Annotated in this window: 94 protein-coding genes and 5 pseudogenes (1 of these 99 running past the window's edge); 57 read left to right on the top strand and 42 right to left on the bottom strand. The window is 71.0% G+C overall.

Annotated elements, in window-relative coordinates; genetic code table 11:
* From C1A38_RS04125 to C1A38_RS04115, 3 genes are all read right to left on the bottom strand, one after another.
* A protein-coding gene (locus C1A38_RS04125) for an ATP-binding protein (RefSeq protein WP_102656482.1) crosses the window boundary here: on the bottom strand, nucleotides 1-2,943 show its 5' portion. 312 nt of this gene lie to the left of the window's left edge; 2,943 of the gene's 3,255 nt are visible here — the first part of the coding sequence; its start codon is at nucleotides 2,941-2,943; the stop codon falls past the left edge of the window.
* A gap of 110 nt (nucleotides 2,944-3,053) precedes the next feature.
* Entirely contained in the window at nucleotides 3,054-3,572 is a 519-nt protein-coding gene (locus C1A38_RS04120; protein ID WP_102656481.1) for a DinB family protein, read from the bottom strand.
* Nucleotides 3,573-3,702: 130 nt separating this feature from the next.
* Nucleotides 3,703-4,431 carry a DUF305 domain-containing protein gene (locus C1A38_RS04115; RefSeq protein ID WP_146017423.1) on the bottom strand — a complete coding sequence of 243 codons (729 nt, stop codon included), beginning with the start codon at nucleotides 4,429-4,431 and terminating at the stop codon, nucleotides 3,703-3,705.
* A gap of 243 nt (nucleotides 4,432-4,674) precedes the next feature.
* Here C1A38_RS04115 and C1A38_RS04110 point away from each other — a divergent pair.
* Nucleotides 4,675-6,090, top strand: a pseudogene (locus C1A38_RS04110) (LVIVD repeat-containing protein); the annotation flags it as partial.
* 376 nt (nucleotides 6,091-6,466) lie between these two features.
* On the opposite strand, the gene C1A38_RS04105 reads toward C1A38_RS04110, so the two are convergent.
* Complete coding sequence (locus tag C1A38_RS04105) at nucleotides 6,467-8,059, bottom strand: hypothetical protein (RefSeq protein ID WP_102656479.1); 1,593 nt, start codon at nucleotides 8,057-8,059, stop codon at nucleotides 6,467-6,469.
* Between the two features lie 428 nt (nucleotides 8,060-8,487).
* A complete protein-coding gene (locus C1A38_RS04095; protein ID WP_102656478.1) occupies nucleotides 8,488-8,952 on the bottom strand; it encodes an aminoacyl-tRNA deacylase in 465 nt (154 codons plus the stop codon).
* A gap of 114 nt (nucleotides 8,953-9,066) precedes the next feature.
* Between C1A38_RS04095 and C1A38_RS04090 the strand changes: the two genes are divergently transcribed.
* From C1A38_RS04090 to C1A38_RS04080, 3 genes are all read left to right on the top strand, one after another.
* Nucleotides 9,067-9,441, top strand: a complete 375-nt coding sequence (locus tag C1A38_RS04090; protein ID WP_102656477.1) for an MmcQ/YjbR family DNA-binding protein — start codon at nucleotides 9,067-9,069, stop codon at nucleotides 9,439-9,441.
* Nucleotides 9,442-9,467: 26 nt separating this feature from the next.
* Nucleotides 9,468-10,208 (top strand): DUF4184 family protein, encoded by a 741-nt coding sequence (locus tag C1A38_RS04085; protein WP_102656476.1) that lies wholly within the window; start codon nucleotides 9,468-9,470, stop codon nucleotides 10,206-10,208.
* Nucleotides 10,209-10,273: 65 nt separating this feature from the next.
* Complete coding sequence (locus C1A38_RS04080) at nucleotides 10,274-12,574, top strand: alkaline phosphatase family protein (RefSeq protein WP_102656519.1); 2,301 nt, start codon at nucleotides 10,274-10,276, stop codon at nucleotides 12,572-12,574.
* Here C1A38_RS04080 and C1A38_RS04075 read toward each other — a convergent pair.
* Nucleotides 12,495-13,088: a DedA family protein gene (locus tag C1A38_RS04075; protein WP_102656475.1), complete on the bottom strand. Its 594-nt coding sequence runs from the start codon at nucleotides 13,086-13,088 to the stop codon at nucleotides 12,495-12,497. The two genes, C1A38_RS04080 and C1A38_RS04075, sit on opposite strands and share 80 nt — an antisense overlap.
* Complete coding sequence (locus tag C1A38_RS04070; protein WP_233196605.1) at nucleotides 13,085-13,948, bottom strand: MBL fold metallo-hydrolase; 864 nt, start codon at nucleotides 13,946-13,948, stop codon at nucleotides 13,085-13,087. Before C1A38_RS04070 ends, C1A38_RS04075 begins: the two co-directional genes overlap by 4 nt.
* Before the next feature lie 213 nt (nucleotides 13,949-14,161).
* Here C1A38_RS04070 and C1A38_RS04065 point away from each other — a divergent pair, with 213 nt between their 5' ends.
* Nucleotides 14,162-15,997, top strand: coding sequence for a family 43 glycosylhydrolase (locus C1A38_RS04065; RefSeq protein WP_102656474.1), 1,836 nt, complete (start codon nucleotides 14,162-14,164; stop codon nucleotides 15,995-15,997).
* Nucleotides 15,998-16,042: 45 nt separating this feature from the next.
* On the opposite strand, the gene C1A38_RS04060 is transcribed toward C1A38_RS04065, so the two are convergent.
* The 5 genes from C1A38_RS04060 to C1A38_RS04045 form a co-directional block, all read right to left on the bottom strand.
* A complete protein-coding gene (locus C1A38_RS04060) occupies nucleotides 16,043-16,477 on the bottom strand; it encodes an MmcQ/YjbR family DNA-binding protein (protein WP_233196604.1) in 435 nt (144 codons plus the stop codon).
* A gap of 154 nt (nucleotides 16,478-16,631) precedes the next feature.
* The gene (locus C1A38_RS32530) at nucleotides 16,632-16,847 is read right to left on the bottom strand and encodes a DUF6767 domain-containing protein (RefSeq protein WP_146017422.1); all 216 of its coding nucleotides are present in this window, start codon (nucleotides 16,845-16,847) and stop codon (nucleotides 16,632-16,634) included.
* Nucleotides 16,848-16,962: 115 nt separating this feature from the next.
* Nucleotides 16,963-19,407, bottom strand: a complete 2,445-nt coding sequence (locus tag C1A38_RS04050) for a M14 family zinc carboxypeptidase (RefSeq protein WP_233196603.1) — start codon at nucleotides 19,405-19,407, stop codon at nucleotides 16,963-16,965.
* Between the two features lie 122 nt (nucleotides 19,408-19,529).
* A complete protein-coding gene (locus tag C1A38_RS32330; RefSeq protein ID WP_353505506.1) occupies nucleotides 19,530-19,610 on the bottom strand; it encodes a putative leader peptide in 81 nt (26 codons plus the stop codon).
* 53 nt (nucleotides 19,611-19,663) lie between these two features.
* Nucleotides 19,664-20,023 carry an ArsR/SmtB family transcription factor gene (locus C1A38_RS04045; protein WP_199180076.1) on the bottom strand — a complete coding sequence of 120 codons (360 nt, stop codon included), beginning with the start codon at nucleotides 20,021-20,023 and terminating at the stop codon, nucleotides 19,664-19,666.
* Between the two features lie 38 nt (nucleotides 20,024-20,061).
* On the opposite strand from C1A38_RS04045, the gene C1A38_RS04040 reads away from it, so the two are divergent.
* Entirely contained in the window at nucleotides 20,062-20,520 is a 459-nt protein-coding gene (locus C1A38_RS04040; RefSeq protein WP_102656470.1) for an SRPBCC family protein, read from the top strand.
* 55 nt (nucleotides 20,521-20,575) lie between these two features.
* Here C1A38_RS04040 and C1A38_RS04035 read toward each other — a convergent pair whose 3' ends face one another.
* Both C1A38_RS04035 and C1A38_RS04030 read right to left on the bottom strand, forming a co-directional pair.
* Nucleotides 20,576-23,332, bottom strand: a complete 2,757-nt coding sequence (locus C1A38_RS04035; protein ID WP_233196602.1) for a M36 family metallopeptidase — start codon at nucleotides 23,330-23,332, stop codon at nucleotides 20,576-20,578.
* A 223-nt stretch (nucleotides 23,333-23,555) separates the two neighbouring features.
* Entirely contained in the window at nucleotides 23,556-26,372 is a 2,817-nt protein-coding gene (locus C1A38_RS04030) for a M36 family metallopeptidase (RefSeq protein WP_233196601.1), read from the bottom strand.
* Nucleotides 26,373-26,613: 241 nt separating this feature from the next.
* On the opposite strand from C1A38_RS04030, the gene C1A38_RS04025 reads away from it, so the two are divergent.
* Nucleotides 26,614-27,099 (top strand): SRPBCC family protein, encoded by a 486-nt coding sequence (locus tag C1A38_RS04025; RefSeq protein ID WP_233196600.1) that lies wholly within the window; start codon nucleotides 26,614-26,616, stop codon nucleotides 27,097-27,099.
* Here C1A38_RS04025 and C1A38_RS04020 read toward each other — a convergent pair.
* Both C1A38_RS04020 and C1A38_RS04015 read right to left on the bottom strand, forming a co-directional pair.
* Nucleotides 27,081-27,608: a DinB family protein gene (locus tag C1A38_RS04020; RefSeq protein WP_102656515.1), complete on the bottom strand. Its 528-nt coding sequence runs from the start codon at nucleotides 27,606-27,608 to the stop codon at nucleotides 27,081-27,083. The two genes, C1A38_RS04025 and C1A38_RS04020, sit on opposite strands and share 19 nt — an antisense overlap.
* Nucleotides 27,609-27,666: 58 nt before the next feature.
* On the bottom strand, nucleotides 27,667-30,540 hold the full coding sequence (locus tag C1A38_RS04015; RefSeq protein ID WP_158244841.1) for a condensation domain-containing protein: 2,874 nt from the start codon (nucleotides 30,538-30,540) through the stop codon (nucleotides 27,667-27,669).
* A gap of 137 nt (nucleotides 30,541-30,677) precedes the next feature.
* Here C1A38_RS04015 and C1A38_RS04010 point away from each other — a divergent pair, with 137 nt between their 5' ends.
* From C1A38_RS04010 to C1A38_RS03990, 5 genes are all read left to right on the top strand, one after another.
* Nucleotides 30,678-36,185: a non-ribosomal peptide synthetase/MFS transporter gene (locus tag C1A38_RS04010; RefSeq protein ID WP_102656466.1), complete on the top strand. Its 5,508-nt coding sequence runs from the start codon at nucleotides 30,678-30,680 to the stop codon at nucleotides 36,183-36,185.
* Nucleotide 36,186: 1 nt separating this feature from the next.
* The gene (locus C1A38_RS04005; protein WP_233196599.1) at nucleotides 36,187-37,686 is read left to right on the top strand and encodes a class I adenylate-forming enzyme family protein; all 1,500 of its coding nucleotides are present in this window, start codon (nucleotides 36,187-36,189) and stop codon (nucleotides 37,684-37,686) included.
* A complete protein-coding gene (locus C1A38_RS04000) occupies nucleotides 37,683-40,793 on the top strand; it encodes a non-ribosomal peptide synthetase (RefSeq protein WP_102656464.1) in 3,111 nt (1,036 codons plus the stop codon). Before C1A38_RS04005 ends, C1A38_RS04000 begins: the two co-directional genes overlap by 4 nt.
* Before the next feature lie 3 nt (nucleotides 40,794-40,796).
* Nucleotides 40,797-41,051 carry an acyl carrier protein gene (locus C1A38_RS03995; RefSeq protein WP_102656463.1) on the top strand — a complete coding sequence of 85 codons (255 nt, stop codon included), beginning with the start codon at nucleotides 40,797-40,799 and terminating at the stop codon, nucleotides 41,049-41,051.
* A 68-nt stretch (nucleotides 41,052-41,119) separates the two neighbouring features.
* Nucleotides 41,120-41,791, top strand: a complete 672-nt coding sequence (locus tag C1A38_RS03990; RefSeq protein WP_102656462.1) for a hypothetical protein — start codon at nucleotides 41,120-41,122, stop codon at nucleotides 41,789-41,791.
* Between the two features lie 62 nt (nucleotides 41,792-41,853).
* Here the strand turns inward: C1A38_RS03990 and C1A38_RS03985 are convergent, their stop codons facing one another.
* A complete protein-coding gene (locus C1A38_RS03985; protein ID WP_102656514.1) occupies nucleotides 41,854-43,173 on the bottom strand; it encodes an FAD-dependent oxidoreductase in 1,320 nt (439 codons plus the stop codon).
* Nucleotides 43,174-43,534: 361 nt separating this feature from the next.
* On the opposite strand from C1A38_RS03985, the pseudogene C1A38_RS31615 reads away from it, so the two are divergent.
* From C1A38_RS31615 to C1A38_RS31285, 4 genes and pseudogenes are all read left to right on the top strand, one after another.
* A pseudogene (locus C1A38_RS31615) lies at nucleotides 43,535-43,879 on the top strand (ArsR/SmtB family transcription factor); the annotation flags it as partial.
* A 30-nt stretch (nucleotides 43,880-43,909) separates the two neighbouring features.
* On the top strand, nucleotides 43,910-44,239 hold the full coding sequence (locus C1A38_RS31610; protein ID WP_233196611.1) for an ArsR/SmtB family transcription factor: 330 nt from the start codon (nucleotides 43,910-43,912) through the stop codon (nucleotides 44,237-44,239).
* A gap of 2 nt (nucleotides 44,240-44,241) precedes the next feature.
* Nucleotides 44,242-45,264 (top strand): annotated as a pseudogene (arsB, locus tag C1A38_RS03975) (ACR3 family arsenite efflux transporter); the annotation flags it as partial.
* Nucleotides 45,265-45,348: 84 nt separating this feature from the next.
* Complete coding sequence (locus tag C1A38_RS31285) at nucleotides 45,349-45,792, top strand: arsenate reductase ArsC (protein WP_199180077.1); 444 nt, start codon at nucleotides 45,349-45,351, stop codon at nucleotides 45,790-45,792.
* An 82-nt stretch (nucleotides 45,793-45,874) separates the two neighbouring features.
* Here the strand turns inward: C1A38_RS31285 and C1A38_RS32145 are convergent, their stop codons facing one another.
* From C1A38_RS32145 to C1A38_RS03960, 3 genes are read right to left on the bottom strand one after another with little or no spacing between them, the layout of a single operon-like run.
* Nucleotides 45,875-47,956, bottom strand: a complete 2,082-nt coding sequence (locus tag C1A38_RS32145) for a CotH kinase family protein (protein ID WP_102656460.1) — start codon at nucleotides 47,954-47,956, stop codon at nucleotides 45,875-45,877.
* Nucleotides 47,947-48,771 carry a polyphosphate polymerase domain-containing protein gene (locus C1A38_RS03965; RefSeq protein WP_102656459.1) on the bottom strand — a complete coding sequence of 275 codons (825 nt, stop codon included), beginning with the start codon at nucleotides 48,769-48,771 and terminating at the stop codon, nucleotides 47,947-47,949. Before C1A38_RS03965 ends, C1A38_RS32145 begins: the two co-directional genes overlap by 10 nt.
* Nucleotides 48,768-49,373, bottom strand: a complete 606-nt coding sequence (locus C1A38_RS03960; protein WP_102656458.1) for a DUF4956 domain-containing protein — start codon at nucleotides 49,371-49,373, stop codon at nucleotides 48,768-48,770. The genes C1A38_RS03965 and C1A38_RS03960 overlap by 4 nt, the downstream gene beginning before the upstream one ends.
* Before the next feature lie 724 nt (nucleotides 49,374-50,097).
* Between C1A38_RS03960 and C1A38_RS03955 the strand changes: the two genes are divergently transcribed.
* Entirely contained in the window at nucleotides 50,098-51,486 is a 1,389-nt protein-coding gene (locus C1A38_RS03955) for an endo-1,4-beta-xylanase (RefSeq protein ID WP_102656457.1), read from the top strand.
* Between the two features lie 170 nt (nucleotides 51,487-51,656).
* On the opposite strand, the gene C1A38_RS03950 is transcribed toward C1A38_RS03955, so the two are convergent.
* Nucleotides 51,657-52,937 (bottom strand): oxidoreductase, encoded by a 1,281-nt coding sequence (locus C1A38_RS03950; RefSeq protein ID WP_158244840.1) that lies wholly within the window; start codon nucleotides 52,935-52,937, stop codon nucleotides 51,657-51,659.
* 306 nt (nucleotides 52,938-53,243) lie between these two features.
* Between C1A38_RS03950 and C1A38_RS03945 the strand changes: the two genes are divergently transcribed.
* A complete protein-coding gene (locus C1A38_RS03945; protein WP_102656455.1) occupies nucleotides 53,244-53,627 on the top strand; it encodes a YybH family protein in 384 nt (127 codons plus the stop codon).
* Nucleotides 53,628-53,773: 146 nt separating this feature from the next.
* On the opposite strand, the gene C1A38_RS03940 is transcribed toward C1A38_RS03945, so the two are convergent.
* Together C1A38_RS03940 and C1A38_RS03935 are read right to left on the bottom strand one after the other, a co-directional pair.
* Nucleotides 53,774-55,333: a glycoside hydrolase family 43 protein gene (locus tag C1A38_RS03940; protein WP_102656454.1), complete on the bottom strand. Its 1,560-nt coding sequence runs from the start codon at nucleotides 55,331-55,333 to the stop codon at nucleotides 53,774-53,776.
* Nucleotides 55,334-55,380: 47 nt separating this feature from the next.
* Nucleotides 55,381-55,917, bottom strand: coding sequence for a cupin domain-containing protein (locus tag C1A38_RS03935; protein WP_013733572.1), 537 nt, complete (start codon nucleotides 55,915-55,917; stop codon nucleotides 55,381-55,383).
* A 280-nt stretch (nucleotides 55,918-56,197) separates the two neighbouring features.
* Between C1A38_RS03935 and C1A38_RS03930 the strand changes: the two genes are divergently transcribed.
* The 12 genes from C1A38_RS03930 to C1A38_RS03875 all read left to right on the top strand — a co-directional run bounded on the left by C1A38_RS03930 (nucleotide 56,198) and on the right by C1A38_RS03875 (nucleotide 68,581).
* Nucleotides 56,198-57,808 carry an ABC transporter substrate-binding protein gene (locus C1A38_RS03930; RefSeq protein WP_102656453.1) on the top strand — a complete coding sequence of 537 codons (1,611 nt, stop codon included), beginning with the start codon at nucleotides 56,198-56,200 and terminating at the stop codon, nucleotides 57,806-57,808.
* Between the two features lie 12 nt (nucleotides 57,809-57,820).
* On the top strand, nucleotides 57,821-58,912 hold the full coding sequence (locus C1A38_RS03925) for an ABC transporter permease (protein ID WP_199180074.1): 1,092 nt from the start codon (nucleotides 57,821-57,823) through the stop codon (nucleotides 58,910-58,912).
* The gene (locus tag C1A38_RS03920; RefSeq protein WP_102656452.1) at nucleotides 58,909-59,823 is read left to right on the top strand and encodes an ABC transporter permease; all 915 of its coding nucleotides are present in this window, start codon (nucleotides 58,909-58,911) and stop codon (nucleotides 59,821-59,823) included. Before C1A38_RS03925 ends, C1A38_RS03920 begins: the two co-directional genes overlap by 4 nt.
* A 2-nt stretch (nucleotides 59,824-59,825) precedes the next feature.
* Nucleotides 59,826-60,806 carry an ABC transporter ATP-binding protein gene (locus tag C1A38_RS03915; protein ID WP_102656451.1) on the top strand — a complete coding sequence of 327 codons (981 nt, stop codon included), beginning with the start codon at nucleotides 59,826-59,828 and terminating at the stop codon, nucleotides 60,804-60,806.
* Entirely contained in the window at nucleotides 60,803-61,768 is a 966-nt protein-coding gene (locus C1A38_RS03910; RefSeq protein ID WP_102656450.1) for an ABC transporter ATP-binding protein, read from the top strand. Before C1A38_RS03915 ends, C1A38_RS03910 begins: the two co-directional genes overlap by 4 nt.
* Nucleotides 61,769-61,778: 10 nt before the next feature.
* Nucleotides 61,779-63,017 (top strand): amidohydrolase family protein, encoded by a 1,239-nt coding sequence (locus C1A38_RS03905; protein ID WP_102656449.1) that lies wholly within the window; start codon nucleotides 61,779-61,781, stop codon nucleotides 63,015-63,017.
* The gene (locus C1A38_RS03900) at nucleotides 63,014-64,666 is read left to right on the top strand and encodes a DUF885 domain-containing protein (RefSeq protein WP_102656448.1); all 1,653 of its coding nucleotides are present in this window, start codon (nucleotides 63,014-63,016) and stop codon (nucleotides 64,664-64,666) included. Before C1A38_RS03905 ends, C1A38_RS03900 begins: the two co-directional genes overlap by 4 nt.
* A 17-nt stretch (nucleotides 64,667-64,683) precedes the next feature.
* Nucleotides 64,684-65,058, top strand: a complete 375-nt coding sequence (locus tag C1A38_RS03895; protein ID WP_102656447.1) for a nuclear transport factor 2 family protein — start codon at nucleotides 64,684-64,686, stop codon at nucleotides 65,056-65,058.
* Nucleotides 65,055-65,429 carry a TIGR04076 family protein gene (locus C1A38_RS03890; RefSeq protein WP_199180073.1) on the top strand — a complete coding sequence of 125 codons (375 nt, stop codon included), beginning with the start codon at nucleotides 65,055-65,057 and terminating at the stop codon, nucleotides 65,427-65,429. Before C1A38_RS03895 ends, C1A38_RS03890 begins: the two co-directional genes overlap by 4 nt.
* A complete protein-coding gene (locus C1A38_RS03885) occupies nucleotides 65,426-66,412 on the top strand; it encodes an LLM class flavin-dependent oxidoreductase (protein ID WP_102656446.1) in 987 nt (328 codons plus the stop codon). Before C1A38_RS03890 ends, C1A38_RS03885 begins: the two co-directional genes overlap by 4 nt.
* Before the next feature lie 185 nt (nucleotides 66,413-66,597).
* Nucleotides 66,598-67,968, top strand: a complete 1,371-nt coding sequence (locus tag C1A38_RS03880) for a glycosyl hydrolase family 18 protein (RefSeq protein WP_102656445.1) — start codon at nucleotides 66,598-66,600, stop codon at nucleotides 67,966-67,968.
* 115 nt (nucleotides 67,969-68,083) lie between these two features.
* Nucleotides 68,084-68,581, top strand: coding sequence for a DinB family protein (locus C1A38_RS03875; protein ID WP_102656444.1), 498 nt, complete (start codon nucleotides 68,084-68,086; stop codon nucleotides 68,579-68,581).
* An 18-nt stretch (nucleotides 68,582-68,599) separates the two neighbouring features.
* On the opposite strand, the gene C1A38_RS03870 is transcribed toward C1A38_RS03875, so the two are convergent.
* Nucleotides 68,600-70,099, bottom strand: coding sequence for a DUF3592 domain-containing protein (locus C1A38_RS03870; RefSeq protein WP_102656443.1), 1,500 nt, complete (start codon nucleotides 70,097-70,099; stop codon nucleotides 68,600-68,602).
* A gap of 96 nt (nucleotides 70,100-70,195) precedes the next feature.
* On the opposite strand from C1A38_RS03870, the gene C1A38_RS03865 reads away from it, so the two are divergent.
* Nucleotides 70,196-70,963 carry an SIR2 family NAD-dependent protein deacylase gene (locus tag C1A38_RS03865; RefSeq protein WP_102656442.1) on the top strand — a complete coding sequence of 256 codons (768 nt, stop codon included), beginning with the start codon at nucleotides 70,196-70,198 and terminating at the stop codon, nucleotides 70,961-70,963.
* Here the strand turns inward: C1A38_RS03865 and C1A38_RS03860 are convergent.
* Both C1A38_RS03860 and C1A38_RS03855 read right to left on the bottom strand, forming a co-directional pair.
* Nucleotides 70,964-71,379, bottom strand: a pseudogene (locus tag C1A38_RS03860) (hypothetical protein).
* A complete protein-coding gene (locus tag C1A38_RS03855) occupies nucleotides 71,376-72,554 on the bottom strand; it encodes an RNA ligase RtcB family protein (protein ID WP_102656441.1) in 1,179 nt (392 codons plus the stop codon). The pseudogene C1A38_RS03860 and the gene C1A38_RS03855 overlap by 4 nt, the downstream one beginning before the upstream one ends.
* A gap of 244 nt (nucleotides 72,555-72,798) precedes the next feature.
* Here C1A38_RS03855 and C1A38_RS03850 point away from each other — a divergent pair, with 244 nt between their 5' ends.
* Together C1A38_RS03850 and C1A38_RS03845 are read left to right on the top strand one after the other, a co-directional pair.
* Nucleotides 72,799-73,638, top strand: a complete 840-nt coding sequence (locus C1A38_RS03850; RefSeq protein ID WP_199180072.1) for a DUF4253 domain-containing protein — start codon at nucleotides 72,799-72,801, stop codon at nucleotides 73,636-73,638.
* Nucleotides 73,639-73,830: 192 nt separating this feature from the next.
* Nucleotides 73,831-75,333, top strand: coding sequence for a M20/M25/M40 family metallo-hydrolase (locus C1A38_RS03845; protein ID WP_502696914.1), 1,503 nt, complete (start codon nucleotides 73,831-73,833; stop codon nucleotides 75,331-75,333).
* Between the two features lie 242 nt (nucleotides 75,334-75,575).
* Here the strand turns inward: C1A38_RS03845 and C1A38_RS03840 are convergent.
* Nucleotides 75,576-75,719, bottom strand: a pseudogene (locus C1A38_RS03840) (sigma factor); the annotation flags it as partial.
* 386 nt (nucleotides 75,720-76,105) lie between these two features.
* Here C1A38_RS03840 and C1A38_RS03835 point away from each other — a divergent pair.
* The 5 genes from C1A38_RS03835 to C1A38_RS03815 all read left to right on the top strand — a co-directional run bounded on the left by C1A38_RS03835 (nucleotide 76,106) and on the right by C1A38_RS03815 (nucleotide 79,934).
* Entirely contained in the window at nucleotides 76,106-76,447 is a 342-nt protein-coding gene (locus C1A38_RS03835; RefSeq protein ID WP_102656440.1) for a cupin domain-containing protein, read from the top strand.
* 43 nt (nucleotides 76,448-76,490) lie between these two features.
* Complete coding sequence (locus C1A38_RS03830) at nucleotides 76,491-77,246, top strand: HEAT repeat domain-containing protein (protein WP_158244839.1); 756 nt, start codon at nucleotides 76,491-76,493, stop codon at nucleotides 77,244-77,246.
* Nucleotides 77,170-77,556, top strand: a complete 387-nt coding sequence (locus C1A38_RS03825; protein ID WP_102656438.1) for a hypothetical protein — start codon at nucleotides 77,170-77,172, stop codon at nucleotides 77,554-77,556. Before C1A38_RS03830 ends, C1A38_RS03825 begins: the two co-directional genes overlap by 77 nt.
* Nucleotides 77,557-78,509: 953 nt before the next feature.
* On the top strand, nucleotides 78,510-79,073 hold the full coding sequence (locus tag C1A38_RS03820) for an NYN domain-containing protein (RefSeq protein WP_013733590.1): 564 nt from the start codon (nucleotides 78,510-78,512) through the stop codon (nucleotides 79,071-79,073).
* A 171-nt stretch (nucleotides 79,074-79,244) separates the two neighbouring features.
* Nucleotides 79,245-79,934, top strand: coding sequence for an alpha/beta fold hydrolase (locus tag C1A38_RS03815; RefSeq protein WP_102656437.1), 690 nt, complete (start codon nucleotides 79,245-79,247; stop codon nucleotides 79,932-79,934).
* Between the two features lie 100 nt (nucleotides 79,935-80,034).
* Here the strand turns inward: C1A38_RS03815 and C1A38_RS03810 are convergent, their stop codons facing one another.
* Nucleotides 80,035-81,459 (bottom strand): short-chain fatty acyl-CoA regulator family protein, encoded by a 1,425-nt coding sequence (locus C1A38_RS03810; RefSeq protein WP_233196597.1) that lies wholly within the window; start codon nucleotides 81,457-81,459, stop codon nucleotides 80,035-80,037.
* 187 nt (nucleotides 81,460-81,646) lie between these two features.
* Here C1A38_RS03810 and aceA point away from each other — a divergent pair, with 187 nt between their 5' ends.
* Both aceA and aceB read left to right on the top strand, forming a co-directional pair.
* Nucleotides 81,647-82,918 (top strand): isocitrate lyase, encoded by a 1,272-nt coding sequence (aceA, locus tag C1A38_RS03805; protein WP_102656508.1) that lies wholly within the window; start codon nucleotides 81,647-81,649, stop codon nucleotides 82,916-82,918.
* Nucleotides 82,915-84,525, top strand: a complete 1,611-nt coding sequence (gene aceB / locus C1A38_RS03800) for a malate synthase A (protein WP_102656436.1) — start codon at nucleotides 82,915-82,917, stop codon at nucleotides 84,523-84,525. Before aceA ends, aceB begins: the two co-directional genes overlap by 4 nt.
* 303 nt (nucleotides 84,526-84,828) lie before the next feature.
* Here the strand turns inward: aceB and sthA are convergent, their stop codons facing one another.
* A complete protein-coding gene (gene sthA, locus C1A38_RS03795; RefSeq protein WP_102656435.1) occupies nucleotides 84,829-86,232 on the bottom strand; it encodes a Si-specific NAD(P)(+) transhydrogenase in 1,404 nt (467 codons plus the stop codon).
* 134 nt (nucleotides 86,233-86,366) lie between these two features.
* Here sthA and C1A38_RS03790 point away from each other — a divergent pair, with 134 nt between their 5' ends.
* Both C1A38_RS03790 and C1A38_RS03785 read left to right on the top strand, forming a co-directional pair.
* Complete coding sequence (locus C1A38_RS03790) at nucleotides 86,367-86,642, top strand: ArsR/SmtB family transcription factor (protein ID WP_373307060.1); 276 nt, start codon at nucleotides 86,367-86,369, stop codon at nucleotides 86,640-86,642.
* Nucleotides 86,624-87,013 (top strand): VOC family protein, encoded by a 390-nt coding sequence (locus C1A38_RS03785; RefSeq protein WP_102656433.1) that lies wholly within the window; start codon nucleotides 86,624-86,626, stop codon nucleotides 87,011-87,013. The genes C1A38_RS03790 and C1A38_RS03785 overlap by 19 nt, the downstream gene beginning before the upstream one ends.
* Before the next feature lie 90 nt (nucleotides 87,014-87,103).
* On the opposite strand, the gene C1A38_RS03780 is transcribed toward C1A38_RS03785, so the two are convergent.
* Entirely contained in the window at nucleotides 87,104-87,496 is a 393-nt protein-coding gene (locus C1A38_RS03780) for an SCO5389 family protein (RefSeq protein ID WP_102656432.1), read from the bottom strand.
* 216 nt (nucleotides 87,497-87,712) lie between these two features.
* On the opposite strand from C1A38_RS03780, the gene C1A38_RS03775 reads away from it, so the two are divergent.
* Both C1A38_RS03775 and C1A38_RS03770 read left to right on the top strand, forming a co-directional pair.
* Entirely contained in the window at nucleotides 87,713-88,354 is a 642-nt protein-coding gene (locus tag C1A38_RS03775) for a biliverdin-producing heme oxygenase (protein WP_102656431.1), read from the top strand.
* A complete protein-coding gene (locus C1A38_RS03770; RefSeq protein WP_102656430.1) occupies nucleotides 88,351-88,665 on the top strand; it encodes a DUF2470 domain-containing protein in 315 nt (104 codons plus the stop codon). The genes C1A38_RS03775 and C1A38_RS03770 overlap by 4 nt, the downstream gene beginning before the upstream one ends.
* A gap of 50 nt (nucleotides 88,666-88,715) precedes the next feature.
* Here the strand turns inward: C1A38_RS03770 and C1A38_RS03765 are convergent, their stop codons facing one another.
* From C1A38_RS03765 to C1A38_RS03750, 4 genes are read right to left on the bottom strand one after another with little or no spacing between them, the layout of a single operon-like run.
* Entirely contained in the window at nucleotides 88,716-89,513 is a 798-nt protein-coding gene (locus C1A38_RS03765; protein ID WP_102656429.1) for a heme ABC transporter ATP-binding protein, read from the bottom strand.
* A complete protein-coding gene (locus C1A38_RS03760) occupies nucleotides 89,510-90,544 on the bottom strand; it encodes a FecCD family ABC transporter permease (protein ID WP_233196596.1) in 1,035 nt (344 codons plus the stop codon). The genes C1A38_RS03765 and C1A38_RS03760 overlap by 4 nt, the downstream gene beginning before the upstream one ends.
* Nucleotides 90,535-91,542, bottom strand: coding sequence for a heme/hemin ABC transporter substrate-binding protein (locus tag C1A38_RS03755; protein ID WP_233196595.1), 1,008 nt, complete (start codon nucleotides 91,540-91,542; stop codon nucleotides 90,535-90,537). Before C1A38_RS03755 ends, C1A38_RS03760 begins: the two co-directional genes overlap by 10 nt.
* Nucleotides 91,539-92,390, bottom strand: coding sequence for a neocarzinostatin apoprotein domain-containing protein (locus C1A38_RS03750; RefSeq protein WP_102656428.1), 852 nt, complete (start codon nucleotides 92,388-92,390; stop codon nucleotides 91,539-91,541). The genes C1A38_RS03755 and C1A38_RS03750 overlap by 4 nt, the downstream gene beginning before the upstream one ends.
* Before the next feature lie 135 nt (nucleotides 92,391-92,525).
* On the opposite strand from C1A38_RS03750, the gene C1A38_RS03745 reads away from it, so the two are divergent.
* From C1A38_RS03745 to C1A38_RS03725, 5 genes are all read left to right on the top strand, one after another.
* Nucleotides 92,526-94,040, top strand: coding sequence for an HtaA domain-containing protein (locus C1A38_RS03745; RefSeq protein WP_199180070.1), 1,515 nt, complete (start codon nucleotides 92,526-92,528; stop codon nucleotides 94,038-94,040).
* Between the two features lie 33 nt (nucleotides 94,041-94,073).
* Nucleotides 94,074-95,087, top strand: coding sequence for a WxL protein peptidoglycan domain-containing protein (locus C1A38_RS03740; protein ID WP_102656426.1), 1,014 nt, complete (start codon nucleotides 94,074-94,076; stop codon nucleotides 95,085-95,087).
* The gene (locus C1A38_RS03735; RefSeq protein WP_102656425.1) at nucleotides 95,084-95,896 is read left to right on the top strand and encodes a hypothetical protein; all 813 of its coding nucleotides are present in this window, start codon (nucleotides 95,084-95,086) and stop codon (nucleotides 95,894-95,896) included. The genes C1A38_RS03740 and C1A38_RS03735 overlap by 4 nt, the downstream gene beginning before the upstream one ends.
* Nucleotides 95,897-95,959: 63 nt before the next feature.
* Entirely contained in the window at nucleotides 95,960-96,847 is an 888-nt protein-coding gene (locus tag C1A38_RS03730; protein ID WP_102656424.1) for an arginase family protein, read from the top strand.
* Nucleotides 96,848-96,956: 109 nt separating this feature from the next.
* Nucleotides 96,957-97,955, top strand: coding sequence for a DUF5954 family protein (locus C1A38_RS03725; RefSeq protein ID WP_377680402.1), 999 nt, complete (start codon nucleotides 96,957-96,959; stop codon nucleotides 97,953-97,955).
* 43 nt (nucleotides 97,956-97,998) lie between these two features.
* Here C1A38_RS03725 and C1A38_RS03720 read toward each other — a convergent pair whose 3' ends face one another.
* On the bottom strand, nucleotides 97,999-98,709 hold the full coding sequence (locus C1A38_RS03720; protein WP_102656422.1) for a TetR/AcrR family transcriptional regulator: 711 nt from the start codon (nucleotides 98,707-98,709) through the stop codon (nucleotides 97,999-98,001).
* 118 nt (nucleotides 98,710-98,827) lie between these two features.
* Here C1A38_RS03720 and C1A38_RS03715 point away from each other — a divergent pair, with 118 nt between their 5' ends.
* The 4 genes from C1A38_RS03715 to C1A38_RS03700 all read left to right on the top strand — a co-directional run bounded on the left by C1A38_RS03715 (nucleotide 98,828) and on the right by C1A38_RS03700 (nucleotide 103,116).
* Complete coding sequence (locus tag C1A38_RS03715; RefSeq protein WP_102656421.1) at nucleotides 98,828-99,811, top strand: NAD(P)-dependent alcohol dehydrogenase; 984 nt, start codon at nucleotides 98,828-98,830, stop codon at nucleotides 99,809-99,811.
* Between the two features lie 52 nt (nucleotides 99,812-99,863).
* Nucleotides 99,864-100,226 carry a metalloregulator ArsR/SmtB family transcription factor gene (locus tag C1A38_RS03710; protein WP_102656420.1) on the top strand — a complete coding sequence of 121 codons (363 nt, stop codon included), beginning with the start codon at nucleotides 99,864-99,866 and terminating at the stop codon, nucleotides 100,224-100,226.
* Nucleotides 100,223-100,726, top strand: a complete 504-nt coding sequence (locus tag C1A38_RS03705) for an SRPBCC family protein (protein WP_102656419.1) — start codon at nucleotides 100,223-100,225, stop codon at nucleotides 100,724-100,726. Before C1A38_RS03710 ends, C1A38_RS03705 begins: the two co-directional genes overlap by 4 nt.
* Before the next feature lie 128 nt (nucleotides 100,727-100,854).
* The gene (locus C1A38_RS03700; RefSeq protein WP_102656418.1) at nucleotides 100,855-103,116 is read left to right on the top strand and encodes a catalase; all 2,262 of its coding nucleotides are present in this window, start codon (nucleotides 100,855-100,857) and stop codon (nucleotides 103,114-103,116) included.
* A gap of 111 nt (nucleotides 103,117-103,227) precedes the next feature.
* On the opposite strand, the gene C1A38_RS03695 is transcribed toward C1A38_RS03700, so the two are convergent.
* From C1A38_RS03695 to C1A38_RS03665, 7 genes are all read right to left on the bottom strand, one after another.
* Nucleotides 103,228-104,487, bottom strand: a complete 1,260-nt coding sequence (locus tag C1A38_RS03695) for a cytochrome P450 (RefSeq protein ID WP_102656417.1) — start codon at nucleotides 104,485-104,487, stop codon at nucleotides 103,228-103,230.
* A 42-nt stretch (nucleotides 104,488-104,529) separates the two neighbouring features.
* The gene (locus C1A38_RS03690) at nucleotides 104,530-105,018 is read right to left on the bottom strand and encodes a GNAT family N-acetyltransferase (RefSeq protein ID WP_102656416.1); all 489 of its coding nucleotides are present in this window, start codon (nucleotides 105,016-105,018) and stop codon (nucleotides 104,530-104,532) included.
* A 23-nt stretch (nucleotides 105,019-105,041) separates the two neighbouring features.
* Nucleotides 105,042-106,466 carry a rifampin monooxygenase gene (gene rox, locus C1A38_RS03685; protein WP_102656415.1) on the bottom strand — a complete coding sequence of 475 codons (1,425 nt, stop codon included), beginning with the start codon at nucleotides 106,464-106,466 and terminating at the stop codon, nucleotides 105,042-105,044.
* A 243-nt stretch (nucleotides 106,467-106,709) separates the two neighbouring features.
* On the bottom strand, nucleotides 106,710-107,987 hold the full coding sequence (locus C1A38_RS03680; protein WP_233196593.1) for a multidrug effflux MFS transporter: 1,278 nt from the start codon (nucleotides 107,985-107,987) through the stop codon (nucleotides 106,710-106,712).
* 440 nt (nucleotides 107,988-108,427) lie between these two features.
* A complete protein-coding gene (locus C1A38_RS03675) occupies nucleotides 108,428-110,023 on the bottom strand; it encodes a GMC family oxidoreductase (RefSeq protein WP_102656504.1) in 1,596 nt (531 codons plus the stop codon).
* A gap of 145 nt (nucleotides 110,024-110,168) precedes the next feature.
* Nucleotides 110,169-111,842 carry a sodium:solute symporter family protein gene (locus C1A38_RS03670; RefSeq protein WP_102656414.1) on the bottom strand — a complete coding sequence of 558 codons (1,674 nt, stop codon included), beginning with the start codon at nucleotides 111,840-111,842 and terminating at the stop codon, nucleotides 110,169-110,171.
* Nucleotides 111,839-112,183 (bottom strand): DUF4212 domain-containing protein, encoded by a 345-nt coding sequence (locus tag C1A38_RS03665; RefSeq protein WP_102656413.1) that lies wholly within the window; start codon nucleotides 112,181-112,183, stop codon nucleotides 111,839-111,841. Before C1A38_RS03665 ends, C1A38_RS03670 begins: the two co-directional genes overlap by 4 nt.
* 395 nt (nucleotides 112,184-112,578) lie before the next feature.
* Here C1A38_RS03665 and C1A38_RS03660 point away from each other — a divergent pair, with 395 nt between their 5' ends.
* From C1A38_RS03660 to C1A38_RS03645, 4 genes are all read left to right on the top strand, one after another.
* A complete protein-coding gene (locus C1A38_RS03660; RefSeq protein WP_102656412.1) occupies nucleotides 112,579-112,992 on the top strand; it encodes a hypothetical protein in 414 nt (137 codons plus the stop codon).
* 146 nt (nucleotides 112,993-113,138) lie between these two features.
* Nucleotides 113,139-113,798 (top strand): hypothetical protein, encoded by a 660-nt coding sequence (locus C1A38_RS03655; RefSeq protein WP_233196592.1) that lies wholly within the window; start codon nucleotides 113,139-113,141, stop codon nucleotides 113,796-113,798.
* Nucleotides 113,799-113,893: 95 nt separating this feature from the next.
* Complete coding sequence (locus C1A38_RS03650) at nucleotides 113,894-114,403, top strand: sigma-70 family RNA polymerase sigma factor (RefSeq protein ID WP_102656410.1); 510 nt, start codon at nucleotides 113,894-113,896, stop codon at nucleotides 114,401-114,403.
* Complete coding sequence (locus C1A38_RS03645) at nucleotides 114,400-115,212, top strand: RICIN domain-containing protein (RefSeq protein ID WP_102656409.1); 813 nt, start codon at nucleotides 114,400-114,402, stop codon at nucleotides 115,210-115,212. The genes C1A38_RS03650 and C1A38_RS03645 overlap by 4 nt, the downstream gene beginning before the upstream one ends.
* The last annotated feature ends 131 nt before the right edge of the window (nucleotides 115,213-115,343 follow it).

Raw genomic sequence — 115,343 nt, 5'->3', positions numbered from 1 at the left:
CGCCAGCCGGTCCGGGGCACCACCTCGGGCGGCAGCCCACTCCCGGAAGAACCCACCGGTGGCCACGAAGTGCGGCATGCCGTTGGCCGCGCCGATCTCCTGACATCGGGCGGCGGCGGCCCGCACCATCGGCACGTCCCGTTCCTGAACGCCCGTCCAGGCCGCGAACAGGGCGGCGTTGGCCCGACCGTACGGGTCGTCCAGCCGCTCGGCGAGCAGTTCGGCGTCCCGGATGTCGCGTCGGGCCGCCACCGGGTCACCGCGCAATGATCTGACCAGGGCCCGGAAGTTGTGGGCGGCCAGCACCGGCAGGCGACCCACCTGCCGGCCCAGCAGCCGCGAGTCCACCGCCCCGAGCCGGTCGATCGCGGCGGTGAGCCGCTGGTCGGCCACGGCGAGCCGGCCGGTGAAGTAGCCGACCACCCCGAGCAGGTACTCACCGGCCGCCACGGTCAACTCGTCGGTGCCGGTGCCGGTGCCGGTGCCGGTGCCGGTGCCGGTGCTGGTGCTGGTGTGGGTGTGGGGTTGGGGTTGGGTGGCGCTGGCGGTGCCGGCTCGGCAGAGTCGCTCGGCCAGCTCGGTGCAGCCGGCGTAGTCGGCCTGGTTGGCGGCCAACTCGCCCAGCGCCCACAACGCCGGTCGTACGTCGGTGTCCGGCCCGACCAGGGTGAGCAGCTCGCGGGCCCGGGCGCAGACCTGGTCGACGGCGTCGGCGCCGACGCCCACCGTCATCTGCAGCAACGCCGCCCGATGCAGTTGCACGTCGAGTTCGGTGCGGGCCGCCGTGGCGGAGCCGACGGCCCGGGCCAACCGGTGTGCCGCCCGGTCCAGGTGGCCCAGCGCGTCCTCGTAGGCGAACCGTCGGGTGGCGTCGTCGGCCGCCGCCAGCGACCACCGCAGGTGGTCCGCCTCGTGACCGAGTCCGGCGGCCTGCCCGTAGTGGCGCGCCAACTCGGCCGGGCCGACCACCCCGGACCGTTCGTGAACACCGGCCAGCCGGGCGTGCAGAGTGGCCCGCCGAGGCGGCGGCAACTCGGCGTAGGCGACCTCCGCGAACAGCGGATGACGGAACCGCACCCCGCCCGGCTCGGCCTCGGTGACCAACTCGGCGGTGTAGGCCGCGCTCAGCGCCTCGGCGACGGCCTCCGCCGACAGGTCGAGAACCTCGGCCATCGTGGTGGCGTCCAGATCGTCACCGGCCACCGCGAGCAGGGCCAGGCAGTCGCGGGCCGCCGCAGGCAGCCCACCGAGGCGCAACCGGACGGTGTCCCGGATGCTCGGCGGCAGGTCCGTGCCGGCCGGATCGGCGCGGGCACGCAGCAGTTCGGTGATGAAGAACGGGTTGCCGCCGGTGCGGGTGACCAACCGGGCCAGCGCCGGCCCGGCCGGTGGCGCGCCGGTGCGTCGCCGCACCAGGTCGGCCACCGCGTCGGTGGTCAACCCGGTCAGCCGCAGTCGACCGAAGCCGGGGCCGCGGGCCAGTTCCGCCACCGTGGCCACCAACGCCGCATCGTGTTCGTACGGCCGCAGGGTGGCCAGCACCAGGGCGCGGGTGCCGGGCAGCGCGGTGGTGAGGAAGCGCAGCAGCAGCAACGAGTCCGGGTCGGCGGCGTGCAGATCGTCCAGGACGATGAGCAGCCCGGCCGGCTCGGCCGCCGCGCGGACCAGCTCCGCCACCGCCTCGTACGCCTGGAACCGGGCCGCCGGATCGGGGCTGACCTCGCCGGTCGCGTCGTGGGTCGGCCCGGCGGCGAACCCGTCGAGCCCGCGCACCGTTCCGCTGGCCCCGACCTGTGGCATGGCCACGAGGCCGCGCACCACCTGCCGCCACAGCCAGAACGGCGGCGCCTGCCCGAGGTCGGGACAGTGTCCCCACACCACCGCGACGCCGTCGGCCCGGGCGACGGCGCTGACCGTCGCGGCCAGGCTGGTCTTGCCGATCCCCGGTTCGCCGACCACGATGGCGCTGCGGCCGTGCTCGCGGGTCGCCCCGGCCAGCGCCGCCACCAGCCGGGCCCGCTCCGCACCCCGACCCACCAGCGCTTCCGCCGGGTCACCCGACCCCACCGGCACGAGACGCGAACCGGTCCCCACCTGCGCCGGCACGCCCGGCGCACGGGTTATGCCCTGCGTCGCTGTGGCGAGCGAACCGGTGCTCACCTGCGCCGACAGGGGTGCGGCGGCGGGCGCGACCGCCTGTTCCAGGATCAGCGTGTGCAGCTCGCGCAGGTGTACGCCGGGATCGATTCCGTACTCGTCGACCAGGACCCGGCGGCCCTCGTCGTACGCGGCCAGCGCCTCGGTCTGCCGGCCGGCCCGGTACAGCGCCAGCATCAACTGGGCGCGGGCGGTCTCGCGGACCGGATGGGCCGCCACGAACTGACGCAGCTCGGCGAGGACAGCCGCGTGCCTGCCGGCGGCGACGGCCGCGGTGAACCGTCCCTCCTCGGCGATGAGTCGCAGCTCGGCCAGCCGCGCCGCCTCGGGACGCACCGCGGCCAACTCGGCCGCTCCGGTCATCGGCTCGCCCCGCCAGAGGCGTAACGCGTCGTGGTAGTCGCGTTCGGCGGCCGCCGGCTCACCGGCGCTCAGGCGCTCCGCCGCCCGGTCCACCAGGTGCCGGAACCGGGTCGCGTCGATGCTGTCGGGGTCGACTCGAAGCTCGTAGCCCTTCGACCGGCTCCGCAGGACGCGGGCCGCCTCGCGGGGGGAGCGGTGCGGCTCCACGGCCCGGCGCAGCCCCGCCACGTACGTACGCAGCGTGATGTCCGCACTGGGCGGCGGTCGACCGTCCCACAGCGCGTCGACCAGCCAGTCGGCGGCGACGAACCGGTTCGGCCGAAGCAGGAACAGCACCAGCAGCGCCCGCTGCTTGGGCCCACCGAGCGGCACCACCCGCCCGTCCCGGACCACCTCCGGCGGCCCCAGCACCCGGAACTGCACTCCACCACCATCTTCGGCCCGACCTGGCCCGGCCGAGTATGCCAGCTGACTGCTCCCCGGCCTGTCGCCTGGCGTACTGAAAGGACTGAGATGCGCCGGTGCTCCAGCCGTCAGCCCATGCTCTTGGCGCCGTCGATGGCCTCGCGGATGATGTCGGCGTGGCCGGCGTGCTGGGACGTCTCGGCGATGAGGTGCAGCAGCACCCGGCGCGCCGACCAGCGGACACCGGACTCGAACCACGGTGCCTCGGCCAGGGGTTGGCTGGCGTCCAGATCGGGCAGGGTGCGGATCAGGTCGTCGGTGTGCGTGGCGACCGTGTCGTAGGCCGCGAGGATGCCGGCCAGTGTCTCACCGGGCAGCATCTGGAACGTCTGCGCTCGCCGTTCGAAGGTGGCCGGGTCGGTGGCGCTCGGCATCGCCGTCGGACCGAGCTTGATGAAGCTCGTCCAGGTCTGCTCGGTGTCGGCGACGTGTTTGATCAGCCCGCCGAGGCACAGCTCACTGACCGTGCTGCGCTGGCCGACCTGTTCGTCGGTGAGATCACGGGTGGTGTTGCGCAGGAAGAAGCGCTGCAGTTGCAGCGCTTCCAGCAGGTCGGCGCGCTCGGCCGGTAACGGCGGCTCGGTCATGGCGGGTCCCTTTCGTCGGTTTCAGCCCGCACGCTATCGGCCACCCCCGACATTGCACGCCGTCGTTCCGACAAGCCCCGCTGGCCCCGACGAAGGGCAGTGGCTGGTCGACGTCGCCCGTACCCGTAGGTCAGTCTTCGCTGGCCAGCACCTGGCGCATCCGGTTGATCTCGACGTTCTGCTCCACCACCACGCTGCTGGCCATCTCGTTGATGAGGGGTTCGCTGCCGAGCACGAGCGCCTCGTTGGCCATCTTGATCGCACCCTCGTGGTGTTCGGTCATCATGGCGACGAACATCCGGTCGAACTCGGCGCCGCGAGCGGCGGTGAGACGGTTCAGCGCCTCCGCCGACTGCATGCCGGACATCGTGTGCTGGTGGTCGCCGCCGGAGCTGCGGTCCAGGCCGCGCTCGGCCAGCCAGGTCTCCATGAACTTGATCTCGGGCTCCTGAGCCGCCAGCATGCGTGCCGCGATGCGCTTGAGCTGCTCGTTCTCGCCTCGGTCGGGGACCAGTCGGGCCATCACCAGCGCCTGCTCGTGGTGCGGGATCATCATGGTGACGAAGCGGATGTCCGCGTTGTTGTGTGGCTGGCGCGGCAGGGCCGGCACCTCGTTCGCCGGCGCCGTCCGGGCCTCTTCGCCGGGACGGCCGGGCATCACCACCGGCGCGGTGGAGTCGGGCAGGCCGGGCAACTCGATGGCCTGCGTCGGGCTGGCGGTCGCCGCCGGCTCCGATGTGTCGTCCGGCATCAGGAACAGCACCGTTGCCCCGACGGCGAGCACCGCCAGCACCGCCAGTTCGATCAGCACGACCGCCCGCGACTGGCGGAGAACCTTGCCTATCCGTACGCCTTGCACGACTTGCCTCCCGCCGTGGACCCGAGGTTGGCCGGGATCGTAACGCGGCCTGCGGATATGACAGCAGGGGTTGAGGGCGTGGAAAAGACGTCATTAGTCGTTCCTGCGGTTGTTCGTGCTCCCGGTGTTGCCTAATCGTGATCATGGCGTTCGGTCTACTGTGGTCCAAATCACAAAAATTCCCGGTGCCGCAGGTTATCGTCCCGCTACCCCCAATTCACCCACGACGAAGGGTGTAACTACATGTCACAACCGACCGCGCGAGGGAAGCGGAGGGCCGTCCTCGGCCTCGCCGCCACCGGCGCCCTCCTCCTCAGCACGGTCGCGGCGGCGCCGGCAAGCGCCGCCGCGAACGTGATCCCGGGCGTTGACGAGATCGTCAGCAGCGCCAACCTCACCCAGATCGCCAACGTGCCGAAGCTCGGCGCCTTCGCCGCCGAGTCCTCGTACAACAGCGACCTGGCCTTCCAGGGCGACCACGTGTTCGCCGGCAACTACAACGGGTTCACCGTCTACGACGTCAGCACCCCCGCCTCGCCGCAGGTGGTCAGCCAGGTCGTCTGCCCCGGTGGGCAGGGTGACCCGTCGGTCTTCGGCAACCTGCTGTTCTTCGCGGTCGACTCGCCCCGCAGCGACGACTCGTGCAACAGCGGTGCCGGCTCGGTGGCCAACCCGGACCACTGGGAGGGCGTCCGGATCTTCGACGTCAGCGACAAGGCGAACCCGCGGTACATCAAGTCGGTCCGCACCGACTGCGGTTCGCACACGCTGACGCTGGTCCCCGGCAAGGACAAGGTCGTCGGCAAGGGCCCGAAGGCCAAGACGGTCAAGGCGACGGACCTCTACGTCTACGTCCAGTCCTACAGCCCGTCGGCGACCGCGGCGTACTGCAAGACGCCGCACGACAAGATCTCGATCATCAAGGTTCCGCTGGCGAACCCGACCAGCGCCTCCGTGGTGTCCACTCCGGTGCTCTTCCCGGACGGCGGCGGCGCCCGCACCAGCGGCTGCCACGACATCACCGCCTACCCGGAGCTGGACCTCGCGGCCGGCGCCTGCATGGGTGACGGTGTGCTGATGGACATCTCCGACCGGGAGAACCCGGTGGTGCTGAGCCAGGTCCAGGACACGAACTTCGCGTTCTGGCACTCGGCCACGTTCAACAACGCCGGCACCAAGGTGCTGTTCACCGACGAGCTCGGTGGCGGCAGCGGCGCGATCTGCACCCCCGCCTACCGGGACAACCAGGGCGCGAACGCGATCTACGACATCGTCGGCTCCGGGGCCAACCGCCAGCTGGTCTTCAAGAGCTACTTCAAGATCCCGCGGGAGAACAGCACCCGGGAGAACTGCGTTGCCCACAACGGCTCGCTGATCCCGGCCATGGGCCGCGACATCATGGTCCAGGCGTGGTACCAGGGCGGCATCTCGGTGATCGACTTCACCGACTCCGCCAACCCGTTCGAGATCGCCTACTGGGAGCGGGGTCCGCTGTCGGACACCCGGAACATCCTCGGTGGATCCTGGTCGGCGTACTGGAACAACGGCTACATCTACTCGAACGACATTCAGAAGGGCCTGGACGTCCTCAAGCTGGACGACCCGCGTACCAACAACGCCCGGGCGATCGCCTTCGAGGAGCTGAACCCGCAGACCCAGCCCAGCTACCCGGCCTGCACCAAGGTGCTGACCGGTAAGCAGAAGAAGGGCAACCTGGAGGTCAAGTCCGGCATCACCTGCATGGACGGGGCGACCCAGAACGGCTCGATCAAGGTCAAGGAAGGCGCTGGCCTGATCATCTTCAACTCGACGGTGAACGGCTCCATCGACGCCAAGAAGGCCTCGGTGGTGTCGATCGTGGAGAGCACCGTCAAGGGCAAGGTCAAGACCGAGGACATGGACCACAAGCACTGCCACGTCCACAAGAGCAAGGTCACCGGCGGCGTGCACAAGCACTGATCCGGTACCTGTCAACAGCACTACAAACTCCGGCCCGGCGGTCTCCCCGCCGGGCCGGAGCCCTTGGTGATCGGTGTCAGTCCCGACACAGGGGTACGTCCGGCTCGACGACGGTGCGGTTGATGATGTCCTTGCTGACGAAGGTGGCCTCCTTCGGGATCGGCACCCCGAGCACGACCTCGATCGCCTTGGCCAACGGCGCGGAGACGTTGAGGCCCTCACCGGCCCGCGCGGTCACCACGAGCGTGGTGCCCCGGCACTTCACCGCCGGCCCGGCCAACGGCAGACCCACCCGACCGGCCGCCGAACCGTTTGTCAGCCCCAGCGAGGCCACCACGCCGACGAACGGCCCGGCGCCGGCCACCGGCAGACCGAGCATCAGACCGAATCGAAACTCCGCGGCCACCACGATTGCCTCGACGCCGACCGACACCCCCCGCAGCGACTGCATGATGCTCTCCTGCACGGAGAAGGTCGGGGTGAGCACCGAGCCGCCTTCGTAGCCGATCGGTCCGGTCAGGCCCCACCGGCCGGTGCCCGAGATGTTGCCGTTCTTCGCGGTGAACGCCGTCTGGACGAGGAACTTGAACGTCTGCTTGAGCGTCGCCGGGAAGCCGCCGATGATGATCGGCTGCGACAACTCGATAGGTAGGTCGATCCGCGCCTTCTTGTTGTCACTCAGCCCACCCTGCGCGCCGGCCGCGACGGTGATGGCGAGGCCGTGCACCCCGTCGATGCGGAGCCGAGGGTGGGGGATCACCCCGTTTGTCACCTTCACGTTGCCCGACAGCCGCAGGTTGTCGAGGAGCAACTGGATGTCGAAGTCGACCTTGAGGCCGGAGGCCGCCGTGCTGTGCTGCGCGGTCAGGCCCACTTTGGTACGACCCAGGTAGGCGGTGACGCCCCACCCGCCGATCTTCCGTTCCATGCTGTGGGCCGCACCGCCGCCGCCGGGTGCGCGAGCGGGCCCGAGCACGATCGGCGGTACGGCGATCCGCAGGTCGGACAACTCGCTCTCGTTCGCGCCCAGGCCGAGCGCGCCGCCCATGCCTCCGTTCAGGCCGAGCGTGCCGCCGCCCATGCCGATGGCGTTGCCGGTCAGGCCGGTGGCGTCCGCCGCGTCGGGTAGCACGGGGGTGGCCGGTGCGTCCTCCTCGACCACCTCGCCGAGCAGGTCGGGTAGGGGGCTGAACTGCTGTGCGGTCAGGTCGAGCGGCTGGTCGAAGGTGATGTCCGCGTCGCGGACCACATCGGTCAACTGCACCGGGGCCAGGGTGACCGCCCGGTCGCCGCCGGACTTCTCCACCCGTACCACCCGGCCGACCGCCTGACTGGTGGCGAACATGATCTTGCCTGGCTGGAGTTCCTCCGCGCCGGGGGCGTCACCGTCGACGACATAGGTGAACCCGTCGTCACTGACCGAGCGGATGGCCTTGCCACCGCCCTCGACGAGCACCACGTCCGGCTGGTAGACCACGGAGTCGTCCGGCTTCGGGGCGTACCCGTACCGGTCGTCGGCGTCCCCGCCGCCACCTGGCAGCTTGACCGCGCTGCATCCGGCGGTCAGCACGACAGCGCAGGTCAGGACCAGTGCGCCGCTCACCCAGCGGCGCACGGCGACCGCGTCGAACCGGCCGCCGAGCCGGCCCGCGAACGGAGTTCTGAGCATCCTCCGACGCTATGCCGTCCGGCCTTACGTCGAATCCGGTGTTTCCCTACGAATCAGTGCTCACGGCCGGCCCCGCACCAACGGCACCACCCGGTCCGTCCTTGCGCCCATCCGGTCGAGGGGAGCATCGGCACGTCGATCGTCGATGTGTTTGGCCCGGGTGGACCTGGGCATGTCTGCACCGGAAGGACTCCCCGTCCCAGGTCGTGTGGAGGAAACGATGCCAGCAGGATCGAGTCCCAAGCGGGAACGGCAGTACGAACACATCAAGGCCAGCGCCAAGAAGCGTGGCGTGGGGGAGGGCCGCGCCAGCACCGGGCCGCTGCCGCGGCGCGCCGTTTCGCCGAAACGGCGGGGTACGCAGTGGTGGGATACCGCCGTTTCAACGAAACGGAGTCGATCACCGTCCGCTGGAAGCAGGTCCGCTGTCAGGCGGCGGGGTCGGTGATGTCGGCGAGGGTGGCGGCGAGTGCTGCCACAGCGGCGTCGGCCTCGACGAGCACCGCCGTACCGTGTCGGCCGGTACCGAGGGTGATCGTGCGGCCCCGGATCCGCTCGTCGGCGACGACCGGCCATCGGGTCGTCGCGCCGAAGGGGGTGATGGCACCCCGCTCGTAGCCTGTCACCGCCCTGGCCGTGTCGGCGTCCGGCAGGGACAGCCGGTTCACCCCGAGCAGCGCCCGTAGCCGGGACCACGAGATGACCCGGTCACCCGGTACGAGCACGAACAGGTAGTCGTCGTCGCCGCGGCGTACCACAAGGGTCTTCACCACGTCGGGGACCGCCGCGCCGAGGGCGGCCGCGGCCTCGTCGAGGCTGCGGACCGGGCCGTGTTCGACGACCTGGTGGCGCAGGCCGGCCGCGGCGAGTGCGTCGAGAGCCGGCGTGGACACGACGACAGCCTATCGCCGTACCCGTCGGCGCAGGTCGGTACGCGGACGTCGTGATGTCGGACCCGCGCACTAGCCTTGGCGGCATGCAGCAGGCTGTGTCCGGTGGGAGCCACGATGGCTGACGCCGACGACGTGCGGCGCCTGGCGCTGGCGTTGCCCCAGGTGGTGGAGATCGACAGCGACGGCTTCGACTTCCGGGTCGCGGACAAGGGCTTCGTCTGGTCCTATCCTGAGCGTCGCCCGGGCGAGCCCCGCACCATCCGCACCGACATCGCCGTGCTGTACGTCGGTGACGAGGCCGAGAAGCAGGCGCTGCTGCTGGGTGAGCCGGAGACCTTCTTCACCGCCCCCGGCTACGACGGGCTGCCCCTGGTCATGCTGCGACTGGCGCGGGTGGACGCCGAGCGCCTCGCCGAACTCGTCACCGACGCCTGGCGGATGCGCGTCCCGGAGTCGGTCGCGGCCGAGGTCGACGACCGGTTCGGCTGACAGGCGCCGACCACTAGACTTCCGCGGTGCCGTTGACCTTGCCCTCGCATCTGGCGGCGGTCCTGCCGCTGAAGCTGTGGCGGCCACGGTGGTTCGACGGTGTGGCGTTGTCGAGCGGTGCCGTGGCACCGGACGTGGCCCACCTGATGCACCGGGCGGACGGGCCCGGCTTTCCCGACACGCACACCTGGCCCGCGTTGCTCTGGTGGTGCCTACCCGTGGCACTGGCGTACGCCTGGATCTTCCGGTCCTCGATCGGCACTGTCGCGGCACACCTGCCGCGGAATCGCCGGTTCGGGTGGTGGGTCGACGGAGCGCCGGCGGGCGGCGGCCATCGCTTGTGGGTCACCGTCACCTCGGCGTTGCTCGGTGCGGCCAGCCACCTTGCCTGGGACTGGCTCACCCACACCGACGACTGGCTGCTTGTGGTGTTCGGTGTCCGTTGGTCGAGCGTCACCGATGTCGCCTGGTGGACGCTGTCGGATCTGACCAGCACCGTGCTCGGTGCCGTCGTCGCGATCTGGTGCCTGGCCCGTCTCGGGCGGCCCGACGCCAGGGGAGCGGACAGGCCCGAGCGGGCCACTCGCCCGAAGGCATTCTGGGGCGCCGTCACCGTCGTCGCCGCCGTGGGCCTGGTCACGGTGCCGATGCTGCCGGGCGCGTCGTTTCCCGCCGCCACCGGCGTACGCCTGATCCACCTCGTCGGTGTGGCGTTGCTGGCCGGTGTCCTCGCGGTGCGGTGCTGGCCGGCCCGTCCGTCCGGCTGATCGCAGGCACCGTCCACCGCCCGACCTTTTGGATCTTGTTGGTTCGGCTGTGGCATGGTGGCGGGATGGAACCGCAGGTGGCTGCCGGACAGGCTCAACCCGAGACCGTCCGGCTCGGCCTGCGGATGTTGCGCGACTACCATCGCCCGACCCTCGCCCGGATGCGGGCGCTGCTGCGCAGCATGGTGACCTCGTTCGTGGTGCTCAGCTCGACGTTCTGGCTGCTGCCCGGGGTGACCACCACCGGCCTGGTCGGGTTGTTGTGGCTGGTCGGGCTGGTCACCGCGGTCGGTGCGGTGTTGCGCCCGCTGCTGCTGGCGCTGGCCACCGCGCTCGGTGGGCTCGGTGCCCTGGCCATCGGGGTGGGTGTCCAGGCCATCGTGATGTACGTGGCGTTGCGGCTGGCGCCGGAGGCGCACGTGGCCGGGTTTCCGGTGGCGTTCGCCGCCGCCTGGTTGGCCGTGGCGCTCGCCGCGATGGTCAACTGGTTGGCCGACGCCGGCACCGACGACTCGTTCGTCAGCGAGATGCGGCGGTTGATGAGTAGGGTCCGCCGTAGCCTGGACGGCCGCCCGCGTTGGCGGCCGTGGCGTCGGGCCGCTGCCACGTCCACCGACGACGCCGAGCCGGCCCACGGTTTGTTGATCATCCAGCTCGACGGGGTGGCCGCGCCGGTGGTGCAGTGGGCGGTGCGTGCGGGCAACCTGCCGACCATCGGTAGCTGGCTGCGGTCGGGCAGTCACCGGATGACCCGCTGGCACACCGGGCTGCCCGCCACCACCCCCGCCGCGCAGGCGGGTCTGCTGTACGGTGAGGTCGACCACGTGCCGGCCTACCGGTGGTACGAGAAGGCGACAGCCGACGGTGAACCGGGTCGGCTCGTGGTCACCAGCCGTCCCCGGGACGCGGCAGAGGTCGAGCGGCGGGCCTCCACCGGCCGGGGTCTGCTGCGCGACGGCGGCGTCAGCATCAGCACCGCCTTCTCCGGTGATGCTCCCACCAGCCTGTTCACCATCAGTCGTGCCGGTCTGCCCGGGCGGTCCACTCCGGGCTACGCGGCCTTCATGACCAGCCCGTACGGCTTCGCCCGCGCGGTGGTGCTCGGTGCCGGTCAGGTGTTGCGGGAAGTGCACGGGGCACGGCGGCGGCGGGTACGCGGCGTGCAGCCCAGGGCCGACCGGGGCGGCTTCTACCTGGCGCTGCGACCGTTGGCCAGTCTGCTCAGCGACCTCAACGTCGCGCTCATCGCCGAGCAGATGGCCCGGGGCGCACCGGTGATCTTCTGCGATTTCGTCGACTACGACGAGGTGGCCCACCACGCCGGGCCGGCCCGGCCGGAGGCGATGGCGGCCCTGGAGACGCTCGACCACACGCTCGGCATCCTGTACCGGCTGGCCGCCGAGGGGGCCCGGCGCTACCACGTCGTGGTGCTCAGCGACCACGGGCAGAGCCAGGGTGCCACGTTCCGCCAGCGCTACGGCGAATCGCTGACCCAGCTGGTGCGGCGGCTGACCGCCACGCAGGAGATCCTGCCGGCGCCGGTCGACGACGAGCCGGGTGGCCGCCCCGAGACGTGGGAGCGGGTCGACCGGCTGCTCACCGAGGTCACCGGCCGCAGCGGGATGACCGCCACGGCGACCCGGGTGGCGGCCCGCTCGGCGGCCGGAGCGCCGGAGGCGGCCGAGCCGGCGCCGGCCGTCGACCGCAACGAACCGGAGACCGTGGTGGTGGCCTCCGGCAACCTGGCGATGATCTACCTCGCCCACCATCCGGGGCGACTGACCCGCGACCGCGTCGACGCGGTGGCCCCGGGGTTGATCGACGGCCTGACCGCTCATCCCGGCATCGGCCTGGTGGTGGTCGACTCCGCCGCCGGCCCGCTGGCCATCGGCGCGCGGGGAGTCCACCGGCTGTCCGACGGCCAGGTCGACGGCGACGATCCGCTGACGCCCTACGGGCCGCGAGCCCGCCACGACCTGCTGCGACACCAGCAGATGGCGCACGTCGGTGACCTGGTGGTGATCAGTGCGGTGGAGCCCGGCATCGAGGAGGTGCCGGCGTTCGAAGAACTGGTGGGCAGCCATGGCGGGCTCGGCGGGTGGCAGAACGAGGCCGTGCTCATCCATCCCGCCGCCTGGCCGCAGGAGGGCGAACTGGTCGGACCGGACGCGGTGCACCGCCAGTTGCTCCGCTGGCTGCACCGGCTCGGCCTGCGCCAACCCGACAACCCGGCCAACCCGACCAGCCCGGCCAACCCGACCGGCCCGGCCAGTCCGACCAGGCCGGTCAGGCCGGCGGAGCCGGTGACGCTGGTGGCGGAACCGGCAGCGGGCGTCGGCGTCCCCACCAGCCCAGTGCCTGGCTGATCAGGACCACGATCAGGATCGCGGCGACCACGCTCTGCCACGGTTCGGGGAAGACGGCCCGACCGAGCACGCCGATCGCGGCGTACAGGGCCGACCACAGCAGACTGGCCGGCAGGTTGGCCACGGCGAAACGCCGCCAGGGCAGCCCGGACACCGCCGCCGCCAGGAGCACCGGCAACCGCCCGCCGGGGATCAGCCGGGACACCAGGAACATCGCCACCCCGCCCTCGCGTACCCGCGCCGACACCCGGTCGAGCCGGTTCGGGCCGCGCAGCCAGCGCAGCCGCCGCGCGAAGCGCTCCCCGCCCCAGCACATCGCCAGGTAGACCGCCAGGTCACCCACGTACGCCCCGATCGCCCCGGCGAGCACGACGAGTAGCACGGTCACCGGATCCTGGTGTGCGGCGAGCGCGGCGGCGCCGGAGACCGCCGCGCCGGTCGGCACCACCGGGACGACGGCGCCGAACAGCACCACCACGGTGAGCCAGGCCAGTGCGCCGAGCGTGGCGGTCACGACTGACGCACGGTGACGGACTGACCCGGGCACAGCACCACTGTCCGGGTGCCCGGGGCGAGGGCCGCGGCGTGCCGGGCGAAGTCGTCGCCGGGGTGCAGGAACCGGTCGGGGCGGATCCGGTCGCAGCCGATCGGCCAGAAGGTGCCGTAGTGGATCGGCACCGCGCAGGCTGCGGCGGCGCGGCGTACCGCCTCGGCCGCCGCCGGCGGGTCGAGGTGACCGGGCCCGAGGGTGGGACCCCATCCGCCGACCGGGATCAGCGCCAGGTCGACCGGCCCGAGGTCGGCCATCTCGTCGAACAGGCCGGTGTCGCCGGCGAACCAGGTGCGGGCCTGGCCGTCGATCAGGTAGCCGATGGCGGGTGCCTGCTGCCGGGACCAGGGGCCACGGCCGGGATGGTGATGCGCGGGTACGGCGCGGACCGTGACGCGGCCGATGGTGATCTGCTCGCCCGGCGACAGTTCCGTGCAGGTGCCGGCGGCCGGGCCGAGGACCCGGCGGACCAGCCGGGCGGCGCCCGCCGGCACCACCAGCGGGGTCCGAGCGGGCAGCCGGCGCAGCGACGCGAAGTCCAGGTGGTCGGCGTGCAGGTGCGACACGAGTACGGCGTCCGGTGCACCGGGCAGCCGGGGGAGCGGACCACGTTGACGGCGGAGGTGGGCCAGCCGGTCACGCAGCAGCGGGTCGGTGAGCAGTCGGGTGCCGGAGTCCTCGAGCCACACGGTGCTGTGTCCGTGCCAGGTCAGTGCGACCACACCGTCACCCGTACCCTCGCCATGCCTGCCACCGTATCCGGCCGCTGGTCGGGCGCCCGCACCCGCCACCGGCCGACCCTGCACCGGCGGGACGGCAGGCATCGACGGACTTCTTGTTATGTGATCGCTCACATGTTAGCGTCGCGTGCGGGAGCCAAGAGGGCCGATGACCCGATGTTGGCGCTAACATTCGCCGTTTTCGGTTGGCTCGACCGGCTGTCGACGTCGTGGTCCCGCCCCACCCCGCCCCGCGCGGCGGTCCCGTCCCGGACCGGCTGGGCGTCGGACCTCTTCCACCACCCTCAGGAGTCCACAATGGAACCCGTACCCCTGCGCGGCCGGTCGGTCGGACGGTGGCTCGCCTGGCTGGCCGTCCCGCTGATGCTCGTGACGTTCCTCGCCGCACCGGCGAAGGCGGACAACCCCTTCGTCCAGCACGTCTACACCGCCGACCCGGCGCCGTTGGTGCACGACGGCCGGCTCTACGTCTACACCGGCCGCGACGAGGACGCCTCGACGTACTTCACCATGAAGGAGTGGCGGGTCTTCTCGACGACGGACATGTCGAACTGGACCGACCACGGGGTGCCGATGAGCCTGAGCACGTTCGCCTGGGCGGACGCGAACGCCTGGGCCGGGCACGTGGTTGCCCGCAACGGCCAGTTCTACTGGTACGTGCCGGTGCGGCAGCGGTCCAACGGGCAGATGGTCATCGGGGTCGGGGTGTCGAGTTCACCTACCGGCCCGTTCCGGGACGCGCTCGGCCGCCCGCTGGTCGGCAACGGTGAGATCGACCCGCACGCCTTCATCGACGACAACGGTCAGGCCTACCTCTACTGGGGCAACCCGAACCTGTGGTACGTCCGGCTCAACCAGGACATGATCTCGTTTTCCGGCAGCCCGACGCAGATCCCGCTGACCACCGCCGGCTTCGGCACCCGCACTGGCAACTCCAGCCGTCCGACGCTGTACGAGGAAGGTCCCTGGGTATACAAGCGCAACGGCGTCTACTACAACGTCTTCGCGGCCGAGTGTTGCAGCGAGTTCATCGGCTACTCCACCGCACCCGGACCGACCGGACCGTGGACCTACCGGGGGACGGTCATGCCCCGGCAGGGCGCCAGCTTCACCAACCACCCGGGGATCATCGACTACGCCGGCAACTCGTACTTCTTCTACCACAACGGTGCCCTGCCCGGCGGCAGCGGCTACACCCGTTCGGTGGCGGTGGAACGCTTCTCCTACAACGCCGACGGATCGATCCCGGTGATGAACATGACCACCGCCGGCGCGCCCCAGATCGGCACCCTCAACCCGTACGTCACCCAGGAGGCCGAGACCATCAACTGGGGCAACGGCATCGAGACCGAAGCGTCAAGCGAGGGCGGCGTGAACGTCGGGTTCATCGAGAACGGCGACTGGATCCGGGTCCGGGGCGTCGCCTTCGGCACCGGCGCGTCGTCGTTCACCGCCCGGGTCGCCTCGGCCACCAGCGGCGGCACCATCGAGCTGCGGCTGGACAGCGCCACCGGCCCGCTGGTCGGCAGCTGTGCCGTGGCCGGCACCGGCGGCTGGCAGAACTGGGCCAACACCTCGTGCACCGTCAGCGGCGCCACCGGCACCCGCGATCTCTACCTGCGCTTCACCGGCGGCAGCGGCTACCTGTTCAACCTGAACAACTGGCGGTTCACCGCCGGCTCGGGCAGTGGCGGAAACCTGCTGACCAACGGCACCATGGAGAACGGCACGACCGGCTGGTCGGTGTTCGGCAGCGGCACCCTGTCGTCGGCCACCACAGTCGTCCGCAGCGGGTCGCGGTCGCTGCTGCACTCCGGGCGCACCGGATCGTGGAACGGCCCCAGCCAGGACGTGACCTCGGCACTGACCAACGGCCGGACGTACACCACGACCCTGTGGGTGCGGTCGCAGAGCGGCACGCCGTCGGTGCGGCCGACCCTGGCGGTGACCGCCAACGGCACCACGAGCTACGTCCAGCTCACCCCGGCGGCGACGGTGAACGCCAACGGCTGGACCCAGCTCACCGGTACGGCGACCGTGTCGTGGAGCGGCACCCTGTCCAACGCCCGCTTCTACGTCGAGACGGCCTCGGGCACCGACAGCTTCTACCTCGACGACGTGTCGTTGCAGTGACCTGACCGCGGTGGGCCCGACCGTGGCGCCGGGCCCACCACGTGCTCAGCCCTGCGTGGCGGCCGCGTCGAGGCGGGCCACCAGCGTCTTCGGTGCCACGATCCGGTAGCTGTCCTCGATGACCTCGGCCACCTCGTCGGCCTGCACGCCGGTGTCGAGGCGTACGCCCACCCAGCCGCGATGCCCCACGTAGGGCGGCCGGAAGTAGACGTCCGGGTCCGCGGCGATCAACTCGGCGGCCGAGCCGGGCGGCGCCGCACACCACAGGTGCGGGAAATCGTTGTGGTGGTGGCCGTCCGGCCACAGTTGCGCGAAGCACTTCTTGTCGCGGACGAACCAGGTCGGCGTGCCATGGCTCAGACGCTCGCTGACCTCGGGCAGCCCCAGGCACACCTGACGGATCGTGTTCACCGGGTCGATCATCGACTCACCGTACGGCAGTGGCGTGACCGACTCCACCGCCTGACGCAGCGCGCGCATCGCCGACCTGGACGGCCTGCTCGCCCACTCTCACCGTCATCAACGCCGCCGCGCTGCTGTCGCTGCTGGCCGACGGGGTGCTGACCGAGCTGTCCGAGCTGCACGTGGTCGGTGCGCGCGAGACCAGCCGCGAGCGGGTCGAGACGGCCCTGACTCAGGCCGGGCTCGACGAAGCGGAGCGCCGTCTGGTCGCCGGTGCCAACGCGCTGCGGCTGGTGGACGCCCGGTGCGTGCCGGCGCGTAACTCCTCGTCGGTCATCACCAGGTAGACCAGCGGGCAGTCCTGCGGCCCGGTCACGTCCAGCTGACACAGCGTGCACGGCTGCCCGGGGCGGAGCGGACACCTGGCATCCGGTCTACGGCCCGTCATGTCCCCATGATGTCCGCCCCGCACCCCCGGCGACCAGGCCATTCGGCCCAATCTTCCAGGGCTGGATGACGACGCGGGCCCCGGCGAGATCGCCGAGGCCCGCAGCACGCTCAGCTCACGGTCGCGCGGCCCACAGCAGGGCCCGGCCCAGCTGCGGGTGCAGCCCCTTCGGGTGCAGCCGGAACGTCGGGTTGGTGCCGAAGAGCACCACCCCGTTGCCGCCGGCACTCACCGTGCGCACGATGCTTGCCTGGTTCGCGGCAGCGGTCTGCCCGTTCGCCCCAGTCCTCGCCCACCAGCCGGCCAGCAGCGGGTCCGCCGCGTACGACTGCTCCACACTCACCCCGGCGCCGAGGTTGGTGAACCAGACCGGCTGACTGATGAAGCTGTACGCGCTGGCGTCGGCGGTGACCGGACCACCCCGGTTCACCACGTTCGCCACCCCGCTGGCCAGCGACGGCCCGGCGGTGGCGGTGACACTCAACAGCGACGTCGCGTTGCCGAAGCTCGCCCCGGCGGTGCCGAGGCCGACCACGCCGCCACCACGCGCCAGGAAGGCGTCCAACGCGGCCCGGTTGGTCGCGGTCAGGTTCGCCACGTTGAGGCTGCTCGCCACAAGCAGCACGTCGACGTCGTCGGTAAGCGTGTCGGCAAGCGTCGCGGCGGTGACCGCCCGGGTCGCGAAGCCGAGGGCGGCCAGGGTGTCCCGTGCCTCGACACCGCCCAGGTAACCGACGACGATCTCGCCCAGCGGGGTACCCGTCCAACGCGCCGGAGCCCGCTCGAAGGTGACGCCGTGCGTCTTGACCGCATCCTGGAGCAGCTTGCGGCTGCCCGGGGTGGTCTGCACCACCACCGACCCGTCGGCGAGCCGGTGCACCCGCAGGCCCTTGCGGATAAGCGAGTTGACCACCAGCAGGTCGGCGGCGTCCTGGATGTTCAGCCGTACGTCGACGCTGGCGGGCGGCAGGGTGCCGGTGGCCACCCCGTCGTACACCTGCTTCAGCTGCACCTTCGGCAGCTTGGCATCCCACAGCGTGTCGACGGTGGCGCCCCAGGTCAGGCCCTGACTCCAGGCCGCCGGACCGGCGTAGAGGTCGTCCACCCGGTCGGTCAGGTCGATGCCCGGCTCCAGCAGCGAGTTGACCAGGCCCCGCTTGGGCTGGTGCAGGTCGATGACGTACGAGCCGGCCGGGTAGCTCGTGCCGTTGGCCCGGAACGACTGCTTGGCCTGCCACACCCGGCCACCGCTGCCGATGAGCAGGTCGACCAGGCGCGCGGCGGCCGGCTCGGACCGCTGCCCGGCACCGGTCGGGATCACGTACGCCCGGGGGAACACCGTGTTGTAGTTGTCCTCCGGACCCCAGCCCGGCACGTAGCCGTCGGGGATGTCCCGCAGCGGCTCACCGGCCCAGCCGCGCCGGTAGACCTCCGCCTGGTCGAAGATGAGCTGGTTGCGGTGCTCCTGGATGTAGCGCAGCGACGAGGCGATCGCCACCTCGTGCACGTCGGTGTTGATTCCCGATCGCCGCACGCGCTCCTGCGGGGTCAGGTTGGTCCCGCGCGGGTTGAGCGGCGCCTCGATGGTGTACGGGATGCTGCTCTGCAACAACGCGAACGACGGCACGTAGATCGGCGGGAAGTCGTCCCAGACCCCCGGCGCGTCGTCGCGGAACGGGATGCGGGCCCGCTGCGTCTCGGCGTAGCCGAGGGCCCGCAGGTCCTCCTCGATGCCGAGGGCGTTCGGCAGGGCGTGCTTGATGAACAGGTCGTACTCGTTGTTGACGTTGTGCGGCGGGGTGCTCGGGTGCAGCAGCGTCGGGTTGACGTAGCCGTGCAGATCCAGGGTGATGATCGGCTTGGTGTCGATGATCAGCTCGCGGATCAGGTTCGTCTCCGGCTGCGAGACGATCGTCAGATCCCGATTGAGGTCGTAGCCGTTGCCGTTGGCCCGGGTGCCGGCGATCCGGCCGTCCGGGTTGGCCGTCACGTTGAAGATCAGCCGGTTGCGTTCCAGCAGCCGGGTCACCTCGGGGTCACCGCTGGTGGCGAACTCCTCGATGACCCGCAGCGCCGCGTCGGTGCCCTCCCACTCGTTGCCGTGGATGTTGGCGTTGACGAACAACGGCGTCTTGTACCCGGCCAGCAGCTTGCGGTCGGTGCGGGCCCGGACCGGGTCCTCCTCGATGAGGCGCTTCCACTCCTCCTGCTGGCGGGCCTGCTGCCGCGTCTCCGGGGCGGTGACGACGACCGCGTACAGGTCGTGTCCGCCGCTGGAGGTGCCGGCCACCCGGGCGGAGACCCGGTTGCTGGCGGCCTGCAACGCGTTCAGCTTCGGCGCGATGTCGTGGTAGGGGATGACGCCGATCGGGATGGAGGCGTCTGCGGGGTTGGCCGGCCAGACCGGAAGCACGTTCTGCCGGGGGTAACCGGTGATCTGGTGGATGCCGGGCGACGACGGGGGCACCGCCGGCAACGCCGAGGCGTTCGCCGGAGCGACCCAGGCCGCCGTACCCAGCAGGGCGAGGGTGAGCCCGGCGGTGGCCAGGCGTACGGACATGGTGTGCACGATGGACAGCTCTCCTGTCGGATGAAGCGAATGCCGTACACGGGCGTGCTGGTAGGGCCGGAGACCTATGGCAGGGAGTCGCCCGTGCGGGCAGGAAGGGGGATGACCCGGCGTCAGCGGCAGGGTCGACAGGCAGCGCTGGCGACGCGCAGGAGGTCGATGTGACCTCGCTTCGTCAGAAAGGCGCTTCGCATGACATTGATCTTCGTGCAGACACATCGGAGTGTCAAGGGTCATGAGCTGGCGGTTACCGCGGGGTCGATCGCTCCAGAGTGGACTTCAGTGCGGCGAGCTTGTCCACCGCCGCGCTGGCGTACGCGCCGATCCACCGGTCGTGGATGCGCTTGATCGGCAGCGGATCGAGGTGGTTCCACCGTTCGCGCCCCTTGCGTTGGGCGATGACCAGTCCGGCGGCCTCCAGCACCCGCAGGTGCTGCAGCACCGTGGTCCGATCCAGGGGTGCCAGCCGTTCGCACAGGTCGCCGGTGGTGCGGGCCTGGTCCTTGAGCAGGTCCAGGAGGCGTCGACGGGTCGGTGAGGCGAGCGCCTTGAACACCTCGTCCAGATCCTGGTCCGGGTTGTCGGGCTCGGCGCGACCGTCTGACATGTTATAAAAATACAACATGTCAGCGTGAGGAGATCAGCATGGACCTGCGATTCAAGATCGCCGGCCGGATCAGCCGTCCGGTGCATGAGGTGTTCGAGGCCGTCGTCGACCCGGAGCAGCTCTCCCACTACTTCACCACCGGGGGAGCGAAGGGGCGCCTGGCCACCGGTGCCACCGTGAGCTGGGATTTCGCCGACTTCCCCGGGGCCTTCCCGGTGGAGGTCGTCGAGGTGCAGCAGGACCGACGGATCGTGTTGCGCTGGGCGGCCGATGACGGCGAGGAGTCGACCGGGGCCTACCACACGACTGTCACCATGGAGTTCGAGCCGCTGGGTGCCGATCGCACCCTTGTCACCATCGCCGAGGAGGGGTGGCGCCCCACCCCGCAGGGGCAGCGGGCGTCGTACGGCAACTGCGAGGGCTGGACGAACATGCTCTGCTGCCTCAAGGCGTGGCTGGAGCACGGCATCGAGCTACGGACCGGCTTCTACGCCTGACCCCTACCGGGGAGCATCCCGTGGCTCGGAACGCTCCCCGGCTCTGCGTCAGGGGTTAGCCGACGAACTTGAAGTAGGTGCGGTACTGGAATCCGTTGTCGAGGGTGAGTACGAACTCTCGGCAGGTGCCGGCCCAGGCGGGGTCGGTCTTCCAGACGTAGTTGTACCGACCCTTGGCGTTGACGGACATCTTCGAGTTGCCGGGGTTGACCGCCTTGACGGGGGTCGGTCGCGGCGTGATCGGCCCGTCGGGGTTCACGGTCTGCAGCGTGTCGCAGTCCACCAGACGCGAGTACGGGGAGTTGCTGGCCAGGATGTCCAGGCCCCGGTTGCTGGCGAGCTGGAACTGCATCGGCGCGGCCGATCCGGCGCTGATGGTGTTCATCCCCGTACGGTTGAGGAAGTCGCCCCGGCAGGACGGGTGGGTGTCGAAGGCCTCGCTGTTGTCGTCGCGACCGGTGGTGCCCTGCACCGCGCTGTAGCCCAGCCCACGGCGGGCGAAGGAGGCCCACAGGTTGCAGGAGTTCTCGCCGCCGGTGAGGGCGGCGTCGGCGGCGATGATGGCGTTGCGGCCGGTGACGAAGCCGGGGCCGCAGCCCTGCATCTTCAACCCGTCCATCACCAGCTGCAGGGCGAGGTTGTTACCGCCGGTGTTCCACGGGTCGTAGACGTTCGGGTTGAACCCGTGCCGGTCGATCAGGTCCCAGGTCACGTCCCAGAGCACGGCGGCCCAGCCGTGACCGATGCCGTGCGGCGCGGCCAGCGAAGCACCGTTGAGCCAGCCACCGGTCTTGATGCTGTCGTAGGTGAACGGCTGGATGTCCATGTTCCGCGAGTACGGACGCGGCCGGAAACCGTCACCGGTGCGGCTGTCCTGGAACAGCGCGTACTGGCCGTAGCCACGCGGGCCCTCGGGGTTGTCGAGGGAGGGGTTGATCAGCGAGACGATCGCGAGGAAGTCGCTCCAGCCCTCGCCCATCTGCTCGTTACCGGTCAGGCAGTTGACCGTCGGGCCACCGGTGAGCCGCAGCGAGACCCCGTGACCGTACTCATGGAAGATCGTCTCCGCGCGGAACGAGGCGTCCCGCATGGCCGGGCGGTCCAGGTTGCGGTGCACCTTCGCGGCGGACGGCAGGGCGGCCTTGATGGCGTTGCCGTCGGCCTGGCTCACCATCACCGCGGGAATGGTGACCGCCGGGTTCATCGACCCGTTCATCACCACCGGGGCGCCGGCCACGTTGTTGACCACCACCACGGCGGTCGCGCCGGCCTGCTCGGCGTTGCTGACCTGGGTGTAGTAGTTGCAGCTGCTGCTGCGGTCGAGCACGGCGATCGCGCCGGCCGGCAGGCTGTACGCGGTGCAGCCGTCGCCGGTGTTGCCGACCCCGTCGTCGACGAGCGCCAGGGCACCGGCGAAGCCGTCCCGAGTGGGGGCGGGGGTGAACCGGGCGTACTCCGCCTGGTAGGTCGCCGCGCCGGCACCCGAACCGACAGTCACCGCGTTGGGCAGGCCGAACTGGTTGCCCGGCCAGAGGAACATCTGCATCCGGGGCCGGCCGCCGTCTGAGGCCGGGGTGGAGAAGTTGGCGTTGTTCTGGCCGGAGCCGTCGTGCGCCTCGCACATCACGTCGTCGCCGCCGACGCCGCCACGACCGTAGTTGTTGACCTGGAAGTTGCCGGACGGCTCGTCGAAGCCGTAGCCGTAGGTGAGGTCGTGCACGACGTTGCACCAGTAGAACTGGTTGACCACCGCAGCGTCACGGTAGGTCTGCGGGTGCTCGTCGAGGTCGGCGGGGAAGTCGAAGGTCAGGCCCGGTCCGCCGTCGGGGGAGCTGCCCGGGTCGACCTGGTTGTTGGCGTCCCGGTCGGTGTAGGCGTGGGCGTTGTTGCCCCGCGTGATGGTGTATTCGGGACCCGGGACCCCGTCGGTGTCGTGCCAGCCGTACGGCGAGGCGGTGCCCTCGGCCGGGTTGGTCACCAGGTTGCGCGGTCCCTCGTTGGCGTCGTTCTTCGGGAACTCGAAGACCCGGTAGCTGGACCCGTCGACGACCTGGTTACGGGGCAGGACGGTCGGGATCTCGATGTCTGCGGCGGTGGTGGCCGCGGCCGTCCGCTGCTCCGGTCGGCCCAGGGTGGCGGCCAGGTCCTTGGGGTGGTCGTGGGTGGTCCAGTCGTCGCTGTCGAGCAGGTCGCCGGTCTCGGCGTCGACCGTGACGTTCCACAGGTGCGGGTCCGACGAGTCGTCGATGACCAGTTGCCAGGCCAGCCGCAGCCCGTCCTCGGTCGGCTGCCAACCCAGCTTCGCCGGGATCGGCTGGTCGGAGATGCCGCTACCGGAGATCATGGTGCGCTGGGCGGCGCCACCGGCCCGGCTCATCACCCGCGGGCTCTTCGGTTCGGCCAGGTCGAGGGCGTCGGCGGCCGCCTCCACCGCCTCGAGGGCGTCCAGCGACGCAACGCCTGCGGCGTTCTCCCGCAGGTCGGCCACCAGGCTGTCACCGACGAAGACGACGCTGCCGTCCCTGGCGAGGTTGACGGTGGCGGTGGCTCCGAACACCTCCAGGTTCTGGTACCGCTGGGCGAGGTTCACGTGCGTGACGCCGTTGTGCCGGCTGGTGTACTTCGACGCGACCGCGAGGTCGCTGAGATCGGCCGCGCCGACACCGTGCTGGGCCGGGTTCGCCCGCAGGTAGTTGACGGCGACGGTCTCCGGGGCGCCCTCGTTCGGGCCGGTGAGGAAGATCGGGTTCGAGGTACCCGCGTCCTCCTCGGGCGCCGCCGAGGCGGGCGCGGACACCGATGTCAGGGACACGACGAGGGTGGTGGACAACACCAAAGCGGCGTTGCGTCGACCACGAGATCTCCGGGGGGATGAGGACACCAAAGGCTCCTTCGCTGTACGGGATACGGCGGCTTGTCGCCGCGATCCACCGCGGCCGTGGTCAGCCACGGTGTCAGGGGCTGTACGCACCGGAGGGAGCGTTCCGTCGTGCGGGACGCTCCCTCCGGCTCTACCTCCGATCAGCTGTCAGAGATCAGCCGATGAACTTGAAGTAGGTGCGGTACTGGAATCCGTTGTCGAGGGTGAGTACGAACTCTCGGCAGGTGCCGGCCCAGGCGGGGTCGGTCTTCCACACGTAGTTGTACCGACCGTTCGCATTGACGGACATCTTCGAGTTGCCGGGGTTGACCGCCTTGACGGGGGTCGGCCGCGGGGTGATGGGCCCGCTCGGGTTGACGGTCTGCAGGGTGTCGCAGTCCACCAGACGCGAGTACGGCGAGTTGCTGGCCAGGATGTCCAGGCCCCGGTTGCTGGCGAGCTGGAACTGCATCGGGGCAGCGTCACCGGCGTCCAGGGTGTTCATTCCCGTACGGTTGAGGAAGTCACCGCGGCAGGACGGGTGGGTGTCGAACGCCTCGGTGTTGTCGTCGCGGTTGGTGGTGCCCTGCACGGCGCTGTAGCCCAGCCCTCGGCGGGCGAAGGACGCCCAGAGGCTGCAGGAGTTCTCGCCGCCGGTGAGGGCGGCGTCCGCGGCGATGATGCCGTTGCGGCCGGCAACCAGGCCGGGGCCGCAGCCCTGCATCTTGAGTCCGTCCATGACCAGCTGCAGCGACAGGTTGTTACCGCCGGTGTTCCACGCGTCGTAGACGTTCGGGTTGAACCCGTGCCGGTCGATCAGGTCCCAGGTCATGTCCCACAGGACGGAGGCCCAGCCGTGACCGATGCCGTGCGGCGCGGCGAGCGAAGCACCGTTGAGCCAGCCACCGGTCTTGATGCTGTCGTAGGTGAACGGCTGGATGTCCATGTTCCGCGAGTACGGGCGCGGCCGGATGCCGGCACCGCTGCGGTCCTCCTGGAAGAGGGCGTACGGACCCATGCCACGCACCCCGTCGGCGGTGTCGAGCGCCGGGTCGAGCAGCATGGTGACCGCGAAGTAGTCGCTCCAGCCCTCACCCATCTGCTCGTTGCCGCTGAGGCAGTTGACGCCCGGGCCACCGGTCAGGCGGTTGGAGATGCCGTGACCGTACTCGTGGATGATGATGCCGGCGTCGAAGTCACCGTCGCGGATGCCCGGGTGGCTGGGGTGCTTGCGGACCGAGCCGGTGACGTCACCGGCGGCGATGGCGGCCTTGATGGCGTTGCCGTCGGCCTGGCTCACGGCGACCGCCGGGATGGCGACCGGCGCGGTGGTCATGGCACCGGTCAGCACCGGCGCGGCGCTGGTGGCGTTGTGCGCCACCACCACGGCCTTGGCGCCGAGCGACTGGGCCACCTGGGTACGCAGCAGGTATGTGCAGGCCGCGGTGCCGCCGTCGACGACCGCGATCCAGTTGCCGCCCGGCAGCGTCGCCGGGTAGGCCGCCGTGTTGCAGCCGGTACCGGCGTAGACGAAGCGGTGCCCCGGCAGACCGGCGACCGAGGGCGCCGGGCTGAACCGCGACCAGGTCGCGTCGAAGGAGCCCACGCCGTCCACGACGACCTGGTTCTGGGCACCGAACTGGTTGCCCGGCCACAGGAACATCTGCATGCGCGGCGCGCCACCGTCGGCGGCCGGGGTGGAGAAGTTGGCGTTGTTCGTGCCGTTACCGTCAGCGGCCTCGGCCCGGACGTAGTCGCCGCCCACGCCGCCACGGCCGTAGTTGTTCATCTGGAAGTTGCCCGACGCCTCGTCGAACCCGTAACGGTAGGTGACGTCGTGGATGATGTTGTTCCAGTAGAACAGGTTCGCCGTCGCCGCGTCCCGGTAGCTCTGCGCGTGCTCGTTCAGGTCGACCGGGTTGTCGAAGGTCAGGCTCGGCCCGCCGTCCGGGCTGCTGCCGAAGTCGGGGGCGTTGTTGCTGTCGGTGTCCTGGTACGCGTGGACGTTGTTGCCCTGGGTGGTGGTGAACTCCGCGCCCGGCGCCCCGTTGGTGTCGTGCCAGCCGTACGGCGAGGCGACCCGGTCGGCCGGGTTGGTCACCACGGTGCGGGGGCCGTCGTTCGGGCTCTCGGCCGGTCCGGCGTACACGTTGTAGCTGGAACCGTCCTGCACCGGCTCGTGGGTGTGGAAGCCCGCGGTGTTCAGGGTCGTGGCCCGCCCGGGCGCCAGGGCGTCCAGGTTGTTGGCGACCTCGTGGGCCTCGTGCTGGGTCGTCCAGTCGTCGACGTCGAGCAGCTCACCGGTCTCCGCGTCGATGGTGGCGTTCCACAGGTGGGAGTCCGAGGAGTCGTCGATGACCAGCTGCCAGGCCAGGCGCAGCCCGTCCTCGGTCGGCTGCCAACCCAGCTTCGCCGGGATCGGCTCGTCGGAGATGCCGCTCTCCGACACCACGGTCTTCTGCGCCGCGCCACCGGCCCGGCTGAGGACCTTGGGGCTCTTCGGCGCGGCCAGGTCCAGAGCGTCGGCGGCGGCCTCGACCGCGTCGACGGCGTTGAGGTCCGCCGTGCCGGAGGTGCCCTTGGCCAGGTCCGTGACCAGGGTTTCGCCGACCAGGATGACGCTGCCGTCCTTGGCGATGTTCACCGTGGCGACCGCGCCGAACACCTCCAGGTTCTGGTGGCGCTGAGCCAGGTTGACGTGGGTGACACCGTTGTGCCGGCTGGTGTAGCTGGACAGGATGCTCAGGTCGCTGAGATCCGCGGCGTTCACCCCGTGCGCGGCGGCATTGCCGCGCAGGTAGCGAATGGCGATGTCCTCGGCGGCACCGGCGTTCGGGCCGGTCAGGAAGAGCGGGTTCGACCGGGCCGGGGCCTCCTCGGGCGCGGCCGAGGCGGGGTTGGCGGCGAGTGTGGTCAGTGACGCGACGAGGGTGGTGGTGAGGACCACCCCTGCGGCGCGTCTGCCACGAGATCGTCGGGGCTGTAGGGGCACCTTTGCTCCTTTTGGGGGTTGAAAGGACGGCGCGGGCTCCGATCCACCACCGCCGAGGCGGTCTGTCGCGGCTGTCCGCGACACTCGCCCGGCGATCACTGTGTGTGACCGAGCCCGTGCGAGGTGAATCGCGTTGACGCTACGGCGCAGCTCACGACCGGTCATCCGACGGGTGACCAAACATTTCGATGATTCGCTTATACAGATGTCGGTTTACGGTCGTCGATGGCAGGATGAGAGCGTGCTCGACGGCCCGACTCCCGAGATCGCTTTCGTGACAACCTTCCTGGTCTCCTCCTGTGTGGATCAGGTGTTCACTCATCTGAGTGATCCACACAGCTACATCGGACTGTCACCGTTGATCGTGGCGGTCGACGACGTGCGGACCAGCCGGGACGCCGAGGGACGCACGGTGACCGACTACGTCGCGGTCGAGCGGTTCCGGTTCCTGCGCCTGCTGCGCTGGGACAACCGGATCCGGGTGCGCATGGTCACCACCCGGCCGGGTGCCCAACTGGTAAGCGACGTCGTCAGTCCCGCCCGGGTGCGACTACGCGCGGTGGTGGACCTGACTGCCGAGGAGACCGGGACGCGGGTGCAGGAGCGGGTCACGGCCACCGCCCCGGCGCTGCTGCGGCGCTTCGTGACCGGCCAGGCACGTCAGGTCGCGGCGTACCGGGCGGCCGAGTTGACCCGCCGGATGAACGGTCAGGCCGAGTCCGCCTGATGCAGGAGCCGGAGTTGACCGATCTCGGCGGCGTTCTTCATCAACTCGGCGTTGACCCAGGCCAGCAGATGGGCCACGGTGTGCTCCGGGTCGTACGGCCACGGGAACGGCGCGACCTGGTCGAGGTCGGCGTCGGTGAGCCGGTTCAGCACGTCGTGCCACTGCGTCCGTAGCTCGTCCAGCCACTCGATGGTGGGCGTACCGTCGCCGGGCCAGTGGATCTCGGTGCGTTCGCGGGGTGGCCGGCCCTGCAGGTGGTCGAGGGCGACGCCCCACCACCAGCCGATGTGCCAGGTGAGCCAGGCGACGGTGGGCACCGGCACCGGATCGGGCTCGGTGTCGGCCCAGTCCGGCACCCACCGGCCCGCCGCGTCCCGGCGGACCGTCCAGCAGTGCGCGACAGGCTCCCAACGGAACTGCTCCGGCGTCAACCGTTGCAGGTGGTAGTCGAACAGCAACCAGGTCAGGTCGAACTGCCACCGCAGCAGGTCACGACGCGAGGAGGACATCGCCAGATCATCGCATCCGACGCCGTACCGGCCGAACGGTTTTCGGTGCACGTGCGGGTCATCCGGCGGTCGGCGTCCACGGCCAGGGCACGTCCCGGTGGGCCGCCTCGACCAGCAGTGACTCGATGCCGCGCAGGAACGGCTCGACGCGCTGCGCCGGGAAGTACCGGGTGTCGGCGGTGACGATCAACTCGATCCCCTCGGGCGCGTCGAGCACCTGGAGGCGGCAGCGCCACGGGAACTGATCAAGCTCGGTCAACCAGCGGAAGCGACTGTCCGCCAGCATCGCTCGCAGGCCGGGTCGGTCCGCATCCGACTGCGCCGGGCCGACCTCGCGCAGCAGCCGGGCGTCGTTGAGATAGCAGTAGGGCGCCAGGAAGGTCGCGTGATCGTGTCCCAGGTCGGTGAAGGTGCGCTCCCACACCGCCGGGTCGTAGTAGGCGTGCCGGTAGGCGTCCAACGCCGCCCGCCCGGTCCGGGACAGCAACTCGGTGAAGCCGGGCCGGTCGGACAGGTCGAGTCGACACAACCCGATCTGGTTGAGGGTGCCGATCGCCTCGGCGTGCCCGGGCTGGAAACGGTTGTTGGCCATCACGACGATCCCGCACGTCTGCTGGCCGCCGTCGCCGGTAAGCCCGGCGGCGGTGGCCGCCAGGATCGCGTTGGCGGTGCTGGTCCGGTTGCGGGCCGCGAGCAGCCCCACCGCGTGGTGCGCCGCCGTGGACACCAGCGAGCCGCGTCGGAAGCGGGGCTCCGGTGCCGGCCCGACCGCCTCGGACAGGCTCGGCGCGAGGCCCGCGAACTGCCGCACCCAGTACGCGATCGCCCGCTGTGAGCGCCGCTGCTCGACATCGCGTTCCCGGCCGGCGAGGCCCAGCGACTGCAGGCCGGCAGCGGCGGGGGTCACGCCGGCCAGCAACGCCCGCAGGTCGCGCAGCACCAGGTCGCTGGCGTGGAAGTCGACGGTGGCGTGACTGAAGACCACCACCACCTGCCGTACGCGGCCGTCGACGGTGACCAGCGCGGCCCGCAGCGGCCACTCGGCGACATGGTCGAACCGGGGCGTACCCAGTCGGGCGGTCAACCCGGTCGCGGCCCTCCGGCCGTCGGGGTCGTCCTCGGGTCGGAGCACCGGGTGGACGAGCACCGGCAGCCGGCCTGCGGCTGCCGCTTCCTGGTGCAGTTCGTCGTCGCGGCGGCGGAACCGGGTGCGCAGTGACTCGTGTCGGCCCAGCAGCGCGCCGATCGCGGTGAGCGCCCGCGCGACGGTCAGCTCCGCGCGGGCGGGGACGGGCAGCTGACGGGGCAGGCGCAGCGCCCGGTAACCGGCGGGGGAGTCGAACTCGTCCAGGCTGCGCCACATCGCCCGCTGTCCCCAGGTCAGCGGCGCGCTTGCGGCGCGCCCACCGTCGAACGGCGCGGAGACGACCTCCTCGCCGTCGGCGACGACCGCTACGACACCCGCCTCGGCTGCCGCGGCGGCGGCGGAAGGCGCGTCGGCGGTGGGAGGCGCGTCGGCGGTGGGAAGCGTGCCAGTGGCGGGCGGTGACCAGGGCCAGGGCACGTCGCTGTGGGCGGCGGCCACCACCAGTTCCTCCATCTCGCGCAGGTGCGTCTGCACGGCGTCCATCGCGATGTGCCGGGTGTCGGCGGTCAGCGTGATGCCCACCCCACCGGGTTCGTCCACGACGTGGGCCAACATGTGCCAGGCCGTCTGCTCCAGCCCTTCCGTCCAGGAGAAGGTGCTGGTGGCCACGGCGGCCCGAAGGTCGGCGGGCGTCGCCACCGGTGGTGTCCCGCCACCACCGACCGACAGCCGTACGTCGTTGAAGTAGTAGTGCGGCCCGAACATCGAGTCGAAGTCGATGCCCTGCTCCTCGAAGGTCGCACGCAGCGAGGCCGAGTGGTAGTACGCGTGCCGCAGGCCGTTGAGCGAGGCGATCCAGACGCGGGAGAGCAGTTCGGTGAAATCGGGCCGGCCGGTCAGGTCCACCACGCAGAAGCCGACCTGCCCCAGGTTCGCCACGGCATTTGCGTACTCGGTGCGGAACCGGTTGTGCGCCATGGGATACAGACCGACAAGCGTACGGCCGCTGTGTCGGGCGGCGACCGCGTGATAGGCGGCCAGCAGCACCGCGGAGGCGCTGACCCGGTGCCGGGCGGCGACCATCCGGGCGGCCGTGTCGATGGCGGCGGAGACCAGCACGCCGCGCCGCGCCGGCGGGTCGAGCCCCGGGCCGGTCGCCTCCCACGGCTCCTGCGGCAGCCGCCGGTATTCCCGCAGCCAGTACGCCGCCGCCCGCTCGGACCGTCGGCGGTCCGGGCCGTGCTGGAACCGGGCCACGTCGGTCGACTGCGGGCCGGGTGGGGTGGGCAGCCGTCCGCGCAGCAACAGCAGCCGAAGATCACGCATCACCACCTCGGCGGCGTGGGCGTCCACCGTGGTGTGACTGAACACCAGCACGACCTGGCGTACCCGGTCGTCCACCGTCACCAGCGCCACCCGCAGCGGCCACTCGGCAGCGTGGTCGAACGCGACGTCGGCGAGCCGCTCGGCGGCCGCCCGGGCCGCCTCGGCACCGTCACCCACCCCGGCGCGGAGCAGCACCGGCAGCACCCCGGTGCCCGCCACCTCCTGCCGTGGCTCGCCGTCGACAAGCGGCAGCCGGGTGCGCAGCGCGGCGTGCCGGCTGACCAGCGCACCCACCGCCCGCAGCGCGGTGGGCACGTCGGTCGCGGCCCGCGCCGAGACACCGACGGTACGCCGCAGATTGAGGAAACGGTGGTTGGAGCCGAACCGGCTGATCGAGCGCCAGAGCACCTGCTGCGCCCAGGTCAGCGGCGCCGTGGTGGCTCCGGCACCGCTGAACTCGGCGGGTGCCAGGGGCTCCGAGGCCCACTCGACCGGAATGACGGCGTCCGTGAATGGCATTCCCGACCGTAGACCGGGCCGTACGGGTGCCGGATCGATCGATCGAGTCTTACACAGTGGACCGATCAGCCGATCCGCGCTGTTGGATGCGCCGTGCACACTACTGACTCCCATCCGTCATCGGAGTGAGGCGCTGCGTGACGAACGTTGACGCGCCGGCCTGGAGTCGTACCGACTCGCCGGAATCATGCCGATCCACCGATCGGCCGCGTCTGTCGTTCGCCCAGGAACGGATCTGGTTCACCGAACAGCTGACCCCGGGCACCGCCGCCTACGTCATCTACGCCACGGTGCGGCTGCACGGAGCGTTGGACATCGATCTGCTCCGGGCCGCCCTCGACGCCACCGCCGCCCGACACGACAGCCTGCGGATGCAGTTCACCGAGAACGCCGACGGCGAACCGCTCGTGCAGGTGCTGCCCGAGGTCCGCGTACCGGTCACGGTCGCCACCGCTGAATCCGACCAGGCCGCCCGGGAACTCGTCACCGCAGCCGTCGACACCCCGTTCGACCTGGCCGCCGCGCCGCTGCTGCGGGCCCTGGTGGTGCGGATCGACGACGAACAGCAGCTGCTGCATCTGGCGATGCACCACATCGTCAGCGACGGCTGGTCACTTGACATCCTGCTCGGCGAGGTCGCCGCCACCTACGGCGCGCTGCGCGACGGCGGCACCGCCCCGGCAGCCCCGACGACCGGTTACCTCGACTACGCCGCCTGGCAGCGGGCCCGACTGGACGGCCCGGCCAGCGGCGACGGCTTCGCCTACTGGCGTACGGCGTTGGCCGACGTGCCGCCGCTGGACCTGCCCACCGACCGGCCCCGACCGGCCGTGCTGTCGTACGCCGGCGGCACCCACCGCTTCGCCTTCGACGCCGACCTGACCGACGGGCTGCGTCGACTCAGCCGGGCCCACCGCAGCACCCTGTACATGACGCTGCTCGCCGGCCTGCAGGCCGTGCTGTTCCGCTACAGCGGCCAGCGGGACTTCGCCATCGGCTCAGCGGTCGCCGGCCGGGTCGTACCGGAGCTGGAACGGCTCGTCGGCCTGTTCGTCAACACCCTCGCCCTGCGCGCCGACCTGTCGCCGACCGCCACCGGCCCGGACACACCCGCCACCGAACCCAGCTTCGCGGCCCTGCTCAGGCGCACCCGCGGCACCGTCGTGCGGGTGCTGGCCCACCAGGAGATCCCATTCGAGCGGCTGGTCGCCGACCTCAACGTGGCGCGCGACGTGAGTCGTACCCCCGTCTTCCAGGTGCTGTTCACCCTGCAGAACTACGACCAGGGCGGCAGCGGTTGGCCGGCCGGGCTGCGCGCCGAGGGGGTGGGCACGGACGCCTCGACCGCCCGTTTCGACCTTTCGCTGTACGTCGGCGAGAGCGTCGACGGGCTGCGCGGCATGTTCGTCTACAACACCGACCTGTTCGACGCCGCCACCGTACGGCGACTGGCGGCCAGCTTCGAGACGCTGCTGCGCGGCGCGGTCGCCGCACCGGACCGCCCGGTGGTCGACCTCGACCTGCTCGACCCGACCGAGCGGGACCGCACCCTGGCGCTGGGTCGACCCGAGGTCGACGACACCACAGGCGTCACCGGCGGCGCGACGACCCTGGCCGACCTGATCGACCGGCACGTCGCCGCCACCCCCGACGCCCCGGCGGTGGTAGGTGAACAGTCGCAGACGCTCACCTACCGGGAGCTGGACCGGCGGGCCAACCAGCTCGCCGGCTGGCTGCGCGGGCGGGGCGTCGGCCCCGACACCCTGGTCGGGGTGCTGCTGGAACAGTCCGTGGAACTGGCCGCCACCCTGCTCGGGGTGCTCCGCGCCGGCGGGGCCTACCTGCCGCTGGATCCGGAGCAGCCGGCCGCCCGGCTGGGCCTGATGCTCGCCGATGCCCGTCCGAGCATCGTGTTGACAAGCGCCGACCTGCGGGACCTGCTGCCGGCCGAGCTGCCCACGGCCTGCCTGGAAGAGGTCGCCGCCGAGGTCGCCGCCGGCTCGGACACCGCGCCCGTGGCCACCGCGACCGGTGACAACCTGGCCTACGTCATCTACACCTCCGGCTCCACCGGCACCCCGAAGGGGGTGGCGGTGGCCCACCGGCAGGTGCTGCGGTACCTCGACGGGGTCGCCGACCGGTTCGCCATCGTCCCGGCCGCCCGGTACGGACTGTTGCAGTCGATGTCCTTCGACTTCAGCGTCACCGTCTTCTATCTGGCGCTGGCCACCGGAGGTGCGGTGCACCTGCTGCCCCGCCGGTGCACCGGCGCGGAACTCGCCGAGCGGCTGCGGGCCCGGCACATCGACTACCTGAAGATCACCCCGTCGCACCTGACGGCGCTCACCGCCGACGCCGAACCGGGTGACCTGCTGCCGGCCCGCGCGCTGATCCTCGGCGGCGAGGCATCCGACCTGGAGCGGATCGCCCCGCTCGCGGCCGGGCGGGCCCGGATCTTCAACCACTACGGCCCCACGGAGGCCACCGTCGGCGTGAGCACCTACGAGGTACCCGCCACCGAGACCGGTACCGGTGCGGTGCCGATCGGGCGGCCCCTGCCACACGCCCGGGTCTACCTGCTGGACGAGCGGATGCGCCCGGTGCCGGTCGGGGTGCCCGGCGAGCTGTACCTCGGCGGTGACCGGCTGGCCCGCGGCTACCTGAACAGGCCCGAGCTGACCGCGCAACGCTTCCTGCCCGACCCGTACGGCCCACCCGGCGCCCGCCTCTACCGCACCGGCGACCTGGCCCGCTGGCGCAACGAAGGGGAGCTGATGTTCCTCGGCCGACGCGACCACCAGGTGAAGATCCGCGGCTACCGGGTCGAGTTGGGGGAGATCGAGGCCGCCCTGCGGGACTGCCCCGAGATCCGGCAGGCGGCCGTGCTGCTGCGCGACGACCGGCTGGTCGCCTACCTGGAACCAGCCACCGAGACGGATCCGCCTCAGCCGGCGCAGGTACGCCGCCGACTGGCCGAACGGCTGCCCGAACACATGCTGCCCAGCCGCTGGGTGCTGCTGGACCGGCTGCCGTTGCAGGACCACGGCAAGGTGGACCGGCGCGCCCTGCCCGCGCCGACCGACCAACCGACCGGCGATGCCGAGCAGGTGGCGCCGGACGGACCGGTGGAGACCCTGATCGCCGGGATCTGGCAGGCGGTGCTCGGAGTCGCGCAGGTCGGCGCCGGCGACGACTTCTTCGACCTGGGCGGGCACTCGCTGCTGGCCACCCAGGTGGTGGCCCGGCTACGACGGGAGCTGCCCGAGGTGCTCGGCGCCGCCGCACCGACGGTCAGCGTGATGGACCTGTTCCGCCACCGCACCGTACGCGAACTGGCGCACCTGGTCGGCGGCGACGCGGCCGGCAGCAGCGGGCTGCTGTACGAGCTGACCCCACCGGTGCCCGCCGCGCAGCGCATCGCCACCCTGGTCTGCGTCCCGTACGGCGGCGGCAACGCCGTGGTGTACCAGCCGCTGGCCGACGCGCTGCCCCCCGGACACCGACTGCTGTCGGTGGCCGTACCCGGACACGACATCGGCGTCGCCGACGACCCCGCGCCCATCGACGAGGTCGCCGCCGACGTCGTCGCGGAGATCCTGGACCGGGTCAGCGGCCCGCTGATCCTCTACGGACACTGCGGACCGGGTGGGGCCCTGGTGGTGGAGGTGGCCCGGCGGCTGGAGGCCGTCGGCCGGGAGTTGCAGGCGGTGTACCTCGGCGCGGTCTTCCCCTTCGGTCGACCCGCCGGCGGCCTGCTCGGGCCGTTGCTGCGCCTGCGGCTGGCGGAACGGCTGCGCAGCGACCGGATCTACCGCACCTGGCTGCAGGCGCAGGGCACCAACATCGGTCAGCTCGCGCCCGACGAGGTGCGGTTCCTGATCCGGGCGATGCGCCACGACGCGGAGGTCTCCGAGGAGTACTTCACCGAGCTGATGCGCCAGCGGGTGACACCACTGCGCGCACCGATCATCTCGGTGGTGGGGGAGCGGGACCGGGGCACCGAGTTCCACGAGGAGCGCTACCGCGAGTGGCACTTCCTCAGCGACCGCACCGCGCTCGCCGTGATCGACGAGGGCGGCCACTACTTCCTCAAGTACCGGGCCGTCGAACTGGCCGAGATCGTCACCGACGTGCACCGGCGCATCGACACCCCCGGCCCGGCGGCCGTCGAGACCTTCACCGTGGTCGACCCCGAGCCGCCCTGGCAGTTGGCCGCCGTCTCCGACCGTGGCGCCGAACCGTCACCGACCGGCCGGAGCCGGACGGACACCGCACCACCACCGAGCATGCGGCGCTTCGGCCTGGTCGCCGCCGGGCAGATCACCTCCGGCCTGGGCACCGCGCTCACCACCTTCGCCGTACCACTGTGGATCTACACGCAGACCGGCTCCCTCGCCCGGTTCGCGCTCTTCGCCGTACTGGCGCTGCTGCCCGGCCTGCTCATCGCGCCGCTGGCCGGCGCGCTGATCGACCGGTTCAGCCGGCGAGCCGTCCTGCTGACCGCCTGCGTCGCCGCCGGCGGCGGCAACGCCGCACTTGCCGTCCTGGTGCTCCTCGACCGGGTCGAGATCTGGCACTTCTACCCGTTCACCGCCTGGCTGTCGGTGGCGCTGGCCTTCCAACGCCTCGCCTTCGTCTCGGCGGTGCCGCAACTGGTGCCCAAACGGTTCCTCGGCCACGCCAACGGCCTGGCCCAGACCGCCGTCGGCCTCACCCAGTTCGTGGTGCCGCTGGCGGCCGTGGCCCTGCTCCAAGCCGTCGGACTGCGCGGCATCCTCCTGGTCGACGTGGCCTGCTACCTCTTCGCCATCACGGTGCTGGCAGTGGTGAAGTTCCCCCGCACCCTGGCCCTGCAACGCCGCGAGAGCATCGGCGCGGAGATCCTCGCCGGCCTGCGGTACGCGCTGCGCCGCCGGGAGTTCCGGGCCATGCTGACCTTCTTCGCGGCACTGAACCTCTTCCTCTTCCCGGTGCTGTTCCTGCTCTCCCCGCTGGTGCTCGGCTTCGCCGACCTCGACGAGGTCGCACAGGTCGCCCTCACCGGCGGGATCGGCGCGGCCACCGGCGGTCTGGTGATGCTGGTCTGGGGTGGCCCTCGGCACCGCCGGATGCGCGCGGTGCTGCTGGGCACCCTCGGCATCGCGGTGGCCGCCATGCTGACCGGACTGCGCCCCAACCTGGCGCTGATCGCCGCCGGCGCCTTCGGCATGTACGCGTCCCTGGCCATCGTCAACGGCGTCTACGCCACGATCATCCAGACCAAGGTGCCGCCGCGCGTGCACGGCCGGGTCTTCGCGCTCAACCAGATGGTCGCGCAGTCCACCCTGCCGCTGGGCTGGGGTCTGATCGCCCCGGCCGCCGCCCGGATCACCGAGCCGATGCTCCTCGCCGACGGCGTGCTGGCCGGCACCGTCGGCGTGGTTCTCGGCGTCGGCCCGGGACGCGGCCACGGCCTGCTCTACGTGCTGTTCGGGCTCTGCATCGCGATCACGGCGCTGGTCGCGCTTGTCACGCCGGTGCTCGCCCGCTTCGACGACCAGGTGCCCGACGCACCGCCGGACGACCTGGTCGGCATCGAGGAACGCCAGGCCCGGGCCGCCGGCATGGCGACCAGCCCGGTACCGGCCGGCCGGAAGGCGGCCTGAGGTGCCCCCGACGACACCCGCACCCCGTACGGTGCCGGACCTGCTGGACTGGCGCGCCGGTCTGCACCCGGAACAGGTGGCCGTCGAGGTGCACGGCGTGGCCACCCTGACCTTCGCCGACTGGGCCGCCGAGTCGAGTCGACTCGCCGCCGCCCTGCGGGCCCGGGGCCTGCGTCGAGGTGACCGGGTCGGCCTGCTGTTCGGTGCCGGCGACTGGACCCGCTTCGCCGTCGCGTACTGCGGGGTGCTGCGGGCCGGCGGGGTGGCCGTGCCCCTGTCCGACCGGCTCGCCGCCGGACAACTCGAATACGCGCTGACCCACTGCGCGGCCACCGCCGTGCTGCACGGCGACGACACCCCCGCCCCGCCCGTGCCGGCCGGACTGCCGGTCTGGACCTGCGCCGACCTGCTCACCGAGACGCCCCCCGAGCACGTCGACGCCCCGACGGCCCGCCCCGGTGACCTCGCCCAGATCCTCTACACCTCCGGCACCACCGGGCGGCCCAAGGGGGTGGCGGCCAGCCACGCCAACCTGACCGCCGGGGCACCGCAGCATCCCCGCCGGCTGGCCCTGGCCCACTCCCGGCGGTTCCTGCACGCCTTCGCCATCGGCACCAACGCCGGGCAGACCATGCTGCTCAACGCGCTCACCGCCAAGGCCGGCGCGCTGACCCTGCCCCGCTTCACCCCACTGCGCTTCGCCCGGCTGGTCGAGGCCCCCGGCACCGGCACCGTCTTCGTGGTCCCGTCGATCGCCGTCGAACTGCTCGACTCCGGCGCGCTGCGCGGACGGGACACCAGCGGCGTACAGCTGATCGGGTCCACCGCCGCGCCGCTGGCACCGGCGGTCGCCGCCCGGCTGGCCGAGGCCTTCCCGGCGGCGACAATCGTCAACTACTACACCTCCACCGAGGCGGCCCCGGCGCAGACCACGATGATCTACGACCCGGCGCGGCGGGACGCGGTCGGCCGACCGGTCGGCGGACAGCTGATGGTCGCCGACGCCGACGGCAACCCGCTGCCCGCCGGCACCACCGGCGACGTGTGGCTGCGCGCCCCCTTCACCCGCGCCTACTACCGCGACGAGGCCGCCAACCGGGCCACCTTCCGCGACGGGTGGGTGCGGATGGGCGACGTCGGTCGCCTCGACGCCGACGGCTACCTGTACCTCACCGACCGGCACCAGGACGTGATCAAGACCGGCGCGTTCAAGGTCTCCACGCTGGAGGTGGAAGCGGCACTGTACGAACACCCCCTGGTCGCCGAGGCCGCCGTGGTCGGGGTACCGCACCCGGTGCTCGGCTCGGCGGTCGCCGCCGCCGTCGTGGTCCGCCCCCCGGCCGGCCCGGACGACCTCACCCTGCCCGTGGTACGCGGCTTCCTCGCCGACCGGCTGGCCGACTACCAGTTGCCCGCCCGGCTCCTGGTGCTCGACCGGCTGCCGCACAACGAGGGCGGCAAGGTGCTCAAACGGCAGCTCACCGACCTGTTCGAGACATGACCACCGCCAGCACAACCAGGGGAGCAGATGTGGGCACCGCCGAGGCGACGTACGCACAGCACGCGGTCTGGTTCACCGAGCAGGCCGGGACAGCCGGCGCGGCGTATCACATGGCGTTGGGCGTACGGTTCGGCGCCGAACTGGACACCCAGTCCCTCGTCGCGGCCTGCACGAGCGTGATCGAGCGGCACCCGATCCTGTCCGCCCGGATCACCGGCAACGACGACGGCACCCCGCGGCTGGCCCCGGCCGACACCCGCCCGTCGGTCGGCTTCGGTGACCTGACCGATGCCCGGATCGCCGAGGAGATCGCCCGCCCGTTCGACCTGCACACCGGACCGCTGGCCCGGTTCACCCTGCTCACCGGCGCCGACGGGGAGCACCTGCTGCTGGTCACCGCACACCACGTGGCCTTCGACGGCACCTCCAAGGACGTCCTCGCCCGGGACCTGGCCGTCGCGTACGCCGCCGCCCGGACGCACGAGCCCACCGACCCGCCGGCCCGCGTCGGCGACTACAGCGGCCCCGCGGGCGACTACACCGGCCTCGCCGCGGCCGAACAGCAGCGGGTTGCCGCAGACCTGCCCGCCGCCCGCGACTACTGGGCCCGGCACTGGTCCGGCCCCGGCGACGTGGTCCTGCCCGGTCTGCGTCGGCTGCCCACCGCCGCCGAACCCGGTGCCACCGTCGCCGCGGACCTGCCCGCCGACCTGGTCGACGGGGTCGACCGGCTGGCCCGCACGCTGGGCGTGACCCGCTTCGAGGTGCTCTTCGCAGCCCTGCACGCCCTGCTGGCCCGCTACGGCAACCAGGGCGTTCCGGTGGGGGTGGCGTTGTCCACCCGTACCCCTGAGCAGGCCGACCTGGTCGGGCTCTTCGTCAACGAACTACCGGTCGCCGCCGACGCCGCCACGGCGACCTTCCGCGAGCATGCCCTCGCGCTGCGGGCCCGGCTGCGGGAGGTGTACCGGCACCGGGCCGTACCGCTGGCCCATGCCGTGCCCGGCCTGCGGCCGGCACCGGCGCTCACCCCGGTCAGCGTCGCCTACCGGCGGCGTGCCGCCGAGCCGGCCTTTCCCGGCGTGCCCAGTCAGGTGGAGTGGACGCTGTTCAGCGGCGCCGCCCGCAACGCGTTGCACGTGCAGATCGTCGACGCGCCCACCGGCATCACGGTCGGCCTTCAGCACAGCCCTGCCGCCATCGACACCGACGCGGTACACCGCATCGGCGGACACCTGCACACCCTGCTCGCCGCCGTGATCACCGACCCGGACCGGCCGGTGGCGCGGCTGCCGCTGCTGCCCGACACGGAACTCGACCAGGTCACCCGTGCCGGCACCGACACCGCCCGCAGCTATCCGGTGGCGACCGTGCCGGACCTGTTCGCCGCCCGGGTCGCGGCGGACCCGGGCGCCCCGGCCCTGGTCGACGGCGACCTGACGCTGAGCTACCGCCGACTCGACGAGGCCAGTCGGCGGCTCGCCGGGGCGTTGCGGCAGCGCGGCATCGGCCCCGCATCGCTTGTGGCGATGCCACTGGAACGGTCCTGGCAGGCGGTGGTGACCATGCTGGCGGTGCTGCGCTGCGGCGCCGCGTACCTGCCGATCGACCCGGCTCACCCGGCGGCCCGGCAGCAGGCGGTGCTGGCCGACGCCGCCCCGGACCTGGTGGTGACCGCCACCGGAACCGCCTCGGACCGGCCCACCCTGGCGCTGACCGACGTCGCCCTGCTCGACGGCTCGCTGCCGACCGAACCCGACGAGCGCCCCGGCGTCGATGAACTGGCCTATGTGCTCTACACCTCCGGATCCACCGGCCGTCCGAAGGGCGTGGCGGTCCGGCACGGCTCGCTGGCGAACATGCTGTTCGGGGTCCGGGACCTGCTGGACAGCGGGCCGACGCACCGTTGGCTGCACCTGACGTCGCTGTCGTTCGACATCTCCACGGTGGAGGTCTTCCTGCCCCTGGTCACCGGCGGTCAGGTGGTGGTCGCCTCGACGGTGAGTGCCCTGGACGGCCCGGCCGTGTTGACGTTGGTCCGCTCCGCCGGCGTCACCCACGCCCAGGCCACCCCGTCCGGCTGGCGGGTGCTGCTGGAAGCCGGCCTCGGTGCCCCGGGCGACCCCGCGCCGCCGCTGGTCGCGGTCGCCGGTGGGGAGGCGCTGCCGGTCACCCTCGCCCGGGAGTTGCGGGCCCGCACGGCCCGGCTGATCAACGGGTACGGCCCGACCGAAGCCACCGTGTACGCCACGATGGCCGACATTCCCGCCGACCCCGTGGACGTCACCATCGGCACTGCACTGCCGAACGTGCGGGCGTACATCCTGGATGCGGCGGGTCTGCCTGCACCCGTCGGCCTGCCCGGTGAGCTGCATCTGGCCGGCGCCGGGCTGGCCCTCGGCTACCTGGGGCACGACGACCTGACCGCGCAACGGTTCGTACCCGACCCGTACGGTCCGGTCGGCGAGCGGATGTACCGCACCGGGGACCGGTGCCGGTGGCGGCCGGACGGGCACATCGAGTTCCTCGGCCGCACCGACCATCAGGTCAAGATCCGCGGCCACCGGATCGAACTGGGGGAGATCGACGCTCGGCTGCTCGACCACCCCGGGGTGGCCGAGGCGGTCACCGTGCTCCGGCAGGACACCGACGAGCCGCGCCTGGTCGCCTACCTGGTGCCCCGACCCGGCGTGGTGCTGGAGCCGGCCGAACTGCGTCACCACCTCGCGTCGAGCCTGCCGCAGGCGGCCCTGCCCAGCGACCACGTCATCCTCGACCGGCTGCCGCTGAACGCGAACGGCAAGGTGGACCGGGCCGCACTACCCGCACCGACCGTCCGGCCGACCGACGCCGATGCCAGCGGGCCGGTCGACAACGATCCGCTGGTGGCGGAGCTTCGGCTGATCTGGCAGGAGGTGCTGCGGATCCCCGACATCGGCGTGCACGAGGACCTCTTCGACCTGGGTGGACACTCGCTGACCATCACCCGGATCAGCGGTCGCATCCAGCAACGACTCGGGGTCGACGTACCGCTGGACGCCTTCTTCGACACCCCGACCATCGCCGAGATCGCCGACATCGTCCGACAGGTGAAGAAGGAGTCCTGAGACGTGGATGACACTGCACTGCGCGAGCGGGTCGCGGCACTTGTGGGCGAGGCCACGGCGGGCGAGGTGGCGGCGGCCGACGTGCTGGCCGGCGACTCCCTGATCGCCCTCGGCGTCGACTCGCTCGCCCTGCTGCGCCTGGTCGACGCGATCGAGCTGGAGTACGGCGTCGAGATCGACCTGAACGGCGGTCCGCCCCTGGACACCCTCGACGACCTGGTGGCCCTGCTGACCGCCACCGGTCCGGCAGGAGGTTGATGACCGCGTTGGCCGGCGTCAGGGTGCGCTAATCTCCCACCCAGATGGCCGTCGATGCGAGGAGTGTGATGTCCCCCAAGACCGGAAGGCCCTCCTACCTGCTCGATCCGCCCGCCCGTAAGGGGTCCGCCCGGACCCGCCTGGTCGCCGGCATCGCCGCGGCGGCGCTGGCCACCGGCCTGCTCGGCGGGCTGATCGGCTACTCCGTGGGGCGGCCGAGCGAGACCGAGGCGAGCATCGCGCAGCTGCAGAAGGCCGACGCCGAGCGCGACGCGCAGCAGATCATCGAGCTCACCGACCTGGCCCACCGGACCGGAGACGACCTGTCGCCCATCCTCACGGCCATCCGGCAGGCGTCGGACGCCGGCCGCCCACCCGAGGCGGCGCAGGTCGGCAAGTGGCAGCAGACCATGCGGCAGCTGACCGAGCGGTTCGCCGACCCGCCGTCGGGCACGACCGCCACGAACGTCGCCCGTGGCGGGCTGCGCAGCGCGGTGGAACAGGCCGCCATCGCGGTCGACACGCTCGCCCTGGCCACTGCCGACAACACTGCCGACGAACGGCTGACGCTGGCCGCGCGGCAGGCGGCTGTCGCCGTGACCACCTGGTCGGTGGCCGCCACCCAGCTCGACCAGATCAACATCGACGCCGGGCAGGGCCACCAGCACGTGCACCTGGACACCGGCGGCGCGGACGGCGCCTTGACGCCCGACGGCGCGGCCGAGGGACACGGCGGCTGATCCGCGCTGGTCCCCGCCGGCATCGGGCCGGCCGGCGGGGACCTCGACGGCGAAGCGACCGGTCACCCGCCGCAGCAGCTGCCCCCGGCGGAGGCGGTGACCAGACCGAGTTCGGAACGCGGCAGGTCCACGCTCGGGGTGGCGGAGCAGACGCCGGTCTCGGGCAGGTCGAGCTGCACGTCACGGGCGGCGACCCAGTCCCCGGCCAGGGCCGCGGCGACGGAGCGGACCTGCTCGTATCCGGTGGCCATCAGGAAGGTCGGGGCGCGACCGTAGGACTTCATGCCGACGGCGAAGTAGCCGGGTTCGGGTTGGGTGAGTTCGTCGACGCCGTGCGGGCGGACGGTGCCACAGGAGTGGTCGTTCGGGTCGATCAGTGGGGCGAGGGCCCGGGTGCAGCCCAGCACGGGGTCGAGGTCGAGGCGCAGTTCGGCGGCGATGCGGTGGTCGGGTCGGAAACCGGTGGCGGCGACGATCCGGTCCGCGGTCACCGTACGCCCATCGGCGGCGGTCAACTGGATGTTCCCGTCGACGGTGGTGACGGCGTGCACCGCGAAGCCGGTGACCAACCGGACCCGACCGGAGTCGACGAGCAGTTTGACTCCGGTGCCCAGCGCACCCCGGCCGGGAAGCGCGTCGGCGTCCCCGCCGCCGATCGCCCGGTCGATGGAACCGCTCCGGGTGGCCCAGGTGACGGTCGTGCCGGGCTGCTGTGCCGCCAGTTCGGCGAGCGCGAGCAGCGTGTTCGCGGCAGAGTGTCCCGCGCCGACGACGACGGTGTGCCGGCCGGCGTAGCGCTCACGGTCGACGCCCAGCACGTCGGGCAGCGCCGGGTCGACGAACGTCCTGGTCTGCGGGTCGGTCTCGCCGTGCGCGGGGAGTCCGTTGGCGCCGAGCACGTTCGGGGTGCGCCAGGTGCCGGAGGCATCGACGACCGCGGCGGCGAGGACGTCCTCGCCGGTGGCCAGGCGTACGACGAACGGCGCCTGCTCACGGCCGGCGGTCCGCACCCGGTCGACGCCGACGCGGCCGATCGCCGCGACCGGGGCGTCGTAGCGGACGTGCCTGGCGATCTGCGGCAGCGTTGCCAGGGGCCGCAGGTACGCCTCGACCAGCTCCGCGCCGGTGGGCAGCAGGTCGGGGTCGGGGCCGACCCAGCCGGCGGCTTCCAGCAGCCGCCGGGCGGCGTGGTCGACGTTGTACCGCCACGGCGAGAACAGCTGCACGTGGCCCCACTCGGTCACGGCGGCTCCGGCCGAGGTCCCGGCTTCCAGCACCGTGAAGGGCAGCCCTCGTTCGTGCAGGTGTGCCGCCGCGGCCAGCCCCACTGGCCCGGCGCCGATCACCACGACCGGGTACGGCCCGTCGACCCGCCCGGCCATCGGAGTCGTCGTGCTGACATCAGGCGCGGCTGATGTGCCGACCGGGTCGCAGCAGGCCGCGTCCGCCGCGACATTCTTGTCCGGGCCGCAGCCGGTGTCGGCCTGTCCGGCGGCCGCATCGGTGCCGCAGCATGCTGCGGTGGCCTGCTCCTCGCTCATAATCACGACTTCCTCTGCTTGTTGACGTGGGCGGACGCGCGTCGTTAGGCGTCGCGTCACTTTCGGCGGCCGGGTGATTCGGCCGGCAGTCGTGACCGCGCTTCGCGCGCGACGCATCATCCGGAATCGATCAGTTGCTCGATCTCTGTCGAACTGGTGTCCCTACCTTGCATCGTGCCTAGACAACTGTCAAGCTAGATGCATGTCGGTCCTTCCCGTGCTGGATGCCGCCTCGGGCTGTTGCCCACCGCTGGCCGTGCAGCCCCTCGCCCCGCCGGTTGCCGGTGAACTGGCACCGCTGTTCAAGGCGCTGGGCGACCCGGTCAGGCTGCGGTTGCTGTCGCTGATCGCCTCCACCACGGAGGTGTGCGTCTGCGAGCTGACCGAGGCCTTCGACGTCACCGGCGCGACCATCTCGCACCATCTGCGGGTGTTGCGTGAGTCCGGCCTGGTCGACAGTGAACGCCGGGGCACCTGGGTCTACTACTGGGTCCGCCGGGAGGTCCTTGACCTGCTCGGCAACCTGCTGACCAGCAACACCGACACGCCGAGCCGTGGCGCACCGGCGCCACCGCAGGTGCGACCCGAAACGGATCAGCAGCAACTGATATCAGCCAATCCTGATGTGGTGCGGTTGTTGGCGGATCCGTTGCGGGCGCGGATCGTGCAGATCCTCGCCGACGGCCCGGCGACCACGTCGCACCTGGTCGCGGACACCGCGGCCAAGCAGCCCAATGTGTCCGGACACCTCAAGCTGCTGCGCGAGGCCGGTGTGGTGACCGCCGAGCCACGCAGACGCTTCACCTACTACCGACTCGTCCCGGAGGTCCTGCAGGGTGCGGCGCTGCACCTGGCCGACCTCGCCGCGCAGGCCCGCGCCCATTCCGAGAACTTCCGGGCCTGCTGACAGTGACGACCACCCCGACCGGCGTGGTACCGCCGGCAGTCATCGCGCGGCTGTCGCGCCTCGACCGCTTCCTCCCGCTGTGGATCGGCCTGGCCATGGCCGTCGGCCTGCTGCTCGGCCGGCTCGTCCCCGGTCTGAACACCGCCCTGGAAGCGGTCACGATCGGTGGGATCTCGCTGCCGATCGCCCTTGGACTGCTCATCATGATGTACCCGGTGCTGGCCAAGGTCCGCTACGACCGGCTCGACTCGGTCACCGGGGATCGCCGACTGCTGCTGTCCTCGCTGCTGCTCAACTGGATCATCGGCCCGGCTCTCATGTTCGCCCTGGCCTGGATCTTCCTCGCCGAGCATGCCGAGTACCGCACCGGCCTGATCATCGTCGGTCTTGCCCGCTGCATCGCCATGGTCATCATCTGGAACGACCTGGCCTGCGGCGACCGGGAAGCCGCCGCCGTCCTCGTCGCCCTCAACTCGGTGTTCCAGGTCCTCGCGTTCGGTCTGCTCGGCTGGTTCTACCTGTCCGTGCTGCCGGACTGGCTCAACCTGGCCGGCGCGCAGTTGCAGGTGTCCGGGTGGGACATCGCGGTCAACGTGCTGATCTTCCTCGGCATCCCGCTGCTCGCCGGTTACCTCACCCGTCGGCTCGGCGAACGCGCGAAGGGCCGCACCTGGTACGAGAACCGCTTCCTGCCGAAGATCGGACCGGTCGCCCTCTACGGGCTGCTCTTCACCATCGTCATCCTGTTCGCTCTGCAGGGCGACGCCATCACCTCGCAGCCCTGGGACGTCGTGTTGATCGCGGTGCCGCTGCTGGTCTACTTCGCGGTCATGTGGGCCGGCTCCTACGCCCTCGGCCGGGCCATAGGGCTGAACTACGTACGCACCACCACCCTCGCTTTCACCGCCGCCGGCAACAACTTCGAACTCGCCATCGCCGTGGCCATCGGTACGTTCGGCGTCACCAGCGGCCAGGCCCTCGCCGGTGTCGTCGGCCCGCTCATCGAGGTCCCGGTGCTGGTCGCCCTGGTCTACGTCAGCCTCGCCCTGCGTCGACGCCTGTTTCCCGCCGACCCGGTTACGTCAACGAGTCCACCGATAGGAAGCTCCGTGTCCGACGACAAGCCCAGCGTCCTGTTCGTCTGCGTGCACAACGCCGGCCGCTCCCAGATGGCCGCCGGCTGGCTGCGTCACCTCGCCGGCGACGCCGTCGAGGTCCGCTCCGCCGGGTCCGCCCCCGCGGAGACCATCAACCCCGCCGCCGTCGAAGCCATGCGCGAGGTCGGCATCGACATCACCCACCAGACCCCCAAACTTCTTGAGTACGACACCGTCGAAGCCTCCGACGTTGTCATCACCATGGGCTGCGGCGACGTCTGCCCCGTCTTCCCAGGCAAGCGCTACGAGGACTGGAAGCTCGAAGACCCGGCCGGCAAGGGCGTCGAAGCCGTGCGGCCGATCCGTGACGAGATCAAGACCCGCATCGAGCAACTGCTCGCTGACCTCGTCCCGACGACCGGATCAGGTGGGGCTGCCGCAGCGCGGCGAGGGTGAGTCCGGTCGAGCTGATCAAGGACGGAGCGGATGTTCCTGGCACCGGAGCGGGCTGCCCGGTGCCAGGAACGGATCACCCCGGTCAGCTTGCCGTGCAGCTCGGTGTCGGGGCAGTGTTCGTGCTGCCGAATGTGCCGAGGAAGCCGAACGTGGTGCTGGCCCCCGCGGCCAGGGTGCCGTTGTAGCTGACGTTGCGGGCGGTGACCGCCGACCCCTGGCTGGTGACTGTCGCGTTCCACGCCTGGCTGATCGTCTGCCCGTTGGCGAAGGTCCAGGTCACCGTCCAGTTGCCGATCGCGGCCGAGCCGGCGGTGACCCGTACCTCGGCCTGGAAGCCGCCGGTCCACTGATTGGTCACCGCGTACGTCGCCGTGCAGGCGTCACCGCCCGGCGGCGGGGTCGTCGGCCCCGGCGGTGGGGTGGTGGGTCCCGGCGGTGGGGTGGTCGGCGGGGGAGTGGTGGTGGGGCCACCCCACCCGGCGGTCGAGTCCAGCCAGGCGGCGCGGCGCAGCATCCAGTCCCGCAGGTACTGCACCTGTCCCTGCCAGGTCGGCGCGGTCGGGGTGATGAACGGGCCGATCATCCGGGTGCTCAGGTTGGGCCAACGTTGGAAGTTGCGCTGCGCCGCGTTGGTCAGCGGCGTGCTCAGCGCGTTGAGGCGGGACTGCAACGCCGCGTCGGACAGCGGGCCGCGGCGCAGCGTCTGCCAGCGCAGCCGGACCTGGTTGACGAAGGCCGGGTCGCGCAGCAGTTGCGTGAACCAGTCGTTGGCCAGCGGCTGTCGGCCCTGCTGGTGCTGCCAGCCGGAGGTCTGGTCGTTGGCGAAGTAGCCGCCCACCCCGAAGCTGAGGTCGTAGTCCCACAGCGGCCCGGCGAAGATCTTGGTGTCCCGGTCCTTGTAGAAGTAGGCGCTGCGGACGTAGGAGTCCATCTCCCGGCTCAGCTCGTTGACGATGAGCTGGTCGATGAAGGAGTCCACGTCGATGTACGCGCGATAGCCGGTCGTCGGGTCGGCGAAGTTCGGTGCCCGCAGCACGTTGTGGAATTCCTGGATGTGGTTGCGCAGCCAGTCACGCTGCTCCGGTTGCAGCGGGGACGGGTCGGCGACCTCCAGGTAGTTCCAGCAGGTGGCGGCGGGACCGGTGCACGGCAGGGTCGGCTCCTCGGCGGCCATCCACTCGAACTTGAAGATGTAGCCGCCGGTGATCCTCGGCAGCGTCCGGTCGTCGGCGCGCAACTGCTTGAGGTCGAGGCGGTTCTTCGAGTTCTTGATCGTCTCCACGATCATGTAGACGCCCATGTAGTCGTCGGCGCCGACCGGCCCGGCGTCGGTGTTGAGGTAGAACTCCGCGAAGGCGTACCGGGGCGCGGGCAGGCCCATCTCCCGACCCAGGTCGTAGACGAACGCCTCCCGGATCAGCGCCTTGTCGGTGAACGGGCCGCGCAGCACCCAGTCCGAGTCGGCCGGCATGCCCAGCACCGGATAGTCGGCGTCATCGTCGTCGTTGTCCCAGAACTCGATCCGGTACGGCGTCTTGTCGAAGCTGGACGACGACTGCCCGCGTAGCCGGAACCCGGCGCGGGTCGCCACGGTGGGCGCGGCGGCCAGCGAGGTGGTGCCCCCACCGGGCTCGAAGATCATGGTGGCGGCGTCGAAGTAGTCCCGCTGGGGACGCCCGGCCCCGTACGAGTCGATCAGGATCACCGGCAGGTCGTGGGCGGTGGTGGTGTTGCGGGCGACGTACATGGCGGTGCCGGGCGCGCCGGTGGCGGTCTGTCCGACGAAGGCCTGGGCGCGCAGTTGGGTGGTCCGGGTCAGCCGCAGCGGTGTGCCGGAGTACACCGTCGACGCGGCGGTGGGCAGCCGACCGTCGGTGGTGTAGCGGATCTGGGCGTCGCTGACGGTGGTGCCCAGCGACACCGTGACCTCGCCGGCGAAGGTGCCGCTGGGTACGGAGAAGGTGATGTCGCCTGTCAGGTCGTCGGCGGCGGCGTTGACGCCGGTGTCGACGGCCGGGCTGTTGCCGATCGGTGCGGTGGCGGGTTCGGCCCCGGCCGGCGGCGATGCCGGCAGGAGCAGTCCGGCGACGAGCACGGCAGCGGTGACGATGCCGACGGCTCGTGCCGGGGTGACGAGGCGGGTACTGCGGACGGTCAGACGCACGATGCCTCCTGGACGGATCGAGCGATGGTGGACGGTGTGGTGCCCGTCGAGGGTGTGCTGTCGCGGAAATGCCGGCGCAGCGTGCGCCGCCACGGCGAGTCCGGCAGTTCCGGGCGCAGGGCGGCCAACCCGGTGGCGTACTTGGAGATGCGTACCGGCCGCGTGCCCCGCTGCCACAGCAGCCGGTCGGCCACCGAGGCGGCCCGGCTGGTCTTGGTCTCGACCACGGCGAGGTCGGGCAGGCGCAGCGTGCGGTCGCCGCACCGCCAGGTCAGGTCGGTGTCGACGGTGACCCGGCTGGCGGTGGCGGGCAGCAGCAGGGTCGCCCGCCGGTACGTGGTGACGAGCACCGGATCCAGCGTGCTGTCGACCGTCGGGCAGACCGCCTCGCGCTCCAGCGCCTCCTGCACGAAGGTGCGACCGGGTTGCACGGTCGCCCGATCCTGTGGCCGGTAGGGCAGCCGGTGCTTGGTGAGGCTGCCCCGCGCCCCACTGATCTTGACTTCGAGCCAGCACTGCGCGGAGTCCAGGTAGCTGCGGGTGCGGACCTTGAACCGCCGGCGTCGCCGGTACGCCGCGCAGTGGTAGCTGGCCAGCCGTGGGGTGTCGAAGTACACCGACTCGTACCGGAAGGCGCGCACACCGTCGATGTCCAGCACCCGGGCGTACGGGGACAGCTGTGCCAGCAGTTCCGGCAGTTCGTCGAGGGGTACGACGTACTTGCGGTCGACGCGGGTCTGCAGGGCGGCCCGGTCGACGAGTTCGGTCAGCCCGACCGGCGCGAGTTCGGTCCACGGCGCGGTGATCGGGGTCATCGAGCCGCTCCCGCCTGCGCCGGCCTGCCCGCCGCCACCGGTGCGCCACCCCGACCCCGCACCGAGTACCGCACGTCGACCAGGGTGGTCTCGTTGACCAGGTCGAGTCGTTGCACGGTGGCGGTGTGCACCCGGGCGCCGAGCAGTTGCTCCAGGTGGGCGACGAGGGCGACCTGGTCGGTGACGGCGGAGTCGAGCACGATGATCTGGTGCCGGTAGCTGCGCAGCAGCCGCGGATGGTCGCCGAGGAACATCACCACGAGGATCAGCGCCATCAGTCCGCCACTGAGCCAGACCGAGGTGGTGCTCAGCGCGCCGAGGATGCCCAGGGCCAGCGCGGAGAAGTAGTAGGCCACCTCGTGCTGGTCGAGCTCCGTCGACCGCAGCCGGATGATCGACAGTACGCCGAACAGCGCCAGTCCCAGTCCGAGCCCGGCGCCGACATTGCTGGCGCTCAGTGCGCTGGCCACGGCGAGAACACCGACGTTGACACCCAGATAGGCGACGACGAGATCGCGGCGACGGTGGCGTGGAAAGTAGAGCCCGAAGACGAGCAACACCACCGCGCAGATGTCGATCGCGAACAGGACGAGCTGCGGCATCTTCTCCGTCCTCCTGGGTCGCTGCCGCGCCGGCCTGGCACCGTCCGCGCGGCGTGCCACACGCGAGCGACGAGCGGCCGAACACAGCCGGAACTTCCGGTCAACTTGCGGGAACGATTTCGGAATAGTAAACCTACGCATCGAAACCGGTCAATGCTGATCACATGGTCGCCAATGCGACGGCTCGCCCTCGCCGGCGGTCGGGCCGGGCGATCGCCATTCGCCGAGGTCGATTGCCTCCGGGTGTCCCGGAAGGGGCTTCGGTGACCATGCGTACGGGTCGTGGTGCTCGATCAGTTGGCCGCGCTGCTCGACCGGTCGGCGGCGCTGTCGGTGTCGCTCAAGTCCTGAAGGTCGGAAACGATCACCCGTGCCTTCCGGATCTTCGGCTGTACGGTCGGCGCTCTCGCCGGCCGACGCGACCGGCGGCCCCCTGTCTGCACTCCGCCGCCGCATCCGGCTGATCGTGGCGCTGAGCGGGCACCACCTGGTTCTTCGGGCGTCGCCAGCCTCGTGATCAAGCGTTTCCGTGCGGTGTCGGCAGCATCGAAACTTCCGAAAAAGTTCCGGAACTCATTGACGAGCGTGAAACCACGCTGAAATACTTCCGACCAGTAAGGCCGATGCGATCCCTTTGTCAGGGAATCGCGGGCATCGTCCCTATCCCGCGAGTCCGGATTCATGCTGCCCACCCTCGGGCCACCGGACCCGGAAGGAGCATCAGATGAGCAAGGATTCCTCCCGAGCACCCGGACGGCCGAGGCGGCTGCGGGCGGCCCTGGCGCTGACTGCCGCGGGTCTGATGGCAGCGGCCGGCGCTGTGGTGCTGCCCGGCAACGCCAGCGCCGCCGAGACCACCCTCGGTGCCGCGGCAGCGCAGAGCGGACGTTACTTCGGCACCGCGGTCGCGGTGAACCGGCTCAACGACTCGGCGTACACGAACATCCTGAACCGCGAGTTCAACCAGGTCACCGCCGAGAACGAAATGAAGATCGACGCGCTCCAGCCGCAGCAGGGGCAGTTCAACTGGGGCAACGGCGACCGGCTCGTCCAGCACGCCCGCAGCCGCAACATGCAGGTCCGGGGCCACACCCTGGCCTGGCACTCGCAGCAGCCGGACTGGATGCGCAACATGTCCGGCCAGCAGTTGCGTAACGCCATGCTCAACCACGTGACCCAGGTCGCCACCCACTACCGTGGCCAGATCGCCTGGTGGGACGTGGTGAACGAGGCGTTCGAGGACGGCGGCAGCGGCGCTCGCCGTAACTCCAACCTGGAGCGCACCGGCAGCGACTGGATCGAGGCGGCCTTCCGCGCCGCGCGCACCGCCGACCCGAACGCGCAGCTGTGTTACAACGACTACAACATCGACAACTGGAACGACGCCAAGACCCAGGCCGTCTACCGGATGGTCCAGGACTTCAAGCAGCGCGGCGTCCCGATCGACTGCGTCGGTCTCCAGTCGCACTTCACCGGTGGCTCGAACTACCCGAGCAACTACCGCACCACGCTGTCCAGCTTCGCCGCCCTCGGCGTCGACGTGCACATCACCGAGCTGGACATCCGCAACGCGCCGAGCGACGCCTACCGCAACACGGTGAACGACTGCCTCGCCGTCCCGCGCTGCAAGGGCATCACCGTCTGGGGCATCCGTGACTCCGACTCGTGGCGCTCCAACGAGAGCCCGCTGCTGTTCGACGGTGGCGGCAACAAGAAGGCCGCCTACAACGCCGTGCTCAACGCGCTGAACAGCGCCGCGCCCGGCGGCGGCGACCCGACCACCCCGCCGCCCGGCACCACTCCGCCGCCCGGCACCACCCCGCCGCCCACCAACCCCGGCGGCTGCACCGCGACGATCTCGCCCGGTCAGGTCTGGGGCGACCGCTACAACACCTCGGTGAACGTCAGCGGCGCCAACACCTGGTCGGTGGTCGTCAACATCACCCCGCCGCAGCGGATCTCCGCCACCTGGAGCGGTAACCCCACCTGGGACGGCAGCGGCAACGTGATGACGATGCGCTCCAACGGCAGCGGCAACACGTTCGGCTTCACCACCATGATGAACGGCAACTCCGGGGCCCGACCGCAGATCGTGTCCTGCACCGCTGGCTGATTCACACCACCACCGGCCGTCGGCCGTGCGGGTTCTCCCGCACGGCCGACGGCTCGTCGCGTACTCGTCGCATTTTCGGCGATACGGCGGCAATCCACCCCACCTGACACCGCCATTACGCCGAAACGGCGTCGATCAACCAGCGCTACGCGACTGACACGCACGCGAGGTCATCGGTTGAGCAGACGGGTGAGTCCGGCAACGACTGCGGTGGTGAGCATCCACCCGACGAGCACGAGCAGCGCCGAGATGTACTGGCTGGCACCGGCGGCGCGCCATGCCCCGTCGTGCCCGAGGTTGATGATCGGCAGGAGGAGATCGAGTGACTGTAGTGCCGGGTTGCGCTCAGGCGCCGCGTCGGAGCGGGGAGCCGATGGCTGGACCGTGAACGTCAGCGTTCCGAGAGCCCAGAATGCGGTGAGCCAGACACCGGCGAGCCAGGGCCGGTAGCCGTAGCCGACAACACCGTCGAGGAGGTACCCGAAGATCCGCTTCGGACGGTTCAGGGTTGCCCTACGTTGGCGCTGTTTCTCCAGGAGCACCCGTCGGGCTTCCTGGTCCTGGCCGTTCTGCCGGTAGTGGGCGGCCAGTTGCTCGTAAGGCTGCGGTGCGTAGCCGTCGGGGCTGCGGCGCAGCCAGTCCAGACGCTGCCCGACAGTGACCGACTGCGGTGGCAACGGCGACCCACGGGGCGCGGGCGAGCGTGCGAGCAGCAGCCGGTAGCTGCATCCGACCAGGTCGAGTTCTGCCGGCCAGGTCGCCGGATTGTCGAAGATCGAGTCGGCCTGGAGGCCGCTGAGACGTACCCGGCCGACTGGCGGGGCTGCGAAGGTCAGCCAGAGAGTCGCAACCCGGGCGCCGCCGAGGTGCAACGCCCAGATACCCGTGGTGCTGATCCGCGCCTCGGTGAAGTTCAGTTGGTTGCCGATCTGCGCGTGGACCAGGATGATGCCGCCTTCGGCAGTGAATCCGTACCGGGCGGAGAAGCTGCCGGCGATGGTCAGACGATTGGCGTCGATGGCCGGTCCGCGCGAACTATGCACGGTGGCGCCGGTGAACAGCACGTCACCGCCGATGGTCGCGGCAGAGAGCCAGACTCTGCCGTACGCGACGAATCCGGACCTGCCGCTGAGATCGCCGCTCACGGTCATCCGCGCAGCGGCAAGCGCGTCGTCCGGCGTCCCTGAATCGCCCAACGTGGCGCCGTCGAGCGTCAGGGACCCACCGATTCGCGCATCGCGCAGGTCGGCAGGGCCGGTGATGCGGCATCTGGTCAGGTTGAGGTCACCACGGACTTCCAAGAGCCGGGCATGAAAGCCCGGCAGCACGCATTCGATCAGGGTGATGCCTGCGGTGCAGGCGTTGGTGAGGTCCAGAACGTCGGTGATCGTCACACCGACGAGGAACACCGGTACGCCGACATCGGCCTGCCGGACGTCAAGGCGGCCCACGATCCTGGCGTTACGCAGCCGTAACGCTGCCCGGGGGGACGCGGCCCGGTCGACCGCACGCGTCACAAGATCGGCGACGACATCGGCGCGAACTACGGCATCCTTGAGGTCAAGTTCCTCACCTCGGAAAAACGCTGACTGGAGCCGTCGCTCAGCCGGGTCCAGCCGGTCGCGGCGTCCTCCCATGGCAGTGATGATCGCATATGGCCGGCCGGTGGCCGAGCCCCTGGAATCGGTCGCCGTCAACTGGGCCGTGGCCGTAGAACGCCACCGGTGCGCACTCGGTCGAATGGCAAGCTGACACCCATGGACAGGGAACAGGTGACCGGCTGGATCGCGGCCTACGAGCAGGCCTGGCGGACGCCGGGCACGGAGGCGCTCGCCACGATCTTCACCGAGCAGGCGAGCTACCGGCAGGGGCCGTACCGGGAGCCGGTGGTCGGTCTGCCGGCGATAGCCCGGATGTGGGAAGCCGAGCGGGACGGTCCGGACGAGGCGTTCCAGATGACCAGCGAGGTGGTCGCGGTCGAGGGTGACACCGCGGTGGCGCGGCTGGAGGTCCGCTACGGCGATCCCGTCGACCAGGAGTACCGCGATCTGTGGATCATGCGGTTCGCCGCGGACGGGCGATGCGCCTCCTTCGAGGAATGGCCCTTCTGGCCGGCGCAGTCGACCGCCACCGACAGTTGACGCCGCACCGCATCTGCGCCGCCCAAGGTCGCGCCGCCGAACCCACGTTCGGCCACCGGCGACACCGAGCAGCACGTCCAGCCCTCGGCGCGCCGCGGGCGTTCGTCCGGCACCCCGGAGTCGGACGCCCGCGAACAGGTGGCCGGTCAGGGGCGGGCGCTCGGGCGGTAGTCGAACCAGTCGAAGGCCGCGCTGCCCTCGGTGACGTAGAGGCCGAACACCCGGCCGGTGAAACCGGCGGCGACCTCGGTGGACAGGTACCGTCCGTCGAGTTCGGCCAGCACCACCGGCCCGTCGTCGGTCAGCACCTCGAAGCTGACCGTGTCGCAGGCGGCGGGGCGTACGCCGAAGGGGGCGCCGGGGGCCGTCACCTGGTCGGCGGCGGTCACCGTCGGCGGCAGCAGGTCGTCGGTGCGGGTGGTGATGGTCAGGGTGACCGGGCCGGCCGGCACCGACAGCTCGCCGAAGACCTGCCGGAACGGCCCGACGCGGCCGATCACCTGCACCAGCCCGTCGGCGACCTCGATGTCGTAGTGGTGCGCCTCGTCGATGCGCAACGTCAGCCCGGCCCGTCCCGCGCCGGGGTCGACGTGCACGCCGGCCCGGCAGTCGTGGTGCTGCTGCCGGCGGGCGACCATGGTGGCGCCGGAGCGGTCCAGGGTCGTGCCGGCCGCGTGCAGGGTGAGCCAGCCGGGCCGCTCGGTCAACGACCAGCTGTCCTTCGGCCGCTCCCGCAGCGAGATCCACTCCGGCGCGAGCGCGTCGGTGGCGTCGAAGTCGTCCCGGTAGGAGCCCGGGTCGCGTGCCGCGGCGAGGGCGGGCGGGCTGCCGGCCGGCGCGGTCATCGTCTCCTCGACCGGGTCCACCACCGGCCAGCCGTCCTCCCAGCGCACCGGCACCAGGAACGTCTCCCGGCCGAGCACGTGGTACGGCGGCCACTGGCCCTTGGCCCGGATGCCCAGCAGCACCATCCACCAACTGCCGTCGGTGGCCTGCACCAGGTCGGCATGGCCGGTGGCCTGCACCAGCCGGTCGGTGCTGCGGTGGGTCAGGAACGGGTTGACCGGGCCGGGCTCGAACGGGCCCCGGATGCTGCGCGACCGGGCGATCGAGACGGCGTGCCCGGTGTGCGTGCCGCCCTCGGAAACCAGCAGGTACCACCAGTCGCCGATCCGGTACAGGTGCGGGGCCTCCGGGTACTGCCCGCCGGTGCCCGACCACATCGGCACCGGCCCCTCCAGCACCGTGCCGGTCTCCGGATCGATCCGGTACGACTCGACCCCCGACACGGTCAACCAGCAGTCCCCGTTGTCGTCCCAGGTCAGCGACGGGTCGATGTGCGGCACGTCGAGGTGGACCGGTTCCGACCACGGGCCGGCCGGGTCGGTGGCGGTGACCAGCAGGTGGCGGCCGGTGGTGACGTTTGTGGTGACCATGTAGAAGCGGCCGTCGTGGTGGCGGATGGTCGGGGCGTAGATGCCGGCGGAGGCGTGCGTGTCCGGCGGCAGTTCGAGTTGGCTGGGGCGGTCGAGCACGTTGCCGATCTGCCGCCAGTTCACCAGGTCCCGACTGTGGAAGATCGGTACGCCGGGGAAGTACTCGAAGCTGGAACAGACCAGGTAGTAGTCCTCGCCCACCCGGCACACGCTGGGATCGGGGTGGAAGCCGGGCACGACGGGGTTGCCGAAGGTGGCGGAATCGGTCATGTGCACCGATGCTAGGCGGCCCGGTGGCCCACGCGTACCCCTGGTGTTCAGGGGGTGGGTGGGGTGACCGCGATGATCAGGTGGGCCGGTTCGTCGCTGGCGTTGCGGTAGAGGTGGGCCAGCCGGGAGTCGAAGGTGACCGCCTCGCCGGCGGCCAGCACGTGCTTCTCGCCGCCGATCTCGGCGACGACCTCGCCGGTGATGACGATGGCGCATTCGGTCGACGGGTGGGCCCAGGGCTCGGCCGAGCTGGCGTCGCCGGGCGCGAGGTGGGCCTGCAGCACCTCCAGGTCGCCCCGCCCGGGGGTGAGCCGTTCGTAGGTGATCTGGCCGGGGGGTGCGGTCAGTCGGCTGCGGTTGCCGGCGCGACTCAGATGCACCGCGGGCGCCTCGGGTTCGGAGAACAGCTCGGCGATCGAGGTGTCGAAGACCTGGGCCAGTTTGCGCAGCGTGGACAGGCTCGGATCGGTCGCGCCGTTCTCGATCTGGCTGAGCAGCGCGGGGGACACGTCGGCGGCTGTGGCGAGCTGGCGCAGCGTCATGGAGTGCTGCTGCCGAAGATCGCGGAGCCGATCACCGAGCATCTAAACCTCGATCCGATAACAGTGTGACTGAAATTGTTTGACCAAGCTACACGGCCCTGTTTAGGGTGGTCAAACAAGTTGTGGCGTTGTTTGGTACTGGTAGACACGTCGCGTCCAGGCATGAACCGGACGAAGCAAGTCCGGGCTACATCCAACCCTGAAATGCCGCCCCTGAAAACCCGAGACATCGCGACCGGAGACACCGGCGTTCACGTCCCAGGTCGTCGACAACCCGCGGCCCACGCGGAAGCGGACCGCCCATACGAAGGTAGGAACAGCAATGTCGGTGTCCCCCCGCCGGCTTCGCGTCGGAGCGTCCGCTCTGACGGCGCTGGCCATCATCTCCACCGCCGCCTGCACGGCCGGCGGTGGCGGCGGAAACGCGAGCGGTGGCAGCGGCGCCACCACGCTCACCGTCAACACCTCGTTCGTGCTCAAGACCCTCGACCCCGGCCGCGTCTACGAGGCGACCGGCCTGACCGCGGTGCACGCCCTCTACGACACCCTGCTCACCTTCGAGGGCTCGGACGTGAGCAAGCCGGTCCCCGCGCTGGCCGAGTCGTACGAGGTCTCGCCGGACGCCAAGACCTTCACCTTCAAGCTGCGGCAGGGTGTGAAGTTCTCCGACGGCAGCCCGCTCACCGCCGACGACGTGGTCTTCTCGCTCAACCGGCTGAAGAACATCAAGGCCAGCCCGGCGGTCACCGTCAGCGAGTTGAGCGTCAGCAAGACCGACGACAGCACAGTCGTGGTCACCTCGGCGACGGCCAACCCCAACGTCCCGGTGGTGCTCTCCATGCCCTCCACCGCCGTGATCAACTCCAAGGTCGCCCAGGAGAACGGCGCCAAGGACGGCGAGGACGCCGCCCAGGGCGACACCGCCCAGCAGTACCTCGACACCAACTCCATCGGCAGCGGCCCGTACGTGCTCAAGTCGTACGAGCCGGAGTCCCAGGTGGTGCTGGAGGCCAACCCCGACTACTGGGGCGACAAGCCGAAGTTCGACCGGGTCGTGCTGCGCAACATGGACGTGCAGACCCAGAAGCTGACCATGCAGCGCGCCGAGGCCAACGAGATCTCGCTGGACATCTCCGGCAAGCTGCTCGAAGGCATGCCGAGCACCCTGCAGACCTCCGGCGTGCAGGACACCGTCTACTTCCTGTTCCTCAACGCCGACCCGGCCGTCTCCGCGGTGACCGCCGACGTGAAGTTCAACCAGGCGCTGCGGGCCGCCATCGACTACCAGGGCATCGCCGCCCTCTACGGGCAGGGCGCCGCACCGGGCGCCGGTCTGGTCGCCCCCGCCTTCCCCGGCGCGCTGCCCGAGGGCGAGGCGTCGACCCGCGACGTGGCCAAGGCCAAGGCGCTGCTCGCCGAGGCGGGCCTGACCAACCCCAAGGTCAAGTTCAGCTACCCGGCCATCACCTACAAGGGCGTGGACCTCGGCACCGTGGCCACCAAGGTGCAGGGCGACGTCGCCGAGGCCGGCATCACCCTGGAGCTGAACCCGCAGCCGCTGACCACCTTCCTGGACGAGATGCGCGGCGGGAAGATGGCGATGGGCTTCACCCCGCAGAGCCTGAACTACCCGGTCGCCGACTCGCTGATCAACAACATGGCCCCCGGACAGCCGACCGCGCTGCGCTCCGGCTGGACCGTGGACCGGGCCGACGCGGCGGTCGTGGCCGCCGGCAAGAAGGTCACCGAGACCCTCGACCTGGCCGCCCGGGCCACCGCGATGCAGGAGTGGCAGCGACTGATGAACCAGTCCTCGCCGTACATCGTGCTGGCCAGCAACTCCTCCACGGTGGTGGCGACCGCCGACCTGACCGGCGCGGACTACACCGCCGCCGGCTGGCAGGTCGACGTCGCCGCGGTCGGCCGGAAGTAGCCGGCAGCACAGATGACGACAGTTCACGACGGGGAGCCGGGCGCGGTCACCACGACCGCGTCCCGGCCCCGGCCGCGCCGCGCGCATCCGTTGCTGGTCTTCCTGGCCAAGCGGCTGACGATCACCGCCGGTCTGCTGCTGGGCGTCACCGTGGTGACGTTCGCGCTGGTAAACGTGGTCCCCGGCGACCCGGTCACGGCGAACCTGTCGGACCAGGCGCTCAACGACCCGGCCACGGTGGCCGCCTTCCGGGAGAAGTGGGGCCTGGACCAGCCGCTCTGGGCGCAGTACTTCCAGTACCTGGGCAACCTGCTCACCGGCGACCTGGGCATCTCCCAGCAGACCGGCCGCTCTGTCCTGGACGACCTGGTCCGGTACGTGCCGGCGACAATGGAACTGGCCATCCCCACCATGGTGCTGGCGTTGCTGATCGGCACCGGCATCGGCATGCTCGCCGCGGTCCGCAACGGCCGGTTCACCGACCAGCTGGTCCGCGTCGGCGCCCTGCTGGGCCTGTCCACCCCGCCGTTCTGGCTGTCGCTCGTCGTGCTCTACGTCTTCTTCTACAAACTCGGCCTGGCTCCCAGCGGCGGTCGGCTCTCCACCGCCTTCAGCCCACCGCCCACGGTCACCGGCATGTACACCGTCGACGCGGCGCTGGCCGGGCAGTGGGATGTCGCCTGGGACGCCGCCCAGCACCTGGTCCTGCCGGTGCTGGTGCTGACCTCGCTGACCGTGGCGCTGCTGGTGCGCTTCGTCCGCTCCGCCATGCTGGAAGTGCTCCAGCAGGACTACATCCGCGCCGCGTACGCCAAGGGTCTGCCGGCCCGGGTGGTGCTGCGCCGGCACCTGCTGCGGGCCGGCCTGGTCCCGGTGGTCACCGTCTCCGGCCTGGCCTTCGCCTCGCTGCTGTCCGGCACGGTGCTGGTGGAGAGCATCTTCGGCTGGCCCGGCCTCGGCCAGTACGCCTACCGCAGCGCCACCGCGCTGGACCTGCCGTCGATCCTCGGCGTCAGCCTCTTCGTGGCGCTCGTCTACACGCTGGTCAACCTGACCGTCGACCTGCTGTACGGGCTCATCGACCCGAGGATCCGCCTGTCATGACCACGATCGCACCCGATCCGGTGGCACCGGACCCGAAGGTCGACCGGGCGCTGAGCCGACGCCGCTGGCTCGGCCGGCTACGCGGTGGCAGCACCCGGCCGGTCTGGCGGCAGCCGGTCACCCTGGCGGCCCTGGTCATCCTCGGCGGCTGGCTGCTGGTGGCCATCTTCGCCCCACTGATCGCCCCCTACGACCCGCTCGCCCAGAGCCCTGACGCGTACGCGTCGCCGTCGGCGGCGCACTGGTTCGGCACCGACTCCCTCGGCCGGGACATCCTCAGCCGGGTCATCCACGGCGCCCGGCTGTCCATCCCCCTGGCCCTGGCCATCGTCTCGCTCGCCCTGCTGGTCGGTGGACTGCTCGGACTGCTCGCCGGCTACCTCGGCCGGCTCGCCGACGAGGCGCTGATGCGCCTGACCGACCTGGTGTTCGCCTTCCCGCAGATCATCCTCGCGATGGCGGTCACCGCCGCGTTCGGCCCGAACACCCGCAACGCCGTCCTCGCGCTGGTCATCGTCTCCTGGCCGGTCTACGCCCGGGTCATCCGCAGCGCCGTGATCAGCATGCGCGGCGACGACTACCTCAACGCCGCCCGGCTGCTCGGCGTCGGACCGGTCAAGGCGCTGCGCCGCGACGTGCTGCCCAACAGCATCGGCCCGGCGATCGTGCTGGCCACCCTGGAACTCGGCAACGCGGTGCTGCTGCTGGCCGCGCTCTCCTTCCTCGGCCTGGGTCCCCGCCCACCGGCCGCCGAATGGGGCTCGATGGTCGCCCTCGGCTCCCAGGACCTGTCGATGTGGTGGGTCAGCGTCTTCCCCGGCCTGGCCATCCTCACCGTCGTGATGGCGTTCAACGTGCTCGGCGACGCGCTGCGCGACCGGCTCGACCCCCGCTACGCGAAGGGACGTTAGAGATGGCACCGCTGCTCGACGTCGACTCCCTCGCCGTCACCCTGCCCGGCCCGCGCGGCCCGCTGCCGATCCTGCACGACGTGTCGCTGACCGTGGACGAGGGTGAACTGGTAGGCATCGCGGGGGAGAGCGGCTGCGGCAAGAGCCTCACCGCGCAGACCCTGCTCGGCCTGCTGCCACCCGGCGCCACCGTGAGTGGATCGGCCCGGTTCGCCGGCACCGACCTGCTCGGCCTGGACCAGCGCGGCTGGCAGCGGGTCCGGGGCGCCGGCATCGCCATGGTCTTCCAGGACCCCACCGCCGCCCTGCACCCGATGCTCACCATCGGCCGCCAACTCACCGAACACATGCGGGTGCACCTGCGGATGGACCGTCGGGCCGCGAACCGGCGGGCGGTGGAACTGCTCGACCAGGTCCGCATCCCCGACCCGGAACGGGCCCTGCGCTCCTACCCGCACCAGTTCTCCGGCGGCATGCGTCAACGCGCGGCCATCGCCATCGCCCTGGCCGCCCGCCCCCGGCTGCTGATCGCCGACGAACCCACCACCGCCCTCGACGTCACCGTGCAGGCCGGCATCCTCGCCCTGCTGGACCGGTTGCGCGCCGAGACCGGCCTGGCCGTCGCGTTCATCACCCACGACCTCGGCGTGCTCAGCGCGTTGACCACCCGGGGCTACGTGTTCTACGCCGGGCGGGTGGTGGAGACCGGACCGACCGGGGAACTGCTCACCGCACCCACCCACCCGTACACCGCCGCGCTGCTCGGCGCCCGCCCGCACGGCACCCAGGCCGTCGGCACGCTGCGGCCGATCCCCGGCGGCCCACCGGCGCCGGGCCAGGCGCCGCCGGGCTGCCCGTTCCAACCCCGCTGCGGGTACGCCGAACCGGCCTGCGGCACCAGCCCGCCGCCGCTGACCCCGGCCGGTGAGCACCGGTCGGTGGCCTGCGTGGTCCGTCCACACCTGGAGGTGGCAGCCCGATGAGCAGTCTGCTGCGGATCAGCGACGTGCAGGTCGAGTACCGCTCCCGGGGCAACGGTCGGGTCCGCGCGGTCGCCGGGGTCAGCCTGGACGTGGCACCCGGCCAGATCGTCGGCCTGGTCGGCGAGTCCGGCTGCGGCAAGTCCTCGCTGGCCCGGGTCGCCGTCGGACTGACCCCGCCGAGCGCCGGTGAGGTCAGCTTCGCCGGCCGCCCGATCACCCCGCTGGGCTGGCGACGTCGACCGGAGACCGAGATCGGTCTGCAGATGGTCTTCCAGAACCCGTACGCATCGCTCAACCCCCGGCGCACCATCGGCGCCCAACTGCTCGACGGCGTACCGGCGACGGTCACCGGCGCGGCCCGTAGCGCCCGGGTGGTCGAACTGCTCGACCGGGTCGGCATGCCCGCCGAGGCCGCCGACCGTTACCCGCACCAGTTCTCCGGCGGTCAACGGCAGCGGCTGGCCATCGCCCGCGCCCTCGCCCCGCAACCCCGCATGATCATCGCGGACGAGCCGGTCACCGCTCTGGACGCCTCCTCGCAGGCCCAGGTGGTCAACCTGCTCGTCGGGCTGGTCCGGGAACTCGACATGGGCATGCTGTTCATCTCCCACGACCTCGCCCTGGTCCACGAGATCGCCGACGTCACCGCCGTGATGTACCTGGGCCGGATCGTGGAGACCGCACCCACCCGCGAGCTGTGGCGCGACCCGCGCCACCCGTACACCCGGGCGCTCATCGACGCGGTACCGCAGATCGGCCCCACCCCACGGCTGCCCGCCACCCTCGCCGGGGAGGTGCCCGACCCGGCCAACGCCCCCACCGGCTGCCGGTTCCGGCCCCGCTGCGCCCACGCCTTCGCCCCCTGCGGCGACCAGCCACCCACCCTCGACCTCGGCGGACGCAGCGCCGCCTGCTGGCTCAACGACCCCGCCACGGCCTCGGCCGCCGTGGCCTCCCACTGAGGACGTCGACATGCATCGCGCCACCGAACAGGTCCTGGTCAACCTCTCCCTCTACGACGGCGTCACCGACCACCTCCAGGCCGACCAGGGCATCTGGATCGGCGCCGACGGCATGATCCGCGCCGTCGGGCCGGTCGACGACGTGCTCGCCGAGGCCGGTGACGTCCCGGTGGTCGACCTGGGCGGCGACGTGGTGATGCCCGGACTGACAAACATGCACGTGCACCTCTCCCTCGGCCTGCCCGGCCACCTTGCCGACGAGGTGCACCGGTCCAACCTGGCCGAACTGGTGCTGCTGATGGCCGACTCGGCCCGGCGCACCCTGCACGCCGGGGTCACCACCGCCCGGCTGGTCGGCGAGGGCCGCTACGCCGACTTCGCGCTGCGCAAGGGCATCGAGGCCGGCGCGGTGGACGGACCCCGGATCTTCACCGCTGGGCACGCGCTGTGCTGCACCGGGGGCCACGGCTGGGAGGCCGACGCCCTGGAAGCCGACGGCGCGGACGGGTTCCGGCAGCTCACCCGGGCCCAGATCCGGGCCGGCGCCGACCTGATCAAGGTGTGCATCTCCGGCGGCATCGCCGGCCAGTACGAGGCGATCGACACCCCGCAGCTGCTCGACGACGAGATGGCCGCCGTCATCCGGGTCGCCCACGACTGGGGACGCAAGGTCACCGCGCACGCCGGACCGGCCGACACCGTACGCCGGGCGGTGGAGCTGGGTCTGGACTGCGTCGAGCACGGCTACGAGCTGACCGACGAGGTCACCCGGCTGATGGCCGAACGGGGCGTCTGGTACGTCCCGACCATCGTGGTCAGCCGCTGCGAACAGTTCTTCCGCGACTCCGGGGTGCCCGGCTGGCTGATGGAACGCGCCCTCGGCGCCGGTCCCCGACACTGGGAGAGCCTGCAGCACGCCATCCGCAACGGCGTGCCGATCGCGTTGGGCAGCGACATGCCGCCGCACGCCGGCTACGACGAGACCACCGCCACCGTGCGGGAGCTGGAGTTCATGGTGGACGCCGGGATGCCCGTCGCCGACGCGCTGAAGGCCGCCACCATCCGCCCTGCCGAGTGGCTCGACGCCGACGACAGGCTGGGCAGCATCACCGCCGGCAAGCACGCCGACCTGCTGGTGCTGCGCGACGACCCGACCCGGTCGGTCTCCGCCCTGCGGACCCTGCACGTGGTGATGAAGGGCGGCGTCGTCTACCGCGACGACCACGGCCGCACCCGGGCCCGACGATGACCGTGATCAGGGTCGCCGACGACTACCTCGCCGCGCTCGCCGACCTCGACCCGCAGGCCGCCGAGGCGGCCGGGCGTACCCCCGACTCGCAGCTGGCGGACCTGTCCCCGGAGACGTTCGACGCCCGCGCGGACCTGGCCCGGCAGACCGCCGCCGCGGTCACCTCGGCCACCGCCGACGGCCCGGCGCAGCGTGCCCTCGCCGGTGCCCTGGCCGAGCGGCTGGCCAGCGAGGTCGCGCTGTACGACGCCGGGTTCACCACCCGGCTGCTCGCCCCGCTGGCCACCCCGGTCCACCTGGCCCGGCAGGTCTTCGACAACCTGCCCCGGCAGACCGCCGACGACTGGGCCGCCGTCGCCGAGCACCTGCACCGGCTGCCCGACACCCTCGACCAGTACGCCGCGACGCTGCGCCGATCCGCGCAGCGCGGCCACCTGGTCGCCCGGCGGCAGGTGCTCGTCGTCGCCGAGCAGTGCCGGAGCTGGACCGCCGGCGACTTCTACGGCCGGCTCGTCGCCGGCTGTCCCGGTGGCCCGCTCGCCGACCGGCTGACCGAAGGGGCCCGGCGCGCCACCGCCGCCACCGACGCGTTCGCCACGTTCCTGCGCACCGAACTGGCACCCGCCGCCTCCGAGGTGGACGGTGTCGGACGCGAACTGTACGAGGTCACCTCCCGCGCCTTCCTCGGCGCCGACGTCGACCTCGACGAGCTGTACGCGTACGGCTGGGCGGAGCTGGCCCGTACCGACGCCGAACTGCACGCCGCGGCGGCCGACTGCGGCCACCCGGACCCGGCGAGCGCCCGGGCCGCGCTGGACGCCGACCCCGCCGGGAGGGTGCCGGTCGGTCCCGCCCTGGAACAGTGGCTGCGCAAACGCACCGCCCTGCTCACCGACCAACTCGACGGCGTCCACTTCGACATCCCGGCGGCCACCCGCCACGTCGAGTGCCGGATCAGCCCGGCCGCCTCCGGCGTCATGTACTACACCCCGCCGGACGCGAACCTGACCCGCCCGGGCGGGATCTGGTGGTCGGTGCCGCCGGGGGAGTCGAGCGTGCCGGTGTGGCGGCACGTCGGGACGCTCTGCCACGAAGGGCTGCCCGGTCACCACCTGCAACACGCCGTCACCCTGACCACCGCCGAGCTGCACCCCTGGCAGCGGCACCTGTGCCACGTGCACGGGTACGCCGAAGGCTGGGCCCACTACGCCGAACGTCTCGCCGACGAGATCGGCCTCTACGCCGGCCCCGGCGAACGCCTCGGCATGCTCGACGGGCAGATGTGGCGGGCCGCCCGCGTCGTCATCGACCTCGGCCTGCACCTCGACCTGCCGATCCCGGCCGGCACCGGCTTCACCGACGCCGACCGTTGGACCCCGGCCGTGGCCGTGGAACTGCTCACCCGGGTCGCCGGGCTGGACGCCGCCACCGCCCGCTTCGAGGTCGACAGGTACCTCGGCTGGCCGGCGCAGGCCCTGGCGTTCAAGGTCGGCGCCCGGCTGTGGCAGCAGACCCGCCGCGACGCCGAACGCCGCGCCGGCGCCGCATTCGACCGCAAACGGTTCCACCACACCGCGTTGGCGCTCGGGCCGATGGGCCTGGACCCGCTACGCGCCCGCCTCGCCGAGGCCCTGCCACCCCCGATCTGAGCACCGGAAGTGACCCGATGAGCATCGACGAACTCAGCACCACCATCAGCGACATGTACCGGTCACTGGGCGACCGGCCGGCGTTCGACGCCCACCTGCACCCCGACCTGACCATCTGGGAGTCCGACGCGGACGACCTGCTGACCGGCCTGGCCGCCCTGGACGCGCTGCGCGACACCCGGGTCGCCGCCGCGACCGGCCCGGCCCCGGTCAGCGTGGCCCCGGAGCAGGTACGCGCCGAGAGCTGGGGCGACACCGGCCTGGTCCGCTACGTGCTGCGGGCCCGCTTCGGCGACGTCCGCCCGGACGTCTGCTTCCGGGTCACCGACGTCCTGCGCCGCGACGAGACCGGCTGGCGCATCGTGCACCACCACGCGGAGGCAGTCCGATGAGCACCGACGAACCCACCACCACCGACGAACCCACCACCGACGGAGCCACCACCGACGGAGCCACCACCGAGGTGTACGACCTGCGGGTCGTGGTCGAGCGGATCGAGGGCCGCTCGGTGTGCGGCATGAAGGTGGGAGACCAGATCGACCTGACCGAGTCCTGCCGGCTGAGCATCCCCGCCGGCCAGCACTTCTGCATGTACGCGCTGGCCGCCTGCCTGCCGCTGCTGCCAGCCAAGCAGCGGGCCCTGGCCGAGGGGGACTGGATGGCCCGGGACAGCCACGTGGCCTGCCCGGACCCCGAGGAGCGGGTCATCATGCGCATCGAACGCACTGCCCTGCGGCAGATCCCCACCGAGGAGTTGACGTGACCGGCGACCGCCTGGTCGGCATCGGCCTGCAATCGGACAAGTCCGCCGACGAGTACGCCGAACTGGCCGAGTTGACCGAACGGTACGGCTTCGACGTGCTGTCGGTCTTCGGTGACCTGATGTACCAGCCGCCGATCTTCCCGCTGCTGGTGGCCGCCCGGCACACCCGCCGGATCCGGCTCGGCGCGGCCTGCCTCAACCCGTTCACCCTGCATCCGGTGGAGGTCGCCGGGCAGGTGGCCGCCCTCGACCTGGCCTCGCACGGTCGGGCGTACCTGGGCCTGGCCCGTGGCACCTGGCTCCAGGAGATCGGCGTGGCGCAGGCCCGGCCACTGCGCCGCATCGCCGAGACGGTGCAGATCGTCCGTCGGCTGCTCGGCGGCGACGACAGCGGCTTCGAGGGCCGGGAGTTCACAGTGGCGCCGGGCACCAGCCTGCGCTATGCGCCGGCCCGGCCGGACGTGCCGGTGCTGGTCGGCACCTGGGGACAGCAGACCGCCCGCTCCGCCGCCGGGTACGCCGCCGAGGTCAAGGTCGGTGGCTCGGCGAACCCGGCGATGGCCAAGACGATGCGCGCCTGGCTCGACGAGGCGGGGGGTCACGACACCGGCGTGGTGCTGGGCGCGGTGACGGTCGTGGACACCGACGGGGAGTTGGCCCGGCGGGTGGCCCGTACCGAGGTGGCGATGTATCTCGCGGTCGTCGCCGCTCTCGACCCGACGGTCGAGGTCGATCCGGGCCTGCTCGCTCGGATCAAGGAGCACGTGGCCCGCCGCGAGGACGACGCGGCCGGTGCCCTGATCGGCGACGACCTGCTCGACCTGTTCGCCTTCTCCGGCACCCCCGAACAGGTCGCCGCGCAGGCCGCCGCGGTCTTCGACGCGGGGGCGAGTCGGGTCGAGTTCGGCACCCCGCACGGGCTCACCCCGCGTAGCGGGATCGACCTGCTCGGTCAGCGGGTGCTGCCGCTGCTGCGTGGCTGACCAGCGCCCACCCCCAACGGCTCACCTCGTATCGAGAAGCATCGTTGACCAAAACCGTTAACACTCTTTAAGATTTGGCTGCCTCGAGGTAACCGACCCTGCACATCCGTACGTCCCGGCCCGGCGCTGTCATCGGCGTCGGCCGGGACGACACGGTGTCGCCCTCTGCCCCGGGAAGGCCCTCGATGTCCTCACCACGTCTGCGGCCCCGCTCGGCACTGACCACCGGCCTGCTCGCCCTGGTCACCGCCGCCGCGACCCTCGCCGTCACCCCGACCGCCGCGCAGGCCGTCATCCTGCCTAACAACTTCAAGAGCGTCGGCTACATGCCGTCGTGGACCGGCAACGTCAACACGGTCCAGTACGGCAAGCTCACCCACATCAACTACGCGTTCGTGCTGCCCAACAGCAACGGCACCCTGCGACCGGTGGAGAACCCCAGCAAACTGTCCTCGCTGGTGTCACTGGGCCGGGCCAACAACGTCAAGGTCTCCATCGCCATCGGCGGCTGGAACGACGGCGACGACTCCGCCTTCGAGGCCCTGGCCGCCAACGCCGGCACCCGCACCACGTTCGTCAACAGCGTCGTCAGCTTCGTCAACCAGTACGGCCTCGACGGCGTCGACATGGACTGGGAGTACCCGGACCCGGGCGCCTCGGCCACCAACTACGGCCTGCTCATGCAGCAACTCAGCAACGCGTTGCGCCCGCAGGGCAAGCTGCTCACCGCCGCCGTGGTCGCCGAGGGGTACTACCGCGACGGGGTGCCGACGTCGGTCTTCAACCACGTCGACTTTCTCAACATCATGGCGTACGACGGCGGCAGCCCACACGCCAACTACGACTGGTCGATCAACGCGGTGAACGGGTGGAAGGCCCGCGGCCTGCCGGCCGGCAAGGCGGTGCTCGGCGTGCCGTTCTACAGCCGACCCGGCTACTACACGTACACCCAACTGGTCGGCATGGACCCGGCCAACGCCAACCGGGACTGCACAAGCGTCGGCGGCGTTCAGCAGTGCTACAACGGCATCCCCACCGTCAAGCGCAAGACCCAGTGGGCGCTGGCCAATGCCGGCGGCATGATGAACTGGGAACTCACCCAGGACACCAGCGGCGCGACCTCGCTGGTCAGCGCGATCTACGACACCGTCATGGGCGGTACGCCGTCCGGCCGTACCGGCCAGATCACCGGCATCGCCGGCAAGTGTGTGGACGTCGCCGCCGCGAGCACCGCCAACGGCACCGCCATCCAGCTCTACACCTGCAACGGCACCAACGCGCAGCGGTGGACCGTGGGCGGCGACGGCACCCTGCGAGCCCTCGGCAAGTGTCTGGACATCACAAGCGCCGGCACCGTCAACGGCACCCCGATCCAGCTGTGGGACTGCAACGGCACCGGCGCGCAGGTCTGGCAGGCCCAGTCCAACGGCACGCTGCGCAACCCGGCGTCGAACCGCTGCCTCGACGCCACCGGCAACAGCTCCGCCGACGGCACCCGGCTGCAGATCTGGGACTGCTTCGGCGGGGCCAACCAGGTCTGGCGCCTACCGGCCTGACGGTGACCGACCCGCTACGCCGTAACGGCGGCCTCCCGCCGTTGCGGCGTAGCGGTCGCCGCCCGCTTCGGCGCGGTCCGTTGCCGCCGGCGGGTGCGCTTGGGATGCTGACCACATGTCCTTCCTCCCGACGAACTCCGTCGACGACGTGCGCGACCAGCCGATCCGGCCGCAGTTCGAGGTCTTCCTCGATGAGCACCGCGCCGCACTGAACAGCTGCCTGGACGGGCTCACCGAGGAGCAGGCCCGCCGCTCGCTGGTGCCGTCCCGGACCACCCTGCTGGGTCTGGTGAAACACGCGACCTTCGTCGAACAGGCCTGGTTCGACGAGGCGATCACCTGCCGCTCGCGCGACGAGATCGGCATGCCCGCGACAGCGGACGAGTCCTTCGTCCTCACCGACACCGACACCATCGCGGACGTGCAACGCAGACACCGGCAGGCCTGTGAGCAGTCCCGCCGGGCCACCGCGCCGCTCGACCTCGACGACCTGCTGTACGGCAACCGGCGCGGCCCGCTGCCGTTGCGCTGGGTGTACCTGCACGTGCTGCGGGAGCTGGCCCAGCACTGCGGGCACGCCGACATCCTGCGCGAGCAGATCCTGGCCGACTGAACCTGTCGGCCACCGACGTCAACGGCGCAGGGCGTAGAAGCCGCGCCAGGGTGCGCCACCACCCCACAGCTGGTAGCCGCCGATCAGCGCCAGCAGGTAGGCGGCGGTGGCCGGACCGGCCAGCAGCCAACCGCCTCCGACCAGGACGGTCAACGCCAGCAGAATCGCCAGGTGTCTGCCTGTCGACTCGGCGTGGCCGAACAGGTGCAGCTCGACCGGGCGCAGATGGTAGTTGCGGGGCGGTCGGGCACGGGCGGTGCTCGCCGGCCAGAGCCGCCCCACCCCGGGCACGTCGACCAGGTACATGCGCCGCAACCCCGGGCAGCGGCGCAGCTCGACGCTCAGCGGCAGCTGCGCACCGCCGGCCAGCAGGCGCACCAGCCGGCGATCCCAGACGATCCGCTGGTACCAGATCCGGTCGGCGTCGCGTAGTTCGAGCCAGAACGATGTCGGCTCGGTGCCCCAGTGCAGTTCCGCCACCAGGACCCACGCCTCGGCCGGTCGACCACGACGCCACGCGCCGAGCAGCCAGCGTCCGAGCCGCCACATCCACGCCCAGGCCAACACGTACCCGGGCAGCAGCACCAGTTCCACGAGCACCGTACGCCCTCGTGGTTCGATCTCGAAGAACTCGGGATAGGCCGGCATCACCTCGGACGGCTGAGTCGGGTCGTACCGTACCGGCACCTGGCCGCCCTCCCGGTAGCTGTCCGGGTCCACGGGCTTCCACCGCACCCGCCACTCGGCTCCGGTGGTGTCGGGGTAGGCGACCTCGATCCGATTCTCCGCGCCGAGCCGGGCCCCGGTGACCGTGCCCAGGGCCTGCCCGGTCAACGACTCCAGCTCCTGGCGCTCCCACTCCATCAGGTGCCACACCGTGCCGACGATGGTCAGCACCAGCAGCAGCCAGCCGGCCAGGACCTTCCCGACCGCGAGGTTCGCCCGCTTCGGTGCGTTGACGGCCGGCACCGGCGCAGGTGCTGCGGCCACCGGGGTCGACGGCGCGAAGACGTGCTCCCACTCGGTGAGGAACGCACGCGCCCGTGCGGAGATCGCCGCCAGCTCGGGATCGACCGGCGGCGTCGCCACCTCGGGTTCGGTTCGCAGTTCGGAGCGCAGGTGGTACAGGCCGGTCCCGAGGAACAGGACCATGAGGCCGGTTGCCCACATCCACGCCCGGTCGTCGGTGTGCAGAGTGCCCGCCGAAGAGCTGCTGACCCGGCCCGGCACCGTCGCGCCGTCCTCGAAGGGCTCGCCGTAGCGGGGCTTGAGCTTCACCGCGTCGATGCGGACAGCGCCGTCGGTGGAGACGAACGGCTCGGAACAGGTCCACTCGGGCCCGTCCTCAGTGTCGGCGTACACGCAGTCCTCGACTGTCACCGCACCGGCCACCCCGCCGTGCGTCGCCCGGAACGAGTCGACCGCGAGGACGGCCATCCAGATCGCGCACCCGAAGAGGACCGTGACGTACGAGAGCAGCAACCAGTGGTGCGACTCGATCGCACGAATCCGGCGCAACAGCCCTCCCGATCGTCGTGTCGCCGCATCGCGACAGGGTGATCCGACACTGTAGGCGAGCGCGGCGAGCGACCCCAGCGCCGATAGTCTCGACGGATGACCGAATCGGGACCGACGCAGGCCGCGAAGCTGCTCGGCCAGGCCCGGCGAGTGGTGGTCTTCACCGGCGCGGGCATGTCCGCCGAGAGCGGTGTGCCGACCTTCCGCGACGCGCTCACCGGCCTGTGGCAGCGCTACGACGCCCAGCAGTTGGCCACCCCGGCGGCGTTCGACGCCGACCCGGCCCTCGTCTGGGGCTGGTACGAGTGGCGACGCGCCGTCGTCGCGCGGGCCCGACCGCACCCGGGGCACCTGGCCGTCGCGGCGATCGAGGCCCACGCCCCGCACGCCGTGCTGATCACGCAGAACGTGGACGACCTGCACGAGCGGGCCGGCTCCACCGACCCGCTGCACCTGCACGGCAGCCTGTTCGCGCCCCGCTGCTCCGCCTGCGCCCACCCGGCACCGACACCCGACCCGGACGAGCCGGCCGAGGGACGCCGACTGCCGCCGCCGCGCTGCGACCGCTGTTCCGCGCCGATCCGGCCGGGCGTGGTGTGGTTCGGGGAGGCATTGCCGCAGCCAGCCCTGGAAGCCGCCGCCGAGGCCGCCGCCTCCTGCGACGTACTGCTGACCGTCGGCACCTCCGGCCTGGTCTACCCGGCCGCGGAGATACCGCACGTCGCGGCCCGCTCCGGCGCCACGGTGATCCAGGTCAATCCGGAACCGACGCCGCTGGACCAGGTGTCCGACATCAACCTGCGTGGCCCGGCGGCCCGGGTGCTGCCCGCCCTGGTCGACGCCGCCTGGGGCGGCGTCGGGTGACTACGGGCGTTCGACCCGGACCGGGTCACCGCGGACCAGCCGGTCGTGCAGCTGCCACCGCGCGGTGGTGGCATCGCGTGCCGCCGCCTCGTCGCAGTCCGCGAGTCGCTGCCGCAGCAACCGCAGCGCGCGGTCACGTACCAGTTCTTCCGACCGACCCCGGCCCGGTACGGGCTGGGTGCCTGCCAGCACAACGTGCCGGTCCAGGAGACGGCGAACGCCTCGACACCAGCGCCGCCGACCTCCACCAGGACCGAGCGGTAGGTGCCGGGCCGGTCACCGGCGACCGTGTCGATGCGCTGCACCCGCAGCCGCTGCCGTACGGCGTCGGCTTCGAGACGTCGCAGCAGGTGGGCCAGCGCCCAGGCGCATTCCTGCGGGCCGCGTCCGGCCGACAACAGCAGGCGTACCGTCATCGCCGGCCCCGCCGACGTCGCTCGTCGCGCCGCGACCCGACCGTAAGTTCGGCCGTCTTGTACGTGACAAGCGGAACAGTGGTCGCGATCGGGGTGGCCAACCGGTGTTCGACCAGGTCCCCGATCACCTGCTCGATGCGTTTGTACGCCCCCGGCGCCTCCTCGAAGAGCAACTGGCGATCACCGCACACCACAAGCGAGCCCACCGGCGTACGCCGAAGCTCCTCGACCGTGTGCTTGGCCCGCCCCCGGCGCAGCGCGTCGGCCCGGGACATCTTCCGTCCCGCACCGTGCGCCACCGAGTAGTTCGCCTCCGGGCCGGCGTGCGCGGCCACCAGGTAGGACGGGGTGCCCCGGGTGCCGGCGATCAGCACGTCCCGGCCGTCACCCGGTGCCGCGCCCTTGCGGTGCAGGTAGCTGCCGTCACGTACCTCGACCAGGTTGTGGCACTGGTCCACGATCGGCTCGGTCGGCGCGGCGCCCAGCGCGTACGCGACCCGGGCGGCCAACAGCCGACGGTTCAGCGCACCCCACCGCACGGCCTCGTCGTGCCGGGCCAGGTACGCCCGCGGATCCGGGGCCGGGCCGGCACCGTGTCGTTCGGTGTGCTCGCGCAGGATCCGCTCGCCCAACCCTCGGGAACCGGTGTGCACGACGAGCACCAGGTCACCGGCGGCCAGCCCGAGACGACCAGCGTGGGCCGGGTCGAGCACCGCGCCGATCCGCGCCAGCTCGACGAAGTGGTTGCCCCGGCCCACCGTGCCGAGACCCTCGACGTGGCCGGCGGGTATCTCGCCGCTCACCACCGTCCAGGCCGGATCATCGGCGTCCCGTTCGGGATGCAGCGGCCGGTCCAGGTCGGGGAACCGCGCGGCCAGCTTCTCCGGTACGGGTCGCTTGAGCCGGATCGGGAACACCGCGATGCCGCAGCCGATGTCGGATCCGACGAGGAACGGGTACAGCAGGCGAGACATCATCGCCGCCCCGATCGGGGCGCCCTTGCCCGGATGCAGATCGGGCATGGCGGCGACGTGGATCATGCCGTCGAGGGCGGCGACCTGACGGCACTGGGTGTGCGCGTCGGACTCGATCCAACTGGTGGGCGAGGCGAAAACGCTGATCGTGGCGGGGCCGGACGCGGGCAGCGTCGACTGCCGCAGGTGAAGCTCAGACAAGGAGGTCTCTCCCGAGGAGGAGGCGGAGGCACGGACGGCGGGTGAGGGCACGAAGGGGCGCGCGGAGGTGTCTCGGCGCGGCGGGGTGCGATCCGTCAGTACGTCATGCGCCCACCCTGGCGCAGCCCCGTCGGTGCGGGCAACCGGTTTTCGTCGAGCTGCTGCCGCATGGAGCGCGGAAAGGTCGAGGTGCTGCCGCGCGGAGCGCGGAAAACGTCAGCCCCGGCCGCTACTCTCACGCCTCGTGACGTCGCAGTTGAACGAGATGCCCGCCGACCTGCTGGAACTGTTCCCGGACGGTGCTCCGCGAACGCTCGCCGTGCCACTGCCGCCCGGCCAGACGGTACGCGGCAGCGAGGGCGCCGACGAACGACCGGTGTTGTGGATGAGCGAGGAGCCGGCACCGGCGGGCTTGTGGTCGCGCCTGCACGCGGCACATGAAAGCTCCGGGCTGTGGCCGTTGCTGCTGGACGGCCTCGGCGGTGACATGTCCCGCCCCTGGCAAGGCGGTGAGCTCTGGCCCGCGACCTCCACTCCCGACCAGCACGACGCCGAGCAGGTGCTCGCCGGCCGGTGGGCCGACCAGACCGGCGTCGGCGACGACTCGCCGTCGGCGGCCGAGGACGATCCGCTCGTCGCCCCGTACGGTCGGGCCTGGCCGGGTCTGGCCCCGGCGCTGCCGCCCCGGGTCGCGGTGCGTGAGCACGCCGACCACTGGGCCGAGCAGCTGTCGCAGGCCCTGTCCGAGGTGCATATCGGCCTGGTGCCCGCGCAGCGCAGCAGCGACGTGCTGGCGGCCGTCGGTTGGCACGGCGCGATCAACCACATCGGTGTCGCCGAGTTGTGCGCGGTGCTGCGCAGCTGGGAGGACCGTTTCGGGGTACGGGTGATCGGGGCCGGCTTCGCCGAGCTGTACCTCAGTGTCGCCGCACCGCCGAGCACTCTCGACGAGGCGCTGCCCATCGCCGCTGAACACTTCGCCTTCTGCCCGGACAACATCCTGCAGGGGCAGCGTCCGTACACTGTCGCCGCCTACGCCGAGCGCCTCGTCGACGCGCCGACCTGGGCGTTCTGGTGGGACTGAGCGCTTCGCGCAGACCTGCGGGCTGACCACCCCGAGCAGGTGCGCGCACTCGGCCGGGGCCAACTCGTCACGCTATGGACAAAGCGGTATAGCGCGATGTGTTTACGCCAATCTCCGCACCGTCCTAATCTGCGGCTGCCGGTGTCTCCGGCGTTCCTTATCCGGCAGGAGAAGACGTTGCGAGTACCTCCGGTGTTGCGTGCCTGCACGGCCCTGGCCCTGACCGTCGTCGCCGTGGTCGCCGTGCCGACGACCGCCCCCGCCGCCCCCGCCCCGGCGACCGCTTCGGTGGTGTCCGCAATGGCGGCACCTGACATCTCCCTGACCAACACGAAGGAGCATCTTCAGCAGTTCCAGTCGATCGCGACAAGCAACGGCGGCAACCGGCGCGCCACAAGCGCCGGCTACACGGCCTCGGTGACCTACGTGTACAACAAGCTGGTCGCCGCCGGATTCACCGTGACCCGGCAGAACTGCACCTCCGGCTGCACCAGCGGCGCCGGCCCGAACGTGATCGCCGACTGGCCGGGCGGTGGGGACCCGAACAGCATCTACATGTTCGGTGCACACCTGGACGGGGTGTCGGCCGGTCCCGGCATCAACGACAACGCCTCCGGGTCGGCGACCCTGCTGGAGATCGCCCTGACCCTCGCGGCGACCAACCCGAGCCTGACCAGCCGGGTCCGGTTCGCCTTCTGGACCGACGAGGAGCAGGGCCTCAACGGGTCGCGGTTCTACGCCAACACCCTGTCCAGCACGGAACGGGCGAAGATCAAGGCGTACTTCAACTTCGACATGGTCGGCTCCGTCAACGGCGGCTACTTCATCAACCGGATCACCTCCGTGCCCGGCCAGACGTTGAAGGCGTACTACGACTCCATCGGCGTACCGACCGAGGAGAACACCGAAGGCGCCGGACGCTCCGACGACGCCCCCTTCAACTCCATCGGCGTGCAGACCTCAGGGGTGGCGGCGGGTGCGTCCCGGGTGAAGACCGCCGCGCAGGTGACCAAGTGGGGCGGCACCCAGAGCGCCTTCGACCCCTGCTACCACCGGTCCTGCGACACGTACCCGAGCAACATCTCCGACACCGTGCTCAACCGGGCCGGCGACGCCGCCGCGTACGCCCTCTGGACCCTGGCTGCCGGCACCCCGGCGACGACGGTCTGGTCGGACACCTTCGAGACCGCCACCGGCTGGACCACCAACCCCGCCGGCACCGACACCGCCACCAGCGGCCTCTGGGAGCGCGGCGTGCCGCAGGCCACCAACTCCAGCGGCGCCAAGCAACTCACCGCCCTCTCCGGCACGAACGACCTGGTCACCGGCAGGCTCGCCGGCACCTCCGCCGGCGACCACGACATCGACGGCGGTACGACCAGCGTCCGCTCACCCGCCATCACCCTGCCCGCCACCGGCCCGCTCACCCTGAAGCTGTCCTGGTACCTCGCCCACGGCAGCAACGCCACAAGCGCGGACTTCTTCCGGGTCTCCGTGGTCCACAACGGCGGCACCACCGCCCTGTTCACCCAGTCGGCCAGCGCCACCAACCGCAACGCCGCCTGGACGTCAGGCAGTTGGAGCCTGAGCAGTTACGCCGGCCAGAGCGTACGGATCCTCGTCGAAGCCGCCGACGCGGGCACCGCCAGCCTGGTCGAGGCCGCCGTCGACGACGTCACCATCACCCAGGGATAACCCCGGCGCCGAGGTGCCCGGACCGACCGGTCCCGCTCAGGGACGCAGGTCGGTCCGGGCGCGCCGGTTGCCGCGTCGTACGGATGGGACAGGTGCTGGTGGACCAGCCACCAGTGGGAACGCGGCGTCGAGGAACGAGACCACCTCGGCGATCCGGGCGCCGCGCACCGTGAGCAGGCCCAGACCCGCCGGCAGGTAGACGCCCTGGGCGTGGTCCCAGCGGTACGTGCCGATTGCAGGGCGTTCCGCCAGGCCCGGTCCAAGGTGTCCTGGACGGCGTCCTCGGCGTCGTGCAGCGAATCGAGCATCCGGTAGCAGTGGGCGCGCAGCTCCCCGCGCAGCGGCCAGAACGCCTCGCCGTCACCCGCCTGCGCCTCAGCGAGCAGATCCCCGTCCGGCGGCTCTGCCCGGCCCGGCGCGTACCCACGCTTGCGCTCCACCTTCGCAGGCTACGCCGACCGCGGCCTGCCTGGACCATGCCCGCGCTGATGGTATGGCCCGACGGCGGTCTCGGCGGCCGCCACGTAGGCCCATCGGGACGGGCCTGCGGCGATCGGGCCCCGCTGGTGTTCCTTGACTTGAACCAGACTCGAAGTTCTAGCGTGCCAGGTGTCAGCCGGAGCCGGCCGAGGAGTAGACAAGTGATCGTCACCATCGTCAGGGTGACTGACCCCGCCCGTTTCCTTGACGTGTTCACCATTGTCGGTGCGGAGAAGCGTTGACGCCGTAGCCGACGTCGGCGCATGGCTCCTCCAGCAGGAAGGGGTGCGACATGTCTGACACGTCCACGCGGGTCAGCCGGTACAGCTCGGTCATCGGCAACGACGCCGTACGCTTCGACGACCGGATTCTTGTTGCGCCGGGCCTCAGTAAAGAGGTCGGCCGGTCGATGAGCGCCTACACGGCGTTCTTCGCCGCCGGTGCGCGGGCCGACCTACCGGCCCCTTACGCGGAGGTCTGGGTGGTGATCAGCGGGGCGTTACGTGTGGGGGCCGAGGGCGACGCCGTGACGGTTCGATCGGGCGACTTCGTGCATGTGCCGCAGCAGGCACCGGGAACTGTCGAGGCACTGGAGGACACCACCATGGTCTGCGTCTCGGTACCCGCCCATTGACGTGGCCGTCGACCTTACGACGGTGGTGTGGCATGGTGACCGCATGATCGACAGCCAGGGCGCGCTGGAGGCTGTGGTCCGGCATGCCACGGAGCTTGACGACGATTACGACGTCATCGCGCCGACCGTCACGGCCCTGGCCGCGTGTGGGGACACCACTCTGGTGCCCCGGCTGGAGGAGGTACTGGAGCAGTTCCTCGACGAGGGGGACGACCAGGACGGCCTGCAGGCCGACATCATCGAGCTGCTGGAGGCGGACCCGTCGGCGAGCCGGCGGGTGGTGCGTGATTTCGCCACGGCGGACTCGCCCGAGCTACGCCGCACGGGTCTGTGGGCGCTCGGGTTCGTGCTCGACGCGCAGGATGTCGAGCTGCTGGTGACGGCGACGACCGACGACGACCCGGGCATCAGATCCATGGCGGTCGGCTCGATCCCCGACGCCGTCGGCGACGACCGAGCCTTCGACGCTCTCGTTCGCGCGTTGCGTGATGAAGACGAGCAGGTGCGGGTCTCGGCGGTGAGCAGGCTCGGCTTCACCGGCCGCATCGACGCGGTAACGCCGCTGGTCGCCCTCGCCGCAGACCCGACGCCGCGGGTACGGTCAATGATCGCGTACGCACTGGGGCGCCTCGGCAGTCATGTGGCGACCCCAACCCTGCTGCGGCTCCTGCACGACCCCGTCGGCGCAGAGCCGGTGGGCTGGGCTGTGGCACGATGCCGAGGTGTACGAGCAGCTGCCACGCACAGTCAAAGCCGTCGACACCTCGGCCCTTGTCGGGCTGGACGACGAGGCGCGTAGCCGCGGTTTCAACCGTCATCACGGATCCGGCTGGCTGACGACCAACGCCGACGAGTCTGCGCAGCACCACCTGCACCCGTTCTTGGTTCACCGTACGAACCACCGGCCTGAGTTCTCGCCACAATGGCGGTGCATGCTGCTGTTGCGGATGCGAGACGGTCAGGAAGTGTTCTCCCTGCTGGACATCTGGCCACCGACATTCCTGCAGCTACCGGAGTCGCTGACCGCTCAGGAGAAGACAGCGCTCGCCCGCCGCCTGCAGGACGGTGGACTTCCCACCGCAGCGCAATGGGAAGCCCTCAACAGGTGAAGGCCGGCATCGCGAGCCCGACGCCGTGGTCGACACCCCGCTGATCGCCGACGGACACCGAGCGGATGGAAGCAGATGCCGCCAGGCACCGTGAGCCGCAACATGCGGGTGCGGCAGTGCCGGGCTGGACGTACGGCCGCGCTGGGCGACTTGTCTTCACTGGAGAGTCAGGTATCCCTGATCCGCCGCTGTCCAGAGCGCTGCGTAGCACCGCGTGCGACTCGCTGCTGGGCACAATTGTCGGCGTGGTGGTCTGCCTGATGGCTGTCAGCGTCGGGTGGGCAGAGTACGCGGGTGTAGCCGCTCTGGCCGCTACCGGGATACCGCGAGTCCGCAGGGGATACCGGCGACGAGTGACGTCCGGTTTTCTGGTTGCGACAGCAGCGTGTCTGGTAGTCGGCATCGTTCTCGGGGGCGGACTGCCGGCGCCGTGGGACCTGTTCTTCCCGCTGGCCTTCGCCCTGTCCGTGGGCAGCCTTGCGGGAACGACTGCCGCCTACCTGCCGTGGCGGACTTCTGAATAGCGAGGACGGGAGCAGCAGCCTCGCACCCCGGGCCCGGGTACCCGCTGTCGCCACGGCCGCACACGATCAGCGGCTACTTGTTCATTGACCTGCGACCATTGCCCGGCCCCGGCACAGCGACACCGGTCCGGTCGACCTGGCCGGTCACTCCCTCGGTGGCCTCGTGCATGCCCGCGCCCCGCCTGCCGGCAACGAACCGGCCCGACGAGGGGTGCCACCGCGCCACCGGTTGCCGGCGGCCGTACGCGAGTCGGCGTCACCCTCCGGAACGGCACGGAGACCCACGGCGACCCGACGAACCGGCTCTCGAGGCTGCCGAGGTGCCGCGGCCGGGCAGCCAATACCCTTGACCATGAGCATGGCTTCTGGCACGTCGAACGCTCGGGCTGGACCGGTCCGCGTTCGCTGCTCCACTCGAGAGGTACGTCTATGCCTGGTACATCGGAATCCGTCACGTACCTCATCGTGGATGGGGAGAACATCGACGCCACTCTCGGCAACAGTGTTCTGGAGCGCCGGCCGGCCCCTGCGGAGCGACCCCGGTGGGAGCGTCTGCGGGAGTTCGCGCGCGACACGTGGCGGCAGCCGGTGAAGGGACTGTTCTTCCTCAACGCCTCGGGTGGCGCACTGCCGATGCCCTTCGTCCGGGCCCTGCTGAGCATGGATTACCGGCCCATCCCGCTGGCTGGTTCGTCGGACCAGAAGGTGGTGGACATCGGCATCCAGCGGACGTTGGAGGCCATCGCCCGACGTTCGGGCAATGTGATGCTCGCCAGTCACGACGGCGACTTCCTGCCGCAGCTCGGCGAGCTGCTGGAAGGCGATCGTCAGGTCGCGGTCGTCGGGTTCAAGGAGTTCCTCAACGCCGGCTTCGCCGAGCTGCCTGGCCTACAGGTATTCGACATCGAGGAGGACGCGGACTGCTTCACCAACGTGCTTCCTCGGGTGCGCATCATCGACCTCGAAAGCTTCGACCCCGAGCGCTTCCTGTAGGCGGGACAGGATCCGCGTACCGGCTGCTGGCCCGCGACCTCGCACGATCAACGGTGCGGCCGGCGACATCGTGCGGGCCGCGACCGGTGCATCTGTGCCATGGCGGTTCGGCGGGTCTGCCGGTAGCGGAATCGCTTGGCCGCCGGCGGCACAGGAGGCAATGCTCAGCTGGTGCCCGACCTGATCGACATCATGCTCGGCGGCCTCCTGCTCTCGCTGCGGGTGTGGCCGGCTGCCGATCCGGCCCGTACCCCCGTGGTGCTGCTGCCCGCCACCGGCCGAACTGCCGAGGACTGGGATGTGATCGCGGCGGAGTTGGCCGTCGATCGGACGGTGTACGCCGTTGACCTGCGCGGTCACGGAGACAGTGACTGGCCCGGTGAGTACCGGCTGGAGTTGTTCGCCCAGGACGTTCTGGGTCTCCTCGACCGCCTCGACACCGGCCCGGTCGACCTGGTCGGTCACTCCCTCGGTGGCCTCGTCGCCTGCCGAGCGGCCGCAGCCGGAACTCGACGCATCCGTCGCCTGGTGTTGGAGGACATCGGCTTCCCGCATCCGCGCCCACCTGCGCCACCGCAGCGGCCGGCGGGGGAGCTGCCATTCGACTGGCGGGTGGTGGAGCAGGTCCGCCCCGAGGTCGACGAGCCGGGTCGGGACTGGGCCGGCATCATCGCCCGGATCACCGTACCCACCCTGCTGATCGGCGGCGGGCCGTCGAGCCCGGTGCCTCAGCAGCACATCGCCGAACTCGCCGCCCGCCTCGCCGACGCCCGCCTCGTCACCATTTCCGCAGGCCACCTGATACACGAAACCGCCCCGACCGCCTACCTCAACACCCTGACCACCTTTCTGACCCCCTGACGCCCGCACACTTCTCACGTTGCCATGACGGCAGTGTGGAGATCGGCATCTGCTGTCCACCTCGTGATCGACGCCGAAACGGGCGGGAGGAGGGGAGAGGCTAGTCGCGGAGGGGGTAGGGGATGAAGGTGCTGCGGTTCTCGTCCAGGTCCAGCTGGCGGCTGATGGGTGGGGCGGCGCGTTGGGGGCAGGTCATCCGGTCACAGGTCTTGCAGCCGGGGCCGATGGGGGTGGCCGCCTCGGCGGCGTGCAGGTCGACGCCGGTGGAGTAGACCAGCCGGCCGGCGTGCCGGGTTTCGCAGCCCAGCCCGATCGCGTACACCTTGCCGGGTTGGCCGTAGCCGCCGTGGTGGCGGGTGATGGTGCGGGCGATCCACAGGTAGCGCTGGCCGTCCGGCATCGCGGCGACCTGGGTGACCACCCGGCCCGGCGCGCTGAACGCCTCGTAGACGTTCCACAGGGGACAGGTGCCGCCGGTGCGGGAGAACGGGAAGCCGGTGGCGGACTGGCGTTTCGACATGTTGCCGGCCCGGTCGACCCGGACGAAGGAGAACGGCACCCCACGCGCGCGGGGCCGTTGCAACGTGCTGAGCCGGTGGCAGACCGTCTCCCAGCCGATCGCGTAGTGCTGGGTGAGCAGTTCGATGTCGTACCGGCGCTGCTCGGCGGCGGTCAGGAACTGGTCGTACGGCAGGATCAGCGCCGCCGCGAAGTAGTTGGCCAACCCGACCCGGGTCAGGATCTGGGTCTGCGGGTCGTCGAAGTGCTCCGACTCGACGATCTCGTCGATGACGTCGGCGAATTCCAGCAGCGCGATCTGCGCGGCCATCCGCATCGCCTCCTGCCCGCCGCGCAGCGAGGTGGACAGGTGCAGGGTGCGGGTCTGCGGCCGGTAGCGGTGCAGTTCACCGCCGAGCGCGCCGCCGTCCTCGCGCAGGATGCGCACCCCGTGCCGCTCGGCCAGGCGGTCGCGCAGCCGGCCGCGGATCTCGCCGCGCCGCAACCCCATCGCGGCGGCCAGCCGCTCGGCCTCCTCGTCCATTTCCGGTACGTAGTTCTGCCGCCGGTAGAAGAACTCGGTGACCTGGTCGTGCGGGCTGCGGCCGAGCCGTTCCCGGTCGCCGACCAGCTCGGCGAGCTGCTCCTCGGCCTGCTGGTAGCGCCGGTGCAGGTCGATGACGGCGGCGGCGAGCTCGGGCAGCCGGGTGGCCAGCTCCGTCAGCTCGGCGGGGCTGGCCCGGTTGGGCAGGGCCTCCCGCAGCCCGGTGACCAGGCGCGGGGTGTCGTGAGCGGCGAAGACGGTGGGGTCGACGCCGAAGAGTTCGGTGATGCGCAGCAGCACCGGCACGGTCAGCGGCCGGGTGTCGTGCTCGATCTGGTTGAGGTAGCTGGGGGAGATGCCCAGGTGCCGGGCCAGCTCGGTCTGGCTGAGTGCCCGTTCCTCGCGCAGCCGGCGTAGCCGCGCCCCGGCGAAGGTCTTGCTGATCGTCCTCACCTCCCACGCCAGCAGGTTTGGTCGGGCCACATTAGCACCGTTGCCAATAAGCCGATTAACAACTTTGCAAAACGCTTCCGAGGATTTACAAGAATTGGCATTTTCCGTCCCTCGACCCTCGCCGACCAGGCGTGTGACCGTGGTCTGCACCACCGGCGGCCGGGCAGCGGAGCTCAACGGCCACGGTGTGCCACGAATGGTGAAGGGACACGAGACGATGCCTACTCCGGTCGAGCAGTTGCAGCACGAATGGGACACCAACCCCCGCTGGCGGGGTGTGCGTCGGAGCTACCGAGCCGAGGACGTGGTGCGGTTGCGCGGCGCGATCCAGGAGGAGCACACCCTGGCCCGGCACGGCGCGAACCGGCTGTGGCGGCTGCTGAACAGCGAGGACTTCATCCATGCGCTCGGCGCCCTCACCGGCAACCAGGCCGTGCAGATGGTCCGGGCCGGGCTCAAGGCGATCTACCTGTCCGGTTGGCAGGTGGCCGCCGACGCCAACCTGGCCGGCCACACCTACCCCGACCAGAGCCTCTACCCGGCCAACTCGGTGCCCGCGGTGGTCCGCCGGATCAACAACGCGCTGCTGCGCGCCGCCCAGATCACCACCGCCGAGGGGGACACCTCCGGCATCGACTGGCTGGCCCCGATCGTCGCCGACGCCGAGGCCGGTTTCGGTGGAGTGCTCAACGCGTACGAGCTGATGAACGCCATGATCGCGGCCGGCGCGGCCGGGGTGCACTGGGAGGACCAGCTCGCCAGCGAGAAGAAGTGCGGCCACCTCGGCGGCAAGGTGCTCATCCCCACCGGGCAGCATGTCCGCACCCTGGAGGCGGCCCGGCTGGCCGCCGACGTGGCCGGGGTGCCGAGCGTGGTCATCGCCCGTACCGACGCCCAGGCGGCCACCCTGCTCACCACCGACGTGGACGAGCGTGACCAGCCCTTCGTCACCGGCGAGCGCACCGCCGAGGGCTTCTACCGGGTGCGCAACGGCATCGAGCCGTGCATCGCCCGGGGCCTGGCGTACGCCCCGCACGCCGACCTGCTCTGGATGGAGACCAGCACCCCGGACCTGGAGGTGGCCCGCCGCTTCGCCGAGGCCATCAAGGCGGAGTACCCGGACCAGCTGCTGGCCTACAACTGCTCGCCGTCGTTCAACTGGCGCAAGCACCTCGACGACGCGACCATCGCCAAGTTCCAGCGGGAACTGGGCCACATGGGCTACAAGTTCCAGTTCATCACCCTGGCCGGCTTCCACGCCCTGAACTACTCGATGTTCGACCTGGCCCGGGGCTACGCCAGCGACGGCATGGCCGCCTACGTGTCGCTGCAGGAGCGGGAGTTCGCCGCCGAGTCGGCCGGCTACACCGCCGTCAAGCACCAGCGCGAGGTGGGCACCGGCTACTTCGACCTGATCAGCACCGTGCTCAACCCGGCCGCCGAGACCACCGCGCTGCGCGGCTCCACCGAAGAGGAGCAGTTCGCATGAGATACGAGGTCATCGGCCCGATGGCCGAACGCTTCGACGAGGTGCTCACGCCCGAGGCGCTGGAGTTCCTGGTCACCCTGGACAGCGAGTTCGCTGCCCGGCGGGTCGCCCTGCTGGACACCCGACGGGCGCGCCGCGACCGGTTCGCCACCGGCCAGCTGCCCGACTTCCTGCCGGAGACCATCGGCGTGCGGGCCGACCCGACCTGGCGGGTGGCCCCACCGGCACCCGGGTTGGAAGACCGGCGCGTCGAGATCACCGGCCCGCCGGAACGCAAGATGACAATCAACGCGCTGAACTCCGGCGCCAAGGTGTGGCTCGCCGACTTCGAGGACGCCACCGCCCCCACCTGGGACAACGTCATCGGTGGACAACTCAACCTGATGGACGCCCTGGACCGGCGGATCGACTTCACCGACCCGCGTGGCAAGCGGTACGCCCTCGGCGAGGAGCTGGCCACCATCGTGGTCCGGCCGCGCGGCTGGCACCTGGTGGAGAAGGGCATCGTGGTGGACGGGCGGCCGATCTCGGCCAGCCTTGTCGACTTCGGGCTCTACCTGTTCCACTGCGCCCGCCGGCAACTCGCCGCCGGCGCGGGACCGTACTTCTACCTGCCGAAGCTGGAGGACCACCGCGAGGCACGGCTGTGGAACGACATCTTCGTCTTCGCCCAGCACTACCTGAAGCTGCCGCAGGGCACCATCCGCGCGACCACGCTGATCGAGACGATCACGGCGGCCTTCGAGATGGAGGAGATCCTCTACGAGCTGCGGGAACACTCGGCCGGATTGAACGCCGGCCGGTGGGACTACATCTTCAGCATCATCAAGAACTTCGGGCAGTGGCCGGACTTCGTCCTGCCGGACCGGGCCGCGGTCACCATGACCGTGCCGTTCATGCGGGCGTACACCGAATTGCTGGTGCGGACCTGTCACCGGCGCGGCGCGCACGCGATCGGTGGGATGGCCGCCTTCGTGCCGGCCCGCGACCCGGAGGTCAACGCGACCGCCCTGGCCAAGGTGCAGGCGGACAAGCAGCGGGAGGCCGGTGACGGGTTCGACGGCTCCTGGGTGGCCCACCCCGGCCTGGTGTCGACCTGCCGGGAGGTGTTCGACGCGGTGCTCGGCGAGCGCCCGAACCAGCTCGACCGGCAGCGGGACGAGGTGTCCGTGACCGCCGCCGACCTGCTCTCGGTGGACAAGACGCCCGGGCAGGTCACCGAGTCGGGCCTGCGGTCCAACATCGCGGTGGCACTGCACTACATCGACGCCTGGCTCGGGGGAGCGGGCGCGGTGGCGCTGTGGAACCTGATGGAGGACGCCGCGACCGCCGAGATCGCCCGCTGCCAGGTGTGGCAGTGGCTGCACCACGGTACGCCGCTGGCCGAGGGCGGCAGCGTCACCGAGGAGCGGGTGCGGGCGATGCTCGCCGAGGAACTGGCGACGCTGACCGAGGGGCGCGGGGACGCCGAGCGGGAACGCGCCGCGCAGGCGGCGCGCATCGTGGAGGAGACCGCGTTGGGCGAGGACCTGCCGGCCTTCTTCACCACCGGCGCGTACGCCCGGCACCTGGGGCCGCGTCGCCGGTCGCTCGCGGCGGCCAGCTGACGGCAACCGGGGTGGGGCCTCTCGCCCCACCCCGGCCTGCCGCCGTCGTCGACCAGCGCCATCCGTGGCCACCGACCGCCCGGTCACTCTCTCCCGCGCGCGCTTTGCTCTGCTTCAACCCACGCAACGGTTACCCTCCGGATTCGGGTCAGCGTGCCGCCGTTGCGGCACCGACAGCAGAAAACGCAGGTCAACGGGCCTGTGCGTGGGTTGAAGCAGAGCAAAGCGCGGACAGGGAGCATCTGGCCGGGGACGACCGCCGTGACGCACGGTGGTCGCGCGGAAGCTTGACCGGGGTGGGGGTCAGCCGTCGATGCGGGTGATGTTGCGGATCTTGTTGGCGGCGTCAAGCGCCGCCACCTTGTACGCCTCGGCCAGGGTCGGGTAGTTGAACACCGTGTCGACCAGGTAGTCGACCGTGCCGCCGCAGCCCATCACCGCCTGCCCGATGTGCACGATCTCGGTCGCGCCGGTGCCGAAGACGTGCACGCCGAGCAGGCGTCCGTCGTCCGGCGAGACGAGCAACTTCAACATCCCGTACGAGTCGCCGACGATCTGCCCCCGGGCCAGTTCGCGGTAGCGGGCGATGCCCACCTCGAACGGGGTGGCGCTGTCGGTCAACTCGTCCTCGGTCTTACCGACGAAGCTGATCTCCGGAATGGTGTAGATCCCGATCGGCTGCAACTCGTGCATCGCGCGCACCGGCTCGCCGCAGGCGTGCTGCGCGGCCAGCCGGCCCTGTTCCATCGAGGTCGACGCCAACGCCGGGAAGCCGATCACGTCACCGACGGCGTAGATGTGCTCCACGGCGGTGCGGAAGTGCGCGTCGACCTCGATGCGCCCCCGCCGGTCGGCGGTCAGCCCCGCCGCCTCCAGGGCCAGCCCGTCGGTCTGCCCCTGCCGCCCGGCGGAGTACATGACGGTGTCCGCGGCGATCTTCTTGCCGCTCTTGAGGATGCACAGCGCGGCGGTCTGGTGCTTCTCCACCGCGGCGACCTCCTCACCGAAGCGGAAGGTGACCGACAGGTCGCGCAGGTGGTACTTCAGGGACTCGACGACTTCCTCGTCGCAGAAGTCGAGCATCTTCTCCCGGCGTTCGACCACCGTCACCTTCGTGCCGAGGGCGGCGAACATGGAGGCGTACTCCATGCCGATCACCCCGGCACCGACCACCACCATGCTGCGCGGCACGGCCTGGAGGTTGATGACGCCGTCGGAGTCCACGATGGTGCGGTCGTCGAAGTCGACGCTGTCCGGGCGGGCCGGGCGGGTGCCGGCGGCGATGATCGCCTTGTCGAACGTCACCTTCGACTCGTGACCGGATCCGCCGTCGACCCAGACCGAGTGGGCGTCGGCGAACCGCCCGGTGCCGGTGATCATCGCGATCCGGTTGCGGGCCAACTGGTTGCGGATCACGTCGGTCTGCCGGTTGATCACGTGCTGGGTGCGGGCGGCCAGGTCGCTGACCGTGATGTCTTCCTTGACCCGGTAACTGCTGCCGTAGAGGTCCCGCTGGCTCAGGCCGGTCAGGTAGAGCACGGCTTCGCGCAGCGTCTTGGACGGCACGGTGCCGGTGTTGATGCACACCCCGCCGATCATGTCGCGCCGTTCCACCAGACCGACCCGTCGGCCGAGCTTGGCGGCGGCGATCGCGGCTTTCTGACCGCTGGGTCCGGAACCCAGCACCAACACGTCGTAGTCGTACATGGCCGCAAGCGTCGCAAGCGGCGTCCACTCGCGCCAGGCCTGCCGGCTGCCCGGGGCAAGGGTTTACCTACTCGGAACGTTGTCGATGTTTGACATGCAAGTAACTGCTTGCCTATCGTGCGGCGGTGGGCGACGTGTACAAGGCGCTGGCGGATCCCACCCGGCGTGCCATCCTCGACGAGTTGCAGGATCGCAGTGGCCAGACGCTGTTCGAGTTGTGCGTCCGCTTGACGGGCAAGGGGTTCACCTCGACACGCCAGGCCATCTCCCAGCACCTCGCGGTGCTGGCCGACGCGGGGCTGGTGGTGTTGCGGCGTCAGGGCCGGTACACCTTCATCGACCTGGACACGTCTCCACTCCAGCAGATCTATCAGAGATGGCGGGTGGGACCATGCGAATCGGACACGTGAGTGTTCTCGTCGACGACCAGGCCAAGGCCCTGGCCTTCTACACCGGGGTGCTCGGCTTCATCAAGAAGACCGAGGTGCCGCTGGGCGAATACAGTTGGTTGACCGTGGTCTCCCCGGAAGACCCGGAGGGCGTGGAGCTGGTTCTCGAACCGGACCAGCACCCGGCCGCCCTCGCCTACAAGAAGGCCCTCGCCGCCGACGGGATCCCGGTCACCATGTTCACCGTCGCGGACGTGTCCGTCGAGTACGAGCGGCTGACCGCGCAGGGAGTGACATTCACCCAGCCGCCGCTGGACGCGGGGACGGTGACGACCGCCGTCTTCGACGACACCTGCGGCAACCTCATCCAGATCGTGGCGCCGCAGGGGTAGGGCGGTCACCGACCGCGGTGCCCCGGCGGGCGGACGGGGGCTTGCGCCTTGTGGGGCGTACGCCCGCCCGCCGGGGTCCGGACCCGTGCCTCAGCAGTTGCGCAGCTCCGGAGACTGGTTGAGCAGTTGACCGCGAGCGGAGACGAAGCGACGGTAGGTGTCGGAGTCGACGGCTGAGGGGCGGAATGCCGCGACCCGGTGGCAGTTCTGGAAGGCCAGCTTCACCCCGAAGTGCCGCTCCAGACCGGCCCGGATCGCGTCGCTGGCCATGGCGCGCAGCAGTTGGCCCCGCTCCGCGTCACCGGGCGGCGCGATCACGTTGTCGGAGAACTCGACGTCCGAGGTGGCCAGCTCGGCGGCCACCCGGCTGACGGTCTGCCAGGCGTACGGCAGCGATTCGCGGACGCAGGCGATGAACTCCTCGTCGGTGACGGGCCCGGACTCGGCGGCTCGCAGGAGGTCAGGTGACACGGTGAGAGACATGCTTCTCCTCGCTTAATGGAAACGATTGTCATTGGCGCGCCGGTCCGAGCACATCATTCCGCCTGGGCGGTGTCAACGTTTGCGCGCGCCGCCACGCCGATCGTCGGCTCGGGCGGAGCGGGTATCCCCTGGCGGGATGCTTGCGCTGGCCCTTTCGGCCATCTCCACAGGGGTGCTAGATCATGATAGGTTAGGCTAACCTAACAGGAGGTGCTCATGGGGTTCGCCGCAGAGGTGCGAGAGCTGACCAGGGCGGACCATCGGGCCGCGCAGAGTGTCACGTACTTCGATGCGTTGTTGTCGGGTCAGTTGGATCGGGCTGGGTACGCCGCGCTGCTCGAACAACTGCACGTGGTCTACCAGACGTTGGAGGAAGCCGCCGACGCGATGTGCGACGACCCGGTGGCCGGCCCGTTCGTCATCGAAGAACTACGTCGACTGCCGCGCATCGTGGAGGATCTGTCCTTCCTGCACGGTCCTGACTGGCCGGCAAGGATCAGCCCGAGCACCGCCACCGCGCAGTACCAGGCCCGCCTGCGGGAGGTCACCTTCTCCTGGCCGGCCGGGTTCGTCGCCCACCACTACACCCGTTACCTGGGTGATCTCTCCGGCGGTCAGGTGATGGCACGTGCGTTGCGTAGCACCTTCGGCTTCGACACCGACGGCATCCGGTTCTTCCTCTTTCCGGGCCTGGACGCGCGTACCTTCAAGCAGCACTACCGGGAACTGCTCGACGCGGCCGCCTGGGACGCAGTCGAGCGGCAGCGTTTCCTCGACGAGGTGTCGTACGCCTACCGGCTGAACACCGCCATGCTCGACGAGCTGGGGCAGGTTGTGACCCAGGCGAGTGCCGCATGAGCGCCGCGAACCCGTTCCCGCCGGAGGTGATCGCGGCGGTGATGCGACACATGAACACCGACCACGCCGACGACTGTCTGGTGATCTGCCAGGGGTTGGGCGGCCAGCCGACGGCCACCGTTGCCAACATGTCCGGGATGGACGCCGAGGCGATGGAGTTCCTGGCCGTCGTGGACGGTGCCGAGGTGCCGGTGCGTGTCCCGTTCTCGGAGCGGCTCGTCGAACGCCAGCAGATCCGCGCCGAGGCCGCCCGGATGTACCGCGAGGCGTGCGCCGCGCTGGGCCGTACCCCGCGACTGGACGCCAGCTGAACCCGCCTCGGGCGGACACCTGACCTGACGCCCCTGACCAGCCCGGCTGGTCAGGGGCGTACCGGCAGGACCAGCGGGACACCGGTGTGCGGGTGGGGCAGCACCTCGACCTGGTGCTGGTAGACCTCGCTGAGCCGGTCGGCGGTGAGCACCACGTCCGGTGGCCCGTCGGTGATCAGGCGGCCACCGGCCAGCAACGCGATGCGGTCCGCGTACGCCGCCGCCAGGCCCAGGTCGTGCAGCACGATGACCACACTGCCACCCTGCCGGGCCCGATCGCGGGCCAGCCGGAGCACCAACTCCTGGTGCCGCAGGTCCAGCGCGGCGGTCGGCTCGTCCAACAGGAGCATCGGGGTACGCTGCGCGAGCACCCGGGCCAGTGCCACGCGGGCCTGTTCACCACCGGAGAGCGCGGAGAACACCCGATCGGTGAACGCCTCCATCCCGGTCAGCCGCAACGCCTCGGCCACCGCCTCGTCGTCCTCGCTGGCGAGCCGGGTACCGGCCCACGGGGCGCGTCCCATCGCGACGACCTCGCCCACGGTGAACGGGAACGACATGGTGGCGCGCTGCGGCAGCATGGCGCGCAGCCGGGCCAACTCGAGCGGCGTCCAGCGGGTCAGCGACCGGCCGGCGAACTCGATGGTGCCTTCAGCGGGAGCCAGGTCGCCGCAGATCGCGGCGAGCAGGGTGCTCTTGCCGGCACCGTTGGGACCGACAAGCGCCAGCAGTTCGCCGGCACGCACCGAGAGGGACACGTCGGACAGGATCGGCCGCGCATCACGCCGGATGCACAGACGCTCGGCCCGCAGGTCGACCCGCTCTGGGTCGACATCGGTCCATTTCATCCCCAACCTCCCGCTCGGGCCCGGGTCCGGCGCAGCAGCCAGAAGAAGCACGGTCCGCCCACCACAGCGGTCAACACGCCCAGCGGCAGTTCCTGGTAGTCGACCAGGGTGCGGGCGGCCAGATCCCCGGTCACCACCACGATGGCCCCGCCCAGGGCGCTGGCCGGCAGCAACAGCCGGTGACCCGGGCCGGCGACCATCCGGACCAGGTGCGGCACCACCAGGCCGACGAAGGAGATCACCCCGGTGAAGGCCACGGCCGCGGCACCGAGCAGGGCGGTCACCGCGACCATTGCCAGCCGCAGCCGTTCGACGTGGACACCGAGGTGCCGGGCCGAGCGGTCGCCGAGGGCGAGCAGGTCGAGGCGGCGGGCGACGGCGAGCGCGATCGTGATGCCGACCGCCGCGCACGGGGCGGTGACCGCCACCGCCGCCCAGTTCGCCTGCGCCAGGCTGCCGAGTTGCCAGAACGCGATGGCCCGTACGGCGTCCGCGTCACCGAAGAACATCAGCAGGCCGATCAGCGCGCCGGCGACCGCGTTGACCGCGATGCCGGTCAGCACCAGGGTGACCACCTCGGTCCGCCCGCCGACGCGCGACATCGAGTAGACCAGGCCGGTGGCGGCGAGACCGCCCAGGAACGCGCCGGCGGCCACGGTCCAGCCGCCGAACGTGGCCACTCCGGTGATGATGACCGTGGCCGCGCCGACCGCCGCGCCGGAGGAGACGCCGATGACGCCGGGCTCGGCCAGGGGATTGCCGAAGATGCCCTGCATCAGCGCGCCTGCGCAGCCGAGCGCGGCTCCGACGATCACGGCGAGGACGACCCGGGGGAAGCGCACCACCCACAGCGCGCTCTCGCCGTGGGTGGCGCTCGGTGTCGGTCCGATGTCGAGGCCGATGCGGTGCAGGATCGAGCCGAGCACCTCGGCCGGGGGGACCCGGACCTGCCCGGTGCCGGCGGCGACGAGGCAGAGCAGCAGCAGGGTGACCGCGAGGCCCGCGACCAGGCCCACCCGTCTCACGCGCATGGTCCGTACACCGCGTCGGCCAGCGCGCGGATGGCCCGACCGGTACGCGCGCCGAAGGTGAGCAGCAGCCCGTCGTCCATGTCCACGATGCGGCGGTGCTGACCGGCCGGGGTCTGGGCCACGCCGGGCAGGGCGAGCAGCCCGTCGACGCCCTTGACCGACGCCAGTCCCTCGGTCATCACCAGGATCACGTCGGGTGCCGCGTTGATCAGCCCTTCACTGGTCAGCGGCCGGAAGTTGGACAGCCCGATCTCGGTGCCGGCGTCGGTGGCGCCGATGGCGCGGACCATCTCGTCGGACCCGGCGCCCCTGCCGCCGATCAGGTAGACCCCCGCGGTGCCGCGGACGTACAGGAACGCGATGCGTAGTGGTGCCGTGTCGGGTGGGGCGGCTCGGCGGGCGGCGGCGATGTCGCCCTCCACCCGGGCCACCAGCCGTTCCCCGGCTTCCGGTACGCCAAGTGCGGCGGCGATGGTCCGGATGTTGCGGCCGATGGCGGCCAGGCTCTGTTCGTCGTCGACGAGGACCACCGGGATGCCGGCGCGGCGCAGCTGGGCGAGCACCTCGGGCGGCCCGATGCTGTCGTCGGCGAGGACGACGGTGGGGTTGAGTCGCAGAATGGCCTCGGTGGACAGGTCGTGTCCGGCCGGGGTGACCACGGGCAGGTCGCCGGCGGCGGGAAAGGTGGTGGAGGTGTCGCGGCCGATCACCCGGTCACCGAGCCCGAGGCTGAACACGATTTCGGCGATCGAACCGTAGAGGTTGACCGGCAGGATGCGGCTGGCGTCGGTGACCGTCACGGTGGAGCCGTCGGCCGACGTGACCGTGGCCGGCAGGGTGCTGCCGGGATCGGCGCCGATCGGCTCGATGTCCACGTCGGTGACCACGGCCGTGGCAGGTCCGCAGCCCGTCGTCGGGGCCGCCGTCGAGGCGGTGGGCGCACAGGCGGTGAGGCCGAGCAGCGCGGGCAGCATCAGCAGCGTCAGGCACCTTCTCATCGCTGTTCCCGGCGTCGGCCCCGCATCCGCAGCGCCACCACGACGACCAGCAGCACGGCAAGTCCCGCCAGGACCGCGGTGAACCAGCGTCCCGCGCCGGTGCTGTCGCTGACCTGCGTGGTGAGCAGGGGCTGTTCGGCGCCGGGTGCCGGCGCGGCCTCGCCACCGGCGGCGTCGGTGGCCCCGGCAGCGGCAGCCGAGCCGACGATGGCTGCGGGTGCCGAGCCGGTGGCGGCCGGTGTGGTCGCGGCGGAGGTGTTCGTCGGCGCGGCGGAGGTGTTCGTGGGCGTGGCGGGAGCGGGTGCGGCCGGGGCGGCAGCGGGTGCGCTCGGGGCGGCCGGGGCGGCCGGGGTGACGAAGGTTACCGGCACCTTGACGTCCTGGGACCGGTCCGAGGCGCGGGTGTGGTCGTTGCGGCTGGCCACCACGCAACGACTGGTGGTGCAGTCCACGTCACCGATCTTCGAGGTGATCTTCACCTGCACGGTGAACGATCCGCCCGCGCCGTACGGGACGGTCAGCCCTTCGGCGTACGAGGGCGGGTTGGAGGAGATCCAGTGCGAGGCGCCGGTGGAACCGGTGGTGTCGACGCCACCGCCGCACGGTGAGGGTGCCACGCCCGCCCCGTTGTCGACGCAGTACGCGACGTAGATCCCCTTGGTGGTGTCGTAGCCGGAACCGGTGACGGTGACGGTGGTGCCGCCGAGCGGGATCCCGGTCGTCTTGCTGACGGAGAGCCGTTGACCGTTGGGTCCCTTGCCGACCGTGTTGGCGTACGCGGGGGTGGCGAGGGCGCCGAGGGCCAGCAGCATCGCGCTGACCAGGGCAGCGGCTAGGCGGGCAGGCATGACTAACCTCCATGACTATGGTTAGGCTAACCTAAGTCGATCTTGCCTGTGGCGCAAGAGGGTGTTCGGCGGATTTTCGAAGAAGTTAGGAGAGCCTAACCTAAGGTCGCCAACCCCCTTCTGAGAGGAAGACACATGTCCGTACCCAGACCAGGCGGCGTTCGCCGCCGGTCGTACCGGTGGGTGACGGCTGCCGTGCTCGGCGCCGCCGCCTCACTGGCCGTGGTGGTCCCCGCGACGGCGGCGCCCGCCGACGTCACCGGGGGAAGCCTCGACTGGGGTTTCAAGAGTTCGTTCCGCGCGTACGTGTCGACCGGCAACGGCAACCCGCCGATCGCGGTCACCGACGGTGCGACCCGCAACGCCGACGGCACCTTCAAGTTCCCGGCCACCGGCGGCACGTACGACAGCGCCACCGGAGCGACCACGGTGACCTACGGCGGCACGGTGGTGTTCTCGTACCCCGCGCACTTCTTCACCATCACCCTGGCCAACCCGACGGTGGTCCTCGACGGTGCCGGTGGTTCCCTGCTCGCCGACGTCGACCTGCAGGCCAGCGGCGGCGGCTTCCAGCCGGTGCGCATCGAGCAGGCGGCCATCGCCACCCTCGGCACCGCCACGGCCAGCCCGACGGCTTCAGGCGACACGGTCTCCTGGAGCAACCTCACCACCACGCTCACCGAGACCGGGGCCACCGCGTTCTCCGGCTTCTTCACCACCGGCACGGTGCTCGATCCGGCGTCGTTCACCTTCACCACCGGCGCCGGCGGTGCTCCCGCCGCCCCGTCGGTCACGGTGAACCCGTCGACCGCCCTCGACCCCGAGGGAGCCACCGTCACCGTCAGCGGCACCGGGTTCGACCCGGACGCCAACGGCGGTGTCGGCTTCTACCTGGCATTCGGACCCAAGGGCGAGAACTACTGGACGAACTCGCGGCCCTACAAGCCGGTCAAGTGGGTGCACAAGAACGCTTCGTCGTCCGCCGCCCAGGTGCGGCTGCCCGCCGACGGCAGCTTCTCCACCACCCTGGACCTGGTGCCGACCTACACCGACGGCAACGGCAACGGCGTCGACTGCACCGCGATCCAGTGCTACGTGATGACCTTCGCGGCGCATGCCTCAAGCGACCGCAGCCAGGACACCTTCACCCCGATCACCTTTGGCGGTACGGGTGGCCCGAGCGGTGCCGAGCAGGAGATCACCGCCGAGGTGCTCCAGTCCGGCCCGCTGACGCTCACCGCTTCGGGCAGCAGCGTCGCGTTGTCCGCCGTGCACCCCGGTGCCTTCGCCGACGGTGCCCTGAACGCGGTGACGGTCAGTGACCTGCGCGGCACCAACGCCGGCTGGAACGTCGTCGGCCAGGTGGAGGAGTTCACCAGCACACTCGGTGGCACCATCGCCGCCGAGAACCTCGGCTGGACGCCGCACGCGTCCGTGCTCGCCGACACCCTGGTGGGTGCGGCCGGGGTGGTCAACCCCGGTGCCCCGGCCACCCCGGGTGACGGCCTGGGTAGCGCCCGTACGCTCTGCGCCGCCTCGGCCGGGACCAGCGCCGGCAGCTTCCAGTGTGGTGCCGCTCTGCGCCTCGGGGTTCCGCCCGCCGCCGTGCCGGGCGGCTACACCGCCACCCTCACCCTGACCCTGTCCTGACGCGTGAAAGGGCATCTTGTTGTGCGCCGATCGATGACGAGGTGCCCTTTCCCGCACCTGGTCGCCGCGACCGCGGTCCTCACCGTGCTCGCCACCGTCCTGACCGCCGGCCCGGCAGCCGCTCTCGCCGCCGCGCTGGCCCCCGCCACGCCCCCGAGTGCCACCGGCTTCACCTGGGCGGTCCAGCCCTCCGGCCCGTCCGGGCCCACCGGGCGCAGCTACTTCGTCTATGACGCCGAACCCGGACAACGCATCGACGACCGGGTCGCCATCACCAACCTGAGCAAGCGCGCGATGACCTTCGCGGTGTACGGCGCCGACGCATACACCACCACCGACGGCGGTTTCGCCCTGCAACCGGCCAGCCGCCCCGCCACCGACGTGGGTGCCTGGACCACCTTCGCCGAACGGACCTACCGGGTGCCCGCCGGCGAGCAGGTGATCGTGCCGTTCCAGCTCACCGTGCCGGCCAACGCCACACCCGGCGACCACGCCGGCGGCGTGGTCGCCTCGATCGCCCAGGTGCAGTCCGCCGGCGACGGGGGAAAGGTCAACCTGGACCGCCGCGTCGCGGCCCGGATCTACCTGCGGGTGGCCGGCCCGGTCCGGCCCGGCCTGCAGGTCGAGGCCATGCGGATCGGCTACGACAACCCGCTCAACCCGTTCGGCACCGGCCCGGTCGTGGTCAGCTACCGGTTGCGCAACACCGGCAACACCCGGCTGACCGGCACCACCCAGGTACGCCTGACCGCCCCGTTCGGTCTCCGGCTGGCCCGCACCGAACCCGTCGACGTGCCCGAACTGCTGCCCGGCGCGGCGATCACCATCACCGAACAGGTCAACGGCGTGGTGCCTGCCGGCCGGCTGTCGGCCGCCGTGGTCGTCGATCCGGCCACCCCCGATCAGATCCTGCCCACAGTGACCCGTACCGCCGGCACCTGGGCCGTACCGTGGGTCTGGGCCGCCGTCCTGCTCACCGGTCTCGGCTGGCTGCTGGTCATCCGGCTGCGCTCGGCCCGGCGTCGACCGCCGACGGTCGAGACGTGAGGCTCCCGACCTACGCCCTCGCCCTGGTCACCGCCCTCGCCCTGACCGGTGCCCCGGATCCCGGCCCTCAGGTCGGCGTGGACCGGGCCGAGGCGAAGCCGGGGGAGCAGGTGCTCGTCCGGCTCACCGGCTGGCCCGGCGGGACGGTCCGCGTCGAGCTGTGTGGCGCGGGCACGCCGGCACGATGCGCGGTGGACAGTTCGGCACAGATCCACCTGCCCGCCGGCGGCACCGGTGGGACTCCGCTGACCGTCGTGGCGCCACCCGGCGGTTGTCCCTGCCAGGTGCGGGTGACCACTCTGGACAACTCGCTGTCGGCCACCGCGCCGCTGGTCGTCACCGGGGCACCCGTACCGGTCGATGACACCGTCCGGCAGGCGGCCACCCGGCCCCCGACCGTCCTCGCGGCGCACCTGGAACGCGCCGACGGCTGGACCGCCCACTTCGGCGCGCCCGCCCGCCGGACGCTCGTGCTGCGACTGCGCAACGAGCAGCCCGCACCGGCGATGGTGGCGTGGTCGTTCAGCGTCGGTCGAGGCCCGGACCCGACCGGCTTCGTCAGCCCACCCGAACCGGACGAATTCGCTGCCGGGGAGGAACGGGAGGTTCGCGTACCGGTCACCCTGCCGGCCCTCGCCGTCGGCACCTACCGGATCCAGGGCGACATCGTCACCGCCGGGGCGACGAACCGGGTGACGGCGAGCGCCGACCACCAGCCCTGGGGACTGGCCGCAGTTCTCGGGTTCGTGCTGACCGCGCTGGCGGTGGTCCGACCGCGCACCCGGGACATGCCTGGCTGGCGGACCTAGTGAGCGATTCGCGGCAGATGTGCGCGTATCGTGGGTGCCCGGATATCGCTCTACGCTGGATCGATGCGATCGATCACGGTTCTCGACGCCCCGTCCAATCTCGGGTTGCGTGCCCCGGCCCCTGGCCTCGTCCCCGGGTGCTACAAGCTGGCCGGTGCGCTTCGCGATCAGCGCCTGCTCGACCGGCTCGGGGCGCACGACGGTGGCGTGGTCGTACCGCCGCGCTACGACATCCGTGGCTGGCGGCAGGGGGACGGTGTGCTCAACGCCGATGCCCTCGCGACGTACACGCGCCGACTCGCGGAGCGGGTGAACGTGGTCCTCGACAACGCGGGCTTCCTGATGCTGTTGGGTGGTGACTGCTCGATCCTTTTCGGGGCCGCGCTCGCGCTACGCCGACGTGGCCGCTACGGCATCGTCTACCTTGACGGTTCGATCGACTTCCGTCATACCGGCAACAGCACGCATGTGGGGGCGTCCGCAGGCGAGGGCACCGCCATCGTCACCGGCCGGGGCCAGCCGGACATTGCCGACATCGACGGGCTTGCGCCGTACTGCCGCGAGGACGATCTGGTTGTCCTGGGCGTCCGCGACTACGACGACCATCTCCACGAGGTACGTGGTCTGGGCATCGCGGTGCATACCGCGTCCGAGATCATCGCCGAGGGCCCTGTCCTGGTCGGGGATCGTGTGGCACAGGGACTTGCCGCCTGCGACGGCTACTTCGTACACCTCGACGCCGATGTGCTCGACCCCGAGGTCATGCCGGCCGCCGACGCGCCCGACCCAGGCGGCCTGGACCATCCGCATCTGGTGGAGCTGCTCCGTCCGCTGCTCGCCAACCCAGCCTGTGCCGGCCTTGAGGTGACGATCTACGACCCGGACCTCGACCCGGACGGCCGCTACGCCGCCGCGCTCGTCGACACCCTGGTCGACGCCCTGCGAAGCTGATCGATCGGGTTCGAATGCCGGCGGACGCGCACAGCAATGGGGAGAGTTCGGGATATCGGTCGCCGTGTCGCGCGTGGCGGTCTGGCGTGTCGATCCGGGCGGTCACAGAATGCCATGTGTGGATGACGGAGAGCACTTTCCGGGGGTGGTGATCCGGTTCCGGCGCGGGGACGATCCGGTATCCGTGGTGACCGACCACGACGCCGTGCAACGCGCCGAGGCGTACCCGATCGTGCGCATCGGCGCTCCGCTGTTCGGTCACGCGATCGATCTCGGTGGCGGGCGGTGGCGAATCCACGGTCTCGTCGAGGACACTCCGCAGGCCGCCCGCGACGCCCTGGCCCACCGGCTGCGCGAACGACTCGTCACCGCCACCGACGCCGACCTGGTCGCCGAGTTGACGGCGGTGGGTGAGGTGCTGGACTGGCAGAAGGTCGACGAGGTGACCGTCGGCGGGCGTCGGCACCGGGTGATCCGGGCCGACACCTTCGCCCGGTTCGGCCCGGCCGGGCCGGAGCCGCCACGCCCCACCGACCTGGATCCACGCCAGGCCGACACCTGTGACAGCTTCCTCGGTGGGGCCGACCTGATCGCCGACCCGGCCGCACCCACCGGCGTCGGCGCGGCGGTGCTGAAGGTCGAACTGCTACCCGCCCGCTACCCGAAGGCGGACGTGTCGCCGGCCGCGTACGCCGACAGCGTCGCCGCCGTATGCTCACACCCCAACGGCGTGCTGCTGCCCACCCGCTACGCGGTGGCCGAGCAGGTCGCCGGCGGCTGGCAGCCGTCGAGCCGAGCGGTGGCCACCCCGCAGCAGGCCCGCGAGCTGATCCTCTTCGACTTCCGGTGGCTGACCCCGCGCATCGCCAACCCCAGCCAGGCGGCGGCCGCCGACTACCGCCGCGCCGCCGACGACCTGGAAGCCAGCCGCGCCGACGAGGTGAGTGTGCGCGGCCGTCGGCTCCGCGTCATCCGCGTGGAGACGCTGCTGCGCTTCGCCGCCGACGGGCCCGAGCGGCCACGTCCCTCCGATCCGGACCCCGAGCCGCCACCCGAGGCGCACTTCGCCCGACTGCGCGCCGAGGGCCAGCTACCCGAGCCGGACTGACCACAACAGCCGGACCGGCCGCCGTGGCCGGCACCGACCGTTCTCAGCGATGTGCTGACGTCCATCCCTGCTGCTGCAACCGTTCGATGCCGTCGAGCAGCAGGTCCAGCGCGAACTCGAACTCGAACTGGTCGTCGCAGCCGGACCCCACCACCGACGCGTCGTCGTGGGACGCCGCCGTGGCGATCTCCGCGAGGTGCGGGAACCGGGCCGCGACCTCCGGTGGCATGGCGGCCGCCTGCGGCGCGGCGGTCGGGCCGGAACGGCCGGCGTCGCGGGCGGTGTCGAACAGTTCCTGGCTGAAGCCGAGGACCCGGCTACCCATCGCGTGCATCACGTGGTGGGCGAGGTCGGCGGAGAGCCCGCCGGAACGCAGGGTGGCGACCACGGAGTCGAGGTAGCCCAGGATCGCCGGGGTCGCCATGTTCCGGGACTCGATCGCGAGCGCCGCCCAGGGATGGCGTTGCAACGCCGAGCGGGCGGACAGGATCCGTCCCCGGATGGCCTGCTTCCAGTCGGTGTCGGGGATCGACGTGTCGATCTCGCCGACCACCATGTCGATCATCGCGTCGAGCAGTTCGTCCTTGTTGGCCACGTGTTTGTAGAGCGCCATGGGCACCACGCCCAGTTCCTGGGCGAGGTTGCGCATGCTGAGCGACTCGATCCCGGCGGTGTCGGCGAGCGCGATCGCGGTGCGCAGGATCCGCTCCCTGCTCAGCGGTGTTCGCCGGGGCGTTCCTGCCTGCTCAGCCATCGTGGTCCTCGTCTTCCGGGTGCCGGGAAAACCATAACCGCCTTGACAGGTGTACGGCGTACACCTACCGTAGGTCGCAACGGTGTACGCCGTACACCTGGCAAGGGGAGGAAGCGCGATGAGAGCGATCGTCCAGGACCGGTACGGCCCGCCCGAGACACTGCACCTCGCCGACGTCGACGTGCCGGTGCCCGCCGCCGGCGAGGTGCTCGTGCGCGTCGAGGCCGCCGCGCTCAACGCGTACGACTGGCACATCGTGCGCGGCGACCCCTGGATGTCCCGACTGGCCTTCGGCCCGGCGAAGCCTCGGGCGCGCATCCGTGGCCGCGACTTCGCCGGCCGGGTCAGCGCCGTCGGTCCCGACGTCCACCAGGTACGCCCCGGCGACGCCGTCTTCGGCGACCTCGGCGACGCCAACGGCGCGTTCGCCGAGTACGTCTGCGTACCGGAGACTCTGGTCGCGCCCGCGCCGACGAACCTGACCCCGCAGCAGGCCGCCGCCCTGCCCTTGGCCGGGGTCACCGCCCTCATGGGACTGTCCGACGTCGGGCGGGTCGAGCCCGGTCAGCGGGTCCTCGTCAACGGCGCCTCCGGCGGCGTCGGCACCCTGGCCGTGCAGCTGGCCAAGGCCCTCGGCGCGACAGTGACGGCGGTGTGCAGCACCCGCAACGTCGACCTGGTCCGCTCCCTCGGCGCCGACCACGTGGTCGACTACACCTGCGACGACTTCACCCGCGACGACCGCCGCCACGACCTGGTGTTCGACCTGGTCGGCAACCGTTCACTGGCCGCGCTGCGGCGCGCGGTGACCCCGACCGGGACACTTGTGCTCTCCGGCGGCGGTGTCCGCCGTCGGGGCAGCCTGCTCGGACCGGTCTGGTTGCTGGCCCGGGGGCGGCTGCTGGCCCCCGTCGTCGGGCAGCGCATCGCCATCCTCACCGCGACACCCAGCCGTGCCCACCTCGACACCCTCCGCGCGTACGTGGAGGCAGGCCGGCTCACCCCGGTCATCGACCGGACCTACCCGCTGCACGAGGTGCCACAGGCCATCGGCTACCTCGAAGGCGAACACGCCCGGGCGAAGGTGGTCATCACCATCTGAGCGGCCCGGTGCTCCGCTGGAATACCCGTAACCCATCGGTTACGCTTCTGCGGTGGACAAGGTAGCCGGCGCCATCGCCGATCCGGTCCGCCGGCGGATCCTCGAACTGCTGCGGGAACGCCGGCTCACAGCCGGGCGGATCGCCGAACACTTCGAGATCAGCCGACCCGCGGTCAGTCGCCACCTGCGCGTGCTGCGCGAGAGCGGTCTGGTGCACGACACCCTGGTGGGTCGCGAGCGTCGCTACGAGTTGGACGCGACACGCTTCGACGAGCTGAATCGTTGGCTGTCGCAGTTCGCTCAGCCCGAGCGCTGGGAGCGCCGGTTCGACGCGCTGGAGACCGAGGTTCACCGTACCCGCCGCGAGCGCCGTACCGGCCGCTCGCCCAACCACCGTGAGGAGCGGACAGCGTGACACTCACACCAACCGGACGCCTCTTCGGCACCGACCACGGGACCGACCTGGTCATCACCCGCGAATTTCGCGCCCCCGTCGAGGACGTCTGGGCCAGCCTTACCGAACCTGACCGCACGGCCCGCTGGTACGGCCGCTGGGACGGTCACGCCGCACCCGGTAGCAGCGTCCGACTCCAGATGGCCTTCGAGGACGGGCAGCCGTGGTCCGAGCTGCGGATCGACGCCTGTGAGCCACCCCGTCGGCTCGCCCTCTCCAGCCAGGACGAAGCCGGTTCCTGGCGGTGGGAGGTGCAGCTCACCCCGCAGGGGGAGCGGACGGAACTGCGCTTCGTCCAGCACCTGGACACGGTCGAGGGCCTCGGCGAGATCGGGCCCGGCTGGGAGTACTACCTGGATCGGCTGCTGGCCGCCCACCACGACACCACGATGCCGTCGTTCGACGACTACTACCCGGCCATGAAGACCTATTTCGATCAGTTGAGCCTGTCGCCGCGCTGATCTGCAGCGCCGTTCGGCGGATGTGATCGATTCGGCGGCGTCGAGTGTCTTCGGCCCGTTTTGTTCTCCCTGGCCAGGGTACCGCCCCTGGGGTCCGGTCGTTGTGCTCCAGGGAGGTACCTGCAGAGATGGAATCGCGTAACCCCGCCAAGGCGGTCAAGGACGTCGTGGAATCCGCGGCGGAGAAGGTCACCGAGGCACTGACCCCGCAGGTGCCCGGTGCGCCGGGCAGCGCCCCGCCGTCCCTGGCGGAGCCGACCACCCCGCACGACCCGCTGCCACCCAAGCCCGAGCAGGGCACTCCGCAGACCCGTACGCCCACCGGCGCGAAGACCGGCACGCCGCCGACGGCAAAGGGTCAGCAGGGTCCCTTCCTCACCACCGCGCAGGGGGCGCGGCTGCGGGACACGGACCACTCGCTCAAGGCGGGACCGCGCGGCCCGGTGCTGCTCCAGGACCACCACCTGCGGGAAAAGATCACCCACTTCGACCACGAGCGCATCCCCGAGCGGGTCGTGCACGCCCGGGGCGCCGGCGCGCACGGGCTGTTCACCGCGTACGGCACCGCCGAGAACGTCACCCGGGCCGGCTTCCTGCGCAAGGGCCGCGAGACCGAGGTCTTCGTCCGCTTCTCCACCGTGCTCGGTTCCCGCGGTTCGGCCGACACGGTACGCGACACCCGTGGCTTCGCCACCAAGTTCTACACCGACGAGGGCACCTTCGACCTGGTCGCCAACAACATGCCGGTCTTCTTCATCCAGGACGCCATCAAGTTCCCCGACATCATCCACGCCGCCAAGCCGCACCCGGACCGGGAGATCCCGCAGGCGCAGAGCGCCCACGACACCTTCTGGGACTTCGTCTCCCTGCACACCGAGGCGCAGCACCACACCATGTGGAACATGTCCGACCGGGGCATCCCGCGCTCGTACCGGACCATGGAGGGCTTCGGGGTCCACACCTTCCGCATGGTCAACGCGGCGGGGGAGACGGCGCTTGTAAAGTTCCACTGGAAGCCCAAGCTGGGCGTGCACTCCCTGGTCTGGGAGGAGGCGCAGCTGCTCAACGGGATCGACCCGGACTTCCACCGTCGGGACCTCTACGACGCCATCGAGGCCGGCGCGTTCCCCGAGTGGGAACTCGGCATCCAGGTCTTCCCGGACACCCCGGAGGAGACGTTCGCCGGCATCGACCTGCTCGACCCGACCAAGATCGTGCCGGAGGAGCTCGCGCCGGTGCAGCCCATCGGCAAGCTGGTGCTCAACCGCACCCCGACGAACTTCTTCGCCGAGACCGAGCAGGTCGCCTTCCACGTCGGTCACCTGCCGCCGGGCATCGACGTCACGAACGACCCGCTGTTGCAGGGCCGCCTCTTCTCGTACGTCGACACGCAGCTGACCCGGCTGGCCGGGCCGAACTTCTCGCAGATCCCGATCAACCGGCCGCACGCCGCGGTCAACGACATGCTGCGGGACGGCTTCCACCAGCACGCCATCCACGCCGGGGTGGCGCCGTACCGGCCGAACTCCCTCGACGGCGGCAACCCGTTCCCGGCCGGCGACGACGACCACCCGTTCATCGACGTACCCGTCCAGGTGGCCCAGGCCCCCAAGATCCGGCAGAGCCCGGCGTCCTTCGACGATCACTTCAGCCAGGCCCGGCTCTTCTGGCTGAGCATGTCCCCGGTCGAGCAGGAACACATCATCCGGGCCTACACCTTCGAGCTGGGCAAGTGCTACCACCAGGCGATCAAGGAACGGCAGCTGCAATGCCTGGCCAACATCGACCCGGTGCTCTGCGCCCAGGTCGCCACCGGCCTGGGACTGCCCGCACCGAAGCCGACAGTACCGCTGGCCGACGTCGAGCCCAGCCCCGCGCTCTCGCAGGTGGGCCGGCAGTGGCCGGTCGACGGCCGGACGGTCGGCATCGTGGTGACCGACGACAGCGACCTCGACACCCTCCACCAGGTGCGTCGCGCCGTCTTCGCCGCGGACATGGTGCCGCTGCTGATCGCCGGGCACGGCGGCATGATCGGCGATCTGCCGGTGCAGCGCACCTTCGCCACCGGCCGCTCGGTCGAGTTCGACGCGCTCCTGCTCGCCGCCGCCCCACCACCGGCCCCCGACGCGCTGCCCGCCCGGGACGCCAAGGCCGGCGCGGCGAACTCCGCCACCGTCGACCCCCGGGTGCTGCTCCTGGTCGAGGAGGTCTGGCGGCACGCCAAGGCGATCGGCGCCTGGGGCGCCGGCGTCACCGTTCTGGACCAGGCCGGTGTCACCGGCAGCCCGGGTGTGGTCACCGGCGACTCCGCCGACGACGTCTTCGGCACCGTCCAGCAACTGATGACCAACCACCGGGTCTGGGAAAGGTTCCCCGCCTCGGTCGGCTGATCCAGCTCGAAACGCCGGTGCCCCGCCTGCTCAACGGCGGGGCACCGGCGTTTCAGTGGGTCCTCGGCTGCGGTGCGAGGCACCCGGTGTCAGCGGCTGCTCAGCGGCGCGTCAGTGGGTGGCCAGTGGCGCGGCGCTGCGGGCGGGCACGGTCATCACCAGACCGCTGACCGGCCGGGTCGGGATGCGGTGCAGCGGAATGTCCAGGTCCTGGGTGGGCACCTGGTGATCGAGGCGGGCCAGCCGTACGGCCAGGGCCTTCAGTAGCGCGACGGTGATCTGCTCCCCGGGGCAGCGATGGCCGGTACGCGGGTCGCCGCCGCCCTGCGGTACGAGGTCGAAGGCACCGATCTCCCGACCGACGAAGCGGTCCGGGTCGAACCGGTACGGGTCCGGCCAGAGTCGCGCGTCGTGGTTCTGGCCGTACAGGTCGAGCAGGACGATCGCGCCGGCGGGGATGTCCACGCCGCGCCAGGTCAGGTCGGTCCTGGCCCGGCCGCCGATGAAGGGTGCGAACGGGTAGAAGCGGCGTACCTCGTGGGCGAATGCCTCGGCGAAGACGGTGTCGCCCTGTCGGAGCCGGTCGCGGTGCTCGGGCCAGCGGTGCAGGGCGTGTCCGGCGAAGGTCACGAACCAGGTCACCGCGACGGTCGGTCGGATGATGTTGAGCAGTTCCACCGCGGCGATCCGCGGGTCGAGCAGTTCACCGTCGCTGTCCCGGTGCTCGGCCACGACCGCCAGCGCCGCGCCCGGCGGCACGTCAAGCTCACCCTGCCGGAGCTGGGTGACGATGTCGGCCAGCCAGCGCTCCCGACGTCCCCGCGCCCGGCGGGCCCGCCAGTGCCGGGGCCCGCCGGTGGCGAAGCCGTCGACCATCGCGACCAGGTCGGCCGCGAGTGCCGGAAGGTCCTGCGGCTGCACGGGGATGCCGGTCCACTCGCAGACCGCGCGGGCCAACACGGGGGCCGTCTCGTCGAACAACACCACTTGCCGCCCCGCCCAGGATCGGGTGGCCGCGTCCCACGCCGTCTCGGCCCGCTCCACCAGGCCGTCGTAGCCGCCGTTCATCAGCAGCGCGGTGAACATCGCCTTGCGCACCCGGTGCGGCTCGCCGTCGCGGGTGTGTACGGCGCCCTTGCCGAACAGCGTGCCGCGCAGCGGCTCGGGAATGGCGCCGTGCCGGCGGATGTGCTGCTCGTCGTAGAAGAACCGTGCGGCGTCGGGCCCGCGCAGCGCCACCGTGGTCTGACCGAGCAGACGGGTCCGCACCACGTCGTCCGGGCTGTGGCGCAGGCGGTTGGGTAGCCATCCGTAGCCCTGGATCGCGAGCATCAGCGTGTCGTCCATGCGTCCCATCAGGTCAACCAGCATGCCGCTGGTCCTGCCCACTGCGAGCGTGGTCAAACCAGCGACTCACTGCTGCGCCACCAGGGTCTTCCGCATCTGCTGCGTGACCACCCGGTATCCCGAACTGCCGTACAGCCCGACGGCGCGGGCGTTGTCACCGAAGACGTTGAGTTCGATGGCACCGACGCCGTGCCGACGGACCGCGTCCTCACCGGCGGCGAGCAGGGCCCGCCCGTAACCCGCCCCACGGTGGTCCGCGCCGATCTCGATGTCGTAGAGGAACGCGCAGTCCGGAACGCCACGCGGATGGGTGAGCCCGATCCACAACACCCCGATCGGGGTTCCGTCGCGGAGTTCACCGGTGAGGAACAGCATCCCGGGGGTGCCGAAACCCGCCGGCAGCAGGGCGTCGTTGTTCTGCTGGGCCAGTTCCTGGGCCTCCTCGGCGGGCCAGTTGCCGGCCACCACCTGCGCGTCGGCGAAGGCCCGCACAATGCCGGCCCGCCACCTGTCGAACTCGGCCTCGGTCATCGGTCGCACCGTCAGCTCAGACATGCGCGCGATGCTCGCACATCACGTCAATCGGTCGGGTCGCCGAACCAGCGCGGTAGCTGGCCGCGCAACTCCTGCTGGTCGGCACCGGCCCAGGCGACGTGGCCGTCGGGCCGCAGCAGGACCGCGGGTACGTCCAGCTCGCCACTGGTGTCCACGACGTGGTCGACCCGGTCGGCCCAGCCGGCGACCGAGAGCCGGCCGGTCTGGTCGAGCAGCAGCCCACGACCGGTCCGGGTCAGCTCGTAGAGGCGTCCCCGTCCCAGCGGCACGTCCCGCATCCGCCGGCCCAGCAGGTCGTGCCCGGCACCGAAGTCGTACCGGACACCGATCGCGGTGATCTTCTCGGTCAGGTACCGGTTGACCTCCTCGAAGTCCATCAGCTCCGACAGCAGCCGGCGCAGCGACTGCGGGCCCGGCTCGGTGGAGAGCAACTCCATCTGCGCCCGGGTGTTGTCCAGCACGTCCGCGGCCACCGGGTGCCGTTCGGTGTGGTAACTGTCCAGCAGCCCCGCCGGCGCCCACCCGTTGACCTCGGCGGCCAGCTTCCAGCCGAGGTTCACCGCGTCCTGGATGCCGAGGTTGAGGCCCTGCCCACCGGTCGGCGGGTGGATGTGAGCGGCGTCGCCGGCCAACAGCACCCGGTCCACCCGGTAACGCTCGGCCAGCCGGGTGGCGTCACCGAAGCGGGACAGCCAGCGCGGTGAGTGCACCCCGAAGTCGGTGCCCGCGTACGCCCGCAGTTGCTGTTTGAACTCGTCGAGCGTCGGCGCGACGGCCCGGTCGACGGCCACTTTCTCGGCGGGCACGATGACCCGGTAGACCCCGTTGCCGAGGGGCCCGAGACCGAACCGCTTCTGGGTCTTGCGGATCTCGGTGACCCTGGCGACGATCGTGTCCAGCGGGGCGTCCGCCTCCATCTCACCCAGCAGCGTGTCGACGCGGCTCGGCTCGCCGGGAAAACCAACCCCGAGCAGATTGCGTACGGTGCTGCGCCCGCCGTCACACCCGACCAGGTAGCGTGCCCGCAACCGGCTGCCGTCGGCCAGTTCGGCGGTGACGCCGTCCTCGTCCTGGCTCAGCCCGACCACTTCGCAGCCGCGCCGCAGGTCCGCGCCGACGGCCACGGCATGCTCGGCGAGCAGGCGGTCGGTGGTGGTCTGCGGAATGCCGAGCACGTACGCGTGTGCGCTGTCCAGCTCCGGCGCCGGCTTGTCGATCCCGGCGAAGAAACCGCCGACCGGGTACCGCTGGCCGTGCGCGAGGAAGGTGTCCAGCAGCCCGCGCTGGTCCAACACCTCGATGCTGCGTACGTGCAGGCCGAGCGACCTGACGAAACTGGTCGGCTCCGAATCCCTTTCCAGTACGACGACCTGCACCCCGTGCAGCCGCAACTCGGCGGCCAACATCAGGCCGGTCGGTCCGCCGCCCACAACGATCACGTCAAACATGCGCCGCCCATTCGGTGAAGGATTCGGCCACCAGTTCCTGCGGTTGCACTGACACCGCAGACGCTGCCGTTTCCGCAGCTCGTGGCCTCGGGCGCAGATTCTGCGCCATCACCGGGGTCTTGCCGCAAGACCCCCTGTGCGCTATAAGTTAAGAGTGGCAGGAAGCGATCAGCTTCCTGCTTTTCGCATTTCCCGCCTTGATGTCGTGGCGAGGCTGCTCCCGTCCTGTGCGCCGGCACCGGGTCAGTGCAGTGCGACCGCCACCGGCTCCGCTTCCACTGCGGCGAGTTGGTCGGGTCGGGCCACGACGAGCAGGGCGAGCAGTGCCGAGGCCAGGCCGCCGACGATCACCGCGGCCATCGCCACCGCGCCGTTGCCGAGCACACCGACCAGCGGCGCGGCCACCGCACCGACGCCGAACTGCACCGCGCCGAGCAGAGCGGAGGCGGTACCGGCCGCCTCACCGTGCCGGCTGAGCGCCAACGCCGGCGCGTTCGGCAGGGCGAGGCCGGTCGCGGCCAGCACCAACCACAGCGCGGCCAGCAGCGCCGGCAGCCCGCCGAAACCGGTCACGGCGAGCGCGACGAGCACCAGAGCGGCAGCGGTACCCGCGAGCAGGGCGACCAGCAGGATCCGCTGCGGGGTGTAGCGGCGCAGCAGCCGCACGTTGCCCTGGGTCGCGGCGATCAGCCCGACGGCACCGGCACCGAAGGCGATCCCGAACTGCTGCTCGTCCAGCCCGTACTGCTCCTGCATCACGAACGAGGACCCGGCGACGTAGGCGAACAGCGCCGCCATGGCCAGGCCGGCAACCATGACCAACCCGACGAAGGCGCGGTCGCGCAGCAGAGAGCCGTAGAGCCGCGCGATGTGCAACGGCCCGCCGCGTTGCCGCTGCGCGGGCGGCAACGTCTCCGGCAGCCCCAACACGGCGACGAGCATCAGCAGTACGCCGAAGACGGCCAGGGCCGCGAACACGCCACGCCACTGCGTCCACCGCAGCAGTTCGCTGCCGAGCGTGGGGGCGAGCACCGGCGCGGCACCCATCACCAGCAGCAGCCGGGACAGCGTGCGGGCGAATGCGATGCCGGTGAACAGGTCACGCACCACGGCCATGGCGATCACGGCGGCGGCTGCCGCGCCGAGACCCTGCACGACCCGCAGCGCCCCCAGCACGGTGACGTTCGGGGCGAGCGCGCAGCACACCGAGGCGATGATGTGCAGCGCGGTGCCGGCGATCAGCGGTGCCCGGCGTCCGACGGCGTCGGAGAGGGGACCGATCAGCAGCTGACCCAACGCGAGACCGATAAGCGTGCCGGTGAGGGTCAGCTGGACCGCCGCCGAGCTGGTCGCGAAGTCGTCGACGATCGCGGGCAGCGCCGGCAGGTACATGTCGATGGTCAGCGGCCCCACCGCGATCAGCGAGCCGAGTACGAGGATCAGCCGCAGGCGTTGCCGAGGGGGCATCAGGTCGCCGGGCATCACCGGCCGCGGCGCCACGGCCGTGTCGACAGAGGTCATCGGATCGTCTCCACGAAACGGGCGGTCAGGGCAGTCAGCGGCGTGATCGTCACAACTGGCTGCAACCCACGACCGGCGAGCTGATTCCCGCTCCGGGCATTGGTAACGCAGGTCACAGCCAGCCGGACGATCCCGCCCGAGCGGTCGGGTCGGCAGCACGATGCACCGCCTGGTAACTCTCCGCCACTTGACCCGGCATGGGCATTCAGGCGCGCCGAGCCGGCCGCTTCTCTTTGGCCTATCTGCCTAGGATGCTTTACGGGTAGTGTTGCGGTCAACGCCGATAACAGCCACGTGGGTGGTCACGTGACCAGCAGCATCAGATGATCAGCCTGCGTCGTCAGGCGGTGTCCGTGACGGGCGACGCCGATTGCCGAGGTGCGGCTGCCGGCCGCTGGGGTACGGATGCGGGGGTCGCGGAGGGGCGAAGGCGGGGGAGGTCAGCGGTCGGCGCGGATCAGGTCGGCGGCGCGCCAGGCCAGCGCCATCACCGGGGCGTTGAGGTATCCCGAGACGAGTATCGGCAGCACCGACGCGTCCACGATGCGCAGGCCGGCCACGCCGCGTACCCGCAGTCGGGGGTCCACCACGAAGTCGTCGCCCGGGCCCATCGCGCAGGTGCCCACCGCGTGGTAGCCGCAGTAGCCGAGGGCGAGCCCCGCCTCGATGATCTCCTCGTCGTCCTGCACCGCCGGGCCGGGCAGCGTCTCGGCGACGATCCGTTTGGCGATCGGCGCTGTGCCGAACAACTCCCGCACCCGCCGGAACGCGCCGACGGCGACCCGACGGTCGTGCGGGGCGGTGAAGTAGTTCGCCACGATCGCCGGTGCGGTGCCCGGGTCCGCCGAGGTGATGGCCAGGCTGCCTTCGCTCTCCGGCCGGGTCACCGTGACCTGGGCCATCAGCCCCGACTCGGACTCCAACTCGATCGCCCGTCCGGGGCGTCGGGGTGCTGCCGAGAAGGGCGCGAGCAGCAACTGCGCGTCGGGGTGCCCGACGTCCGGCGCGGAGCGGAAGTACGCCCCGACGTCGTACACCGGTAGGGCGAGCAACCCCCGTCGGGTGGTCAGGTAGCGCAGCATCTCGCGGGCCTGCCCGAGTGGGCGGCTCAGGCGGGCGTTGTAACCGGCCCGGCCGGCCAGCCGGAACTGCATGGGTGTGGTGCGGTGCTCGCGCATGCCGACCCCGACGCGCGGCCGGTCCGCCAGCACCGAGACACCGGCCTGGCGCAGGGTGTCGGCCGGCCCGATGCCGGAGACCTGCAACAACTGCGGGGTGGCGATCGCCCCGGCGGCGAGGATCACCTCGGCGGCGGCCCGATGCTCGGCACTCTGGCCGCCCTGGCGGGTGCGTACCCCGATCGCCTGACCGTTCTCGATCAGGATGCGTACCACCACGGTGTCGACCACGACGGTGAGGTTGGGTCGGTTTCGGACCGGGTGCAGGAAGGCGTCGGCGGCGTTGCTGCGGCGACCGTCGCGGATGGTCGCCATCAGGTAGCCGATGCGTTCGTCGTCGGTGGCGTTGAGGTCGTCCACCCGCTGCCAGCCCAGTTCCACCCCGGCGGCGATGGCGTTCTCGCTGATCTCGTCGGTGCCGGTGGCGGTGGACAGGCGCAGCGGCCCGCCGACGCCGCGCATGTCCGAGGCGTCGAGCGGATTGTCCTCCAGGCGCTTGAAGATCGGCAGCATGGTGTCCCAACCCCAGCCGGGGTTGCCGAGACGTTCCAGCTCGTCGTAGTCGAGCCGGTCGCCGCGGCCGTACACCATGCCGTTTATCGAGCTGGACCCGCCGACCAGCCGGCCGCGCTGCCAGACCTCCTGCTGGCCCGCTCGGACCTGCGCCGGGTAGTGCCAGGCGGTGCGTCGGTCGTCCATCAGGCGGCTGAATCCCTTGGGGATGCGGACCCAGGGGCTGCTGTCCCAGCCGCCGGCCTCGATGAGCAGGACCCGGGTGCCCGGGTCCTCGGTCAGCCGGTTCGCCAGCACACAGCCTGCCGATCCGGCACCCACCACGATGTAGTCGAACTCCGCCATGTCGGCCCCCCGGATCGGCGTGTCGCGCTGCCACACACCGTATTGGGTTGATCACCGCTGGGAAAGGGGTGAGTGCACCCGGCCGGTCGGCGGCCCCATCGCAGGGATGGGGCCGGCGACCGACTCCGATCGGGACGTGCTGCGCTCAGTCGGCGACGGCGGTCACCGCGCGACGTTCGGACGGGTACCGGATGTTCTCCACCATCTCCGAGATCTCCGCCGGGGGAGGTGCCGTCAGCTTCGAAACGACAATCGTCACGATGAAGTTGACGATGGCACCGATGGTGCCGATGCCCTCCGGGCTGATGTCGAAAATGTGCGGGTTGGCCGCGGTGCCGAACACCGGCAGCGTGTAGATCATGTAGCTGGCGGTGAACACCAAGCCGGTGATCATGCCGGCGGCAGCGCCTGTCGCGTTGCATCTCTTCCAGAAGATGCCGAGCACGATGACCGGGAAGAAGCTCGCCGCTGCCAGCCCGAACGCGAAGGCGACCACCTGGGCCACGAACGCGGGCGGGTTGATGCCGGCGTAGATGGAGATCAGCACCGCCAGGCCCATGGCGATCCGGCCGGCCAGCAGCCGCTGCTTGTCAGTCGAGTCCCGCTTGACCCGCCGGAAGTACAGGTCGTGCGAGAAGGACGACGAGATGACCAGCAGCAGGCCGGCGGCGGTGGACATGGCGGCGGCCAGACCACCGGCGGCGACCAGGCCCACGATCGGTGCCGGCAGGCCGGCGATCTCAGGACTGGCCAGCACCAGGATGTCGTTGTTGACGATCAGGTCCGCGCCGGAGGTCGGGCTGTTGCTGACCGAGTTGATGGTCGACACACCGTCGCTGACGGTGACCAGACCGGTCGCCGCCCAGTTGTTGACCCAGGAGGGCAACGCGTCCGCCGAGACGCCGTTGACACCCTGCAACAGGTTCAGCTTGGTGAACGCGCCCACCGCGGGAGCGGTGGTGTAGAGCAGGGCGATGAAGAGCAGCGCCCAGAACGCCGAGTAGCGGGCGCCCCGCACGCTCTTGGTGGTGTAGAACCGGACGATCACGTGCGGCAGGCCGGCGGTGCCGATCATCAGCGACATGGTTACCAGGAAGACGTCGATCTGCGGACGGGCCGCGAACGCCTCGGTGAACTGGGCCATCCCCAGCTCGACGCTTATCGCGTTGAGCTCGTCGAGGATCTGCCCGAAGGACAGCTGCGGGATCGGTACGCCGGTCATCTGCTGGGCCACCGCCACGGCGGGGATCAGGTAGGCCGTGATCAGCACCGAGTACTGGGCCACCTGGGTCCAGGTGATGCCCTTCATGCCGCCGAGCACCGCGTACAGGCCGATGATCACGGCGGCGACGATGACGCCGCCGGTGACGTCCAGGCCCAGGAATCGGCTGAAGACGATGCCACCACCGCGCATCTGCCCGACCACGTAGGTGAAGGAGATGATGATGGCCGCGACGGCAGCCACGGTGCGCACCGTCTCCGAGTACCGGTCGCCGACGAACTCGGGCACCGTGAACTTGCCCCACTTGCGCAGGTACGGCGCGATCAGCAGAGCCAGCAGGACGTAGCCACCGGTCCAGCCCATCAGGTAGATGGAGCCGTCTGAGCCGAGGAAGGCGATCAGGCCGGCCATCGAGATGAAAGAGGCGGCGGACATCCAGTCGGCGGCGACCGCGGCACCGTTGGCGACGGTCGGAATGCCCTGGCCGGCGACGTAGAAGCCGGCGGTCTCCCGCACCCGGCTGCGCCAGGCGATGTAGAGGTAGACGGCGAAGGATCCGCCGATGAAGACAAGTGTCCAGAGCTGGATGTCGCTCACTTGGCCGCCTCCTCGGTCTCCGGCTCGGCGACCCCGAACTGGCTGTCCAGGCGGTCCATCATCTTGGCGTAGACCAGGATCAGGATCACGAAGACGTAGATCGACCCCTGTTGGGCGAACCAGAAACCGAGCGGGAATCCGGCGATGACGATTTCGTTGAGCGGCTCGACCAGCAGAACGCCGAAGCCGAACGACACGATGAACCAGATGGCCAGCAGGATCACCATGAGCCGCAGGTTCCGGTTCCAGTACTCCTTGCGCCAACCGTTGTCCGGCGGGGCCGACCCGGGCGGTGGTGGCTCGCCACCGCGGGCTTCCTGCTCGGGGGTTACCTCGGTCATCTCTTGAAGCCTCCTGGTCGGTACGGAAACGACGAATCCGGCGAGGGGCCTGCGGCGCCGTACCCGGCCGGTGAGGGCACGAGCCTTTGCCGCTGCCCGATCCGCGCTCCCGCGCCCCGTGCTGCCTTGACGCGGGCTGTGCGGTCGGTCACACCTTTGGTCTCGGAAGCGAACGCGAACCGGCCGAAGCAGGCAAGAGTTGATCTGTCGAACGGCTGCTGTGCGTCGGTGAGCGGTCTGGAGAGTTCCGCGAACGGTCGACCGTGCCGTGCGACGACCACGGTGCGTCTGCTATGCGGCTGTTCGTGGTGATGTGGTGACCGCCTGCCGACGCATACCGACCACTCGCCGATCGTCGGGCACCGTTGTCGGTCGCGGGCACCTAGCATCCCGACATGCCTGACACCGCAACCGCCGCCGCTCCGGCTCGCCGTCGCATCCTCCACGCCGGCAGCCTCGGCATGATCGTCGGCGGCCTGCTCGCCCTGGTCGGCTCGCTGCTGCCCTGGGTCATCACACCGTTCGGTTCGCTGAACGGTGCGGCCGGCCCTGGACTGTGGACGCTGAGCGTGGGGTTCCTCGCCATCGCCGGTGCTCTGCTGCCGTACCGCAAGGTGGCCATCGCGCACAGCCTGATCCCCGGCCTGACCGTGGCGCTCATCGTCGGTTGGCAGGCTGCCCGCCTGATCAGCCTCAGCGCCAGCACCGACAGTTGGGGCCAGCTGATGCCCGGCATCGGCATGGTCATGGCCGCCGGAGGCGCGGTGGTCCTGATCCGTACCGGCATGCGTCTGCTCGCGATGCGCTGAGCATCGGGCTGTCCGCAACGCCCGACAAACAATGCGGCGGACGGGTGAAACCCGCTGCCGGCCCCACGCGTCATCAGGCTGAACAACCGAGGACCAGCCGTCGGCAGGGCTGCTGGCCCCGGCAGGCGAGGCAGCCGGGAGGAAACGTGGTGGTGGGTAGATGGCTCGCTGGAGCGAGCCTGGTGGCGCTGACAGGCGTCGCCGCAACGGTGTACGGGGTCGCGTCGGCGTCCGAAAACGACACACCGACGCCGAGCGTGGTGGCTGTCGAGGCGCCGGCTGCGGCCGTGCCGGTGGCCGGGGCGCGGCCGCCCGGTGCCGGGACGGGCAAGCCGCAGCCGACGCCGAGCGTCGACGCGGTGCTCTCCGGCACACGCCGGATCACGATCGTACGGGTGGGAGCCTTCGAGTCGGGCCTGTCGCTGCTCGACGGTGGTCGGCTTGCCGAGGTGGACGGCGCCGAGGGACGGCAGGTGTTCGTGCCGACTCCGCTGGGCGCGGGGGAGTACCTGATCAAGGCGTACTACGGTGGCGGCACCGGCAAGCCGATCTGCTGGCAGTCGCACAACCCGCAGAACACCCAACCGCTGTACGTGCGGGGTGCCACCTGCCGGGCGAACGACCCGGCGCAGCGGTTCGTCATCACCGCCGCCGAGGGTGGCGGCCCCCGGGAGTACGTGATCAGCAACCGCTGGGCGTACCTGCGAGACTCGGTACGATCCGGGCTGATCCTGGAGGAGTTGGGCGACGCCGCGCCGTTCAGCAGCTTCCGGTTCAACGACACCGGCCCGGCCCCGCGCAAGTGACCGGCCTGGTGACCCGGCCGTCCACCCCCGGCCGGGTCACCGGCGTGACCAGACAGTTGACGGGTTCAACCGGGTCGGGTGGGAGACTTTTATCGATGCGTGACGCTGCGGAGTTCGACGCTTTCTACTCCGCGTCCGTGCAGCGGGTGCTGGGACAGCTGTACGCGATGATCGGCAACCGGGCCGAGGCCGAGGACGCGGTGGCCGAGGCGTACGCCCGGGCCTGGGACCGGTGGTCCTCGGTGCGTGAGTGCGACAGCCCGGAAGCCTGGGTACGGCGGGTGGCCTACCGGGTGGCGGTGAGCGCCTGGCGCAAGACCGTCAACCGGCTGCGCGCCCACCGGCGGGACGCCACCGGGCAGCGGGTGGAGGCCACCTCGGTCGACCACGTCGCAGTGGTGACTGCGCTGCGGCGCATCCCCACCGAGCAGCGTCGGGTCGTGGTGCTGCACCATCTGGTCGGCCTCAGCGTCACCGAGATCGCGACCGAGGTGGGCAGCAACGAGAACACCGTCAAGACCCGGCTGGCCCGGGGCCGCCGGGCGTTGGCCGCCCATCTGACCGAGGAGAGCAGTCCCCACATGGACGGAGGGCGCAGCACGTGAGCTTCGACAACCAGCTCGACGACGCCCTACGGGCGCTGGCGCGCGACGGCGGGCAGGACAGCCGGATCCCCGCCGCCACCGACATCCGGCGACGCGGCGAAATCCGCCGCCGACGCCGCCGGACCGCCTCGGTCGCACTCGCCGCCACCGCAGTCGTCGCGCTCGGCGCGGGCGTCGCACTGGCCCGCCTCGGCGGCTCCACGCAGTCGATGCCGATCGACCCGGCCGGCCCGTCCACCGTCATCGGCCCGTCCACCAGCCCGTCCTCCTCGCCCACGGCTTCGCCCGGGACGCCCAGCAGCTCACCTGCGGCACCGAGCAGTTCCCCTGCCGCGCCGAGCAGTTCCGCCGCAGTGCCGCCGAGCACCGATCGGCTGCTGTCCGGCACCCGCCAGGTAGCCATCGTGCGCACCGATGCGTTCGAGTCGGCAGTGTCGATGCTCGACGACGGCCGGCTCGCCGAGGTCGACGGCGTCGAGGGCCGCCGGCTGTTCGTGATCACGCCACAGGGCCCCGGCACCTACCAGATCCGCACCGCCGCCGACCCCGACACCGACCTGACCGACACCTGCTGGGAGGTCCGCTCCGCCGGCAGCCAGCCACTACGCGTCGAAGGCGTCCCCTGCGACCAGGACGAACCCCGACAGCTTTTCTCCCTCGATCCCGCCGCCGGAGGCACCTACCTGATCAGCAGCAACTCCGCCTACCTCCAGAACTCCCCGACCCGAGGCCTGATCCTCGAAGAGGCCGGCGACGCCCCGGTAACCGCCCGCTTCCGCCTCGTAGACAACGGCCCCGCCCCCAACTGACACCCCACCCTCGTCCGCCTTCCCCGTCCGCCCGATCTCCCCGCCGATCATGGAGTTCTGGTCGCCAGAATGCGGCATATCAACTATTTGTCCCGACCGAAACTCCATGATCGGCGGAGCAGTGGCGGGGT

This window comes from Verrucosispora sp. ts21, assembly GCF_002879555.1.
GTDB classification, from domain to species: Bacteria; Actinomycetota; Actinomycetes; order Mycobacteriales; family Micromonosporaceae; genus Micromonospora; species Micromonospora gifhornensis.
The sequence above is the reverse complement of the archived record's forward strand: the minus strand, read 5'-3'. Positions and strand labels throughout refer to the sequence as shown.

What these genes read in the sequence shown, in the direction of transcription:
- C1A38_RS03675 (WP_102656504.1), bottom strand. Translation starts at nt 110,023, where the DNA reads ATGGCGGAGTTCGACTACATCGTGGTGGGTGCCGGATCGGCAGGCTGT.
- C1A38_RS03700 (WP_102656418.1), top strand. Translation starts at nt 100,855, where the DNA reads ATGGAATCGCGTAACCCCGCCAAGGCGGTCAAGGACGTCGTGGAATCC.
- C1A38_RS03775 (WP_102656431.1), top strand. Translation starts at nt 87,713, where the DNA reads ATGGGGTTCGCCGCAGAGGTGCGAGAGCTGACCAGGGCGGACCATCGG.
- C1A38_RS03650 (WP_102656410.1), top strand. Translation starts at nt 113,894, where the DNA reads ATGCGTGACGCTGCGGAGTTCGACGCTTTCTACTCCGCGTCCGTGCAG.
- C1A38_RS03905 (WP_102656449.1), top strand. Translation starts at nt 61,779, where the DNA reads ATGCATCGCGCCACCGAACAGGTCCTGGTCAACCTCTCCCTCTACGAC.
- rox (WP_102656415.1), bottom strand. Translation starts at nt 106,466, where the DNA reads ATGTTTGACGTGATCGTTGTGGGCGGCGGACCGACCGGCCTGATGTTG.
- C1A38_RS03940 (WP_102656454.1), bottom strand. Translation starts at nt 55,333, where the DNA reads ATGACCGATTCCGCCACCTTCGGCAACCCCGTCGTGCCCGGCTTCCAC.
- C1A38_RS03875 (WP_102656444.1), top strand. Translation starts at nt 68,084, where the DNA reads ATGTCCTTCCTCCCGACGAACTCCGTCGACGACGTGCGCGACCAGCCG.
- C1A38_RS03900 (WP_102656448.1), top strand. Translation starts at nt 63,014, where the DNA reads ATGACCGTGATCAGGGTCGCCGACGACTACCTCGCCGCGCTCGCCGAC.
- C1A38_RS04080 (WP_102656519.1), top strand. Translation starts at nt 10,274, where the DNA reads ATGGAACCGCAGGTGGCTGCCGGACAGGCTCAACCCGAGACCGTCCGG.
- C1A38_RS03930 (WP_102656453.1), top strand. Translation starts at nt 56,198, where the DNA reads ATGTCGGTGTCCCCCCGCCGGCTTCGCGTCGGAGCGTCCGCTCTGACG.
- aceB (WP_102656436.1), top strand. Translation starts at nt 82,915, where the DNA reads ATGAGATACGAGGTCATCGGCCCGATGGCCGAACGCTTCGACGAGGTG.
- C1A38_RS03820 (WP_013733590.1), top strand. Translation starts at nt 78,510, where the DNA reads ATGCCTGGTACATCGGAATCCGTCACGTACCTCATCGTGGATGGGGAG.
- C1A38_RS03765 (WP_102656429.1), bottom strand. Translation starts at nt 89,513, where the DNA reads ATGAAATGGACCGATGTCGACCCAGAGCGGGTCGACCTGCGGGCCGAG.
- C1A38_RS03695 (WP_102656417.1), bottom strand. Translation starts at nt 104,487, where the DNA reads ATGCTGGTTGACCTGATGGGACGCATGGACGACACGCTGATGCTCGCG.
- C1A38_RS03925 (WP_199180074.1), top strand. Translation starts at nt 57,821, where the DNA reads ATGACGACAGTTCACGACGGGGAGCCGGGCGCGGTCACCACGACCGCG.
- C1A38_RS03990 (WP_102656462.1), top strand. Translation starts at nt 41,120, where the DNA reads ATGTCCCCCAAGACCGGAAGGCCCTCCTACCTGCTCGATCCGCCCGCC.
- C1A38_RS03715 (WP_102656421.1), top strand. Translation starts at nt 98,828, where the DNA reads ATGAGAGCGATCGTCCAGGACCGGTACGGCCCGCCCGAGACACTGCAC.
- C1A38_RS03920 (WP_102656452.1), top strand. Translation starts at nt 58,909, where the DNA reads ATGACCACGATCGCACCCGATCCGGTGGCACCGGACCCGAAGGTCGAC.
- C1A38_RS03895 (WP_102656447.1), top strand. Translation starts at nt 64,684, where the DNA reads ATGAGCATCGACGAACTCAGCACCACCATCAGCGACATGTACCGGTCA.
- C1A38_RS04015 (WP_158244841.1), bottom strand. Translation starts at nt 30,540, where the DNA reads ATGCCATTCACGGACGCCGTCATTCCGGTCGAGTGGGCCTCGGAGCCC.
- C1A38_RS03880 (WP_102656445.1), top strand. Translation starts at nt 66,598, where the DNA reads ATGTCCTCACCACGTCTGCGGCCCCGCTCGGCACTGACCACCGGCCTG.
- C1A38_RS03985 (WP_102656514.1), bottom strand. Translation starts at nt 43,173, where the DNA reads ATGGCCGGGCGGGTCGACGGGCCGTACCCGGTCGTGGTGATCGGCGCC.
- C1A38_RS04105 (WP_102656479.1), bottom strand. Translation starts at nt 8,059, where the DNA reads ATGCTCAGAACTCCGTTCGCGGGCCGGCTCGGCGGCCGGTTCGACGCG.
- C1A38_RS04120 (WP_102656481.1), bottom strand. Translation starts at nt 3,572, where the DNA reads ATGACCGAGCCGCCGTTACCGGCCGAGCGCGCCGACCTGCTGGAAGCG.
- aceA (WP_102656508.1), top strand. Translation starts at nt 81,647, where the DNA reads ATGCCTACTCCGGTCGAGCAGTTGCAGCACGAATGGGACACCAACCCC.
- C1A38_RS03910 (WP_102656450.1), top strand. Translation starts at nt 60,803, where the DNA reads ATGAGCAGTCTGCTGCGGATCAGCGACGTGCAGGTCGAGTACCGCTCC.
- C1A38_RS03660 (WP_102656412.1), top strand. Translation starts at nt 112,579, where the DNA reads ATGCCTGACACCGCAACCGCCGCCGCTCCGGCTCGCCGTCGCATCCTC.
- C1A38_RS03720 (WP_102656422.1), bottom strand. Translation starts at nt 98,709, where the DNA reads ATGGCTGAGCAGGCAGGAACGCCCCGGCGAACACCGCTGAGCAGGGAG.
- C1A38_RS03915 (WP_102656451.1), top strand. Translation starts at nt 59,826, where the DNA reads ATGGCACCGCTGCTCGACGTCGACTCCCTCGCCGTCACCCTGCCCGGC.
- C1A38_RS04090 (WP_102656477.1), top strand. Translation starts at nt 9,067, where the DNA reads ATGGCTGACGCCGACGACGTGCGGCGCCTGGCGCTGGCGTTGCCCCAG.
- C1A38_RS03665 (WP_102656413.1), bottom strand. Translation starts at nt 112,183, where the DNA reads ATGACCGAGGTAACCCCCGAGCAGGAAGCCCGCGGTGGCGAGCCACCA.
- C1A38_RS03740 (WP_102656426.1), top strand. Translation starts at nt 94,074, where the DNA reads ATGACGAGGTGCCCTTTCCCGCACCTGGTCGCCGCGACCGCGGTCCTC.
- C1A38_RS03725 (WP_377680402.1), top strand. Translation starts at nt 96,957, where the DNA reads ATGCCATGTGTGGATGACGGAGAGCACTTTCCGGGGGTGGTGATCCGG.
- C1A38_RS04060 (WP_233196604.1), bottom strand. Translation starts at nt 16,477, where the DNA reads ATGCGCGCGCTGCGTCAGGCGGTGGAGTCGGTCACGCCACTGCCGTAC.
- C1A38_RS03690 (WP_102656416.1), bottom strand. Translation starts at nt 105,018, where the DNA reads ATGTCTGAGCTGACGGTGCGACCGATGACCGAGGCCGAGTTCGACAGG.
- C1A38_RS03755 (WP_233196595.1), bottom strand. Translation starts at nt 91,542, where the DNA reads ATGAGAAGGTGCCTGACGCTGCTGATGCTGCCCGCGCTGCTCGGCCTC.
- C1A38_RS03730 (WP_102656424.1), top strand. Translation starts at nt 95,960, where the DNA reads ATGCGATCGATCACGGTTCTCGACGCCCCGTCCAATCTCGGGTTGCGT.
- C1A38_RS03770 (WP_102656430.1), top strand. Translation starts at nt 88,351, where the DNA reads ATGAGCGCCGCGAACCCGTTCCCGCCGGAGGTGATCGCGGCGGTGATG.
- C1A38_RS03680 (WP_233196593.1), bottom strand. Translation starts at nt 107,987, where the DNA reads ATGACCTCTGTCGACACGGCCGTGGCGCCGCGGCCGGTGATGCCCGGC.
- C1A38_RS03830 (WP_158244839.1), top strand. Translation starts at nt 76,491, where the DNA reads ATGATCGACAGCCAGGGCGCGCTGGAGGCTGTGGTCCGGCATGCCACG.
- C1A38_RS03780 (WP_102656432.1), bottom strand. Translation starts at nt 87,496, where the DNA reads ATGTCTCTCACCGTGTCACCTGACCTCCTGCGAGCCGCCGAGTCCGGG.
- C1A38_RS04070 (WP_233196605.1), bottom strand. Translation starts at nt 13,948, where the DNA reads ATGCCTGCCGTCCCGCCGGTGCAGGGTCGGCCGGTGGCGGGTGCGGGC.
- C1A38_RS03865 (WP_102656442.1), top strand. Translation starts at nt 70,196, where the DNA reads ATGACCGAATCGGGACCGACGCAGGCCGCGAAGCTGCTCGGCCAGGCC.
- C1A38_RS03960 (WP_102656458.1), bottom strand. Translation starts at nt 49,373, where the DNA reads ATGCCGCAGCTCGTCCTGTTCGCGATCGACATCTGCGCGGTGGTGTTG.
- C1A38_RS03785 (WP_102656433.1), top strand. Translation starts at nt 86,624, where the DNA reads ATGCGAATCGGACACGTGAGTGTTCTCGTCGACGACCAGGCCAAGGCC.
- sthA (WP_102656435.1), bottom strand. Translation starts at nt 86,232, where the DNA reads ATGTACGACTACGACGTGTTGGTGCTGGGTTCCGGACCCAGCGGTCAG.
- C1A38_RS03965 (WP_102656459.1), bottom strand. Translation starts at nt 48,771, where the DNA reads ATGACCCCGATCACCGCGCCGTGGACCGAACTCGCGCCGGTCGGGCTG.
- C1A38_RS32530 (WP_146017422.1), bottom strand. Translation starts at nt 16,847, where the DNA reads ATGACGGGCCGTAGACCGGATGCCAGGTGTCCGCTCCGCCCCGGGCAG.
- C1A38_RS03955 (WP_102656457.1), top strand. Translation starts at nt 50,098, where the DNA reads ATGAGCAAGGATTCCTCCCGAGCACCCGGACGGCCGAGGCGGCTGCGG.
- C1A38_RS04000 (WP_102656464.1), top strand. Translation starts at nt 37,683, where the DNA reads ATGACCACCGCCAGCACAACCAGGGGAGCAGATGTGGGCACCGCCGAG.
- C1A38_RS32330 (WP_353505506.1), bottom strand. Translation starts at nt 19,610, where the DNA reads ATGCGAAGCGCCTTTCTGACGAAGCGAGGTCACATCGACCTCCTGCGC.
- C1A38_RS03760 (WP_233196596.1), bottom strand. Translation starts at nt 90,544, where the DNA reads ATGCGCGTGAGACGGGTGGGCCTGGTCGCGGGCCTCGCGGTCACCCTG.
- C1A38_RS03945 (WP_102656455.1), top strand. Translation starts at nt 53,244, where the DNA reads ATGGACAGGGAACAGGTGACCGGCTGGATCGCGGCCTACGAGCAGGCC.
- C1A38_RS03750 (WP_102656428.1), bottom strand. Translation starts at nt 92,390, where the DNA reads ATGCCTGCCCGCCTAGCCGCTGCCCTGGTCAGCGCGATGCTGCTGGCC.
- C1A38_RS04040 (WP_102656470.1), top strand. Translation starts at nt 20,062, where the DNA reads ATGGACCTGCGATTCAAGATCGCCGGCCGGATCAGCCGTCCGGTGCAT.
- C1A38_RS04020 (WP_102656515.1), bottom strand. Translation starts at nt 27,608, where the DNA reads ATGTCCTCCTCGCGTCGTGACCTGCTGCGGTGGCAGTTCGACCTGACC.
- C1A38_RS04045 (WP_199180076.1), bottom strand. Translation starts at nt 20,023, where the DNA reads ATGTCAGACGGTCGCGCCGAGCCCGACAACCCGGACCAGGATCTGGAC.
- C1A38_RS04065 (WP_102656474.1), top strand. Translation starts at nt 14,162, where the DNA reads ATGGAACCCGTACCCCTGCGCGGCCGGTCGGTCGGACGGTGGCTCGCC.
- C1A38_RS03835 (WP_102656440.1), top strand. Translation starts at nt 76,106, where the DNA reads ATGTCTGACACGTCCACGCGGGTCAGCCGGTACAGCTCGGTCATCGGC.
- C1A38_RS03935 (WP_013733572.1), bottom strand. Translation starts at nt 55,917, where the DNA reads ATGCTCGGTGATCGGCTCCGCGATCTTCGGCAGCAGCACTCCATGACG.
- C1A38_RS03745 (WP_199180070.1), top strand. Translation starts at nt 92,526, where the DNA reads ATGTCCGTACCCAGACCAGGCGGCGTTCGCCGCCGGTCGTACCGGTGG.
- C1A38_RS04050 (WP_233196603.1), bottom strand. Translation starts at nt 19,407, where the DNA reads ATGTCCGTACGCCTGGCCACCGCCGGGCTCACCCTCGCCCTGCTGGGT.
- C1A38_RS03890 (WP_199180073.1), top strand. Translation starts at nt 65,055, where the DNA reads ATGAGCACCGACGAACCCACCACCACCGACGAACCCACCACCGACGGA.